This window comes from Clostridium yunnanense (assembly GCF_016595795.1).
GTDB lineage: Bacteria > Bacillota > Clostridia > Clostridiales > Clostridiaceae > Clostridium_AR > Clostridium_AR yunnanense.
This window is the reverse complement of the sequence record NZ_JAENHN010000002.1, coordinates 57,672-173,014: the sequence shown is the minus strand read 5'-3', so window position 1 is coordinate 173,014 and position 115,343 is coordinate 57,672. Positions and strand designations below refer to the sequence as shown.

Below are 115,343 nucleotides of genomic sequence, written 5' to 3'. Positions count from 1 at the left end.
GAAAAGACAGTTGGGTATGATATAGATATATTAACCACCATGGAAAAAGATGATTATGAATACATTATGTTTACAAAGAAAGGATCTAACGGTGCAAATATTTTTGCTTTTAAGAAATGGCATTTTGATAGATTTATTGATGCGGGAGCAATTTTTCATTCAAATGATTTAAAGCAAGACAAAGCTAGTAAATCGCTATTTGGTGCACTTAACATTATAGATAAAAAAAATAAACAAAAATATGTGGTTTTCGGCATTAATTCTTCAGATGTAGCAAAATATTATACTATAGATATAAATGAAAAAGAGTTCAGGAGAGAAATAGCAGATACCTATTTTATAGATGTTTTAGACTTCAATGAAGTCAGTGAGCTGAAATTGAGAAGTATAAAGTTTTATGGAAAGCATGATGAAGATGTAACTGATAAACTGATAATTAAGGATGAAGATGGACAATAAACTGTTGAGGTGATATTAATGAAAGATAAAGTAAAGTTGAGCACTTTGGAGCAAATAAAGGCATACTCAGATCCATATAGATTAAGAATACTTACCTTATTAAGGAACAATGGAGATGCAGCTACGGTTAAGGAAATAGCTGATCAATTAGGTGAAGTACCAGCAAAGGTTCACTATCATATAAAAAAACTTGAGAAGGCTGGGATCGTTGAACTTATAAGAACCAAGGAAGTTAAGGGGATAATAGCAAAATACTATTATTTGACTGCAGATAGATTTGAAATTGTTGGAGAGAATATAAGCGAACAAGCCAAACAAATTTACAAATCAGAGGTTTTAAATTTAGTTAGTGACTATTATCAAAATTCAAGAAATGATGTTATTGAAGCCTTAAACTCTAGAATAGAAGATCATAATGAAGGAAATATATCATTGACTTCGAGAACCTTGTATTTAACTAAGGAAGAATTTGAGGAATTAAATAGTTTAACTCGAGAAATTTTTTCTAAATATGAGGTGAAGAAAAAGGATGCTATACCGTGTCATGCTTTTACCGTGTTATGTAAGAACAATCCAGATAATAAATAAATCATTTACATAAACTTAACAATCACTATTAAGATTTTAACATAGTATATAGGGATACTATATATTTTTGGAGGCAGATTTAATGAGGATTGTTATAGATATAGATATAGTAAATCATGCGGAGATACTAGAAAAACATAAAGGTGGCTTTGCCAGTCTTTTAGCTAACAGCAGCTTTGTTAAGGAACAGGTAGAACATGAAATTAGAAAAGAAATATTAAACAAGTTAACTAAAGCTTTAAAAGATGGATTGTCAGAAAATGGTGTAAAAGCAAGGATAAGAATAAATTAAAACGAGGGGCTCTGATGAGACCCTTTAATTTTACATATACGCAATATTCTCTGTTATTCTTTTGTTATCTTTGAGGGGGAATTTAATGATATATTTTAAACATGAATATCATTTAGTAATGAGTTTAATGCAAAAGAAAAGGACGTTATTTTCTAGGACTATATTAATATACAAAGTTTTTAGGAAACTTAACTTTGTGTCGGAACAGAACGTTTGAAGATAACATTATTTTAGTACATAATTGTAACATTATTGAAAAAGATATGTTTGTATGTAATTTTTCTTTGAATGTCCTTGAGAATATTATATAATATATGCTGTGCCCTAGGATAAAAGGAGAGATTTTAATGTTTAATTATATTTTAGGTATTTTAGTATCATCATTAGTGGCAATACTAATAACTCCATCATTAATGAAAATAGCTCATAAAATAGAGTTTACAGATAAACCTACTGAGAGAAAAAAACATGATAAACCTATACCTATAATTGGTGGTATAGTTATGTTCATTGGTTTTTTTATAGGTTATTTTTTATTAGTACGAAATGATAGAACTCAAAGTCTATATTTATTTGTTTCATCAATAATGATTTTGTTAATAGGATTATTAGATGATTATTTTAAGACAAAAGGCAAAGAGTTTATGATATTTCCAAGAGTTTTAGTACAAATATTAGCAGCAAGTCTAATATATAAATCAGGTATAGTATTTAATGGGATTACAGATCCGTTTAACGGTAGCTATATAGAGTTACCTGGCGTACTAAAATACTTACTTACTATTACTTGGATATTTGGAGTCACTACAGTTATTAATTGGTCTGATGGAATGGATGGTTTAGCAGGTGGGATATCAACCATATCAGCGACAACCTTATTTGTAGTAGCACTTGCCAAAGGGCAAACTGATTCAGCGCTTATGTCAATAATACTTGTAGGTGCAGTATTAGGATTCCTTAAATATAACAGGCATCCTGCAAGAATATTTATGGGGGATTCAGGTGCTAATTTTTTAGGATTTACTTTAGCTATAATAGCTTTAGATGGTGCCTTTAAACAGGCTACGGTAATGTCCATATTCATCCCGTTTTTAGCGTTGGGGGTACCTATATTTGATAATATATTTGTAATATTCAAGAGATTTAGTGAAGGCAAACCTGTATATCAAGCAGATAGAAGTCAAATACATTATAGACTTGAGCAAAAAGGAATGAATACAAGGCAGGTAGTTTCTTATATATGTTTAATAAGTACATGTTTAAGTCTTATATCTATTTTAATACTGTTACTTAGATTATAAACATTAAGCTTATATATTTATGACCTTAATTAAATTAATATACTATATTGATAGATTAAATAATAATTTGAAAATAAAAAGTGAAAATTAATTGAAAATTATTAATAATATAGTATATAATATGATATTATATACATATAGTACTGAACTAATTGTAAATTAAATAATTGAATAAATCATCTTATCAAGAGTGGTGGAGGGACTGGCCCTGTGAAACCCGGCAACCTTATAATAGGTTATATATAAGACTTAACTTATAGAAATTAGGATATCTAATAATTGATATAAGTTAAATTTTATTATTAACCGAGCATATAAAGGTGCTAAATCCTGCAGTTTTTACTGGAAGATAGGATATGCTTTGTGGTTTAGACCTAGAGGTATATCCTCTAGGTTTTTTTATTCTTTAAAAAAGAATAATTTATTTTAAAATTAAAGGAGGACTTACTATGCTAATTAAGGATTTATTTAAACACAAGAGGATGGTTTTTTCTTTTGAAATATTTCCTCCAAAGCTTACTTCGCCAATAGATACAGTTTATAAAACAATAGAGGAATTAGCAGTTTTAAACCCAGACTATATAAGTGTTACCTATGGAGCTGGTGGAAGCGTTAATAACAACAGAACTTGTGAATTAAGTTCTTTAGTAAAAAATAAATATGGAATAGAAGCGTTAGCTCATCTTACATGCATTAACTCAAGCGAAGATAAAATAAATAAGATTGTTGACGATTTAAATAAAAATAACATTAAAAATATCTTAGCTTTAAGAGGCGATGTGAATGGAGAAGAAAATAAAAGTGATAGATATACTTATGCTTATGAACTTATTAAGCATTTAAGAGACAAAGAAGATTTATGTCTAGGAGCAGCTTGTTACCCAGAAGGACATGTTCAAAGTGATAATTTAGATAATGATATATTGCATCTGAAAAACAAGGTAGAGGCAGGAGCAGATTTTTTAGTATCACAACTGTTTTTTGATAATAATTTGTATTATAACTTTCTTGATAAAGTATCTAGCAAAAACATAAACGTACCGATTCAGGCTGGTATAATGCCTGTGACAAATAAGAAACAAATTGAGAGAATAGCATCACTTTCAGGAGCATACCTTCCGCAAAAATTTATAAAAATAATGGATAAATATGAACATAATAAAGAAGCACTAAGAGATGCAGGTATAGCTTATGCAGTAGAGCAAATTGTTGACTTGATATCTTCTGGAGTAAGTGGTATTCATCTATACACTATGAATAATCCATATGTTGCGAAGAAGATAACTAATAGCATTGAATCACTTATCAATCATATAAATGAAGAAGCTATTTAAGGCAAAGACACTACTAAAGTAATGAGCTTAGATTAAGTGATTAGTCATATGATTATCTACTTCATAAGAGCTTATTTAAACAATATTTTTAAACATATCCAAAGGAAATAATGTTTAGAAAGAATTTCAATGAATATGAAGACTTAATGTTCAACACACTATAGTTAGATCCTTAAAAATATTTATATATCAAATAATGGCTATGTTTAGAACTGAGTTTTAATTAAGGGTTTACTAAAATAGTATACCTTAATTAGAACAATAATAAATAAAGCCTTAATAATAAGGAGGTAACTATGGGAATAAGTGAAAAAGACCATGCATATGAAGTTGCTAAAAAAATGCTTATAGATGGAGAATCTTGGGATAAGATAATGGAAGAAACAAAGCTTAGATTAAAAGATTTAAAGAGAATCCAAAAAGAAGAAATAACTCCACATTTCTAAATCATCAAGTAGTTAAGTTCAGCTCTATGTTGAATTTAACTACTTTTTTGCTGCGAAGGATACATTGTGTAAAATATTGGTTAATGTCTATGGTTGTGCTACAATATAAGGATGGATTCATTTAATGTTCCATTTATATTTTTGATTTTAAAGACTTTAAGAAAAAGTTAAGAATTTATTAACTATAATCTTAAGTTTTAGCATTTATTATTATCATATAAGATTTACAAGGAGGATTCATATTATGAAAAGTAAATTTAAAGCATTTTTTCTTTCTTTTATACCAGGACTTGGACATATATACTTAGGAGAAAATAATAGAGGATTAATATTCTTAGGAGGTTTCTTGTCTTATATCTTCACAGCAAGTTTCTTAAGTCATTCTTACGATATCGTAGGAGGATATTCGAGGGTGTTCGAAGCAGCGATACCTGCATTATGGATATTTAACGTATTAGACTGTGTAATCAATGCAGAAAAAGTAAATAAGGGAATGATAAACTTAGCTGATGATAAAAGTAGTGAAGATGAAAGAAAATTAATTGCATTTATGCTTTCTGTTATACCAGGATTAGGTCAACTTTACTTAGGAGAAAAAGAAAAAGGTCAAAAGTTGTTATATCTATTCCTAATTGTTTATATATTATCATCATTGGTAAATATAGATATTTTAAGGCTAGGAGTACCAGCAATAATAATTTATTCTGTATTAGATTTAATGAATGTAAAGGGAGTAAGAGAAACAACAGAAATAAATTTTTCAGGAAAGTGGTTTGATAACTGGGTTAAACTTCTTGGCGTAGTGTTTATAGCAGCAGGTTTTATAGCATTAGCAAACAGATTTTTAGGTGAATTTGTAGATAATAGAGTATTTTATATGATTAAAGATTATACAAAGGTTATATTATCTTCCGTAATTCTAATTGGATTTGGTATTAAAATGCTTTTTATGGGGAAGCCGAAGGAAATTAATAGGGAGGACTAATAATGAAACAATGGAAGATAGGAAGGCTATCTGCAGGTATTGGGCTGATATTGCTTGGTACATTGCTTATAGTAGCAAGAATACAGAATCTATACTATTTTGAAATTATAGAAAAATGGTGGCCAGTTTTAATAATATGCTTGGGAATAGAACTGGTAGTAGGAGCGTTCTTAGCAGGAAATCCTAAACTTAATGTTACTGTAGATGGTAAAAGCGTTTTTATCGCTATAATTATAGTTATTTTTGTATTTATAAGCAGTGGTATAAGTTTTGCTGCGAAAAATGGAGTTTCAATTTTCAACGGAAATGGCATATCTATAAATACTTTTAGCAATGAAAAGATAGTATCTAACAAAATGGAATTTCAATCAAAGAAATCTTTGACGATAGAAAACAAACAAGGGAAGATTTCTATTGATAAGAGTGGTAATGATAAGATAGAAATTGAAGCAAATATTACTATTGGTTATAATAATGAATCTGTTATAAGTGAATTGCAAAAACAAGCCATTGAGTTTACAGATGGAGAAAATCTTGTAGTAGGAGCAAATTATAATCAAAACAAACAAGACGGCGCAGTTAAAAAATTAGATTTCACTATAAAATTACCTGATTCTGTGAAATATAATATTAAAAGTTCTTATGGAGATGTTGTGATCGCCAATATTTCTAGTGATGGAAAAGTTGATCAATCAAATGGAAACACTAATATCAGTAATATCAAGGGGAATCTTGAAGTAAATAATAAGTATGGATCGGTTAAGATTGATACTGTAGAGGGAAATCTTAATGTAGGCTGTAATAATGGAGCCCTTAATATAATCAATGTAAAAGGAAAAGTTATAAGTTCAAATGCTTATGGGTCAACAAGTATAGAAAATATAAGCGATGATCTAGAATTTAAAGGGTCAAATGGATCCTTCACTGAAAAGAACATTAGTGGATTCTCCAAAGTATCAAGTAAATACGGAGAAGTAAACATAATCAATCCACTGAAAGGTGCAAATATAGAAGCTAATAATGGTACTATAAAGCTAGAAAGTAATAAGCCTATAGAAGGTGATATTACCATATATAGTGCTTTCGGAGATATAAATAGTAGAATCTTAAAGGAACAATCAGCTAAATTTAAATGCACTACAAAAAGTGGGTCTATAACTAATAGTTTTGGATTGTCTAGTAATAACAAAAACACCTTAGAAGGCGAAGTGAATGGTGGTAAGTTTCTTTTTATGATGGAAACAAAAAATGGTTCTATAAATATAAACTAGCAAATAAAAAACTTGGTGATTTCTTGGAATCTATAAATTTTAGTTGAAGTAATTAGGGTTAGTATGTAATAATGTTTTTAGATAGATTTTGAAAGGAGTTACCTTAATGCCAGTAAGAAAGATAGTTCAGTTAGGTGATGATCATTTAAAGAAAGTATCAGCGCCTATTAAAGAAATAAATGCACAAACATTAGCACTAGTAAAGGACTTAAAGGATACATTATATTCTGTAGATGGTGTTGGTCTTGCAGCACCTCAAATTGCAGTAAACAAAAGAGTTGTATTTATAGACCTACGAGATGGATCAGAACCAATAGTATTAATTAATCCTGAGATAACTTATAGAGAAGGTAAAGAAGAAGGGTACGAAGGATGTCTAAGTTATGTTGGCTTTGAAGGGTTAGTTGAAAGACCTAAAAAAGTTAAGGTAAAAGCACTAAATGAAAAAGGTGTGGCTGTAGAGTACGAGGCTACAGGGCTTTTAGCAAGATGTTTTTGTCATGAGATAGACCACTTAGATGGGATTATGTATGTTGATCAAGCCATTGAAATGTACGAGTTAGTTGACGAAGAAGAATAAATTAAAAATAAATATTACTCGCCTGACAAACTTTTCGAATATACACTCGGAAAGGCAGATGGTAAAAAGATCGCTGAAGAAAGTCGCTTCAGCGATTTTTCATGCCTAAAATTTATTTTCAGATGTTTTATTCAAAAAGATTTGAGCGAGATTTTTATTGTCTTTAACTATAGTTTCTATTATTCCTTTACTAATAGGGTCAAGATTATCAGTATCTTCAATAAATCTATCACCCATAGTAAACCCTGTTTTACATGCTTTATAAGCTTCTAAAATCACTTCTTCATCAGAATCTACAGTGAGATTCTTTAGTTTTTCATATACCTCAGCAAATTTACCAGTAATACCCACACCCTCTTTTGGGACGCCGCCAAGTTGTTCTATTCTTTCTCTTAAAATATTACTATGGCTTAAATAGGTTGATTGAACTTGCAAAAAACATTGTTTTAAACTATTCTCATTCGCTTTATGTTGTAGGTTTTCAAAGGCTTCTATACCCATTTGAATACCTTTTAAAAAACGATTTAATTCTAATACTATTTCTTTTGATGGAGCCTCAACTGACATGAAAATCACCTCCTGTAAAGTAAAATATTTAGAATTTGGTTATATTTTAGTTTTAGCAAAAAAGATGTATTTATGCTTCTTATTTAAGGAATACTCTATTTAATAATATAAGTCTAAAAGATATTATAAGAAAGTCTATTCAAAAATGAACAAACTGTTTACTAGTGTAATTTCTTAATGTATACTAGTGTATATACATTTGAAAAGGGGAGACTTATAATGAATAAAACAAAAAAATTAACTTATATTTCAGTACTTATAGCACTAGCAATTATAATACCAATTACTTTTGGATTTGCCACTGTTTATATACCACCTTTTTCTGCTACGATTGCATCACATGTTCCGATGTTTTTAAGTATGTTTGTATCGCCTTTTGCTGCTGTAGCAGTAGGGCTAGGTAATGCTGTAGGGTTCATTATAGCTGGAAAGCCTATTTGGGTGGTATTAAGGGCCTTAATGCATGTATTTGTAGGACTTGCAGGTGCATACATGATTAAGAAAGGTGTTTCATATGGTAAAACAGTTGTTTTTACCTCGCCAATACATGGATTGCTAGAAGCTTTAGTAATTATGCCTTTTCCACAGTTTAATTTTCAGTTTATAATCATAACAGTATTTGTGGGAACTATTATTCACCACTTTATAGATGGTACAATAACATATGTTTTGGTAGAAGCTATATCTAAAGCTACTAGAAAAGATTTTAGAAAAGTTTTATCGTCAACTTCTAGATAATAGAACCCAAAATTAGTTTTATATTTGAAGATTGATATTTTTTGTACAAATAATGTTTTTAATATAAAAGGTCGCCTTTACTGGCGACCTTTTATATATTTAGAAATAATCTAAATATACTAAAAAACTTATTGAGTTGAATTGACTATAGTATCTAAATATTGAGTTATACTGTCTTTCCAAGAAGGCATTTTTATATTAAAGCAGTTATATAAAAGACATGTATTCATTGCAGTGTATTTAGGTCTTGGAGCGATATTTGTAATAGCTTCTGTAGATAGAGGTAGAACATTCTTTTGTATATTAAAATATTCAAAGGTATATTTTATGACCTCTTGCTTTGAAGTATATCCATCATTTACGCAATTATATACTCCGTAAAAATCTGAGGTTATAATTTGAGATATCGAGTTACATAAATCCTCTATATATGTTGGATTTATGATGGCATCTGAAATTAGAAATATAGGAGCATTTGCTTGAGATAACGCTTTTTTTATATAACAATCATTTCCTCCAAAACACCAAGAAGTTCTAATTATAAAGTATTTACTACATATAGTGCGAATAAGTTTCTCGGCAGCGAGTTTTGATTTGCCGTATATATTTATTGGAATGCATTTATCAGTTTCAAAGTACGGAGAATGCTTTTCGCCACCATATACATAAGCTGATGAGATGTACATAATAGGGATGGACAGGCTATTACAGGCATAAGCCACATTTAGTGTTCCAAGTGTATTTACAGTATAAGATTCAGTTTCGTGGCTTTCACAGAAATCTATATCAGCCAATCCTGCAGCTTGTATAACTATATCTGGCGAAGCTGAATTAATAGTTTGTAAAACTGAATTCTTATCAGTTATATCTAAATTGTTTTTGTCTAAAGCTATGATTTCATGTATATTTTTTAGGTAGTTGGATAGATAACTCCCAATATTACCGTTTGAACCTAAGACCATTATTTTCATAAACTCACCTCATTACATTAGTTTGGTTGTTGTAATATTAAATGTATTTACTTTGTAGGATGATTGAATGTAAGTTATAGATACTCCGGTTCTACTCTACAAAACTTAGCTACTGATTCTATTAACTATTAATGGAAGTTAAGTTGCTTAGTTATATATTATTTGGAACTGGTCTATCTGTAATTACTCAAGCTATACTTGTACAAAATATAAATTTACATTAAATTATATGAAATATACTATAAGTTTATTGACAACAATTGTATAAAATTAATATAATTTTTATTTAAAGATATAGGAACCTAAAATGAGGGCTAAATATATTGATTTAATACTATTAACTGGTAAAATTATAGTTGCTGATTATATATGTAAGCAAAGTAGTAAATTTGGCTTATATTTAATCCAAATATTAAGTTTATAAGAATTGAGTATTTTTTCTGCAAAGAAAGGTATAAAGTTTTTATGGCCGTTAGATTTAGATACTTTAATGGGTTTTGAAGTTTTTTATTGAAATACAGTAAAAAAACAAAACTTATTAGCCTGCAATATTTTCCTCTTGTACAATGGGAAAGGCAGATGCGTAAAAAGGTCTGTGGATGGATACCAAAGGTGGTGGAATTATGATAAAAGAAGAAGAATTAAGTTATGAAAAGAAGCATTTAAGAGAGACTAAGCAGTGGCTTGAAGATGCTGCTTACACTCAAGGGAATGAAGAACAAAAACTTTTAGATAAAATAGGAAAACTGAAAAAAGCATCCAAAGGAAAGTATAACGAAGAACTGGAGACCGAAGAAAAGATATATAATATAGTTCACAAGAATCTTGAAAGGTATAGAGAGTCTATTGAACAACCATACTTTGCTAGGATTGATTTTAGGGAGTATAGGAAGAAGGAAGAAGTTTTTTATATAGGGAAATTTGGGCTAGGAGATATGAGTAAGGGAGAAGAACTCGTCATTGACTGGAGAGCGCCTTTAGCAGATTTATATTATAGTGGGACACAAGGTGATGCATATTATAGAGCACCTATTGGAGTAGTTCAAGGGAACCTTTCATTAAAGAGAAAATTTCTTTTTGATCAAGGAGATATAAAAGATATTTTCGATGAGGGAATTAATGAAATTATATTAAAAAATGCAATAGATGACAGTGGTGAAAATGCATTAATTGATGAATTTTTAAAAATAAATCTTGAACAAAGCACTGGACGAAAGCTAAAAGAAGTAGTCGCTACAATACAAAAAGAACAAAATGAAATTATAAGAGCGGAAAAGAATGCACCAATAATAGTACAGGGATCAGCAGGGTCAGGTAAGACCACTGTGGCACTCCATAGACTTGCTTATTTACTTTACAGATATAAGGAAAAGTTAGATGGGCAAGATATTTTAGTGGTAGCGCCTAATAAGCTTTTTTTAGATTATATATCTGAAGTTCTTCCAACACTAGGAGTTGGAGAAGTAAAGCAAAAGACTTTCGAGGAGTTTGCTATAGACTACTTAAAAATAAAAGGAAAGTTATATTCAAAGGATAAAAAGCTCCAGAATGTGTTGGAGAATGAAGATTCCGAAGAAGTTAAATATATAACTAATTCTAGTAAAATAAAAGGATCTATGGTATTTAAGTCTATCATGGATAGATTTCTTCTTATATTAGAAAGAGAGTCTTCCAACATGGAAAATATAACGATTCAAGGTTTTACGATCTTTGAGAAAACAGAAATAAAGAGGCTATATGTTCAGGATATGAAACATATGCCAATTAATAAAAGAAAAGATGAGATAAAGAGATACTTCTCCTTAAAGCTGAATGAAAAACTAATGAAGGTCATCGAAAAGATAGATTTTCAGTATGAATATCAAATCTCAAGAATAAAAAAACAAATGGATGATTGTTTAGAGAGACGACAAAAGCTAATAGAGATATATGATGAAAGAGATGCTTTTAAAAATAAGATAAGAGCAGAAGGTAAGAGTGAGTTTGATGCTTATTTTGATAACTGGAAGGGTATAGATACTAAGAATCTATACAAGAGATTGTTTAAAGAAGAAGAACTTTTTGATGAATTAACAGATGGAGTTATACCTAAAAAACTTTGGAATCATATAGTTGAAGTGTTAGAAAACGATGACGAACAAGGAGTAATTGATAGTGATGATATAGCTCCGTTGTTATACCTAAAGCTTATGGTGGAAGGTGTCCCAGACGATAAGAAATATAAACATATAGTTATAGATGAAGCTCAAGATTATTCCCCGCTGCAGATGTGTGTAGCTGCGATGTTAGCGTTAGGTAACTCTATGACAATAGTAGGAGATTTAGGGCAGGGAATATATTATTATAAAGGAATTGATCAATGGGAGAAGCTTATTGATGATGTATTTAGAGGTGAATGTACTTATATACCTTTAACTCAGAGCTATAGATCAACCATAGAAATAATAGAGTTTGCAAATCAGGTGTTAAAGAAACAAAAAAATAATCTAAGGCCTGCGACCCCTGTACTAAGGCATGGGGAAGAACCTAAAATTATACAATATGAAAATAATAATGATTTTGCAAAGGAAACAGATGCAATTGTAAATAAAGTCATAAACAGTGGCAAGAACAGCGTAGCTATAATAGGAAGAACCTTTGATGAGTGCAAGAAAATAAGAGATATAATGAAGAAAAACTCTATGTATGATTGGACGCTCATAAAAGAAGCAGATAAAAATATAAAATTAGATAAGATAATAATACCATCCTATTTAACTAAAGGACTGGAATTTGACTGCTCTATAGTGTTTAATTGTAATGATCAAATATATAGAGATAACGAGCTTGATAAGAAGCTGCTATATGTTGTTTTGACGAGAGCACTTCATTATCAGTATGTTTTTTACAATGGCAATATCAGCAGTTTGCTCAGTGATGGTTAACTTATTTTTAGTTGAACTTTAAAGAAAAAAACAAATATAAATAAAAACTTATAATTAATTTCAATAGAATAAATATTTATAAAAACTCCTCTAGTCTATATGTTCACTTTGTAATAAGATTTTATTATTAAATTTTATCATAAGAAGCTGTGAAGGTTTTAATAATAAATTTTGGTTTAAAGTGATGCATCTTTAATAGGGGAGTTTTAGTAGTCTAAATATATAGCAATAACTAAGCAAGAGAAGATGATATTGTAATAACAAAGACGTATTTGCATATGGTTTGGGCAAGTGTGGATAAGATTGTAAAATACAAGCTTCTATGGTACAATTTATGTGGTTTTTATTTTATTACAGTTATGGAGGTAGTACAATGAGCGTAGAAAAGATTAGAGATAATATATATTGGATTGGTGTTAAAGACGCTGAATTAAGAGTATTCGATATTATAATGGAAACAAAAAAGGGTACAACCTATAACTCATATCTTATAAATGATGATAAGATAGCTGTAGTTGATAGCGTTAAGAACGGATTTTATAATGAATTTAAAGAAAATATAACTCATATAATAGGTGAAAAAGCTGTAGACTATATAATTGTTCAGCATACAGAATTAGATCATAGCGGATCTATTGTTAGACTTATGGAAGACTATCCAAATGCTAAAATAGTTGGCTCAAGAGCCGCAATAAACTATCTTAAGAATATTGTAAATAAGCCTTTCGAAGCTATTGAAGCTAAAGAAGATTTAAATTTAGGGAGCACTACTTTAAAGTTTATATCAGCTCCTAACCTTCACTGGCCAGATACTATATTTACTTATGTAGAGGATAAAGCTCTTTTATTCACTTGCGATTTCACAGGTTGTCATTATTGTCCTGAAGGAGCATTAACTGATAGTTTCTCTGACGATTATTTTGAAGAAATGAAATACTATTTTGAAGTAATAATGGGACCATTTAAAAAGTTTGTAAAGCAAGCACTAACAAAAATAGATGGTCTAAATATAGATATAATTGCTCCGAGCCATGGACCTTTACATGTAGCTGATGCAAAAAAATACTTAGATCTTTATGATAAATGGGCTACTGTAGAGGCAGTTGAAAAGAATGTTCAAGTGTTTTACATATCAGCTTACGGAAACACAGAAGCCATAGCTAAGTATGTTACAGAAAAGATAGCAGAAAAGGGCATAAAGGTTGAGGTTCATGAAATAACTTCAATGCCTATAGAAAAAGCTGCTGAACTTATAGACAATAGTTCTGCTTTTCTTATAGGTTCTCCTACTATAAATCAAGATGCTGTTAAGCCATCATGGGATTTATTGTCATTGGTTAATCCTATAATAAATAGATCAAAACCAGCAGCAGCCTTTGGATCCTTTGGATGGAGTGGAGAAGGTGTGCCAATGCTGACTGAAAGACTTAAGAGTTTAAAACTAAAAACAATAGACGGACTTAAGGTGAATTTCGTGCCATCAGAAGCAGACTTTAAAAATGCAGACGAGTTCGTTGAAAACTTCATGAGTTTAGTTTAAGAAAATTATAAAGAACACTATCAAATCTATAGTGTTCTTTTACTGTATTAAAAAGAAGTATGTTTTTAGAATAGATGTTTTAATTAATGGAATTATAATACATATAAAAGAGAAAATTTTATTTTAAATTTATAATATATGAGGAGATTTTTTATGAGTGATTTAGATGAAAAGGAAATAATGTCTTTTAGAGACGAGAATGGTAACAAGGTGGATTTTGAAGCTGTTGCTAGAATATACTTAGAGGAACAGGAGTACTTGATATTATCACCGCTTGAAGAAGGTGCTGATGAAGAAGATGCATTTATATTTAGAGTAGATGAAGTAGAAGGTAAGGAAGAATATAACCTTGTTGAAGATGATAAAGAGTTTGAAGCTGTAAAAAAAGAATATAAGAAATTATTGTATTAATTAATGGAGGTTAAATAATGAAGAAATCGGAGATTATTAAATTTTTAAGTGAAAATGAATTAGTAGATGTTCAAGAAATTGAATATAAGGAAGGTCTTGTATTAAGATTCTTCTATGACTTCGACAGTGACGAATTGAGCGCAGCTAAGGCGTATTCAAATGAAGAGAGTGATCATGAAGAAGAGAGTGAAGAATGGTATTCAGAATTCTTCTTACCTTATTTGAGTGATATAGCTATAGATAACGTAAGTGATATAATTGATGAAATAAATGAAGAATTTGAGATTCAAGCTCAGTTTGTTTCTTATGACCTTGATCCTTCAAATTACAATTACAATGAATTTATAGCTGTATTTTTCGAAGAAGATAAAGATTTAGATATTGATGATGTTATGGATCAACTAGGTCTATAAAAATTCAGAATTATAGTTTTTTATATATGTAAAAGTAAACTTCATATTCTATCAAGCCTCTTTAGTTGATTTCTAAAGAGGCTTTTTAGTGTCCTAAAAATTTATAGTACATATTCTAAACCCCGACAATATTAAGCTATATTTTTATAAAGGCCTCTCAGTCTTTTCTTTCCTAAGCAGCTCTTACCTAAATGCTTTTTTAGCAAATGTTTTTGTTGTTTAACTATAAGCTTGTCCAAATTCTCACTTAGTTTTATTACCAAAATATTAGTAGGTGATAGAAAATTGAGAACAAAGTTTAGTAAAAGCTTTCTCCTGATAATCTTTTTTTCTAATTTGTAAGAATACATAAGTTTATCCTCCAATCTAATTAAATTATTAACTTATTAGTAGCGTAATATTATTATAACAAATTTTGTATTTTTGTAAAAAAAATTCATAAGTCAAATTGTTACAATTAACGCTATAAAATCTTAACAAAATGCCCCAAAACGCATAAAGCAACAAGTGGAAAATTATGTAAAAGTCTGCAAATGTAGAATTTTACATAAATGTAATAAAATGAGATTGTAGAATTTCGTCTAAAGATTTGTTGTTGATAAATAGTTTAGAGAAAGGTAAAATAAAAACTAGACACATAATTAATTTTTGATTATGAATTATTGAACTTAAGAAGGAGAATTTCAATGAATATTGAACAACTAATTGAAAGAATTAATTTTTTATATAAGAAGAGTAAAGAAGAAGGGTTAAACGAACAAGAAAAAGAAGAGCAGCAAGAATTGAGAAAAGATTATATAGAAAGAGTAAAAAGTAATTTTAGATCGCAATTAAATACAATTGAACCTAAAAATTTAAAGAAATAATGAAGGATGATATTTTATGGGTATTGTAACCGTTGAAAAATTAGTTAAAGATTTTGATTTTGAAGTATTAGTAGAAGGTGAAAAGAATATTCCTATAACTGTAAGCGACATAAACAGGCCTGGATTACAACTTGCAGGGTTTTATAATTATTTTGCTCCAGAAAGGATACAAGTTATTGGAAAAGCCGAATGGAGCTTTTTAGATGATATGGGAGTTGATCTTAGAAAAAAAAGAGTTAATAAGTTTTTTAGCTTTAATGTAAGTTGTCTTGTGATCACAAGAAGTTTAGATCCTCATGAAGAGCTTATAAAGGCTGCTCAGAAAAACAAAACATGGGTTCTTAGAACTGAAATGATGACAACAAAGTTTATGAGTAAAACTACTATATATCTAGCAGATAAAATGGCACCTGAAACCAGGCTTCATGGAGTGTTAGTTGATGTGTATGGTATAGGGATTTTAATTACTGGTGAAAGTGGAATAGGAAAAAGTGAAACAGCCCTTGAACTTATAAAAAGAGGGCATAGACTTGTTACTGATGATGCAGTTGATATAAAAGAGATAGATGAAGATTTAATAGGAACATCACCTCATATTACGTTTGGAATGTTAGAAGTTAGAGGTATGGGAATAATCGATGTATCTGCGCTATATGGATTAAGTTCGGTACTAGCATCAAAGGAGATAAAGCTTGCTATTCATTTAGAGCATTGGAGAGATGACGGAGATTATGATAGATTAGGAATTAATGCTGAATTTGTTGATATCTTAGGAGTTAACATACGAAGAATGAGAGTTCCTATAAGACCTGGTAGAAATATTGCTGTAATAATCGAGGCTGCAGCAGCCAATTATAGATATAATCTTATGTCAGATACAACTCCAGTTGACATAATTGAAAGCAGAATGAATAAAACTGAAGAATAATTCACATAAGTTCTTTATTTCATGTACATAATAGATAGAGCGTTTAAAAAAAGGTGATATTTATGATTGTATATGATATTTGTGATAATTTAACAGTGGTAGACCAATGGGAACTAGAAAGATCTTATTATTGGATCTGTTGTGATCAAAAGGAAGTTCATAAACTTGGAGTTATATTCTCTGCTGAAACTATTGAAGAGTGCCAGAATTTTAGACAGTATCCTAGAATAGATTATTATAAAAATTATTCTTTTATGGTTTTTAACGCACTTGACAATGAAGACTTAGAGATAATTCCTAGAGAGATTGATATATACCTAGGTAAAAATTTTATTATTACTGTTTACAAAAATGAAGTGAAACTTATATCTAATCTGATGGAAGATATTGAGAAGGATAAAAATTGTTTTATATTAAAAGAAAATTGTAAACCTTACATAATCTTATATTATATTCTAGATAGACTTATAATAAATAATTATAATATTATTGCAGATTTAGAGACAGAAGCTGATAGAATAGAACTAGATATATTAAAATCTCCTAAATCAAAACATATAAATAAACTTGTATCGTTAAGAAGAGAGAGTTATAAACTAAGAAAACTTCTTAATCCGCTTAGATATATAGGCGATGCACTGCTACTCAATGAGAATAATGTAATAGAGCATGATCAAATGTATTTATTTAAAAATTTGAATGATAAAATAGAAAAGTTATTAGCTTCCATGGAGAGTCTAGCTCAGGATCTCGCTATGGTAAGAGAAGCGTATGAAGCTGAAATAGGTATCAGAACAAATGAACTCATGAAGGCTTTTACAATAATAACTGCTGTATTTCTCCCTTTGCAACTTATAACAGCCATCTTTGGGATGAGTTTTGAACATATTCCTTTTAAGAATGATAGATTTGCCTTTGAGGGATTGGTAGGTACTATGGCATTTTTAGTAGTAATTTTAATGGCTATATTCAAAGGGAAAAAGTTACTTTAATGTTTTATAAATTAAGATGAATTTTTTAAATATGATTGTTTATAAGATTAAACATATAATCATTATAGGTATAAAAGGAGGACAAATATGACTAAGAAGACATTGACCAGAGAAATCCCTAATGCTTGGGATAAGTATTCGAATGAGGATGTTAAAAAGGTTTTTGAAGTAAGCGATAGATACAAACAATTTATGTCAGTTTGCAAAACTGAAAGAGAGTGTGTAGATGAATTTATAAAAATGGCTGAGAAAAAAGGCTATAAGGATTTAAAAGAAATCATAAAAAATGGAGACGCTCTAAAAGCTGGAGATAAGGTTTATGCTAACAATATGGGCAAAACTCTAGCTATGTTTGTTATAGGAAAGCAATCTTTTGAAAAAGGTCTTACAATTCTAGGGGCTCATGTAGATTCGCCAAGACTTGATATAAAGCAGAACCCACTATATGAAGATTCTGAATTAGCACTTTTAGAAACACATTATTATGGTGGAGTAAAGAAATATCAATGGGTTGCTATCCCTCTTGCTATACATGGTGTGGTTGTGAGAAAAGATGGTACGATTGTAAATGTAGTAATAGGTGAAGATGATAACGATCCTGTAGTTGGGGTTTCGGATTTACTTATACACTTGTCTGCTGATCAATTAGGTAAGAAGGGGGACAAGGTTGTAGAAGGTGAAGATTTAAATCTTTTAGTTGGAAGTAGACCGGTAAAAGATAAAGATGTAAAAGAAAAAGTAAAAGAAAATATACTTGTTATATTAAATGAAAAGTATGATATTACAGAAGAAGACTTCGTTTCAGCAGAGCTAGAAATAGTACCTGCAGGTAAGGCAAGAGACTATGGACTTGATAGAAGTATGGTGATGGCATATGGACATGATGATAGAATATGCGCATTTACTTCTTTTGAAGCAATAGCAAACATAGAGGAAACAGAGAAGACATGTGTTGCATTGTTTGTGGATAAAGAAGAAATAGGTAGTGTAGGTGCTACTGGAATGCATTCTAAGTTTTTCGAAAATATAGTTGCTGAAGTTATGGATAGAGTAGGCGAGTATAGTGAGCTTAAGCTTAGAAGATGTTTAACTAATTCAAAGATGCTTTCTTCCGATGTTAGTGCAGCTTTTGATCCGAATTATCCATCTGTTATGGAAAAGAAGAATGCAGCTTTCTTTGGAAAGGGAATAGTATTTAATAAGTACACAGGTTCAAGAGGTAAGAGTGGTTGTAATGATGCCAACCCAGAATTTGTAGCAGAGATAAGAGCTATAATGGATAAGCATAATGTTGCTTGGCAAACAGCTGAACTTGGAAAGGTGGACCAAGGTGGCGGTGGCACCATAGCATATATACTTGCAGAGTATAATATGGAAGTAATTGATTGTGGTATTGCACTCCAAAATATGCATGCTCCATGGGAAGTTGCCTCAAAAGCTGATATATATGAAGCAGTTAGAGGGTATGAAGCTTTCTTAGTAGAAGCGTAATTATTAAAACATAGGGTTAAGCTGATGCTTAACCCTATAATAATGTCTATACTTAATAACGTTAATTTAGTATATTTATGAACAAAAATGTTTTTTGTGAATATAATAGAATATACTAATGAAGGAGGATTAATTATGGACAAGTCGAGATTTAGAAATTACGGACTATGGGTTGCAATAGCAGCATTAATTCCTATGGTTTTACAGGGTTTTGGATTAGATATACTTCCTTCGAATTATAAGGATATTATAAATGCGCTTCTAACAATACTTGTAATGGCAGGTATATTAAATGACCCTACTACAGCTGCAAAGTGGTTTTTTGATGATAAATCTAAGAAAGAAGAACCTATAGCAGAAGAAAAATATGATGAAGTTACTGAAGCAACTATATCTAGAGAAAACAATGAAGTTAAATAAAGAGATATTGATGTAAATAAAAAGAGATTCTTCAAAAAAGAATCTCTTTCTTAAGTTATAAGTAAATCTAAAATTTTTTAATGAATAAGGAAATATAAAATTTTCAAGCTACTGTAACTTAGATATTTTATTTAGTTTGCTAGGTTTTTATAAAGCGCCATAAACTTATTAAAATCCTCTTCATCTATTGACATATCACCTATATCGCCATGTTTAGTATCCCCTTCAGTTATTCCATGAAAATCAGATCCGCAAGTGAAAACTAGGTTATTATTTCTACAAAGACTTACTAAGTAATCTTGATCTTTTTTAAAGTTCATGAAATATACTGCTTCCAACCCATCAAATTCAAATTTTAATAAATCCTCTGGAGAGTTTTTCTTGAGAAGTATTGGGTGTGCAAGTATCACCACTGCATTATATTTTTTTAATAATGCTATCCCTTCCTCTACAGTAATGATTTTATTTGGTACATAGGCAGGACAATTATTTCCTATAATGTTATCAAAGATGTAATCCCAACTATAATTATATCCAGCTTCAATTATACTTTCGGCGATATGAGGACGTGCTACTATACCTTCTCCTTTTTCTAATACCTTTTCATAATCAAGTTCTATATTAAAATAGGTCTTTAATTTATCTACGATGCTTTTAGCTCTATCTACCCTAGAGTTTTTTAGGTCTCTTAAAAATTTTTGTAAGCTTTCATCTTTATAAGAATCATCTCTAAAATAACCTAATACATGAACACTTTCTTTGTTATTACACGAAAGCTCAATACCTGGTATCAGCTTAATGCCATAAAGTTTAGCTGCCTCTAGAGCCTCGTCTATTCCTTCGGTATTATCGTGATCAGTAATAGCCAAATATTCAATTCCTTTTGACTTTGCTCTCTTTACTACTTCAGTTGGAGAAAGTTTGCCATCAGAAGAAGTTGTATGACAATGAAATTCTGCTTTTATATTCAAAAGAGTATCATTCCTTTCGAGACTATGTATTTTTCGGTATTTTTTGATATAATGATTTTAACATACATTACTATGTAGATGTACCACTTCGTAATAAAATTTAGTATTTTTAAATTCTCTCACCAGAAGCCGTGAGAGTTTTAAAAATAGATTTCGGTTCGAAGTGGTACATCTATAGATAAACTACTTCATATTAGAATTTATCCAAATAAAGATTCGTAGAACCATCGAAAGCTTTATTTGGAGTTTAAGGACTAAAGTAGTTTATCAGTTCAGCGGAATATATAATCCAGTTTTATCTAATTAAAACTGAGCGATATTTTCGTTAACTATTAATAGTAATAGGACTATCAAATATATATTTTATTTGAAATATAAGACATAGGTTTAGAATACAGGAGGCAATATATGATAGATCGTGATAAAATAAGGCAAGTAGCAAAATTGATAATTGGAGCTATAGGCCAAGATCTAAATAGAGAAGGTTTGATAGAGAATCATGACAGGATTGCTAGGAGGAATGAAGTGCTCAGTCTTATAAAATTATAAACTGGTGAAAGATATCTATTAATATTATTAAGAAATTATGGTGATAAGATGGATAGAGTTAATTATATATTAAATAGTCCAAAGTATAAATCGTACCTCTCACAAATTGAAGCTTATGAGGTTGATAGGATATATTGTAGACATGATTTAAAACATTTCTTAGACGTTGCAAGGATAGCTTATATTATGGTACTAGAAGAAAATATACAAATTTCAAAGGAAGTAGTATATGCTGCAGCTATATTACATGATATAGGGAGATTTAAGCAATATGAGGATGGGACACCTCATCATGAGGCATCTTATGATATTGCTAAAGTTTTATTGAAGGAAGCAAACTTTAATGAAGTAGAAAGTGATAAAGTGCTTAAAGTTATTTCAAATCACAGAAATGATAAACAGAATGGGTTTGGTTATATATTTTATAAGAGCGATAAAATTTCGAGAGACTGCTATGCATGCAAAGCAACTGCTACTTGTAATTGGGATGAAGAAAAAAGAAATTATAATATAACATATTAGTATTTTATTTAGAGGTGGAAATGATGTACATAGGAAATAAAGAATTTATTATTGGTGATAGGACTTATATAATGGGAATTCTTAATTTGACACCAGATTCATTTTCGGATGGCGGAAAGTTTAATTGTTCAAAGCATGCAATTGAGCATGCTGAAGTTATGATAGCAGAAGGCGTAGATATCATTGATATTGGTGGAGAATCTACAAGACCTAATCACGAACCTATTGATGAAAAGGAAGAGATTCAAAGAGTTATTCCAATCATTAAAGCTATTAGAGAAAAATTTGATATACCTATATCTATAGATACGTACAAAGGAAAAGTTGCTGAAGAAGCTATAAAGGCTGGAGCTAATTTAATAAATGATGTTTGGGGATTTAAAAAGGATAAGTATATTGCAGAAGTAGCTGCAAGATATGATGTGCCTTGCTGCCTTATGCATAACAGAAATAATACTGACTACGGAGATATAATAGAGGATATGCTAGTTGATTTTGAAGAATCAATATATATAGCCATAGCTGCTGGTGTGAAAAAAGAAAATATAATACTGGATCCAGGTATAGGCTTTGCTAAAAGCTATGAACAGAATTTATATGTAATGAATAATTTAGAAAAGTTTAAATGTTTAGGATATCCTTTGCTTTTAGGAACTTCTAGAAAATCCCTTATAGGAAACACTTTAAATTTGCCAGTGGATGAAAGACTTGAAGGCACTTTAGCTACAACGGCAATAGGTATAATAAAAGGATATGATTTTGTAAGAGTTCATGATGTAAAAGAAAATAAAAGAGCAGCAGTGATGACTGATGCTATTATAAGAAATAGATAAACTTAGGAGGACAAATAGGTTGGATAAACTTTATATAGAAAATCTGGAGTTGTTTGCGAATCATGGTGTGTTTGGTGAAGAAAAATCATTAGGCCAAAAATTTATAATATCACTGGAACTTTTCTTAAGTTCAAGAGAAGCTGCAACTACAGGAGATTTAACTAAATCAGTACACTATGGAGAACTGTGTCATAAGCTTGAAAAAGAATTTCAAAAGGAAAGTTATGATTTAATAGAAACTGCCGCGGAAAAAACTGCAGAATTTATATTGAAAGAATATAAGATATTAGAAGCTGTTAAAGTTACAATAAAGAAACCATGGGCACCTATAGGCAAACACCTAGACTATGCAGCTATTGAAATATATAGAAAATGGAACAGGGCGTTTATAGCATTAGGTTCTAATAAAGGCGATAAAAACTATAATCTATTGACTGCTTTAGAAATTATAAGTAAATCTGGACACACTAAAGTAAATAAAGTATCAAATTTTATTACAACAGAACCTTGGGGATATGAAAATCAAGAGAAATTCCTAAATGGTGCAGCTGAGATATCAACTATTCTCTCACCAAGAGAACTAATTGATTATCTACTGCAAGTAGAAAGTGAATTAAAGAGGGAAAGAATTATAAAATGGGGACCTAGAACCATAGATTTAGATGTGCTAATTTATGATGATGTGATCTCATCAGATGAGCACATAGTAATTCCACATCCAAGAATGCATGAAAGGTTATTTGTAATAGAACCTTTAGCAGAAATTGCTCCTTATGAATTTCATCCAATACTTAGAAAAAGAATATATGAGATAAAAGAGCATTTGCTTAGCAATTTGAAATAAGAAGGTTCTATTTTTAGTTCAAGATCTTAAACAAAACTATAGGTCTATAAATGACAGTGTATCCAAAAGTCTGAACTTTTGGATACACTTATTTTTTTGAAAGAGATTATGTTTAAGAGTATTGTTTAAATTAAGTGGTTATAAAGTAAAGCATCAGCTGTATAACCACTTAATTTCATGCAGTTCTTCAAAAGCGCCTTGAATTAGTATTAGGTTACTTGTTAAAAACATATTTGCAGAAAGAGTCTAATCTATAAGCCAATGGAATATTATCCATACTAAGATAATCTTCCTCAAAAACACCATCCCAAGGGAAAATAGAAACTACATTTTCATTATATACATTAACAACATACTTATCATCTGATATCTTTATAAATAGCTTGTACTTTGGCTTTTCAGGAAGATTAGCTGGTTTTTTTATAAAATTATCATTCTTTAAGGATTTAATAAAATCTATTAGGACTTTGTCATCTTCTTCTTTTGCGGGCAATTCTTTGTAAACATCTGTATCAAGGGCAGAGATTTCAAACTTATTATTACTTATGAGCTTGTACAATTCCTCTGTATAGTAATGGCTGGATGGCTTCTTTTTTAAGTTTATGTACTGAGAATCAGAACATCCTATAAAGGTTAATGAAATTATTAAAATAAGAGTTAAGGAAAGAAGTTTTTTCATGATACCTCCATAAACATATTATTACTTTAAATAATATGTAATTAGCTAGTTCGATAGAACATTTTACTGAAATTTGAATAATATATATAGATACAAATTTTTTAGATAAAATACTTCATATTATAATTGATTGAAATAAAGCTTCGTAGATTCATTGAAAGTATTATTATGAGCCTGAGGATAGAAGGGGTTTATCTATAGTTAACTCTCCTACATAGTACTAGATAAGGAGGAAAACATATTGAAGTATGGGCTTGATATAGAAAACAAAATTATTTCTTCATATGTGAATGGGAGGCTGATAAAAAATGGACACTCAGTTGTCAATTTTCAAGCAGATAATAACAAATCATTTGGAGAAGTTCTATTTAGAAAAGCTTTATTAGCAAATCAAACTAGAGTAGATTTGTATATAAATGTTGAAAAACAACAAGCAGAATTTGATTTAGTGGATATATATGTGAGCAAAAGTGAACGGATATTTAATTTATTATTACAATTTAGAGATAAAATGAAAGCTATTGGTTTCGATGAAGTCAATGTTAAGGATGGGTCAAGTTTATATCTATGTAAAAAAATAAAAGCACCCTCAGTAATCATTAGAATTAAATCACATGCTATAGATATAGGTGCTAAAGAATTTGAAGAAAAACTAGCTGATGGGCTAATTAACATACTTAGTGAAAATTTTTAAGGTGAAAAATAGCTCAGATTACTTATAGGATTGGTTAAGTTTATTTTATAATTGTCAAAAAATAAATAATTAGTAAGGACATCTATAAATTACTACTTAAATTTAAACTAAAGGAATCTGAGCTAAAGTTATACAAAAAGTTAAAAAACTTATTAAGTCTTAAAGTTATAGTGACAATATACCAGTAAAGTTTTTATTGCGTGGATTAATCATATTTATACTTATCCTTTTCATCTTTATGCTTATCACTCTCATCTGAAGCATTCCCAAGCTTAACTCTACTGATTAAAAACCCTACAGTAGAAAATAGAATATTTCTTATTTCTCCGATAGTAGAGTTGGTTTCATCTATGCTTGTCCAATAAGACAACATAATAACAGCCAAAGATAGCAGTGACATAAATCCAGCAATTAAAACTTGAAACTTTTTATTTCTAAGATTATTATTTGGTATGATCTGATCACCAAATATATACCCGAATATAGACGACATCACTGATCTTATGGTCTCGTTTGAAGACGAAGAAAAACCACCATTTATAAATATTGTGATGCATGTGTGAATAAAAGCTATGAATCCTAGAATTGTTAAGAATCTCATTGCAAGACATTGAGTCTCCCAAAGCTTCTTCAACTTCTTTATTTTCTTGAACATAGGCATCACCCTCTAGATATAATATGTTAATTAATAATAAATTGTTACTTGATATTAGACATAAATATATCTTTTTTTTAATATTATAGATTGAATTAATTTAATCTAGAAGGGGTAATATGCTTACTATTGCAACGGTGGGACCTAAAGCCAAAACTCAACAAGATATAAAAAGATTGATTGAGGAAGGGGCAAATGGAATAAGAATCAACTTTTCGCATTGCGATTACGAAAATGTTAAGGATATCATTAGGTACATAAAAGATAATTTTAAAACAATAACTATTATTGGGGATATACAAGGACATAAAATAAGAGTAGGACGATGTTTTAGAGAAGTAAGAAAAACTGCAAAAGGTGAAATAGTATATTTTTGTTCAGAAGATAGATACGAAGAAATACTTAAGACTTGGAGTGGTCGAAAAGAAGTGTTGATTCCTCTAACTATAAAAGAACAAGATTTATTAGAATCTCCAATGAAAACTATATATATGAAAGATGGAAGTATGGAGTATACCGTTATGGTTAAAAAAGATTCAATGCTACAGTGCAGAGCTGTTTATGGTGGTGTGGTTAGAGCGGAAAAGGGATGTAATCTTCCAGGACTCAATAGACAAACTAGGGATATTAGCGACAAGGATTTGAAAGATATTGAATTTTGCATTGAGAATAAAGTTGATACCATACTATATTCATATGTTTACGATGATAAGGATGTAATAAAATTCAAAAGTGCTATAAGTAAAGCGAATATGGAAAAGAGTTATGAACCTAAGTTATGGGCAAAGATTGAAACTGAAAAAGCTATAAACAATATAAAAGCTATCTCAGAAAAGGTAGATGGTGTAGTACTTGGAAGAGGTGACTTGCTTCCAGAAACCAATATATATAAGATGGCACTATACCAACATAATTTTATAAGAGCTATGAAGAACAGTAATAAAGATGTTATAATTGCAACTCATGTACTAGATTCACTAAAAGAAAATTATAAACCAACAGTGAATGAAATGAATGATATATTCTATTGCATAGGTGGAGGAGTAAGTGGGTTCATGCTTACAGGTGAAACCTCAGTAGGGAGAAATCCTGTGAATGCAGTTATAGTCTTGAAAAAAGCAATAGATTTTTATACAAAAATATTCAAAAAAAGTTAAGTAAGTATTCTGCAACTCAGTTTATAGATTGATGGCTTTATAACCTAATTTATATTAATAAAATTAATTATATTTATTTATTAAAATTGCATAGAAGTCTAAATATGATGTAAGAGAAACCAATATGAAGAGTATTAACTCATTTTGGTTTTTTTTATTTTTTAAGAAATTATAATTCAATGAGATCTGTGGATAATTATGCGAACAGACTCAAAAAGCTAGCTTCAGCGACTTTTCTCTTATGTAGGGCAGTAGTATAATATAAGCAATTGAATGATAACTTGCTCTGTAGTTAAAAATAAAATTATAATGAATTATCGAATTCAAGAGTTTCTTTACGTATTTTCAGAAAGGCAAGGATGCAAAAAAAATTATATTGACGGTTTTAGAGTTCCTAGCTCAACTATTAATTTATACATGCCTGAAAATCCCCAGAAGCCGGGATTTTAAAACAAGTATAAATTAAGTTTCGACATAGGAACTCTTTAGAAAGGATAAAAATGAAGGTAAGAACAGGTGAAAAGGCTTTAGTATCATTGGGGATTATGCTTATAGGTTTTATAATTACACTATTTTCAAGCAATAGTTCAATAATTATATTGTTGCAAAATGGTTTTGAAGCAGGACTAGTTGGAGGCTTGGCAGATTGGTTTGCAGTATCAGCACTTTTCCGCCATCCTATGGGAATACCAATCCCACATACAGCTCTTTTACCCAAAAATAGAGAAAGAATAACTACTTCGTTGGTTTCAATAGTTGAAAATGATTTGTTAAATAAAGAAAGTGTAATCAATAGAATTAAAAAAATCAGTTTTACAAAAAAGGTATTAGAGATATGTAGGAATCATGTGTATTCAAGTCAAGTGAAATTAGCAGTAATCGATATCGGTAATAGGATAAAGAATTCTATATCAATAGAGGAAATGGCAATATATTTTAACACCATAATAAGCCAATACATAAATTCCGTAGATACAAAAAAGGTGTTAGAAGAGCTAATTGATGAAGTTTTAATAAACAATTATGATGATAAGATTTTTGATGTTTTAATTGATAATGTGGAAGAAGTAATTAAGAGAGAAGATGTGAAAAAAGAAATTGCAATTACCTCTGTTAATACAGCAAAGAAAATTCCTAAAAAGGGTATGCTTCAATTTACTCTAAACACAGTTACTGGTATTATTGGTGAAGATAAAATTGGTAGTAAGGTTCAAGAGTTCATACTTATAATGTTGAAAGAGTTAAAAGATAAAGATAACCCAAGTAGAATAATGGTGATGAATTCGATTCGTGATAATATTATAAAAATTAGTGAAGATAATAGCGTTATAGAAAAGTTAAATGAATATAAAAAAGATATAAGTAGTAACGATAAAATAAGTGATTTTTCTTTAAAAATACTAGAAAGCTTAGAAGCTCAAATTTCGGATTTTATAAATGATGAAATAATAGTAGAAGAAAAAATATTGCCAGTTTTAGATAAGCTAATTTATGATGTGTCAAAAGAAGATGAACTTGTGGAAAAGATTGATCAATATATACGTTCGCAAATATCACAGTATATCAATGAAAATCATGAGAAGATAGGTGTTCTAGTTAAAGAAAATATAGAAAAACTTGACACCAAAACCCTTATTGATTTGATTGAAGACAAGGTGGGCGGAGATCTACAATGGATAAGAATAAATGGAGCAGTTTGTGGATTTTTAATTGGATTAATATTAGGTGGCATCAAATTGATAGTTAGGTAAATCTGTTGTTAAAGAACTGTGTTAAAATTAATTTCAACAGTATTCTTGAATGTAGGTTAGTATAAAGAATTACAGGATACTACCGATAAAAGATATAATAACATATGATTAGGTAAATATAGTCTGCAATTAAAAATTGAGTTACTAATGAAAGGGGAGCTACAATGACTAATAATTTGCCAATTATTGGAGTTGTATTGAAAGATGGCTATGTAGAAAGTTATGATTATATAACAGCTGTAAAAAATGATTTTCATCATACTTTTATAATGTCTTCAAAAGATAAAAATCAAGTTGATTATGATAGTGCACTGAGGTTTGTAAAGCTAGATGGCGAAGGATTTTATACTTTAGAGGGTGAGCCTGCGCTTGATCCTCACACTGTTGGTAAGAAGCAGATAAGTATATTTGCAGCTCACTGTATAGAAAACGGAGTTGATCCAAGAACAAGAGTGAAGATAAAAGACCACAAGTTGGAAACTTATTATGAAGGTAAGTTCATTGGGGCTTTGAAAGATTTGTTGAAAGATATATAAGGTTATAAAGCTATCCAAAATAAATTTATTTTGGATAGCTTGTTTTTTGGGGGTTAAAGTAGATAGAAATATCCTCTAAATATGAAAAGTCTAATGTATATACAGTAATTCTAATAAAAAAATCAAATATGTTTTACATAGAGTTAACTTAAGCAGCAATAGTATTAATAATCCTGTGATATATTTTAACTAAATGCATACGGTTTTCTATATTAGATTAGTTATTAAACATAAGAGGAGATTAAATAATGATAAATGGATTAGTTGATATTTCAAATTACAGTGAGGTAGTTGAATTGGAAAGTATACTTGATAGTAAAAATATTTCTACAGTTTATCAACCTATCGTTTCACTTTTAGATGCTACAATTATAGGTTATGAAGCTTTGAGTAGGGGACCTATAAGCTCGCCACTACAAAATCCTGATAAACTATTTAAGTCTGCTCAAAATTACAATAAAACCTGGGAATTGGAGCAACTGTGCAGAATAAAGGCTATAGAAAGAGCGACAAACCTCGAAAAGGATAAATATCTTTTTATAAATGTAGATCCTCATATTTTTAAGGATGAAAAGTTTAAAAGAGGGTTTACAAAGGAGTTTCTAGCAGAGCATAATATATCCCCTGATTGCATAGTGTTCGAAATAACCGAGAAGACATGTATAGAAGATTATAAGGGGTTTAGGCAAGCACTTGATAATTATGTTGATCAAGGATATAAAATTGCAATTGACGATACAGGTTCAGGTTATTCAGGTCTCAAGATGTTGAATGAAACAAAGCCTCATTATGTTAAAATCGATATGGATTTAATAAGAGATATAAATAAAGATTCTTTTAAGCAATCTTTATTAGAGTGTTTTGTAAAACTATCAGAGTCCACTAATATGAAACTCATAGCTGAAGGGATAGAAACAGAAGAGGAATTAAAGACTCTAATAAGTTTAGGAGTATATGCAGGGCAAGGATACTTTATTAGTAGACCTGCAGGCGCATTTTTAGATATTCCTGGGTCGGTAAAAGAATTAATTATGAGATTTAATAAATTAAAAGAAAATATGTATAATAATTATACTTCTAATAATATTGGTGAAATTGTAGTAAATGATAGAACCTTTAGTGCTACCACTCAGTGTAAAGAGATTAAAGAGTATTTTGATTTTAACGATATTGCAGGAGCGTGTATTGTAGAAAGTGAAAAACCTGTTGGACTTATAATGAGACATACCTTGGACTCTGCGCTGGCTACCCAATTTGGTGTAGCAGTCTTTACAAAACGACCGATATCTTTAGTGATGGACGAAAATCCACTAATAGTAGATTATCATACACCTGTTAATGAAGTGTCAAGAATGGCTATGTCTAGAAAAACAAAAAATATCTATGATTACATTATTGTAACTAATAATGATAAATATTGCGGAGTTGTTTCTATAAAGAACTTACTTAATTATAATACGATGTTAGAATGCAATTATGCTAGACAACTTAATCCGCTGACAGAGCTTCCTGGTAATATGGTAATTCAAAATACTATAAACAATATTCTTAAGACTGAGCGTACATATTGTATACTTTATTTTGACTTGGATAATTTTAAAGTTTACAACGATACATATGGATTTGAAAATGGAGATAGAATTATCAAATATACAGCTCAACTAATAAGTTCTGAAATAAAGTCGCTTTTTCCTTATAACGGATTTGTGGGACATATAGGAGGAGATGATTTTGTTAGTATATTGGAGAACCCAATTGAAGAATGTAAGAGTTTATGTAGCAAAGTCATAGAACAATTTAATCAAGGTATATTAAATTTTTTTAATGAAAAAGATAGGAACAATAAATATATTGAAGCTGTAGATAGGAAAGGTAATAAAGAAAAACTTCCGATTACATCTCTTTCAATCGCAGGTGTATATGGTGAATTTCATAGCTATTCTAATCCTGAAGATGTTGCGCTGTATGTTGCTGCCATTAAGAAAGAAGCGAAAAAGATTCATGGTAGCTGTTATCTAATAAACGAAGTTGACTGATAATACTGTTTTGAATAAATCGGCTGATAATTATAATGTTTTGTTATAATAACAAAAAAATCACACTTACATAAGTGTGATTTTTTGGTGCCGATGGAGGGATTCGAACCCTCATGGTTTCCCGCTCGATTTTGAGTCGAGTGCGTCTGCCATTCCGCCACATCGGCAAGCAACATGATTATATTATCATAAAAGATAGTAGAATGCAATACTTTTTTTTGTACATGGTTGTAAATACTTAGTTTACTTAGTCGAAAGACACTAATAATCGAAATTTGTGGAAAAATTTTTAGAAATATATTGTTACTGAGGAGGACTTTTGCTAGAATATATGTGGGTAGCAAAATTTATCCCAGTGGGATTGATTTTAACCCGCTGGTGAAACGCCTAGGTCTTTTGTATTGATGCCCAGTTTGAAAAGACCATTAAATGAGGCTTAAATTTTGAAGTAGCTTATTAATTATTTTTTATATGTGGACGAGCTATGGTGTTAAGTATTACTAAGAGTTAATTTAATTTCTGAGTCAAAGAGTTAGATTAATTTTAAAATAATGTCTTAAAATCCATACGTTTATCTAGATACAGGCTACAACAAGCGTTTGAAAATCTTTATTAATATTAAGGAGGAGAAAACAAAATGATGTATTCAAAAGAAGTTGAAGAAATGTGTGTAGTTGCAAAAGGCCCTAATCATGGAGCAGCTCCAATTCCTGTAGAAGGAAGATGGGTACAAGCAAAAGAAGTTACTGATATATCAGCATTAACTCACGGAGTAGGCTGGTGTGCACCTCAACAAGGAGCTTGTAAATTAACTTTAAATGTTAAGGATGGTATAATCCAAGAAGCTTTAGTTGAAACAATAGGATGTTCAGGTATGACTCACTCAGCTGCTATGGCATCTGAAATATTACCTGGAAAGACTATATTAGAAGCATTAAACACAGATTTAGTTTGTGATGCTATAAATACAGCTATGAGAGAATTATTCCTTCAAATAGTTTATGGAAGATCACAAAGTGCTTTCTCAGAAGGCGGACTTCCAATAGGTGCAGGTCTTGAAGACCTAGGAAAAGGACTTAGAAGCCAAGTTGGTACTATGTACGGAACATTAGCTAAGGGTCCAAGATACCTTGAAATGGCTGAAGGTTATGTTACTAATGTAGCTTTAGATGAAGCTGGAGAAATAATCGGATACAAATTTGTTAACCTTGGAAAAATGATGGAAGCTATAGCTAAGGGTAAAGATGCTCAAGAAGCTTTAGAAGGTGCAACAGGACAATACGGAAGATTCGATGAAGCTGCTAAAGTAATTGACCCAAGACATGCATAATTAAGTGGATGAAGGAGGATAAAGAAATGGCATTATTTGAAAGTTATGAAAGAAGAATAGGACAGATAACACCTGTATTAGAAAAGTACGGTATAAAATCATTGGAAGAAGCTAGACAACTTTGTGTTGATTTAGGATTCGATCCATATACAATAGTAAGAGAAACTCAACCAATAGCATTTGAAAACGCTGGATGGGCATATGTATTAGGTGCTGCTATAGCGATCAAATCAAACTGCACAAAAGCTGCTGATGCTTCAAAAGCAATCGGTGAAGGTCTACAAGCATTCTGTATCCCAGGATCAGTTGCTGACGACAGAAAAGTTGGTATAGGACATGGTAACCTAGGATCAATGCTTTTAAGCGAAGAAACTAAATGTTTTGCATTCCTTGCAGGACATGAATCATTCGCTGCTGCAGAAGGTGCTATAAAGATAGCTGAAAAAGCTAACAAAGTAAGAAAAGAACCATTAAGAGTTATACTTAACGGTCTTGGAAAAGATGCAGCTCAAATAATATCAAGAATCAATGGATTCACATATGTTCAAACTAAATTTGACTACTACACTGGTGAATTAGCAATAGTTAAAGAAGTTGCTTACTCAAAGGGACCAAGAGCTAAGGTTAGATGCTACGGAGCAGATGACGTTAGAGAAGGTGTTGCTATAATGCACAAAGAAGGCGTTGACGTATCAATAACTGGTAACTCAACTAACCCTACAAGATTCCAACATCCAGTTGCTGGAACATACAAGAAAGAAATGATTGATCTAGGAAAGAAATACTTCTCAGTTGCATCAGGTGGTGGTACTGGAAGAACTCTTCACCCAGACAACATGGCAGCAGGTCCAGCTTCATACGGTATGACAGATACTATGGGAAGAATGCACTCAGATGCACAATTCGCAGGATCATCATCAGTTCCAGCTCACGTTGAAATGATGGGTCTTATCGGAATGGGTAACAACCCAATGGTTGGAGCAACAGTTGCAGTAGCAGTTGCTATTGAAGAAGCTTTAACTAAGTAATCATTTTAAATGAAATAACGAGACACGTTTTATTAGTAATAAACTAGTAGAACGTGTCTTTTTTTACGTTCGCAGAAATAGGTGGTGTATATGGTAAGAAAATTAAAAATTCAAAGGGAGAATGACAAAACTTTTAAGGATGGATTCGAAGAATTTATTGATAGTTGTAAAGCAAGAAATTTGCGCCCTGCAACTATAAACCATTATCAAGAAAGCTACAAAAGTATAACTAGATTTCTAGATGAACAAATGCTAATAAAAGATATTAAACAAAGTACGGTAGATAACTTTGTAAGAGATTGCAAAGATAAATTGGATATCAGTTCACAAACTTTATTTACTTATACTAGAGATTTGAAGACAATTCTTTATTATTTTATGCGAATGGAGTATATGAAAGAGTTTAAAATCAAGCTACCTCAGGTTGATAAAAAAGCTATAGAAACTTATACGGATGCAGAACTGAAAATATTATTAAAGAAGCCTGATTTGAAGAATTGTAGTTTTGTAACTTATAGAGACTGGACATTAATTAATTTTTTGATGAGTACAGCTCTAAGATTAAATAGTTTTATAAACATTAGAATAAGAGATTTAGACTTTGAAAACGAGGTTGTGTATGTGAATACTACTAAGAATAGAAAGCCTCTTATAGTTCCACTGAATAAAACTATCATAAAGATTTTAAAAGAGTATTTAAAAGTAAGACAATACAAAGATGAAAATGACTACTTGTTTTGTAATGTGTACGGAAATCAGCTAAATAAGAAAACGATAAATGGTAGTTTAATAAGGTATAACAGGGAAAGAGGGGTTACTACTACTGGTATTCATAGATATAGACATAGTGCAGTTAAGAGGCTTGTATTAGCGAATATGAACCCTGTATTTATCCAAAAATTATTAGGACATAGTAGTTTGCTTATTACTCAAAATTATATAAATATTTTAGTGTCAGACTTAAAACAAGAAATGAAGGGTTTTGATATATTAGAGCAATTTAATAATGGGTATATAAAAATATCGAGGGGGAGATAAGAAATGGTCAGCAATATTGAGAATTTAGAAGAAAAACTAAGAACCGGATATTTCTACTACAACAAATTTGGACTCTTTATTAAATCAAAAGTTAAAGAAATAACCACAGAAGATAACAAAATCAACATTGAGTTTGAAGGTGGTCAGGTTGAAACTACCTTGAGTAAAATTGAAATAATTGAAGACAAGACAAATGTGGCTACCAGATTTGAATGGTGCTATAAGGTGAAAAATAGCTTCAATGAGGAAATGGGCTTTATAGGGCATGAACGTTAATGAAAAAATAGGAGGATAACATGGAAATTTTTAATCAAGAAGAATTAGAAAAGCTACAATCAATAGTAAGTATAGAGCTATACAAGATGGTTGATCAGTACGAACATTTTAATAATATGAGTCCCAAAACAGAAAGAATTAATCTCATTCTATGGGAAGTAAATAAACAGCTAAGAATTTTGACTAATATTAAAAACAAGCTAAATAGTTTATAAATTAAGTCAATACAAAATTTCAAAATTATCATGAGATTATACAGTTTATTTATCACGATTGTATACAACCTCAGAAATTATCATCAAAATATACAGAGAAAATTGCTATGGTATACAAATTGATAGTGAATGACATACTTTTTGATAGTGAATTGTATAATCCTGTGATAATTCTATTATAAGATAATGTCGGCTAATTATAAGAGATTGTCGGTTGGTAAAGTTGCTAATATGTATAGAACCAAGTAAAATCAATACTTCCAAGTGTTATGGATTATTCGTATTATTATAAAACAACAGGCTGTACGACATCTTCTTATAATAACTACCGACAATTACTTATAGTTGAGACTATCAAAAAGTATACTATAGAACTTCGCTACTACAAAAAGAGGAATAGCCATCACAGAAAGGGGAGTCATTACTACAAAATGGGGAGTTGTCATCACAAAAAAGGGTAAAATTTAGTTCTTATAAGTTGTATAATCCTGTGATAATGAACGATACTGTATAAAATGATGATAAAAGTAATGAGATTTTCTCCTAAATGTAGTAGTGGTAATGTAAAAGTCCCCTTTTTGTGATAGCGATATAAATACTATCTAAAAGTAGTTCATAGAAAATAATAGCTTGTCTTGTTTTTGGGGTTATTTTATATTGATATACTTATCTGATATTCCAGCCAGATCATATACTGTATGTGCATGTAACTTTAAACATTCGTTGATCAAGTCATCTAAGTTGATTACATCTATAGATATTGTTGCAATTTTACTCTTTTTAAGTTTTGTGCAATAATCCAAGCAGTTTTTATTTGCGCCTTTAAGAGTTACTATAATTCCTTTGGATATATTGTCTGCAACCATTGCACCACAAAGTTTTTGGGCATGGGGTCTGCCAACCTTTGTTTCGTCTTTAAGATGTTTACACTCCAAATAAACTACTTCGCCTCTCTTTTTTAAGATTACGTCTTTTCCGCCATCATTAGTATATGATGTTACTTCGTAGCTATAATTGCCAGTTAGCGATAATAGTTTGGCGGTAAAAAACTCAAAATCACGTGGATGCATATGGTATACAGCATTTTTTATAGTTGTTAAGTCGCTATCATAAAGATTTCTAGGTGTTATATAAGATGTATCATTATTGGTGATAATGAAATAAATAATAAGTAGTAGAATAAATAATACAATTAAAAATATAAATTTGATCATTTTATGCTCCTGCAAAATAAGAGGTATATATAAATTGTATTAATATATTTTACAAATATTACCAATAACGATAACATATGATTATTACCAATTTTGTTTATAGGAGGATGTAAAGTGATGAAGATAAGGATAATAGATTTTAGAGATGACAATAAGGTCTTAATTGAAACCGAAAATGCTGAATTAATACCAGCCATGTTGACAGAGGGTACACAAATACAAATAACACAAGAAAAAGAATATTTATACTGCAAGTATCTTTATAATGTCTTGAAAGTAATAGAAAATGAGATTGATATATATGTAGAAATTGATGATACAACTCCGAGAACTTAGTATAAAAAATAGTTTATAGAATAGAGAAGACTAGGCGCTTTGCCTAGTCTTCTTCTTTTAATAGAGTGTTTAAATCAACATTCAATGCTATGCATAACTTACCTAACACTTCTAAACTAACACTAACCGTTTGATTATTTTGTATTTTGTGAAGAGTTGGGTAAGTAATTCCTGTTTCCTTAGCTAGCCAATATAAACTTTTATCTCTTTCACTTAATAGTTTTTCAATTTGAAATTTCAGCATGGTTTAAATTACCTCCGAGATTACTAATATTATTATACAGCATATATATAAATATAAAAATATATAAATCCTAAAATATATATGCTTGACAATATATATAGTGGAGAATATAATAAATGTATAAGGTAAATAAAAACAAAAAAGGGAGAGATAATTGAAATGAGTAAAAAACAAGCAAACCCAAAAATGCAAATGGTGGCAAGGATGTTGAGGTTCGTTAACAAAGCAGAAGAAGTTTTCATAGAAAGCTGTATTTTTGGACAAAGTCACAATCAAATGATAAAATACCCATTTATGGATTTTGGAAGTGCAACAAATATGTTCTCTGTAAATAGTACCGAAGAAGAAGAATTTGGAGATTATGTGGTAGATTTGAAGTATGTAACTGAAATTGTTGATTGGAATGAAAGTGGAGATCAGTTTAGTTTTAGATTAGTATTAGGTGGAGATAATTACATTTCAATCAATAACGAATGGTAGAAGAAATTAAATTATATAGGTAGTTTACCTAATAAGATTAAATATTAAAAAACGAAAGATAAAATGTTAAATTGAAATGCAGTAAGCAATAAATAAAAATTGGGGGCAACAATTATGAAGAAGAATGTATTTCCTCGCGAAATATGGTTAGCAGATTTAAAAGATAATGAAAATGCTAATGGGATGCTTCTTAAAGATATACATCCTATCCTTATTTTAAACGATTTTAAAACTTTATCTAAACAAGATTTAATACAAATAGTACCCATTACTTCTAACACAGAAAGATTTTTACGAAGCCACTTAAAGTTAGAAGGCTATGGTTTGGATTTAAATAGTAAAGCATTATTTGAACAAACAACTACAATTCATCGAGATCAGCTTTTACAAAGGCTTGGCAAAGTAGATGATCCTGAAACTAACAAAAAAATAGACAATATGATTAGGAAAACTATTCTTGTTAACTCCGAAAGCAAACTTAACTTAGATAACGTGGTTTCTACATTTAACAAGCAGCTAGAAGAGAAAGCCGAACTAGAAAAATTAAATATCATAGTAACAAAAATTAGAGAAAGTTATTTCGCTAAAGAATACGAAGTAATGGAAGAGTTAACAGATAAACTTATAGGGAAAGTGAACAAAGCTTCTCTTGAAAGGACTGTAAAGAACAATTTAATGTGGACAGCATTTTATTTTCTTGCTGTAAGCAATTATGATGTTAAAAACATTGATTTAAGTATTGAATACATTGAAAAAAGCTTAAAATATATTAATTCCGTAGACGATAAGCATCATTTTGCTATGTCAATGTGGTACCTTGGCAACTGTTTCGCTGAGATTGACAGAGAAGATGAAGCGGCTGATATATTCAAGCAATTAAGTAAATATTATAAAGCTAATAACATGCTTAAAGAAAGATTTGTATGTGTATTTAACATAACTTTCTGCAACAGAAATTTTAATATGATGAATAAGATTATTAAAATGATTGAAGATCACAAGAGCAATACATGGTTTACTGAAATAGATAAAGAATATGTGATTAAAGATTTAAAAAGTGAGGTCAAAAGGCTTAGAGATAAGCTTAATATAAATTAGCATTTAAAGAGAAGTGAGGTGACAACATGAAGAACTCAAAGAAAAAAATATTAATATTATCATTATTAACTGTCTTAGCGGTTGGTACAATTATCACAGTCCAAGGAGGTGGGGGTCCTATACCTACAGGGGCATTTTTTATGACAAGATAACCCCAATACATAGGTACAAACTAGGCTTGATGTCTAGTCCTGTACCAAAAAAATAAACAAATAGGAGAGATATTATGGGGAAAGTAATACAGTTTAAACAAGCTACAAAACGCTTAGATAAGGCTAATTTAATAGATGAATATATTAACTTAGAATTTAAGATAGAACAGCTTGCAGAAGATATAGAGCTAAGTGAAAGTTACAACGAATTCTATAAACATTATAAAACAGAAGAAGAATATAACAGGTGCAATGAGGATATAGAAGATAAAAAGGATTTATTGGATTTGATGAAGATAAGATACGAATTTTTAAAAGAAATTATCTGAGTAGTATACTCAAAAAGTAGTCGTATAGATAAAAAAGGGATTTTATGTGAACTGCTAAAAACATAACCCAACACAAAATAAAAAGAGTGGCATTATAATTTTACCACTCTCACACCTTTGGTAAGGTGTATGTTAGATACACCTATATTATAAAGTAATTACCATTTATAGTAAAGACAAGTAGTAAAAAATACAAGAAAACTAAAAAAGACTAGCAATACGTTAAAATACGTAGCTAATCCAATGTAATTCCAATATTTAGTTAAATACAACCTAAAATAAACCAATATGAGAATTGATTAACAGTGAATTCTGTGATACGATTAAATATGCGGGAAGAAAGCCTAAACAAGCCCTCGATTTGTCATACCTAAAATTAACTTTTAGATGAGTGGCTTTTCTTTCTTGCACAATTTTTAAGTTTTTCTATGGTTCTTTGACAACTTGATATTCAAATTATAACCAATTGCAGTTATTTTATACACATCAAGCATAAGTGTTTTTTAAAATAACTCTATATAACAATACTATTATATAGAGTATTTATGTATTTATTATAACACAAGTGCAGTGCATGTCAACAATTTCAACAAAAATTTATGACCAAAAGGGAGGATTGAGAATTTATATGAACTTAGAGAAAAAAACTTATAAAAATTACAAAGAATTATGTGTAGCGATGGAATGGCAAGTAGCAAGTGGAAATACTAAAATAGCGCAATTGAAAGATTTGGAAAGATTTTGTACATATCATAAGCAAGGAAATAAATTTGTTATAGATGAAGTGCTTGAGTGTCCGCTTACTAAACAAGAGAATAAAAGACACAACATATATGGAGAAGATTTAGATAAACTTATTTTACACATGTGTGTAGCAAGTGATGCTGATGAATATAAACACATAGAACTCAGTAAAAATGCTTTGTTGACATCATTGTGTTTAGTTAATAGCAATTATAGAGTTGGTAGAAATAATATTAATAAGTTTAGTCAATACATGCAGATACCAGTCGAGACGCTTTTTGATTTCTATAATAGTAGTAGCAAGAAATTAGTTGATATTTTAGAAGGTGGACTTAGTAGATTAAAGAGTAAGTGCTTAATTGATTGGTACCACATAACTACAATTTGTATAAACAATTCTTATAGAAGAGCCAAAGATCATGAACTAGAGTTGATAAAACAAACTGAACATGAAGTGTTGCAAGAATTAGGATTTGAAAGTAAACGGGAAGTATTCCTAAAAGGCAAATGGAATGAATTTCAAAATACTGTAAATAAATTGTTATTTAAAGCAAAAGGGATAGATTACTATTTTACTAGCTATAGAATCATAACAACAAAAACATTTAGAAATATGATAGAAGAAGAGAAACAGCTATATATAAATGAGGAGAATAAAGAAATTGCGGAATTAAACCTAAATAGTAATTTTAAAGAAAGTTGCATTAATACAGCTGAGAAGACACATGTAAAATACGTGAAATTACATAAAGAAAAAGAGGAAGAGATTAATAAAAAGTGGTTGATTGGCAAAAGAAAAAAAGAAGAAATATTCAAATATGATTCAGAGTGGAACAGATACTCGGATAAGTATGTCGTTGATGTTGGGAGGATAGTTGATATAGTTGTAGATACAATGGAGAAAGATTTTAGATTACATGAAGCTCTTGAGAAAGTAGAAAAAACTGAAAAGTATACATACATATATGATTCAAGTGAGTTTTATAGAGAAATGCACGACGGTGGGTATGATAAGTGTATTTTTGGTAGCAACGATGATGCCATACCATTTTAAAAAGTTGTACATTAAATCCCTATATAATAAACAACCTTATCATACTACTTTTTTAACGTACAACTTTTCGTATATTGAATTAAATTTACATAATTGTCAAATAGAAAGTTCATACTGGATGGATTAGGCTTTTGCGACCTCAAGGAGCAAAAACTAATTCAGACATGGTGTTAGGGAGTGGGTTTCTCCCTGACGCCAAACAATCACATAGTGTTGAATGAGTTAATAATGCAGTGATAGTCACCCCTATCTCACGCTGAAGCGTTCGTTCCCCTCAAGGGGATATATTAAATATTAAAATTGGAGGATTGATGAATTTATGATGAATAGCAATAAACAAGTAAAAATGAATTGTATTAGATTAAATTTGGTTAGAACTAAAGAGGAAAAAGGATACGGTAATTTAAGGAACAGTATAGAGCAAAGAAAGTATAGTTTTAGAAAAGGGTTATCTAATTATGTTAAGAAAGAATTAAAAGTAGATAATTGGACAGAAGATTGTGGAGAATTATTTAAAAAGATAATTACTAATAGCAAAAGATATATACAAATAGAAAAAGAATTGAAACAAGTAAAGAAAAAAATCCATGAACTATATGTGGTTAATAAAAATTTAAACAGGAGTGTTAAGAGTAAAGATATTAAAACTAAAGATATAATTGCTATAGGAGATAACAACCTTGTAAGAACACTTAAACTTGATTTAGGTTCTTTTACTGACAAATTAATAACTGTTAAATGTGGAGATATGGATAATATAGTTATAGATAAAATAATAAAAGATGGACTCACAATACGAACTACTAATGATGATGTTGTAATTAATGTAAAGTATAAGTTCTTTACAGCAGGAGCAGGGCAAACAAGAAATAAAAAATTTATGATGATAAAAGCTGATGAAGATTTATCTGAAGTAATGTTAACTTTGATGTGTGGACTTACTATAGAAGAAATTAATGAAAAGGGTGGAATGAACATAAGTAAGTTTCTTGCTTATTTATCTCTTAATAATAGTGCTTCTAAAGTTTGGCAATGGTTTGACATAGATAAATGCATTGTTGTTGATGATTTTGAAACATTGGTTTCTGCTAATGTAGATTATATTGATAGAAAAGTAAATATTGAAGAATACAAAGATAAAGCTAATAAAAATAGAACTAAACCAGTTGCTACATGGAATATTATTAAAGATAAAAAAATGAATGTTCCTGTTCCGCACTTCGATGGATTAGGTATAATGCTTCCTTCTTTATGCAGTAAGAATAGGCAAATAAGATTACCTTGGCTGAAGGGGTTGGTTACCCCGTTTGATTATGTTTCTTGGATTGAAGAACATAAATATAGCTCAATAGTTAAGGATATATATGAAAAAGAATATGATGTAATAAAAGACGATATACAAATTATATTTACCAAGAGTCAGTTTAAGTTGTGGAAGTTTTATAATTCTTGGGAGGATTATAAAAACAAGTTTAAGACATATAATTGTACTGCTAATATTTGTATGGAAGATGAAGATATATTTGAAGATATGTGTATTAACTATCAAATGCTCCAGCAACTTGTTAATATGAAGGACGAACATATAGACATACTTACTAAGGATTTTAAAAGGTTAATTGATAGAGTACATACAGATAGAAATAGCCAATTAGAATTCTTAGGTGCAACAAATAAAAAAAGAAACTACTTTCAAGAAGCTCTAAGATTGTATCCTGAAATGTTAAAGAGTGCTTATGTAAAAAAACAAATAGAAAATACTATTACAAAAGCAAAAAAAGATGCAGCTAGCGGTAGAATTAAAATTAAGGGTAGTAGAAGAATGTTTATATTATCTGATCCTACGGCTTTTTGTGACTGGCTGTTCGGAGGAATAGAAGTTCCTGAAGGTTACTTAAAAGATGGAGAAGTATACTGCAATTTATTTGAAAAAAGTGAAGAATTAGATGTGTTAAGAAGTCCGAGTCTATCATTTGAACATGCTGTAAGGACAAATATAAGGGCAACCAAAGAGTGTAAATGGTTTATTACTAATGGTATATATACAAGCACTAAGGATGTTATAAGCAAGATTTTGGCGTTCGATGTTGATGGTGATGAAGCATTAGTGTTAGGTAAAGATTCGCATTGGATAATAGATTTAGCAAAAGAAATGATAGAAGAACATAAAATTAGACCAATTTACTTTGAAATGAGTAAAGCTGAAGCAAAAGAAATCACTAACAGCAATATATCTGAAAGTCTATTATTTGTCTATAAAAAAGCTAATATAGGCAAAGTAAGTAATGTTCTGACTAGAATTTGGAATAAAGAAAATCCTATGAAAGAGTACAATCTAATGCAAAAACTATGTGCTCACAACAATGATGTAATTGATTCTGCTAAAACTTTAGATATACCAAAGTTACCTAGTGATGTTAAAGAATCTATTACAATTGGAAAGTACCCTTATTTCTTTCAATATGCAAAAGAAAAGAAAGAATTACAATGCTTACCCGCTAGTAATAGTACAATGGATAGAATTTGTAGAGAAATAGAGAGTATAGGAAATAAAAAATTTGATTATTCTAAGAGTTTTGGTGCATTTAAAGTTAAGATATTAATGTTCGATCAAAATAATTTTGAAGTTGATAAAAATATTATAGAAAAATACTTAGAACTGGAAGAAAGAACTAGAAAAGAAATCAATGATTATTCACGCACAATGGATTCAGAAGATGATGAAGATATGAAAAAAACTGATTTTAAATCTGATTTCTATAGTAATGCTAGAGCTGAATTTGAGCAATGGTCTAATGAAAATAATTTAGAGTTATTAAAAGTTATAGACCATATTATTAAATACACATATAAAACAAATGCCTTAAAAATGAAGTTTCTGTGGAATGTTTTCGGACAAGAAATTATCAACAATATCAATATTAATGTTAGGAAACCTTTAGATAAAGGTCACATAATGTGTGTTGATTGCGGAACTAGAGTAAAAAAAGAAAGTAATAATCAGATCAGATGTAAAAAGTGTGCAAGCAAAAAGAGTCATAAAAAATCAAAAGGGGATTCTGAAAAAGCCTCGTAAACGGCATGAATGCTAGGTTTAAAGGTTGCTAGTGAGAAAAAATATATTTTTCAAAATGGCTATAAGTGGCATGATTACTAGTGTTAGACCATATTTGCAAATTCCTAGAATGGAAAGAGAGAGATCTCGTAATAAATCAGTAAGATATGAACTTACAGTTGGTTGTTTGGCAGTTAGCAACTATAAATAAGTAACTGCTTATATATAATATTTTTGATTATTCTTGAATATAATTAACCCAATTATATAATACAGTGCAATATATGATTTGTCAAATAAAAATTTAAAATAAAAACGTTTGGAAAATTCCAAGCGTCAAATAAAAATTATATGGTTATGCTTTATCCGAAAAGCGTGGAGGATATTATGGTTAATAAGACAAATTTAAAAGAATTACAGGAAAAAATGAACAGGTATTACGGGTTTGATTTTATTCAAGAAACTTATACTTTTGAAGTGAAGGATCAAGGAGAAGAAATATTGGTGCTTTGCAAAGATGGAGATACCAAAGAGTTGGTTTGGGATTTAAATGTTCCAATGGCTGAAGATATAGACACATTAATGAAGAGTTTAATTGGTCAATTTTATGAGGATTACATAAATTACTATAACAGAATCATAAGAAGCTGGGCTGGGTATTCAGCTCGAAAGGTAAAATAGATTAATACATGGATTATGAGGAATAATATGGATAGAGTCGATAAGATTCAGTTTGAATTGGTAGAACAGTATAAAAGATATGCGGAAGCTAAGAATGTGGTTGCTCATAATAAACAATTTATAAAGATGTTTTACCATATAAAAGATAGGTTTTCGATAGCAGCGTAAAGGGTACAATTGTATCCTTTTTCTTTTGCTTAAATATCTCTATACTTCTATTATATCAGACCTTATTGGGTATGTAAATACTTTTTAGAAATTTATTTTATATTTTATCAATTTTATTATATTACATAGAAAAAAGAAATACAATAATTAAATTATTAATAATATGTTAATAAATGTAGGCGGGGATAGTTTACAAATATCAGGGCTTTTTATTCTCTAAGGGGATATAGAGGTATTGCAGAAGCACGATATTGTTATGCAACGATAACGATACGAATTAAATAAAAATTGGAGGGTGATCATATGATTTATTCATGGTTAGCAATGAGTATTACACTAAATGTCATGTTCTTTACGGTTATTTATTTAAAAGAAAAGGATAGGAAAGAGCAAATTAAAGAAGGGTTAAGTAATATGCAAAGGTTGCTTGGAGAATTGGAGAACGACCTTAATAAGATAAATTTGGAATTTGCTGATGGCATTTTAGAAAAATTAGATGAAATCGAGGAGGAGCTTAGAAAATAAGCTTCTTTTTTATTAAAAAATATTAAGTTGCTAGTAATCTTAAAACTAGATGTAAAAGAAAGGATTAAATTATGAAAAATTTATTGAAGTCAGTAAAAGGAAATATCTATGGCCTAGGAGTTTATGCTTTAGTGGCCAATGGAAAAGTGCTATATGTTGGATCAGGAATGTTAAATGATAGACTACAATCACATCTTTACATGCTTAAACGTGGTAAATATGAAGGAACTAATAAGGACATATTACAGAAGATGTATAACATAGGGGAACTAAGTTTTGAAGTGCTTCATTTTTCTGAAAACAATAGTACATACTTGAATGGAGCTGATGAAGAAAGACTAGCCGTTCAACAAGCTTTAGAGGTTCTGGAACAGTTTTATTTTGATATGTATAAAGATACTTGTTGTAATAGAATAACTAAAATCACTAAGCATAGTACAAGTCCATCGGCTGAGACAACTGAAAAGAGACGTAAAGCTAATGCAGGTAGTAAAAATCCTAACTGTAAAAATGACGAAGTACTGATTGCCAATATTATTTGGCTTAAAGATAATGGATACGAGAATAGAGAAATTGAAGAGTTAATAAATGGTGTTATAAAGAGAAATTACATTTCTCAAATAGGTAAAGGTAAGTGGAGTCATATAAGACCAGTAAGACCAGATTGGTTTAATGAAACTGCTTAGTACATAAAATTTAGTACTAGAATACATAGTGTAATTAATTTTAGGATTCAAATACATAGTGTAGCAGAATTTTTAGCACTCAAATACATGGTAAGCAGGATTTTGGGATTAAAGTACATTGTAATAATGAGATTAAAAGAATATATAGTGTATCGGTGATGTTTGTATACTATATATAGATGTAATTTCAGGATCACAATGTATTTGAATGCTAATCTTTGAGTAGACAATGTATTTGAACACTAATTTGTAATTATTGGAAGGAATTTAAGTTCCTTTGTGGAATATATAGGTAAATAAATATGGAGGAGAGTGTTTGGAATGGAAAAGATATCTGATCAAGAGTTAAAAGGAATAATATCAAAAGATGGTGTGGAATTTAAACTAAAGAACATAGAATATTCAAAAGATAATTTTAAAGTGTTTTTTGAATTAAACAACAGTACTTCCGATGCTATAAGTAATTTATCATTTAAATTTAAGTTAAAAGACAATAAATACGAAGATGAAGTGAATTCACTAGGATATGGACAGTGGGTAGACCATAAAGGTTGGTTATATTCTGGCGAGGAAATGAAAGGTTTTTATCAATGGAACTTTAATAGGGAAATTATTATTGATAGTTTAGAAGTAAAGGTTAGTATAAAGGGAAAAGAAGAAAAAATCCTAGGATACATTTAGTGTTAATAAAGCAAATTGTAGAGTCACTATTAAGTGGCTCTTTTTTCATGCTCAAAAATAATAAACAGGAGGGGGCAGGAGAATGCAATTTAATTATAAAAAGGATATTGTAACGATCAATACAAGCTCACTATGTTTTGCTATATGCAGATGTAATAGTGATCTCAATAGAGTACATATAGAAGTTGATGAAACTACAGGTAGGAGAATGTTTGTGCTAGAGAATTATAGTGAAGATGAACTAAAAAGCTATAAGAAATACATATCTGCAGTAAAGAATGGCAGTAGTGTGCTGGTTGATATTATAGAATTTAATCACATTTATAGTTGCTTAAAACAAATGGTTATGGAGTTTAAAGCAAATGAAAGTGATGCACAAAAGCAATCTACTTGCTTAACTGATATTAAGGATATTATTCAACAAACAATAAAAGAAAGTAATATTAATACAGAAGAGTTTCTCAGGGAAGTTAATCCGAGATACTGTAGAAAATAATAATAAATTAAAGGTGGGAATTATAAAATGAGTTTTATTAAAATGATGGATAGAATAGATAGAGAGCACGAAGAAGCACATGATAGATTAAAGAAAATTTGTGGACAGTCTGAAAGACTGGATTATGGTGATTTGATTAGTAAGGTTAGATTGATTGTAGGAGATATCGAAGGATACAAAATTGATTTCTTTGTAAATATGCTTGCAGAAGAACTAGAGAATAGCTTTATTGTTAATAGAAACGCATGGGACATGACTATAGACGAGATTAAAACTAAGTATGATAATGATATGGATTATTGGGAGAATGCTTATAATTTATATGCAGACAAAGATTTTTATAAAGATATGGAAGAGTTTAAAGAAAGTATGATGGATTGGATGATTACATATAGCCTAGATGGAACTTTTGCTTCAGTGGAAGCTGAGTATAAGTATAGGAAAAGTGAAGGTTTGATAGGATAGATTTCATTTAATTTATTTGTGTCGAATGAAACGTGAAGGAAAACTCTTGCAAATGTAGAAATATGTTTATGAGAGGTGATTGTATGAATAATAGAGAAAATTTAAGACAACAAATTGAATTGTTCTTAAGAAATGAAAATGAAAAAATCATGTTTATTAGTGGTACCCATCAAAATGAAAAGCATAGAGAAGTTTTAAGAGTAATAAATTCATTTTTAGACAAGGGTGTAAAAGTTCTTTTTAGAGCTAACGCTATAGACAATATAAATGAATTCATAGACAATAATGATGTGGATATAAAAACAAAAAAACTGTACAAAAGTGGTAACTTAAATATGTATTTCGATAGCATAAATAAAGCATCATGGGAAACTGGAGCTAGATACAACATTTCAATTTTATATCCAGTAGACTCTATTTGTAGAAAAAATGATAATACTAGAAGAGAAATAATAAATGATCTTATAAGAAAAACCGTACATAAAATATTTTTGGTTACATGGACTGATAATGTTGATTATACTTGGCTAAATGAATTCACAATAGATAGAAAAGTAGTATTTGATGCTGAAGAAGAAGATATGGCTTATCATAACAGGGTTATAAATATTATAAATAAACAATTTTAATTAAAGGATACTTAACTGTGTCCTTTTTTATTGTGTAAAAACAGTGTTGATTATAATACAAAAGGAAATTATCTTAATATGTAGAATAAGCATATTGAGGTGATAGTATGTTTCTTAAAATAAAAAAAATTACTCTTTGGTATAACTATTATAGAGCCTTTAAGGATTATAATAATTTAATTAATATCAACTTTGGGCAAAGAGTTGTATTTGACTTAAAGAATATAAATAAGAGTAAATTTGAAGATCAAGTTTATAATGCAATATATGATAACTATAAAAGAATTTTAGTTGATGATGAAATTTTTAAAAGAACAATAATAATATTACAATCTAATTTATATGGTTCTGAAAAAAGAAACTATAATTTTATTATACCAATAATGGTATCTATATTTTCTTTTGCAGGTACATTTATAATAAACGCATCCAAACTTAGCGATCCTATTACTTTGATATTTAATTTTGTATATTTAGTTATAGTATTTTATGCATACATGCTTGGAATTAAGTTGGATCACCGTAAATATTGTAATCTTCTTACTTATTATAATTTATGCTTAGGGATAGTGAATCAGCTTTATGAAGAATATAAATCAGATAATGATGTACAAAAAGAAATAGCAGCTACTCTCGATGACAAAAATAATTTTTTTATGAGACTATTTAAGAAGAAAAATGATAGATGAAGGAATTTGCCTTAATATGTAGAATATGAGGTGGTGAGGTGATAAACATAATGAAAAAAAACAAATATTTAGATGCCTTTAATGAATATAAGAAAACGAACGATGATGCAGTAAGTAGTGCTTTCGATGAAATTGCTAAGAAATATAAAGAAGATTTTATAGTGCAGGGTGATCTTAATAAAAGTAAAAATAATATTGCAAACGAAAAAGTTAGAGTTCATGGTTTATTAAAAGAGAGTGAATCAAGTTTAAATATTATTAATGGCTTGATAATTCCTATAGTTGCTCTTCTAGTGACAATAGAGACTCTAATTGCTAATAAAATAAGTGACGAGATATTAATGTTTTATATATGTGCTATTATTATTATCGTATTTTTTGGTTTGATTGCTTTAGTTAAGCTTGAATTAAGAATAAGCTACAGAAAAAATATGTGTTTTATTTGTATAGACTGCCTTAAAGAGTTAGAAGATAAAATCAATATAAATTTACATAATTCCGTAAGTGAAGAAGTAGCTATTACTGTTGAACAATCAAAAAAGCCAATAGAATATAAAAAAGACTATAGTCAAACAAATGGAAACTGGAATGTGGATATTAATGTATATCCGCTATTTATTGCTAAAGGTATATTTAAGGCAATTAAGTATGTTGGTAGCAGAGTAAAAAAGAAATAATGGGGTTAAGCTGGAATTTTAGACTATCGTAATAGATAGTCTTTTTTTATTTGTGAAGGTTTAAGTAGTTTGATATAATTGAGTTAAGATTCCAAAGGCAGGAGGCTTAGTGATGGAAGAGAAGAAATCAATTATATTTAACTCGAGTAAAATTGCTCAAGCAATAATGAATGCTGCAGGTATATGCGGTGAATTGTATGTTTCAGATTTTAAAGAGGAAATTAGCGAATTAGTATCAAAAAAAATCGAGGAGATAAAGGGCGATATCGAGAAAAATAATATCAAAACTTTATCAAAAAAACTTGGATACAAGCTTAATACATCAAGATTGAAAAAAGTAGAAGTTGATTTTAGGCTTAGAAAGATTGCTTATGAAATAATAGAATCCAAAAAATTTAAGGATGACATTGATAACAGGGTGGCTTGTAGAAGTAAAATATTATTTCTTAGCAGATTCAGTATAATTGAGGGCAACATTTCAAATGAAGATGATTTCTTTAGAGAGTTGGTAGAATTAGTTAATGAAGTAACAATTGAAGAATTGTTTTCTCAAGTAAAGATGCGAGAGAATGACTTATTAATTAATATCCTATTTGAAAAGAAAGAAATTAGTACGTTAAAATCTATTTTATTAAGGATGATGAAATACATAAAGCTTAATTATAAAAATTCTATTTTGAGTTTTATAAAAGACATAATCATAAGTATTATTGCTAATATAATTACAAAAACAAACTTAAAGCCAAAGAACAGGAGTGTAAAAAGCTCCTGTTATTATTTTGCGTAAAAATACTTGAGTTAGAAGGTAATGACTATGCCAATTTTTAATATATGCTCGAGGTGTGGACAGAAGTATGAGTATGGAAAAGAGTGTAAGAATGGTTGCATGGATAAAGTTAAGAAGGAAAGATATAAACAGTATGCTAAAGATAGACAAGATAAAAATGAGCAGAAGTTCTATAGTAGCAACGAATGGATTACTTTAGCTGGATATGTTAGACGTAAGTTCAATGGTATGTGTGTAATATGCTTACTAAGAGATGATGCTATAAGCTATGTAGAAGCAGTTCATCATATTATAGAGATAAAAGATAATTGGGAACTGAGGCTGAGTGAAGATAATCTTATTTGTTTATGTAGTAGCTGTCACAGTAAGGTACATAGGATATATAAGAAGAGCAACAAGGATAAGGAAAAGATGCAAGAGATACTATATAGGTTGATTGAAGAATATGAAAAGGAATATGGATTATAGGAGAGTGTTGGATATGGATAAGAATAAAATAATGGGTGAAGCTTTAAAGAAGTATGTAGCAAAGCATATTGATAGCAAAGAGGTAGTAAATGCTATACAGTTTATAGATGTTGCTATGTGTGTATTAGAGGCAGTAGAAGAGAGTTTAGAAGAGTAGATTTATGTCTAGTCTTTTTTTATGCAACAAAATAGAACAAATGTTTGGCTGATAGAATACGGGGGAGGGTATGAAAACTTTACATTGAGTCTTGAAATTCCTATGTGTAGATTTCAAAACGCAAAATTCTAAAAACTAAAGCTTAAGGGATAATAATTATTAATTAGAAAGGTAGGTGATACAATGGCGAGACCCAAAAAACCACTGTCCATGCAAGAAGGACACTTAACGGTTAACCAGCAAACAGAAAAAAGATTACAAGAAGAAATTATAGAATGTGCTACAGATCAACTTGAAAAGACTCCATCTTGGCTAAGAGATAATATAGCTAAAAAAGAATGGAAAAGGTTAGTGGAACAATTTAAAAATATTGGTGTTATTAGCAATCTAGATTTAAACAATTTGGGTGCTTATTGTAATGCCTACAGTTCTTATCTAGAAGCTACAAAAGAATTAAAAGGGCAAGCACTAACAATAGAATATACAAATAAGGGTGGCTCAACAAACCTAATTGAGAATCCATTAATTAAGATTCAAATAAAGTACTCTGATGAAATGAAAAGATATTCAAGTCTTCTAGGTTTAACTATAGACTCACGTTTAAAAATGGCAACTATTAAATTGAATGAAACCAAGAAAGATATTACAGATGAATTTGGTGATATTTAATGACAATACTTGAAGAGTTAATACAATATTCTAATAACTGTTTACAGGATTTATATGTAAGTCAGTATGAAGTTTATATTAGTTGCCAAAAACATAAGTGGGCGTGTCAAAGATTTTTGGACGATTTAAAGAAACAGAATACCAAAGATTTTCAATTTTATTGGAATGAAGAGGAAGCAGAGAAAATAGTAAATTGGTTTACTTACTTGAGACATTCAAAAGGTGAATTAGCTGGTAAGCCTATTGATCTGACTACATGGCAGAAGTTTTTTATATGTCAAATTTATGGTTGGCGTAGAGTTGATAATGATAGAAGAAGATTTAAGAAAAGTTTTATTGAATGTGCAAGAAAACAAGCTAAGTCGCAGATGGAAAGTGGTATAGCACTATATGAATTAGCATGTGGAAGTACGAGAAATGGCGAAGTATATGAAATATGTTGCGCTGGTATTAAGCGTAAGCAATCTAAGGTTGTGTTTGAAGAAGCAAAGTTAATGTTAAAAGGATCTCCACTCGCTACAAAGTTTAAATGTACTAGAGATTATATATTACATATCAAAACAGGAAGTACCATGACACCGCTATCTAAAGAAGATGGACAAAAAAACGATGGTGGTAACATGGCATTGATGATTATAGACGAATACCATCAGCATCCAACCGATGATTTCTACACAATGGCTAGTTACGGTCAGAACACTAAAGAAAGTTTGCTAATGATAATTACTACGGCAGGAACTGATCTTAATTATCCTTGCTACACACAGGAGTATAAATATTGTAGTCAACTTTTAAATCCTTCTACACCTATTGAAAATGATACGTATTATGTTGATATATTAGAACTTGATGAAGGTGACGATATAGAAGATAGGCTTAATTGGTGGAAAGCTAATACTCTTAGAATGACTTACAAAGAAGGACAAGAAAAGATTGAAGAAGAGTTTAAAATAGCTAAAGAAATTCCTGAGAAAATGCCATCATTCTTGACTAAGTGCTTAAATATTTGGGTACAAGCTAAAGAAAATAGTTATATGGATATGGCTAAATGGAAAGCTTGTGAAGTAAAGAAACTACCTGTTGATATAACAGGAATGACTTGTTTTGTAGGTGGTGATATGTCTGCAAAAATAGACTTAACTTCACTATCTTTTGTAATACCTTTTGTGGACAATGGTGTAAAGAAATATATAGTCTTTAGTCATAGTTTTGTACCGAATTACGAGAAGCTGCGAGAACGTGAATTAAAGGATAAAATGCCTTATAGTGCATGGGAAAAACAAGGATTTATAACAGTTACCAATAGTCCTGTCGTAGATCAAAATGTAGTTATAGATTATGCTATAGAATTTTGTAAAAAGTATAATTTAGAAATAAATATTTGGTGTTTTGACCCTGCAAATGCTACAAAAATTATGACGGATGTTGGGAATATGGGATATGATGTTACCGATTTATTTCAAACACATCAAAAACTAAATGAAAGTACAGTAGCTTTAAGAGAAGAAGTTTATTTAGGCAATGTAATATATTTAAATAATCCAGTTTTGAATTACGCCATGACAAACGCAATTATAAAAACAAACAATGGCTTGATTAAAATAGATAAAGATGCAACTACTAAGAGAATTGACCCTGTGGATGCTTTGATTTGTGGGTTTAAGATGGCGTGGTTATATGAGTTTGACGGTTACTACAATCCAATTGAAGCACTTGATGCTATGAATTGGGACTAGAGAAGAGGTGAAGATGTGAAAAAAATAAAAGAAAAACTAAATAAATTACTGAAAAAGACTATTTTAAATGAGTTATTCATTATGGAAATGGTCTTTTTTGCTGGACTTTTTATCATTATAATCACCAATTTTCTTTTGAATTTGTATTTTGGATTGTACTCTTTAGGCTTAATTCTAATGGCTTTTAGTGTATTTCTATTCAAATTTAGTAGAAAGGGGTGAGATAAATGATATTTGATAGACTAAACAGAGAAAAAAGAGATATTAATGTTAATGATTGGCAAGATATTTATAGTTTTGAAAAAGGCTATGATAATTCTGTCTTTGATAGAAACATGAAAAATAGTACATATTTTAGTTGTGTAAAAATTAAATCTGAAGCTATAGCAAAATGTACATTACAGATAAAGCAGGAGACTGATAAAGGTGAAGTTTTAGCTAAAGACCACTATTTGTATGATATGTTGAGACTAAGACCGAATTCTTATATGTCCGCAATAGATTGTTATAAAACCTTTGTAGCGTTGGCTATACACAGGGGAATAGCTGGGCTTTATATAAATAGAAAAGGTAGTAAAATAGAAGGATTATATCCTGTAAAACTTATAGGTTGCACTATAGATGATGTAGGAATTATAAGAACTAATAAGAATAATGCCGTCTATTGGGACTATGAAAGTATAAACGGAGAAACAGGAAGTTGTTTCGATAAAGATGTAATAGTCTTGAGAGATTTCACATTGGACGGCATAAATGGTAAGGCTGTAAAAAATGTTTTAAAAGATAGTTTAGATACTGCAATTAAATCTGAAAACTATCTAAACAGTTTATTTAGTAATGGTCTTACTAATAAGGTTGTAGTGCAATTAACTTCTGATATTAAAGAAGAAAGTGAACTAAAGAAAGTACAATCCAAATTTAGCAGAATTTACAGCAACAATGGTAGAGTCTTTACTGTACCAAGCGGTTTTAACGTGAGCGCTTTAAACTTATCTTTAGTGGATTCCCAATTTGCTGAACTAAGATTTATGAGCAAAAAAGACATGGCGGCAGCAATGGGAGTCCCCTTAACGAAACTAGGTGAAGCTAAGGATACAGCTAAATCTGAGGAACAAGATAATCTAGCTTTTCTAACTGACACATTGCAAATTATTTTTGAAGCAATAGAACAAGAAATGGACTGGAAGTTGTTGACTTCTACTGAAAGAAAGCTAGGTTATAAAATTAGGTTTAATACTAATGTAATGTTGAGAATGGATAGTTTAACGCAAGCTAATGTAATAAGTACATATGTTAAAGATGGTATATATAGTTTAAATACTGCGAAGGAGATATTAGGAATAGAGAAGTTGGATAAAGATGTTACTACATTCCCTTCGGGACAAATAACGCTTGAAGCTTTAATGAGTGGCATGGCTTCATGGCAAAAAGACTCTGCAAAGGTAGGTGACAACAATAATGACACTAGCGGAAGTTAAAATTTATTTAAGAGTTGACTACACAGAAGATGATGACTATATAAATAGTCTTATTGAAGTATCTCAAATTTACATAGATAGTATGGTAGGCGAAGTTTATAAAACTGATACCAAAGCTGTAAAACTATCTGAATTACTACAGAAAAAATTGATAAGTGATATGTATGAGAGTAGAGGCACTGAAGTTGTGAGCAATACTAAGCAAGATAGGATAGTTAACTCCATTTTAGATAAGCTATCTAACTATATAATCGAGTAGAGGGGGTGAGATAATGCAAATAGAAATTAGAAATGATAGCGTAATTGTAAAAGGTTATGTTAATGCGGTTGAACGTGATAGCAGAGCTTTACCTAGCCCCAAAGGCAAGTTTGTTGAGCAAGTTAGATCTGGTGTCTGGAATGATGCTATAAAGAAAAGTGACAATATAGCAGTTTTGTTAAACCATGACTGGAACAGGAAGTTAGGTTCAACTAAAGATAATCTAAAGCTTAGAGAAGATAATATTGGATTATATGCTGAAGCTAGGGTCTATGATTCTGATGTTATTGAAAAAGCTAAAAATGGTAAGCTAGTTGGATGGTCTTTTGGCTTTAGGGCTAATAAGCAAAGTTGGGGGAAAACTGATGCTGATATGGATAGAAGGTATTTAGATGATATTGATTTATTTGAGGTATCTATATTAGATGATAGTAGAACCCCTGCTTATTATGGTACAAGTGTTGAAGCTAGAGATAATGAAGAAGTTGAAATTGAACAAAGATTTGTACAAGATAGTATTGAAATTATAAATACTAATGAAGAAAAACAACAAGATACAACAGAAAATAGAGATATTGATACAGATTTAGAATTAAAACTTAAATTGATGCGATTGGAACTAGAGTTATAGTTCTTTTTTTATGCAATAAATTACGAAAAGGAAAGGTGAAATTATATGAAAATAGAGGAATTAAGAGAACAATTAGAGGCTAAGAAGGTTGAAATAAGATCGTTTTTAGATGAAAAGAAAGCTGATGAAGCTGAAACAGCTATGAAAGAAAAGAGAGATTTAGAAAAGTTAATTAAGGTTGAAGAAGATATGGAAGAAGCTGAAAAAAGAGATTTAGAAAGACAAAAAAATGAAAAGAGAGAGGAAGTAAAGGATATGGAAAAAGTAAATGAAATGAGAGCTATTGTAAAGAAATTAATGGGAGAAGAAGTTACTACAGAAGAAAGAGCAGTAGTGAAAACTACAGACAATGCAGCAGTATTGCCTAAAGAATTTATTAATCAACTTATTGAAATTGAAAATGGTTACGGTTCATTAGAAGGATATGTTGATATTATACCAGTTACAAAGAATGAAGGAACAATGCCAGTTTCTGTTGTAGATGAAACTGAATTACCTGAGGTTCTTGAAGGGGATGATATAACAGATGCTTCTTTAACAACTACAGATATAACTTTTAAATGTTCTAAGGTTGGTGAAATTTATACACTTACTAGTGAAGTTGTTGACGATGCAGAAGTTGAAATTGAAGGATTAGCAAGAAGAAACTTTACTGCAAAAACTGTAAGAACTAAGAATGCAAAAATTATGAACGTTATTAAAACTAATGCTGTAGCTTATGTTGGCGATGGTACATATGAAGATTTAAACGGTGTAATTGACAAGGCTGTTCCAGCAGTTAAGGCAGGACTAGTTACATTTACTAATCCAACTGGATACGCTTTGCTAAAGAATATGAAAGATGCACAAAAGAGACCTTTAAATCTTATAACAGAAATAAACGGAAAGTACTACTTCAACAACAAAGAGTTAGTTGTAGTTGATGAAACTTTACTTCCAACTGAAACAACTAAGGCAGCTACTTTCTATATTTGTAATCCAAAAGAATTAGTAAAATTATTTAAGAGAAATGAATTTACTATAGCAAGAAGCACCGAAGCTGGTTTTAATAATGACACAGTAAAAGTAAGAATACTTGGAAGATTTGGTGTAAATAAGGGTTATGTAAGAAACTGTTATAAGGTATCAATCTAATTTTAGAGTGGGTTAACCTCACTCTCTTTTTATTGAAATGAGGGGATTAAATGGATAATGGTAAATTAAATACAAGAATAAAAATAGAAAAGAGAACCGCAGTTTACGGTGGTGGTAAGAAAACTGAAACTTGGGTTGATTATTATAGTTGTTGGTGTTCGGTATTGGACTTGATAGGACAAGAAAAATACAGTGCCTATAATTCCAACTTACAAAATACTATTAAGCTTAAATGTAGAGCTTGCAAAGAGTTAAAAGAAATATTGTTTAATACTAAAGACTATAGAGTTGTTTGGGATAATAAAACACTAAATATTATCTTTGTTGATACTATGGCAAATTCTAAGACTGATATTGTCTTACAAATGCAAAAGGTGAATTAACATGGTGAGTATCGAGGTTACTGGACTAAAAGAACTTATAAAACAAGTGGAACAACTAGCTACTAGCAGAGAACTTGAAGAGGCTGACAAGAAAGCTTTAAAACGGTGTGGAGATTTGGCAAAGACAGAAGTACAAAAGATAATGCCTAAAAGCCAAGATGTAAGTAAAAGTGGTAGAAAAGGTAGTAGGACTTTCAAGCACGCAGCTGATAACATACCAATAAAACTTAAAAAGGTTGATGGACAATTAACAGTAATAGTTGGTTGGGAAAAAGGTTCAAACGATGCTTACTTTTATAGTAAATTTGTTGAATTTGGAAGTAGTAAAATGCCACCTTCAGCACCTTTTAAGCGTACTTTTATAAGAGAACGTAAAGAGTGGGACAAGATATTTGAAGAAGAATATAACAAGTTATTAGAAAAATTGAGGTGATATGAGTGGATATTATAAGTTTAGTTGCAGATTCTTTGGCAAGTTTAGATGCGATAGTTGTTTATGGTTGGTATGATGAGAGTTTAAATGATACTCATATCACTTATCTTGAATTTGATAACCTAGAAGATGAGTTTGCAGACGATGAAGCAACTACTGAAGAACATTATATACAATTAGATATTTGGACAAAAGATTTGGATGAATCACAGAATTTAAAGAAAGAAATTAAGAAACTAATGAAAGAAAATGGATTCTTGTACCAAGATGGACAAGACCAGTATGAGAATGACACGCAATTATGGCATATAGCCAGTAGATGGCTATACATAGAAAATTTAGAATAAAGGATGGTAGATATATATGGCGTATATAGGAATTAAGGATGTTTACATAGCAAAGGTTATTAAGAATGATACAACTGGATACGAAGCTGACACTCCAGTAAGACTTGGAAAGGCAGCAAGCTTAAAAAAGGACTACAAAGGTAGCATGGAGAAGAATTACTATGACGATTCTTTAGATAGTATGTTGCAAGGAGATACTGAAAAGACTCTTGAAGTTGAAGTAAAAGAACTAACTCAAGAGGTTGAGGCTATGATAAATGGACAAAAACTTGTTAAAGGAATGAGAGTTGAAAGCACAAGTGATAGTGTAGGTGATTTTGCAGTAGGTTACAGAACAAAGCTTCAGAATGGAAAATATGAATTTGTATGGAAGTATGTATGTACTCCAGAACCATTTGGATCAAATCATGATACTGTAGCCGACAAGGCTAAAATTAACAATAGAACAGTGAAATTTACATGTAGAAATAGAGAAATAGATGGAGTAGATGGCGTTAATATAAATGAAAGTGCTTTATTAACTGGAGATACAGAAGCAAAGGCACTTTTAGCAGTTAACACAACAACAAATATGATTCATTGGTTCGAAGAAGTAGTTGAGCCATTACATGCTTAAGAGTAGATTAATTTCTACTCTTATTTAATTTAGGAAAAAACTTATAGGAGTTGATATAGATGAAGTTGAAAATTGGAGATAAAACATATGAGCAATTGAAATTTAAAGGGAGAGTAATGAGAAATTTACTGGTAATACAGCAAGATTTTGAATTAAAACAGCAAGATAATGAGTTTGGAGCAGAAGATTTAGATGTTATGTGTGAATTTATAGCAAACGCATTTGGCGGTCAATTCACAAGTGATGATGTATTGGACGAACTTGAGTATGCAGAAATAATAGAAGCATTTAGAAACATAAGCAGTGAATTAAGTAAGAAGGCAAATGCACAAATGAAAAAGTTTGAAAAAAAATAAATGGCACTCCTTTGCTTGATGTAAATAGTGAAGGTAGTGCCTTTGATGATTATGATTTTGAAAATGGATACATAAATGAAGAGGAAGAGTTTGAGAAAAATAAAGATAAATATACAGCTTTATTGTTTCAGATTTACGATATAAATATAAAAAATCATAATGCAACTTTTGAAGAATGTGAGGAAACTGATATTTTAGCGTACATAGATTATTTATGCTACAAGATAGATTATCCAGATAAGCAACAGGAAGAAAGTGAGGTGAAATAATGGGAGCTAATATTAAGATAAATAGTGAAAGTAAGCAATTTCAAACAGAAATGCAAAAGGTTGCTCAAGAATTGAAGGTTATGTCTTCTGAACTCAATGTTGCAACAACACAAGCTGAATTATTTGGAACTAAGCAAGAGCAATTAGGTGCAAAAAGCAAGGAACTAACAAATACAATTAAAGGACAAAATACTATTTTTAATTTGCAAAAGCAGACTTTATCAGCTTTAACAAGTGATATTGATAAGTATAAGACAAGAAATGCTGAACTAGCTAAAAGTATTGAAGATGTAGAAACTAAACTTAAAGAAAGTATTAAAGCAACAGGTGAAGACAGTAAAGAGACTAAGACCTTGCAACAGGAATTAAATAAGCTGCAAAATGAATATAAAAATAATGATAAAGCCATAGATCGTGCTAACAGTAGTATAGACAAATACAAAATTAAAATGAATGAAACCGAAAAATCTATATTGCAGAATAAGAAAGCTCTTGAAGATGTAAATGAGCAGTTGCAAAATAGTTCTAATAAGTTTGATAAATTTAAAGATAATCTTGAAAAAACTAATGAAAAATTTAAAGGATTAAACGATGGAGCTAAGAAAGTTACTGGTGCATTGGCTGTTGGTTTGGTAGGTGCTACAGCATTAGGTATAGACAATGCAAAAGATTTAACTAAAGCTTTAAATGATTTACAAGCTAAAACTGGACTTACATCCGATGAGATGGAAGATTATAAGCAAATAATGCAGGATATTTATGCTAATAATTTTGGAGAAGGCTACGAAGATATTTCGGAATCTATGGCAAAGGTAAATCAAGTAACTGGACTTACAAATGATGAATTAAAAAATACAACTCAAAATGCGATACTTATACGTGATACTTTTGGTTTTGATGTCAGCGAAAGTATTAATGCCGTTAATGGATTAATGCAAAACTTTGGAATAACTAGCGAACAAGCTTATACACTAATAGCACAAGGCGCACAATCTGGAGCCGATAAAAATGGAGATCTGCTAGACTCTCTAAATGAATATGGAGTGCAATTTAAAAAGTTAGGATTAGATGCACAAGAGTTTACAAATGTTCTTATAACAGGTGCAAAAGAAGGTGCTTTCAGCATAGATAAAGTTGGTGATGCAGTAAAGGAATTTGCTATAAGAGCGGTAGATGGAAGTAAGACTACTCAACAAGGTTTTCAAGCAATAGGTTTGGACGCTAATAAGATGGCAACTGAATTTGGAAAAGGTGGGGATAGTGCTAAACAAGCTTTCGATAAGACTTTAACTGCTTTATTAGCTATAAAAGATCCATTAGTACAAAGTCAAGCTGGTGTAAATCTTTTTGGAACACAATTTGAAGACTTAGGAGTAAAAGGATTAACAGCATTACAAGGCTTACAAGCAGATACAAACATGACAGCTAAAACTTTGGAAAATTTAAACCAAGTAAAATACAATGATTTGGATAGTGCAATAACTGGAATAGGAAGACAATTTCAAGCTGGACTAAGTGATGTGATAACAACAAGTGTATTGCCTAGGTTAAATGAGTTTGCAAACAATATACAGACAAATATGCCTGAAATACAAAAAACAATTAAAAGCTCTATTGATCTTGTTTTACCACTGTTCGATGGACTAGGAAAAATTATAGGTTTTGTAATAGATAACAGCAATATACTTATACCGGTTGCAGCAGGACTTTCAGCAAGTATAGGAACACTGCAAATAATAAATACAGTAACAAAATTAATGGATATATGGAAAGCTTCTACCTTTGCACAAACATTAGCACAAGAAGGGTTGAATGTAGCACTAAAAAGCAATCCAATTGGCTTAGTTGTAACTGCTATAGGCTTATTAGTAGCAGCATTTGTAGGGGCTTACAATAATGTGGAATGGTTTAGAGATATGGTAAATGGAGCATTTGCTAGTATTAAAAGTGCTATTTCTTCGGTCTGGAATTTAGTTTCAAATTTCAAGTTTCCAAGTTTTAAACTACCTCATTTTAAGATAAGCGGTTCATTTAGCCTTGCCCCTCCTTCGATGCCGAAGCTCGGTGTTGAGTGGTATGCTAACGGTGGTATAATGACTCAACCTACGCTATTTGGCATGAATGGCAGTAACGCTATGGTAGGGGGAGAAAGTGGAGCTGAAGCAGTACTTCCACTTAAGGTTTTATGGAATGAAATGGAGAAGAATTTTGATAGATTAGAACAGAGGTTAAATACAAATAAACAACAAGTAATATATGTACAAGTAAACAGTATTCTTGACGGCAAAAAGGTTGCACAAAGTATTGCTAAAAATGTAGATATAGAAAACGCATGGTTAAGATAGGAGGTGGAATATGAAATATTTTATATTATTTAACTTAATGAATTGTTTAGATTTAAACTTGAAGGTAATTAAAAGACCTGATGTTTCACTTCCTAACAGAAATTTTAATGAAATAGATATGCAAGGTAGGAATGGCAAGTTAGTTGAGGATCTAGGAACATATGGCGATATAAAGGTAAGTATTGAATTAAATTTTATTGAAAAACCTAAATTCTTTTATGACGAAGTTAGAAAAATAATGTTTTGGCTGTCTAAGAGAGATGATTATACTTTAACACTAGCTGATGATTTAGAATATTATTATAAAGTGAAAAGGTTGGAATATAGTGATATAGAAAGAAAACTTAAGGTTAAAGGGACTTTCACATTGAATTTTATATGTGAGGCATTTAGATACTATAGGGATAATGCAATTATAACTATTACTAAAAACAACTATAATTTTTATAGTCCTAATTTTGCATGGGATAGCGAGCCTGTTCTAAAGATATATGGAAGTGGAAATATAACATTAACTATTAACAGCAATAATATTTTATTAAATGGAGTTAGTAGCAATATCATTTTGGATAGTGTTCTGAAGGAAACTTATAGCAATACATATGAGAATTTAAACAATAAGATGAGTGGAGAATTTCCTGTTTTAATAAACGGAGTTAACACAATAAATTGGATAGGAAATATAACAAAAATAGAATTAGTACCAAATTGGAGGTGTCTATAAATATAGGCATCTCTTTTTATTTTAAGAATAAGAGGTGAGTATATGCAAGTAAATAACACGTTTTTAATAGATTTACAATATAAAAATTATAATCTCAATGTTACGGCATATGAGGGAGATACAAAGAGTAGATACATAGATTTACAAATATTAAACAATGGCCAAATAGTTAATTTAACAGGACATAGTATAAAGGTTTATGCAGTCAAACCAGACCAAACAAAGATATATAATAACTGTACAATAACCGATGCAACGAATGGTAAAGCTGAATTGGAATTGACTTCTCAAATATTGGCTATAGCTGGTACGGTGCAAGCTCAATTTATTATATATGGAACTGATAGTAGTATTTTAAGTACTCAAACATTTAGTATTAATGTAGAAAAAAGTTTAAGAGATGATGGTGCTATAGAAAGTACTGATGAGTTTACTGCATTGACTCAAGGTATTAATAAATTAGAGGGTTGGGATGCACAATTTCAAACAAAGTACGACGGATTGAATGCACAATATGCTAGTCAGTTAACCAGTAACACCAATAAATTAGGCATTTTAAGTGCTAATGGAATAACAGAAAGTAGTGTTGCTGAAGCGGTTAAGAATGATAGGGTGACTTTAACATCACATACGACGCAATTGGTTGATATTACAACCAATAAACTTGTTTTAAAAGCTGATAAAACATATGTAGATACTCAATTTGCGAACATAGGTAATGCTTCACCGAAAGGTACTTATACGGATTTAACTTCATTACAAACGGCTTACCCAACTGGAGCTGTGGGGGTATACATAGTTATTTCAGATGGTAAATGGTATTATTGGAACGGTTCAGCTTGGACAGCAGGTGGAACCTATCAAAGCTCTGGAATACCAAATGGATTTATAATGCAAAAACATTTGGGTAAACCATATGCAGAAGGAATAGTTGGTAAAAATCTATTTGATTTAAATAATTATATAATAGGTCAATATGTGAGTGGCAACACAGGAGCACTTGTTGCAAATGCGATTTATGGAACAAGCGATCATATTCCTATTGGTTCAAGCACAATTTATACTGTAAATAATGGGAGCACATGGCAAGAGATGTATGCTTTTTATGATGTTAATAAAACATTTATAAGTGGAAATAATGGAAGCAGTGCGCCTAGTCTAACATTTACCACTCCAAGCAACGCTGTTTATATTAGAATAAGTTTTAAACTTACACAATTAAGTTCGGTTCAGCTTGAATTGGGTAGTGTAAAAACTACTTATGAACCATACACAATATATTTAGATCCTTTAAAAATAAAATCTCAATCAATTTCAAACTCCGCGATAGCTCCAAGTACAATATCAACTGACAAACTTAATTTTAAGCCGATAACAGGAGATGTAAACAAAAATTTATTTAATAGAAATAACGTTACATCTGGATATTATGTTAATTATAATGACGGAAAATTAAATCCTAATGCAAATGAAAACGCAAGTGAATACATTCCTATTATACCTAGTACAAATTATACAATTAGCAACAACTCTACATGGCAGGAAATGTTTGCATTTTATGATATAAATAAAGTTTATATAAGTGGAAATGCTGGAGGCTCTGGCTCAAGTAAGACTTTTACTACTCCAAGTAATGCCGCTTATATTAGAATAAGTTGTCTTACAGCACAATTACCATATACGCAATTAGAATTAGGCAATACTAAAACCGCATATGAAGACTATACAATTAAAATGGATGGTAAGTTTATAAAAACATCTACAATTCCAAAAGAAGCTTTAAACTTTACAGTAGCTTTCAATAGAACAATAAATTATATTACAGTAAAAAAGGATGGGACAGGTAATTTTACTACTATTACAGACGCTATAAATAGTATAACAACAAATGACTCAAGTGTTTGGTATGAGATTCAATTATATGATGCGGTTTATGATGAAAAATCAATAAATCTTCCAGCCTATGTTATTTTAAGAAGTAAATTTATTTTAGGTAGATCGTGGATAAAAGGATATTTACCTAAAGATAGTACAGATGCAACAATAACCCCTACGTCAACACTAAACATTGCGTTTGACTGTGAATTGCATGATTTAAGAATTACATGCCAAAACATGAGATATGCAGTTCATAGTGAAAATAATGGAAACAATAAAAATGCACAACACAAAATTTATAACTGCGAGTTTATTCATTATGGCAATGCTGAAGTTTTACAATATAGAACAGATAATAATTTATTAACAACAGCTAACTATAATCAAATATGGAACGGTACAAACCCTTGGGGATACGGTAGTGCAAGTGGAGTAGTTGCAACATTTGAACAATGTATATTTACGGGAGTGAGAAATGGATGGTATGTACACAATAGAGAATACTTCACTAATCCAACAATAAATATACTAAAAAATTGTACTATTACTGGTCAACAATATTCTATCTTAATAGAAAACCTTGGCAGTGGCACAGAAGATCAAGTAATTTTAGAAGGCTGTCAATTAAACGGATTAATTCAAACTACGGATACACCTTGGATTTCTACCGATATAAACTACCAATATGCAAATCATGCTGATATACGAATATTAGGTCATGGTAATAATTCCGTACCTTATGCTTCTAGTATGAGGGGTGCTTGTTTGAAAATAACTTCAAGTAGCTCAACAGATAGTAAAGTAACTATAAGTGGTACTGCTTCAGATGTTTTATTTGGAAACACAGTTTCTTTTAACGGAAAGAGTGGATTAAATGGTTATGTTTATGGAAGTTTAGATATTTCAGGTATATTGGTTGGTCTAGGAGCCAATACCACAGTTAATAACAATCTAGGAAGAAGATTAGGTGATTGCACAACAACGAACAAGACTTTAGTGGTTGCTGTAGATAATAATTCCCCTATAACAATTACATTTAATCAAAACTACACTTCAATGACCAATGCGGATATACTAGGCTTTATTAATACACAGCTAGGAAGCTCTGCTACCGCAACAGAATTTAATATATCAAAAGAATATATTCCAGAATTTACTGACGAGTCAAAAGCATTATTAAATTCATCAGCAAATGGAATTAAAAAAGGTTCGCCTGTATGCTATAACTCGGATTATACAAATATTAGATTAATGTTGGACACCGATGATGCAAGTTTATTTGCAGGAATAACAATGGAAGATATAAATCCAAATACTTATGGTAAAGTTCAAATTAGGGGATATGTCTACATTGATAGATTAATAAAGGAAAATGGTACATCATTTACTTTTGCTAGTAAATATGGAGTGTCTAGCAATGGAAAAATAGTACAGAATAATACTAATAGTATAGGTAAGTGTATGCATGCTAATTACTTGTATATCAATGCTCAATAGAAAAAAAGTCAATAGTTAAGTAAAATTTAGGAAATAAGGTGTTTACTATGGATGATAATAAGAAAATGAATGTTTATAAGGTTATGGCAAGTGGATATTCGTATGAAGATGACATATCAATGATAATTGTTACTTCATCTCCTGAAAAAGCGCTGGAAATAGCTAAAAAAGGATGCCCATATAATTGGGAAAGTCCCAATAAACATGAACTTTATTGGGACTTCAAAGAAGAACAATATCCTTTAATAGTTGAAGAAATAAATCTTAGTATTGAACAAGTTATTGAAGTATCAAGTATGTAATATAAAATATTTTATATTAATATTCTAGTTGAGTTCCTCTGGCTATTATAAATTCAGTCGGTTTTATATTGAGACCATTCAAATTATATTTGTTTGTTCCATTATAAAGTACATCAAGATTGAATTCTCTTTTTATTGAAAGAATTAACTCGTGTGCAATTTGTCTTACAACTGCAAAATGCAGATATTTAAAAGGTTCTCCTTGTTGATATGGGTCTTCAGATAATGGCTTATCAATTGTATAAAACATACTAGCCGTTGCTTTTGATATTTTATAATACTTTTCAAGAACAGTTTCGTCTACATGAGCGCCTCCATCTTGATTGGACATATATTTTATCATGTCTTTTCTTGAAAATGTAAGTGTGTCACTGATTATTATATTTTGATTCCACCAAGTATTGAAGTCTACCCTTTTGGTATACACTTCTTTATTGTAACTTAATGAGGGTAGATATACATGTTCATTATATGGAGAACCATCTTCAGTCATTCTTTGTATGCTTACTGGAAAAACTAAGCCTAAAAAGAAAATTGCATTTTTAGGGAAAGAGGCGGTGCTATTAAATTTCATTGTGTTTTTACATTTTAATAAAGACAATAGACTGGTACTGTTGGCAGTGTCATGGACTAAAATTCTGACGGTTTTAGCTAACTGTTTTGAGTAATTAAAATTACCATGATCGTATTTACTACAGAAATCAATGAGAAAGTTAAGTTGTTCAATTAGACTTTCTGCAAAATCGCTTGCTTCACGGGTAACTTGATTTTTATTTAATCCTCTTTTCACTAATTCACCTCCCTTCATGTGTTATTATTCTACAAAGATATGGAAATACCTTTGTAAAATATCTGTGTGATTGGAGAAATTGATTTTTAAAGTAAAAAAGAAGGTTTTCAAATATTATGACATAATCACCAAAGATAAAACAGATATTTTATTAGAATTTAGGCTTTAAAAATTGAAGGAAAGCAGAGCATTAAAGAGATTGGGAGAGTTTGAAATTGTTTGAAGTTGTATATATGTAACGTATAAGTTTTGTATTTTGTTAATTAAAAAGAAAGATATAGAATGTAATAAAATCATAGACATCTATAATAAAGTCGATGACATTAAGGTTATTCTTTTAGACATTCGCTTAAAAATCACTATACGTTATATATATTATATGTTGACAACGGATTCGTTTAGTAGTAATATTTGAGTATAAAGATAGTTAAATATGGATTTTATAAATCCTTTAAGTTTTCTTCCGAGAGCAACGGAGAGTTTAAAGTAAGAATATTGTTCACTTGCGTGTTTATCCTCCGAGGGTAACGGGGATGTAAAAATGTAGAATATTATCCATGTGCAAAGTTTATTCTCCGAGTGTAACGGGAATTGAAATTAGAATATTACACAAGAAAACTCCAATTTACTCAAGTTGGGGTTTTTTGCTTAATTGAAAGGGTATTAATGGAATGAGAATTAAAATATGTTCAATAATGCAAAGTTTTTATGATAAATTTGATGACAGTGTCGAATTGGAAAAGAATGAAAAGAGACCATGTTTAATTATAATACAGTTGCTTTATAAAGGAATTAAATATGATTTTGCGATCCCGTTTAGATCTAATATAAATGGTGGAGCTAAAAGAGATGAATACTTTCCTTTGCCACCAAGAAAGACTACTAAAAAAGGTAAGAAACATGGACTGCATTACATTAAAATGTTTCCTATAAGTAAGCAATATATAAAGAAATACTATTCAGAAAACGATGAAAATAAAAATGATATAACAAAAATAGAAAAAAATCTAAAACAAATTGTTAACGAAGCTCAGAAATATTTAGAAGATTACGAAACTGGGATAAGATATAATTTCTGCGTAGATATAGATACTATAATCAACGAGATTTACAAAGAAGAAGTTGAAACACAGCAAGAAGTTGCGGCTACAGAATTTCATGAAGAAGATAACTCAGATAAATAATACAAGCTGTACATATTGAAATTAAGCAATTGCTACATAATTACAAGAGAATAGTATAGAAAAAAGAATGCTTGTAAAAATTAATAAAAAATTTACAAGTTTATTAAAGTCACTAGTTCCACAGTCTGCAATAATAAATATATTTATTATTGCAGACTGTGGATAAGATGCTTATTGACGAAAGAATGTTTATTTAGTATAATCAAACAAGAGTTAAATTGAAAATGTATATTGAGTAAATTAGAGTCGCTATTAATTTGGCGACTTTTTTATTTTGCGAAAATAATTAGAACTTAGTCTATTTATGTCTATATTTATGGAACGATATTTTACTAATTTACTTACAATATATGGTAATATGGAAATGTATAAATTCCCTTATAGTTATTATAGCCATATAATAATCGATTTATTCATAAAATTAACAAAAAATTTTCGACAAATTATTGAGTAAAATGTTATATGATGTTAAAATATAAATATACAAGTAGAACAATAGTTCTAATCTTTAGGACAAGTTGTCTCTTAACTAAGATGGAACAATATTATGTTTTTGTATTATATGTAATAAACTGGTTAGAATCAAACGTATATATACAAAGAGGTGATAATTGTGGGGAAGATAATTTTTCTTAAAGAATTCAATCAAATTAGAGGAGGGGATATAATGGAAAATAAAACAATTTGTGATAGAGTAAAAGAGATAAGAGAACAATATGGTTTGATTGGAACTGCTGTCGACCCTCTAATAATTGCTCAAGAAAATGGGATAAAAATTTTAGAAAAAAGTAATTTGACCATAAATGGTGAACCAGTTTCTGGTGCTATTATAAAGAAAAATAACGACATTACTATATATGTAAATGCTGAAGACAGCAAAGTGAGAAAAAGGTTTACTGTTGCTCATGAAATAGCTCATTATTATTTACATTTAGATAAAAATAAGCAATTTGTAGACTTAAAAAGAAATAACAGCAAGGCTCCAATGGAATTAGAAGCAGATGAATTTGCAGGATGTCTTTTAATGGACACTGAACACGTAAATGAAAGATATGAAAAGGCTAAATCGATAGGTCTTAGTAATGAGGGGATTGTTAGTGTTTTAGCTGGTATATTTGTTGTATCAGATGCTGCAATGTATACTAGATTAAAGAATTTAGGTAAGTTTTAATTATGAGTGGAAAGAATAAAAAACCAAGTGGTGGAACTCAAGAAAATACAAGTATCGAAGGTCAATTAGAATGGGATGAAAATTCTAATTCTGAACTAGATGCTAATGAAGATATTCGTTTAGATAATGAAGATGGTGAGATGCAGAATAAAATTGATATACTTTTGTATAGTATTGCTGGATCATTTCCTAAAGAAGAAGATTTGAACAGCACTTTGAAAAAGAGATTTAGCACAGTTATTTTAATTATATTAGGAGTATTAACCGGAGTTATTTCTATAATTATTATACTTCAAGGATTTAAGATTATTCAGTTGGAAGAATGGACTTTGAGATTGTTTGTAACAGGAACTTTTGTAGAGATTGTGGCTCTTATTAATATAATGGTTACTAGTCTTTTCCCTAAAGATGATAGAAAAGTATATCTTGATTTTATAAAAGAATTTGCTTTACTTAAGGATAAGGAAAAAACTAAATAACCAAGTACATGTCCAAAAGACTCTGATTAATTTCGGGGTCTTTTTGTTGTGTAAAAATAATTTAGATAGAAATACAAATGATGGTTGCTGAAGTGTATATATTTATTGAAAGGATGGTGAAATGGAATGGATGATAAAATTAAAAGTAAATTATTAGAGCTAGTTAAGCAATTGCAAGATATCTTAGGAGAAGATAAACCTAATGAAAACTCTAAAAATTTTATACTTGGTGGAATGAGTGTATTGATGGAGTTAGTTAAAGAAAAATAAGAAGGGTATTTTAACCCTTCTTTAAACATTAATATCTATATCTTATTGTGAATATAGGATCTTGATGAATTTCGAAACTAGTTACTTGTTTGCCTACGAGTGGAATTGTGGTTATAGATTCGTTGGCTACAGACTGTCCTTGGAAGTCTTTAGCATCAGTGAAAACTGGATCTATTGTTGAACCCATAGGAGAAACCACAGTAACTTGCAATCTGTTTCCAGATGCTAAACCCAATCCGTCAAAAGGCAATACCACTTTAAAATCAAATGTATTAAGTTCAGCAGGATAAAGTCTGTACTTGTATGACACTATGTAGCGTCCGTCATTGTTTTCTAATGGTTCAATTGTTGTTGTACGCATAGAAGCCAAAAGTAAAGCTTGTTCGATGTCTTCTAATGTTCCTTCAACATTATTGCTGTCAACATTTGCAAAGAAGTCGTTTATACTTTCTCTTGCCTTACTTTTTAGTACAGGATAAATCGCAGTTTTTCCATCTTTAATTAAAGTGATGGCTTTTTGTGGTATGTCTTCAATATGAGGAATAGCCCATTGAAGATCAGGAGTAATTGGAGAATCTGTTTGGAGCAGGATACTTACATGAGCAACATCATATTCTAGACCATGTCTTGATGTGCCATGTATTACAGCGTTTAAATCTTGGAGAATTACATTTGGCATAATAAGAGAAACCCCCTGTCATATTATATTTTATGGAATTATTTCCATAGACTAATTATAACATATTGTGGAGAATGGTGTATATAAATGTTGGGAGCTGAATGGTAAAAATATTGGTAATTTGGGATGAGTATGTTTATTTATGGGAGTATTTGGGATTAGATAGAGTGTGAATGAGTTTAGAACTTAGAGAAATCTAGGTTCTTTTTGTTTGCTTAAAATTAAATAGAAAGAAGGTGATATATTGATAACAGTACATAGTAGTACAACTACAGATTTTAATAATAATGGACTTGCAGTATTGACTAATATAATAAAAACAGAAGTAAATGAAGTTATCAACGGTGATTTTAGAGTAACATTAACATATCCATTGTCAGATAAAAAATCTAGATATTTAGTTAAATACAATATAATAAAAGCTATGACTCCAGTTGGATACAATATATTTAGAATAGAAAAAAGTAGACGTAGCAATGATGGAAATAGTATTGAGTGTATATGTTTGTATGAAGGCTATTATTCATTATCAAGGAATTTCTTAAGAGATGTAAGACCAACGAACACAAATGGATTAGGTGCTTTGACTTGGATGAAAGATCATGCTGAAAGTCCTGTTAGATTTAACTTTTTGAGTGACATAGATAAGATAGGTACTGCTTATTATATAAGAAAGAACTTTCTTGATGCAATAATGGGTGACGATGATAATAGCTTTCTTAAAGTTTGGGGTGGAGAGTTAGACAGAAGAATAGATAGCATAGGAATATATAGGCAATTAGGTACTGACAGAGGATTCAAGGTTACTGAAGGTAAAAATCTTATAACTATAGAGGAAAGTACTGAAGGTACCGAAGTAACTAGATTAATGGTAACTGGGCGTGATGAAAATGATAATGTCCTTGAATTGCCTGAGAAATATGTAGACTCTCCTTTGATCAATAACTATTCACAGATTTCTTACAAGCATATTGATTTTCCTAATGTAAAAGTGTCAAGAGATGATACTATAACAGAATATTCAAACAAAGAAGCTGTTTATGCTGAACTTAGAAAACAAGGAGCTTTATTGTATAGTGAACAACATATTGATAGACCTAGTGTGAATTTCTCGATTGAATTTGCTGATCTTAGTAAAACTGGTGAATACAAGGATATAAAAGCCTTACAACAATTATATCTAGGTGACATAGTTACAATACATAGTAATAAATTAGGGATAGATATCAAGGCTAGATTGATTTCTTATACATATGATTGTGTATTACAAAAGTATACCAAGCTTGAGTTAGGTGATTATGTAAAGAGTGAATATACTGTATCGAATATCTTAAATAATAGAATTGCTACAGTAAGTACAGAATCTAACTTTATTGGAGATAAAATTAAACAAGCATTAGGTGGACATTGCATAAAACGTGAAGGTGAAATACTTATCATGGATACTGATAATATAGCAACAGCAACTAAAGTATGGAGATGGAATTTAAACGGATTCGGTTATAGTTCTACTGGATACAATGGAACATTTGGAACCGCAATAAATATGGATGGAGAAATTAATGCTTCATTTATAAAGACAGGTGAATTAGATGCTAGTTTAATAAAAGCTGGAACTATTTCAAGTGCTGATGGAACTTTTAAGCTTGATTTAGGTAGTGGAGCATTAACTACTTATGACTTAAATGGAAGAAAAGCTATCGAAATGATTAATCAAAATATAATTGTCTACGACTTTGACGATGACAATGCTAGTGAAGTAGGTCGAATAACTAGCGCTGTAAAAGCAAGTGACACTAGTAAAAAAGCACTAGTTATTGGTGGAGAAAATGGTAGATGTGTTTCTATAGGAAAGAAAAACAACCAAGGCACTTATGATTCTTATGTGGATTATGATATGGGCGCATTAGGTTTAGAATATCCTATAACTTTTTATAAAGATGTTAAGTTATACGGGGATATAAGTCAAAAATTAAATAATGGTTATTATCATCCAGTATGCAAAGTTCAGAGTGGCAATGTTTGGTTAACAACAAATCAGGAAATAAGAATAGATCTAGATAATGCATTTAATTATTGTAGTTTTAAAACTGTTAAAGCTGGTGTAATAGGAACTTATAGAAATACCTACAATTCGTTGGGGGAATTTTATTTAAATAGCTATTATATTGAAAATAATCAGCTAGTTTTAAAGGGTGGGGTAACTCACTTAGTAATCAACAATGGTACAAATACTTGGCTTACAGATGGGCAGATAAATGTACAATACCAAGTGATAGGTTCAAAATAGTAGGAGGGGTAGAATGATATTTATAACTTATTTTAAAGAGGATGGTTCTATAGCGACACCTTGTGGCACTTGTAATGTAGATCAGGATATTTCTTTGTTTGGGGATAAAGCAGAAATAATGGCTCAAATTTATGATATTACAAATATAACTTTAAAAGATGAAAGTAAAGAACAACAATTCTTAAATGAATTAATAAAAGGTAGTTATAAAATTGATATTAATACAAGACAGCCATTTAAAGTGAAAAATGATATAGAATTTATTTAAGACGCTCATTAATTTGGGTGTCTTTTTTATTATCTAGGAAGGGGGATTGGGGATGGAAGAGACTATTTTAAGCTTTGCACAAAGCTATGGGATATTTTGTGTATTATTTGTGGCTCTATTCTTTTATGTATTAAAAACAAATGAAAAAAGAGAAAACAAATATATTGAAAGAGAAGATAAATATATATCTTTAACACAAGAATTAGCACAGAAATACGACATAGTCAAAGATATTAAAGAAGATGTAGAAATTTTAAAAAATGATACTAGCATACTAAAAAATGATGTTGCACTAATCAAATCAAAAGTTGGAATTTAATGTGCAATTATCTACGCAGTATGCTTGAAAGGGAGATGTATTTAAATTGAACATAATACAAAATAATTTTTCTTGGAATGGGACTTTTACTGAAGGAGAGAACAAGCCTAATAAAATAGTTTGGCATAATGCAGATGCTTCAACTTGTACCGTAGAAGATATACATAAATGGCATCAATTGAATGGATGGGCTGGTATAGGTTATCATTTGTTTATTAGAAAAGACGGAACAATTTATCAAGGTAGAAAGTTTGGTTGGAGGGGGAGTCATTGTCCTACAGCAAATTACAACTCTATTGGGGTGTGTTGTGAAGGGAAGTATATGACAGAGCAAATGCCACAGGCTCAGTTGCAAGCTTGTTTACAAGTTAAGTCGTATCTACAAAGTTTATATGGTAATATTCCTAGCTTTGGACATAGGGAACTTTATAATACTGATTGCCCTGGAATTAACTTTCCACTTGATGCTATAAAGAATGGTCAAGCACAAGTTAATACAGTAGTACAAAATAATAATGTAGAAGGTGATTATATGAGTAAAAGATATTCTAATGGAAAGACACCAGAACCAGTATATGCAGATGAGAAGTTAACTATTAAGATAGGAAGTTTAGATCCATTTGAGGTATGCGAGGCTATAGCTGATGTGGATGGAAAAATAGTTGTAATGTACAATACACCAAATGGAAAAAAGGCTGGTTGGGTTGGATATAGAGGTGGACTATAAGGGCTTGTTCGAGGGTCATCGGTGCATTTAATATTTCTTCACCCCTATTCTGCTCCGCTCCTATCATTACTAATTGAATAAATTTTTTTAGTCTATTACTTATTTAGAGTGTGTTTTTATTGGTCTATTAGACTTATATTCATACCAATTTGAATACTAAGTTTAATACCAAAAAAAATAACTGATGGGAGTAAATCACATGAGTTAATAACAGTTTGGGGATTCCCCAAGTGGTATTGACGTTCGCTATTTCGCTATCGTCAGCTTGGGATTCTCCAAAGCAAGTAAAGTACCTTTTTGACGTTTTCAAGCTTGACGACGTTTTTCGGAGTTTTCCGAGAAATCTCAAGGATGAAATTTCCATGAGTTTTTAGCGATTTAGCGATTAACTCGTTACCATTGTGGTATTAAGTCTGGTGAGGTGGATACTATCGACAACACCACAAAATTTGAATTACAAGGAGATGTATATATAATATGAAAGAAAAATTAGCAAGTTTAATTGAAGTAAAGAAATTAATAGCACTTGTACTTACAGTAAGTTTTGTATTTTTAAGTTGCGTTGGAAGGGTTAGTGCAGAACAATTTTTAACAGTGTTTAGTCTTGTAGTAGCTTTTTATTTTGGACAATCTACAGCTAAAAATACAAAATAGAAGAAGTCAAAATTGGATTGGGTGGTGCTGGATTTATTTAAGTATCAGGCTTTGGTCAAAGAATAGCTTGTTATTATTTAATATGGTCAATGATTGGCTTGTTTTTATTATAGAAATTAAACCTAAGTATATATTATCGGTTGTTTTTATAAAAATTTAAGCCAAACGTTGACCTTAAAAAAATAATATAAGCCATTTATTGACCAAGAGCTTAGAACATATGCTCAAAATTGAGTTGATGTTATTTCTCGACAAGTCCAAAATTGTGCCACTCGAAGAAAGTGTTGATTTAACTAGGTTTGATAAAACTGTCAAAGGCAGTAGCGTCTTCAAATTTGACGATGCTATGTCTTCTTCCGACTGAAGATAACATTAACAAAAAGGGTATGCATAATTTACGCATCCTTTTAACCAGCTCAGTTTTGAGCCCGTCAAGTTGGTGGATGCAAAAAGGATGTCGATATTATCGAGAACCTTGCACTGACTACGATTTTGTGGTGAGTTGTTTGAGGACGGTACAAAATTGTACTCTCCTATTTCTGCTACGCATAATTTGCTTATCAGGTTATATATAAAAGATGGTCACTCTCTATGACTGAGTTTTAACCAAGGGGAATTTCCCCCTCGCTGATTTTATTAATATGCTTATACAAAGGGGTGTCAAATTTGACCTTTAGAGCCTTGTCGGTAGTTCCTACGAGCCTTGGATTTGGGGTCGGAAAAATTTTCGGAGGTCAAGATTGTATAAGTAGATTAATGGAATTAAACTATAAAATCCTTTATTTACTTTTATTTGAAGTGTAGAATGATAAGTAGAAAGGGGGATGAGTTATGGAAGGAAAGGAATTATTGGTTTTGGGTGATGTAAGTATAGACGTATATTTATATAATGTATCTGAACCAATTTATGTATCAAATATTGCATATATAGATGATAAGATATTAAAAACATCTGCTGAGAATAATGTATCTGGAGAACTTATACCAGAAACAACAATAGAAATTAATAAAATAAGAAAAGTAGAACCTAATCAATTAGTTTTTTATTAAGAAAAAAAGAGAGAATATCTATTTAAAAGCAATTGATTATTTAGTGAAAGAATATCAATAATCTTTAAAAATCTATATAGTAATATTTATTCGATTTTAGGGTAGTACAAAGAGTGCTATCCACTTTTATTTTATATCGTTATATATTATATGAAATACTCGTAAATGATTGTGAAAAAAATGAAAAAATATGTTGCATAAATTTAGGGAAACGTTTATTATTATAAATGTTGATAAAACGTGTATTCAAGAATTACTTAGGACTTAGCTTAATTAAGCAATAATGCTGTTTAGAAGGCTGTAAATGTAAACCAACGTTGAAATGATGGGTCTTATCGGAATGGGTAACAACCCAATGGTTGGAGCAACAGTTGCAGTAGCAGTTGCTATTGAAGAAGCTTTAACAAAGTAATCATTTTAAATTAGTATATAAGGTCTCACGGCTTACGTAAGGGGTTTGTCGTGGGGCTTTTTTTACTTTATAGATTTTTATAAAATTCTTACTAGTTAAGGTTAGTGATTTCAAGTGGTTAGTATAGTTCTTTGTTGTATAAGTAAGGAATATGACTAAAAAGTAATAGAAGATATGTTCCTATGCAATTATAGAAATTATATGAGGGGTATGGTATTATATAGCAATAAAGAGAGGAGTAGGATGTGATATGACAATGTATTTATGGTTACTTATAGTTCATCTACTAGCAGATTTTTTCTTACAAATAAATCCTTTTATGAAGTATCTGTTAAAGGGAAGAAGTATGCATGATCTAAAGAGAAAAAATCCTATATATATAGTGCTGCATGTTATTATTTATATTATACCAATCAGTCTTATATTAATATTTCTACATAAATTCAAATTTAGTAGTGCTGCCATTGTATTTATTACTCATATCTTAATCGATTATATTAAGTGCTATCTAATACCTAATAGAGAACAACCAAAGGTCAAATTCATCATAGCTGTCATTGATCAGATGCTTCATGTTGGTATATTATTTGCGGTAGTTAGTATTTAAATGTTACCTATTACATTCAAAACAAACCGCACTTTCTTATTAAGTACGGTTTTCTTATAATGCATAACTAAATTTAACTTGCCAATTTTCGCTTGTTAATATAAAGAAAGAGAAATATATTGCTTAGATCTTAGAGTATCTAACAATTTATTTCTCTTTTTTAATTGCTAATTATTTATCTATAAGCTCATCAATATGTACAGGAGTATACTGGTCATTTTTAAGAGTTTTTACGATCCTTTGCAGAGGAGAATCAGGATTATAATTTATATTTAGCTTATTATCATTTGTTTCAAAATCAATATAGTCTATTTCTATAGATGGGTGGTAATAAAAGCTTTTAAGTACATCAGGGTTGTCCTCATTAAATTTATCTATAATGCGCTGAGTATCAGTAGCAGGATTTGATATACGGCCTAATGGAGTTGGAACGAATAAATGGTGGTCATCAGTCTTATATATGTTATCTTTTTTTGAATAATCATAATGCTCATATAGAAACTGAAAATAATCGCTAATTATTTTTTTTTTGATCCATAGTGGCCCTATAATGAGGACTTTCATAATATGAAATAGGAATATTTAAGGCATTTGCGGTGTCTATTCCTTTTTCGATAACTGCTCGAGTTTCAGGTTCAGTGCTATTTACGTCCTTTGACATATCTTCTCCGGTTCCACTTGCAATGTTACCAGATTGGTGTGAATAGCCATGAAGACCAATTTCTCCGCCTTTATTAAGCATATAATCTAGTACATCCACAAAACCTACATTTATTATACTGTCTTTTGTGAGTAAATCATTATCAAAGTTGGCCGAAGGAACTATGAATCTAGGCATCCATGAGACATGAAACTTCATTCCATTAGAATAAAGTAAATTTGACATGATTTTTATTTTTGTTTGGTTTTTATCTACAATATTTGAATAACCACAACCAAAATCTTCAAGTCTTATCATGGCAATTTTTTTATTATAAGGGATTGAAGAAGTTTTAGAAGTTTTAATGTCATTTTGAATAAGGCTAATTTTTTTATTTTCAAAATTGAATACAGCAATTAGATTAAAAAGCTCTTCTATATCTGATATTGATATATATAAGGTATTATTGTAATCAAGCAAGTTACCTCTAAGAGAGCCTTTTTTAGAGTTTTTTTCATAAGAGTTTTCAGTCAAAAAGATTTTATTACTATCATCTGATATAAACACTTTCCCGTTTGAATTACCTACAGTATAATTCAATTTTTCTGAAATAAAATTAAGTGGTATATAATATCTTTGGGATTTAAGTATCATAGGCACGTTAGTGAGGCTAGTCCCACCTAAAATGCTTAAGCTTACATCATTGATTTTCGATACAGGTCTATCAGAAAATTTGATTTTTGGAGTATAAGAACTCTTGAAATTGTTTTTAGTAAGTAAAATTGAATAATCAGTCTTGTTGGTGTTAATTCTAGAAAGCTTAAAATAGTTAAAAATATTATATGATACTAATAGGGTTAAAATTAAGGATAAAAAAGAAAAAATCAGCGTTTTTGAATTCCATGGCATGTGTTTTTCGCTCCTTTGTCATATGTATAAATCATTTATAAAGATCTACCACTTCAATCCTAAATCTATTTTTAAAACTCTCACGGGTTGTGATGGGAGAATTTAAAAATAATATGGTTCAAAATGAAGTGGGACATCCATAGATATGTTAAGAGGATTGTACCATTATTTTGAATAGAATAACTTAAGGAAAGGTTAAATTTGTGTTACAAATTTAAAATACGTTAAAGCATACATCACATTATACTAGCGAAGCTAAAGATAAAGGTAGATTTGAGTGTTCTAAAGCTCATAAGAATGTTTGGCAATAAATAGATAAGTTAGCTCCGCACTTAGTTAATGGATTTATGCGGAGTTTTTTCCATATTCTTTTTTCGGAAATTTAGTATTTATAACTTTATCGTTTTTAAAATTAAACGATAACTTAATTGAACTTTATATAATTTTATAATGTAAAACTAGACTGGAGGAAATGTAAATGTTCATTTTACGTAAAACCTATAAATTAATAAAAATAGTTAAACTGTAGGTTTTATAGGAAAAATACTGATTTTTCAAAATAATTATAGCATAGAGGATTAAATGAAATTTAAAAAAGCAAATATAAATAGTATTCGTAGTAAATTAATTATTAGTTTAATATCAGTTTGTATAATTCCATTACTTATAACCTGTTTTTTTTCATACAGTAAATCTAAATCAATACTTAACAAAAAATTAAATCTTACAAGTACCCAAACTCTTACTGAGATAAATAATGGATTGATGGATTATTTTCATGGATTTTCTGATATAACTTCTATGACCGCAAAAAATCCACCAATTACTAATATAGATAATGAAAATAATTTAGGCTTAGTATCAGAAATATTAAAAAATCTTAAAGAGAGTGATAGTGATATTCTTGACTCATATTATGGAACGGCTTCTGGTAAGTTTGTAATATATCCTAATGCAAAGATGCCAGATGGATATGACCCAACTAAAAGACCTTGGTATAAGCAAGCAATAGAAGCTAATGGAAAAGTTGTGATAACTCCACCGTACAAAGATGCAGTAACAGGCAGTATGGTTGTTGGTATTACGCAAGCAGTAGAGAAAGATGGAAAAGTAGTAGGTGTACTTGGTATTGATTGTACATTAGCTACACTTGCAGATAGAATAGCAACAAAGAAAATAGGGAATTCAGGATATGTATTCATTGCTGATACTGCAGGTAATATTTTAGCTCACCAAAATAAGAGTCTTATCAATACAGATACAGCTTCAAAACTATCTTTTTGGGATAAAGCAAAATCTGAGAATAGCGGATTTGTCAATTATACATATAATAATGTGAATAAGTTTGGAGCATTTCAAACAAATAAACTAACTGGATGGAAGTTAGTGGCTACACTAGAGCAAAGCGAACTAACTACAGATACGAAATCAATTCTAGTAAGTACTTCAATAATAATAGGCGTAATGTTTTTAATCACTGTGGTACTGTCATTAGTATTAAGTAAAGGACTTTCAATAAATATAAATAAGTTAAAAGAAGTGTTTGCAAAGGCTTCTCAAGGAGACTTATCTACTTTTGTAGAAGTTAAATCAAAAGATGAGATCGGGGAGCTTTCAAGAGATTACAATACTATGATAAAAAATATTGGTGTATTACTAGATAGTGCTAAGCAAACATCAAATAGAGTTTTGGATACAACTTCCAATCTTTCAAGTATGGCGGAGGAAACAACTGCTTCAATGTCACAAGTAGCGTTAGCTGTTTCTGAAATATCTCAAGGAGCTAATGACTTGGCGGAGAATTCTCAAGATACGGCAACTGGTGTTGGACAACTATCAGATAAATTAGATGATATTGCAGTAGTGACCAAGGATATGAGTAACGTATCAAAAGATACTGAAGTTTTAAGTAAGCAAGGAATAGATACTGTAAGTATACTTATTAGTAAAAATAGCGAAACAATGGAAGCTTCAAAGAAGGTTTCTGAGATTGTAATTGACATGGATACAAGTGTAAAAGAGATTAGCACAATATCTGACGCTATAAATGTAATAACTGAGCAAACAAATTTGCTTTCATTAAATGCTTCTATTGAAGCAGCAAGAGCAGGTGAAGCAGGAAAAGGATTTGCTGTGGTTGCAGATGAAATTAGAAAGCTTGCAGAACAATCAAAAGGCTCTACAGAACAAATTAAATTAATAATTGAAAATATAAAAGAGAAAGCTACAACAGCAGTACAAGCTATGGATGACACTAAGAAGATTAGTTCAGAGCAGAATGAAGCTGTAGCAAAAACAGAGCAAATATTTACTGATATATTACTTGCAATAAAAACTTTAACAGAAAAGGTTCAAAATGTTAAGAATTTAGTAGAGAATATGCAAAGCCAAAAGCAAGTATTAGTTACTCAGGTGGAAAATACTTCGGCAGTTTCAGAAGAGACAGCGTCTGCAACGGAGGAGGTAACGGCTTCAACAGAAGAAGTTACTGCTACAATGGAAAAGTTTACTCATCATACTACAGAGTTACAAGATCTAGCTGAAAGACTAAAAGATGAAATAGATAAGTTTAAAATATAGTTAGTAAGTTATGGGAATTAATTTAGTAATTCAACCTAAAATTATAAAATCATAAATTTAGAATAGGATTGAAAACATAGATGAAAAAAGCCTCTTAGCTAGTTTATACAAACTAACTATGAGGCTTTTTTCATAATGTTTTTACGATAACTTAATCTCAAGCTCTATAATTGAATCTTCATTTTCATCTATAATTTCTACGCTTATCTTTTTGACTATGCTTTTAAAGTAATCGTGAATATCTTTTGTTTCATTAATCGCTACTTCAAATGAAGCATCATTATCAAAACTTCCTACGGTCATATGAGGAAAGTAATTATTACCTTTAAGCCAGGCAGGGAAATGATCCTCTAATATTCCTGAATAAAGTTTTTGGTGAATCTCAATAATCTTATCCATACCAGTGTGGATATTCAAAAATAAATACCTTCCAAAGGCATTTGTTGGTGTGATTTTATTAAGAACAAGTTCAAATTTTTTGATTTTAGATAATGCTGATGATATATGTGTTCTTAAATCATCAGTCTTAATATCACTTTCAAAAGGGAAAACAAGTGTAATATGAGGTCGTACATGATTTGCTAAAGGATCATATTTGTCTCTGATATTATCTATAATCTGTGAGTTTTCAAACTCTGGAAAAATCATAATGCATCTTTTCAACATTATTACTACACCTTTCTTAAATAAGAGAAAATCAGTTTAATAATATTAAACTTAAGATATAGAATATACAATGTATTCTTTATCAAAATGGTACCCAAGCTTCTCTGCAAGAGCTACTGATTCTAAATTGGCAGCATCCCAGCGAGGGTATATAACTCTTTCAAGGCAATCGAGAATAAGTTTAGAAGCACAAGCTAAAGCTAGTCCTCCTTGTTTAATTTATAAAGTTATGCACATGAAGAAGCAGGTGCTTTTTTAGTTATTGCTTTTAATATACAAAAGATAAACATATTTAAGCATATATCGATATTATAGGATATTAATACATTAATTGTAAATAATGTGATAAGATATATTAGGGTAGCGTTACTTGATTAAGAATAAGTGATATAAAAATAAATTAATTAGTATCATATATATAGGTATCACTACGAACAACAATATATTTTTAAAACTATCACGGCTTCTAGTGAGAGGATTTAAAAATAATAAGCTTTATTACGAAGTGGTATATCTATATATTAAGAGTAATATTAATGTATTAGTTAGGAGAATTAGATGGGAATACTTTTAATACTATTTTTTATAGTTTTTATTGGAGCAATTGCGAAAGGAATAATAACGTATATAGACAATGAAAATTCGCCAATTATATCTACTAAAGCCAATCTTGTTAAGAAAAAAAGAAATACTCATACTCATACAGATGCAAATGGAATTACATCAATTGATGAGACTTTCATATTAATATTTCAGCTTGATACAGGAAGTGAAATGAGGTTTACTGTTAAGAGAAGAGTATTTAGAAGTATTGCTGAAAACCAATGGGGAAGTCTAACTTTTCAAGGGACAAGGTTCATAAAATTCCAGTGGGAAGGTGGCATTGTTGAAAGGTAGTGTATTATTATATAAATTTAGCAGAGTATATAACAAAAGAGCTTAAAACAATAAAGTTTAAGCTCATTTTCATATTAACGTATAAAATTAGTAACTGCTCTTTGCTCTTCTTTTTCAGGGATGTTTATTCCAGCATCCTTGCCAGCTTGTATGCATTTTAGAAGCCAAGCCATGTTCTTACCTAAGGTTCTCATGGTTTGCATGCCTTCTAAATCTTGCTTAACTTCTTCGGGAGTATTACCATGAACCATGTTCCAATATTGAGAAGATACAACAGGCATATTAGCTATTGTAAAGTATTTATTTAATTGTTCAAAAGCAGCTGTTGAACCTCCACGTCTGCAGCTAACTACTGCAGCACCTGGTTTGTATTGGAAGCCTTCGCCAGCATAAAAAAATCTATCTAGGAATGCTGTTATTTGGCCTGATGCAGCTGCGTAATGAACTGGAGAACCAAATATGAAGCCATCAGCATCTTTAGCTTTTTCTAAAGCTATATTTACAGTATCATCATCAAATACACACTTTCCATCGGTTTTATAGCAACCACCGCATGCCATACAGCCACGAATAGGTTTATTTCCTACATGGAAAATTTCTGTTTCAATATTTGCTTTATTTAACTCTTTTGCAACTTCACTTAACGCTGTAAAAGTACATCCTTGGGCTTTAGGACTTCCGTTGATAAGTAATACCTTCATTTTTACACCTCTTTAATATTATAAATAACTTGTAGATATGCACATTAGATATTAACTTGTACCTATATAAATATATGAATACAGTTTTTACTCTATAGGCTTAGCTACTTTATACTATTAATAATATACAATAAGAAAAATATAAAATAAATAGCTTACTTGAAAGTGAATTACTAACTTGAAGTAGAGTTAGCGGTTTTAAGGCAGTATGGTACATCGATGATATGCATTATAAAATGTTATTATCTTAAGCTAGCATTTTTACCAACTTCCGTGCATAAGTTAATTTTGAGTATTATTGGTTTGGAGGAATTGTTTGATGGGAGTTAAAGAGTTATTTAAAAATATTTTTGGATCAAAAGAACGACGTGATGATAAGGGAAGCGATTATAATAATGATAATAGGGTTAAGGATGGTGAGATTGTTTATAGTCCGCTTGAAGGAGAGGTAAGGAAACTAAGTGAAGTTAATGATCCTACCTTTGGACAGGAGCTTATGGGAAAAGGTATGGCCATAGAGCCCACAAGAGGACGAGTTGTAGCGCCAGTTGATGGTGAAATAGTGGCTCTTTTTAATACGAAGCATGCGCTGGCTTTAAAAAGTAAAGATGGAGTAGAGGTTTTGATACATGTTGGTATTGATACAGTAAATCTTGAAGGACGGCACTTTAAAGCTCACGTAGATCAAGGCTTTGAAGTAAAAGCGGGACAATTGTTAGTGGAATTTGATATAGAAAAAATCAGGAATGAGGGGTATGATGTGATAACTTCAGTAGTGATTACAAATACGGAAGATTATAAAGAAGTCAAAGGAACAGAGGCTGAAAAGGTAAAGGAGACAGAACCATTTATTAGAGTTGTAAGATAAGAATAGCTAAGATATTTTTAGAGCATCCTCAGAATGCTTAGAAGATGCTCTGAAAATAGAAAAGTCTTTCACTGGATTAATAGGAGTTTTTAAAATATATTTCGGATTGGAGTAGTACATATTTAAAGCTACCTACTAAAATATTATTTCATATAGTTTAAACCATATTAAGTCAGGGATATTGAGTCCAAGATCAACAGTATCAACATATTTGAAATCACTTTTTTCATATAGACCTATTGCAGGTGTATTTTTTATAGAAACATCAAGACGAATAGTTTTAAATCCATTTTTTAAGCAAAAGTCCTTAGAAAAATCAATGAGTTTTTGACCTACCCCATTTTTCATATATTTTGGATTAACCACAAAAGTATGTATTACAATAACTTCCTCGTCTTTTGCTTCAATTCCCCAATTAACTCCTCGGTATGCATCTTCTTGCAAGTGATTAAGTATAATAGAACCTGCTATTTTATTATCTATTTTTAATACAAATAAAGTATTGTCCCTAATTCCATTCTCTGCTGTTTCTCTAACAGGATATAGACCCTTCTTCCAACCAGGATAATTGATGGTGGCTTCTAAGTAATCATTAAGATTGTTGTACAAATCTTCTAGTTCATTAATATCTTCTATTGTTCCTTTCTCTATTAGGTAATCATTAGAAACTATACTATTAAGTGTGTTATTACCATTGCTATTTAGATTCATTATTTTCACTCCTTCGACAGTATTTCCTAGGAAATTATATCAATATTGTACCATATATAATAAAAATAGGAGAAATAAAATATATGGATGTTGTTATTTTCAATTTTTACTAAGTGAGTGATTACAACTGAAATATGTTATTTATTTATACAATTATACAAAATAATATATAGGGTTAAATTGTTTTTAAAAGAACTAATAAATTGAGGAACCAAATAATTCTAATATAGATAATATATAACAAGATACTGTAAATTGAGGGGAATAAAGCTTATGATTAAAGCTGATTCTAAGATTGTTAGAGTTAATGAAAAATTTAGTGAAAATTATAAAATAAGTTTTAAGGAAAAGGATATAATACTGGATTGTAGAGCAAAAGTATCAAACATATTTATTAAAGTAATATCTGAAAAACAGATAGGGATATTTGGTGATTATGACATATATATATTTTACGAAAGTAACTTAAATAATGAGAAAGATAATTATAAAATGAAGAAGATTCAAAGAGAGTTTTGCAAAATTATAAATTGCAGCGAACCAATAAAAATAGATGTGAATAATACTGGGAATATGGTTAGAAGCATAAAATGTGAACTTCAGTGCGTGGCTGAAAAAAATACTGTGGAGGGAAATGGATTAATTTATGATTTGAAAATCACAGGTTTAATCTATACAACATACATGTCTAAGTGTGAAAGTTATGACAAACATAGCGACTCTGGAAATAGTGTAGTAGTTGTAGGTGAACAAGGGATAAAGACTGAGGTATGGCAATATACTTTAGATAAGCTTCATTCAGCGGAAGAACTGTTAGGGATGGATGTGGAGCTGATTAAGCAAATTAGTAAGAACAAAAAATAAAAAATGCAATTATAAAAGTGCAGTTTAAAAGTAAACTGCACTTCATTATTATAATCTAACTAATTCTATAGTACGAGGTAGTTTTACTCAATAAATTTATTAACGAGTATAATTTACAGGAACATGCTCTAATCTTGTAACTTTAAGATTGATTCTAACTATATCTTTTTCAGAAATTCTGTTGTAAGTTATAGCCCAATCTGGAGCTCCTACTGCAACTGGATTTGGATCTGTTAGAGTTGTTCTTTCGCCTTCTATAAATGCTTCTAATACTTCAACTGTATCAGTTTCACAAAGTGGTTCACAAGAACTAAATTCGACAAATGTTGAGAATGGAACTCTTGTTGTAAAATGATATAATGGTCCATTAATAGAATCAGCAGTTGTATCTTCGATAGTCTTGTAATTTATATTTTTATCTATATAACCATCAACGATAACTTTTGCCCACCATAAACCATCTGGGTTGCAAGTATTGTGGATAATTCTAGGGATTAATTCTAGATTTGTTATTACAACTTCTGCATCAACATTTACTACTCTAAATGCTGGAGGACTTGGTGGAGATATTATTGACTCACTAACAACTAATTCTTGAGTTTCACCATAAGCAACAACAACGGGAACTTGAAGAACTTTATTACATTGATGTTTATTATAAGCTTTTCCTCTTGAATAATACTGTCTAGAAGTAGTTGCTTTTACTGGTTCTCTATGCTCACAACCATTATATTGTTGTCCACATCCATAATAACCTTTTTTCATCATAGTTTATTACTCCTTTAAACATTTGTTAATTAACGGTATAAGTTAGAATTAAATTCATATAGTATTTACACCATTAATTTTTTCTTTTGTGTTATAGTATAATATATTAGCCTTTTAGTATTTTTGTTACTAATTTTTAAACTAAGAATTACAGGTAAAGTGGTACATCTTTAGTGTATATGAATTAGTAATTAAAATTGAAAATTTATCTTTTGAGTTTATGAGAGAAGAATGGTTATAAAAAATAAACTTATATATGAAAGGTGGAATGTTTATGGAATTTTTTGTTAGTCTATTAATTAGATCTTCCATAGAAACAATTTATCTAACAGGAATTATAATATTTTTTGGGCTGATTTTGGGTGTGCTTAGAAATAATTCTATTAAGAATATTTATAAAAGTTTAGGATTTAATGCTGTAATGGTTACTGGATTTATAGGAGTACCTATACATGAGTTGAGTCACGCTGTTTTAGCTCTAATATTTAGGCACGATATAAGAAAGATAAAGTTGTTCCAAAAGCCGGATAATAATGGAGTTATGGGGTATGTCGATCACAGTTATAATCCTAATAGTATATATCAACAAGTTGGTAATTTCTTTATAGGGGTTGCACCAATATTTGGTGGGGTTATAACTATAATAGCTCTTATGTATTTTTCAATCCCAAATACATATAACAAATTCATAGATATATTATTCAACTCTCTACATATAAATAGGATTGAAAAAATAACTATAGAAGGCTTGTTGACTTCATATGGTCATTTAGTGAAGAGCATTTTTTTAGGAGAAAATTTTAGGAATCCGTATTTTTATATATTCTTATTTGTAGCGATATGTATATCTTCACATATATCTTTAAGTATGGCTGATATTAAAGGGGCATCAAGAGGGCTTATTGTTCTGTTTCTTTTACTAGTGATATTAAATGCTTTTGGGTTATCAATAGAATTTATGGATAAAGCTATATTGAAATATAATATATTAATATCAGGAATGCTTATTGTAGCATTAATACTTTCCTCAATAACCTACATTATAAGTTTAGGTTTGCTTCTAGTAAAAAAACTCTAATATATAGTTAAGGCAATGAATTGGATAAAAGGTATGCTAAGGTAATAATTAATATAACAAAAAGATTAGATAATCAATAATAAATTATTGAAAGCTAAAAGCAGAAGATAGTATATATTTTGCTGTGATATGCACATTATAGAGAATTTTAAGATCTACTCTATAGTGTGTTTTTTATTTTTTCGGTCAGTATAAAATTAGATTGGTGCTTAAACCTATCCTTACCGTTAGTTTTAATGTAATCAATAAAAATATTGCAAGGATAATGAAGTATATGAGTGTTTTTTATGAGTGGTATATGAATATTATTAAAATACAATTGTTTAATCTTTAGAAAAATGCTTTAAATCTTAATAAAAGCTTAAGATTTAATGAATAAAACTTAATATTAAACAAAAGCCGAGAAATGTATGGTAATATATGGCGGTGGATATTTTTTGAATGGAGGTAAGATATGAAGATATTTTTAAAATATGTTGTAAAAAGCATGATAGAAAAGAAAGCAAGGTTTCTATTATTGCTCTTGGCAATAATTTTAAGTACTGCGCTTTTTGTAGGAAGCATGGGAGCAGCGGAATCTGCAATTAAAAGTTTTGTAAAGCCGCAATTAGAACAATTAGAGAATAAAGACTTATATATATCTTCTAAAACTGGAGAAAGTACATTTTCTCTGGAGAACATAAATGAAAAAGGTGTTAAAAATTTAGTGCCACAACTGAACGTATCTGTGGTGTATGACAGTGATGATTTACAAGCACTTAATCTTAGTGGAAGAGAAGAAAAGTATATTGATAAAAGCATATTGCTTGTAAATAAGGAACTTAAAGATTTTCATGGAGAAAAGTGCATAATCTCGAAAAGAATCAGCGATAAATTTAAACTTAATATTGGAGATAATCTAAGAGTAATGTTAAATGGAGAAAAGATTTCCTTAATAGTATCTGCAATAGCAACTAATGAAGGTGCTTTTTACATGGATAGTAAGGATTCATTTCAAATTATTGTTCCATATAAATTCATATCTAAAAAGCTTGATGTAGAAGGAAGATACAATTCCGTAATAGCAAGTAAATCAAAAGATTCAATAAAAGATTCTGTGAAAGAGTTTAATGACTCCAACACAAAGTTTTCTGCAAAGGAACTTTTTGATGAAGAGCAAGTTAAATCTCAGTTGTCTCAAATTACTAGTATGTTTTATATGATGCTGGCAATAGTAGTTTTCATGAGTGCCATCATAATATATAGTTCCTTTAAGCTTACAGTAACTGAAAGAATGCCTATAATAGGTACATTCTTAAGCCAAGGTGCTACCAGAGGTACCATAAGAAGAATTCTTTATCTAGAAAGTTTGGTATATGGAATCCTTGGAGGAATTATAGGAAACGCTGTAGGTGTAGGTATTTTATATATTATAAATTATTTTATTTCTCCACTTAGAGAGTATGGAATAATTGATAAGCCAAATATTAATGTTAAATACTTGGTGTTTGGTATGATATTTTCAGTACTGTTGTCAGTACTATCTGCAGCATTACCTGTAATTAAAACAAGAAAGTTAGAAGTTAAGAACGTTATTCTGAATAATCCAAGTACAGTAAATGAGATTGGATATGGAAAGTTTATATTTGGGCTTGTGGTGCTTGTTATAGTTATAATATTAAATTCAATTAACAGCAAATTTGTTATAAATATTAGTCCTATTCTAATGATTACAGCAGTTGCAGCGGCAATGCTTGTATTTCCAAAGCTTGTAGATCTTCTTTCAAGAGTTATATATATAGTTCTAAGAAAAATTAATGGTTCTATGGCTCTTTCCTTTAATAATATGAGAACTTCTAAGGTGCTGCTTGGAAATGTTAATCTTATGATATTAGCTATTGTATCCATAATTACAATAAATTCATTAAGTGTAAATGTTAAAGTCTTAGTGAGCGGAATATATGAAAAATTAAATTACAGTATAGAAATAAATGGTTCAGGTACTGGTGTTTCTGGTAATTTGGATAAAATAAAAGAAGTGGTGCAGAAAACTGACGGGGTTAGTAAGGACTCAATCCAATTTATGTACTATGGTAATGGAGATATAAATGAAAATATATTTTCAGTAATGGCTGTTGAACCTGATAAATATACTGACTATGATCATTATATTGACTGGCAGGAAAAGGATAATAAATATATTTATGATAAATTTAAATCTGGAGCTAACGATGAAGTAATACTAACCAGAAAAGTTGCAGAAAAAACCAAGTTAGCTGTAGGGGACACCTTTGATATGAAGCTTAGAAATACAACTAAAGCTTATAAGATTGTAGGAATAGTTGATGGAAAGATGCTGAATAACGGTGTATTCATATTAATGAATTACAAAGGACTTCCGAAAGAATATTATGATTCAGCTTCATATTCAATTTATTTTAATACTTCGAAGGACTCTAAGGATATAAAGGAAAGTATAAATAAAGAAGTTAAAGGGCTAGGTGGACAGGTAAGGACTTTTGAAGAAACTAGAGATAGAAATATAGAACAAAATGATCAGCTTATGACAATATTAAGTATATTCTCCTATATGGCGGTTGTTATAGGATGCTTTGGAATACTTAACAACATAGGAATTAGTTTTATTCAAAGAAAGAAGGATATGGCAGTATTAAGTTCAGTTGGTATGACTAAAGGACAAAGAGGCGTGATGATTATTGTAGAATCAATACTTTCAGTTGTATGGGCTGTGGTAATCGTAACTCCGCTTGCGTACCTTACTTCATCTTTAATGTCAAAGATAACAGATAAGATAGGATTACCGCTAGATATTAAGTTTAATATTTCTTATATGCCTGTAGTACTTAGTGTTTCTTTGATTTTAGTGTTTTTAGCAACATTACCAGTACTGTTTAAGAGCAGAAAACTGTCTATTATAGATGAATTAAAGTATGAATAACGTGTTTGTAGGAGGAAATAAATGAGAGCAATTGAGGTTTTTGATTTAAATAAAAATTTTAAAGTTGGAAAAGAAGAGATAGAGGTACTAAAGAATATTAACTTCTCCGTAGAAAAAGGCGAGTTTTTATCTATAATGGGACCTTCAGGATGTGGAAAATCCACTTTATTATATCTACTTGGGGGGCTAGATAAACCTACTAGTGGAGTGGTAAGTATAAATGGAAGAGACTTAAGCTCTTTAAGTGAAAAGCAAAAGAGCATTATGAAAAGAAGAGAGATAGGTTTTGTGTTCCAGTTCTATAATCTTGTTCCTAACCTAACTGTAGAAGACAATATATTATTGCCTATAATACTTGATGGAAAGCCTTTAAAGAAGTATGAAGAAAAACTTAAAAAAATTCTAGATACAATAGAGATGAGCCATAAAAGAAAGGTTACCCCAAGAGAACTTTCAGGAGGACAGCAGCAAAGAGTAGCCATAGCTAGAGCGTTGGTGTTTGAACCAGATATAATCTTAGCAGATGAGCCTATAGGTAATTTAGATTCTAAGACTGGAACAGACATAATGAAGCTGTTCCAAAATATCAATAAAAACCTAAGTAAGACTATAATCCAAGTCACACATTCAGAAGAGGCTGCCTACTACGGAACCTCTATACTAAGATTAAAGGATGGAGAGATTCAGACTAAGGAAGGTGTTGCTTCTTAGAATTATAAAGCACTATGAATTAAAAATTCATAGTGCTTACTTTGATTATTGGTTATATTTGAGTAAAGTTTTTATATTATAAAGAAGATTAGTGTTTAAGGACAAAATATATCTTTAAGAAAGTCAAATATACCGGATATTATATCCTTTAAAGTAATTTGTTTTTGTGAAACTTTTACTTCACAAGTTGCAGTATACAAACCATCAACTGTAGTAACAGTTATAGTTGTGTCACCTTTGCTTAGTGCGGTTACTTTTCCATTTTGATCAACGGTAGCAACAGAAGGGTTGCTAGAAGACCATGTTACAGTTTTATTGACAGCTTCAACAGGTGTTACAGTAGCAATAAGAGTGAAGGTATCCTTCTTTCTTAGTTGCATACTTGTACTATTAAGTTGAACCTTAGTAGGGTGACAAACCTCTCTTTTTATATTTACAGTATATGCTTTTATTGTTCCATCTTCAGCAGTTACAGATATTCTGATTAAATTATCTCCAACTGAAAGGTTGGGGATAGTTAATTTATCAGTAAGTAAAGCTGCTCCGTTTATAGAAACTCTAGCTGTTTTATCAGCTGTCACAGGTGCGACTACAATTGATGAGGTAGAGTAACTAACTGCTGCAGTGTAATTTAATTTATCTGCTTCGAAGGATGGTGATAAAGTTATAATGCTAGAATCACTAGTTTGCAAAGTTAAAGAGCTAAGGTTAGAGTTACTTGATTTAGGTATAACCCTAATAGTGCAACTAGCCGAAACATTATTATCAACAGTAGTAGCTGTGATTGTTGCTTCACCTGCATTCACTGCTATTATTTTGCCACTATCATCTACTGATACTATTGATGTATCACTTGAAATCCATCTTACAGATTTGTTTTGTGCTTCGTCTGGAGTAACTGTAGCTGAAATGTTTGAAGTTTCACCTTGTTTTAGTTCTAGGGTTGTAGTATTAAGCTCAACCTTGGTAGGATGGCAGATATCTCTTTTTATATTTAAGGTATATCCCCTAGTTGTTCCATCTTCAGCTGTTACAGAAATGGTGTTTAAGTTATCGCCAACTGCAAGATCGGAAAGAGTTGCTTTGCCGTCTTCAAGTGAAGTTCCGTTTACAGTGACTGATGCTTTTTTGTCTGAAACAACAGGCGTAATTGATACTGAAGTTACTGAGTAGTCTACAGTTGCATTATAATTTAGTATTGAAGATGAAAATTCAGGGGATATAGCTGAAGTTGAAGTATCATTTGTATTAACAGTTAAGGAACTTAAATCTGCATTACTCGACTTAGGTATAACTGTAATTAAAGGAGTGGTTTTTCCATCTTCAACTGTATATTGGTTTGGTAAGTCAACCTTTTTAGTTCCATTCGAATTATAAATACTCAATGTTATTCCAGTACCTGATTTAACAGCTATCTTAACGTGATTTGAATCATCTAATTGCGCTGTACCAAGTATTGAGCCGTTTAGATTTGCAGTAACTAGGCTTCCTGGAGCTCCGTCAACGGTACCTTCGATATATCCATAGCCGCTAGTTAAGGTCGTAGCAGTTTTAGTATCAGTGTTAGTTTTTCCGTTTCTAAGTCTTATGTTAATTACATTATCAGAACCTGTGTTAACTGCTCTAGTGGTTAGTGTTAGCGGTGCATTGCCACTTACTGTAGTATAAGTTGACGTAGACCAAGTTTTTGAAGCTTTGTCATAGACCTGGCCAACTTGGGTGCCTCCAGTTAAGTACATACCTATACTAGGGTTTGCTCCAACTCCACCAATGGTTATTGCAAAAGGTTCGTTTTTATATACATAGCTTGGATAAAGTGCTAAGTTAAAAGTATATTGGTTTGGGTCGGTCGTAGGTGTAGTTGAATATGGAGCACCATAGGAACCTGGTTTCCAAGTATCAGTATTCCATGGATCAAAGCCGTTGCTTGGATTTGACCAAGGTTGTCCGTTGTCTGGATCTGACTTTTCTACATCAGCCATTGGAGCGTAAGTAGTACCGTATACATCAGAAGGATGTGAAGAGGTACCAAAGCCAACATAATCTTGAGAAGAATCTGCTAGCCAATTAACTATGTTAACTGATAATTTAGCTGCATTTCCAAGATCATTCCAGCCGTTATAAGTTGATTTTGAACTTCCACTTGTAGCATTTTTATATTTTGGTGTTTTATCTTCAATAGGTGAGGAGTCTCCAATAAAGGCAGCTCTTCCTTTGCTTGGTTTAGAGATAGCAACGAAGGCACCTTCTTTTTGACCTCCAAAGTATATGCTTTTCCCTCCATGAGAATTTTCCACACCGCTGCTCCAAGGTACTAAATCATCAGAATCTTTAAAGTAGATAATTCCTTTAGCTTTGTTTGAATCTGTAATTGCAATAGTTGCTCCAGCGGCTACAAGTATTTTTTCACCTACAACACCCTCTGTTAAACCTTCAGTTTCTGAAGCAGGTCTTATATCAGTAGGGCCAGTTTGTCCAGAATTTAATGGATTAGAGTCCCCAGCATTAAATCTAAATCTTAATCCGAAGTTTTCTGAGAGCCAACCTTTAGAGGCATCTTTTGTGTTTCTTAGGTCGCCGTAAATTCCGCCCATATTGTAACCTATACTGTCACATCTGTTATATCCATTATAAACTTCTGTTGAATCCCAGGTGTTTAAATTTCTGTCTCCATTATAGTGATCTCCAATAAAATAAACTCCCTTTCCGGAATCAACAAATTTCTTTAACGCATCATACTCTGATTTTCTAAAAGGTCTGTTTGCCTCTGCTGTAACAAAAACGTCGGCGTCCTTAATTGCATCATAGGTGATTATTGCTTCATTCTTATCTGCAGAAGTTCCTTCCTGATCAGCGGTCAAGTTCCTGTCATCATAAAATCTTATAGCGCCATCATTGTTTTTATCCATACCTCTGTATTCTTTTACAGTGTAGCCTTGATTTACAAGAGCATCAGCAAAGTCTGAAAAACCTCCATCTATTACCCAATCTGCTTGACCAGCAGCGTTATCATGAGCATTGTCGAATAAAACTACTTTTCCATTATTCTTAGCGCCAGCAAGTGGCGTCTTTACAGGAATTGTATTATTCCATGAATAAGGAGTAGTTTCAGCAGCTTTAGCAATTTTTGAGGTACCGCTTACAAAAGGTGCAGAGAAACCAGTTAGTTCAATCGTCAAAGCTATAGATAGTGAAATAGCCATTAATGATTTCCGTGACATCATTTTTTTCAGTGACATTAAGTGTAATCCCCCTTAATTTTTATTAGTGGATTGATTTAAAGATATAACACTTCTATTTGAAAATATAAATTTTATTATGAGGTGATATATCAATACTTGTTTAAATACAATACATTTATTGGTATATAAGTATAATATGGAAAATCAACCCAATAAAATTATAACATTGAAAACACGAATAATCAATGAATGTTAAAATTAATAAATATTGATTAATATAAATTTAAATTATGTAAACTAAACTTCTGAATGTAGTTAAACTAATGCTTTTGAGCGCTGATTCATTTAAATGGGTTCAAAAATACAATGAAATATGTTGAATAATTTGTTGGATAATATAAAAAATGTTCGTAAATTTTGGTTTTATGTATATAGATGTACCACTTCATATTAAAGCTTATTATTTTTAAATTCTTATAGCAGTCAATCATTTGTCTTGTATTTAAGATACATAATCCATATTAAACTAAGAATGGACAACAAAAATAATTATTATGTATGAACAAATAAAAAACTTAAAAATACAATAAAATGTAAGTAATTTTATTGAGGTAGATTGAATGTTTTTTGGATTGCTTAGTATGATGAATAACATAAAAGAAAATAAAGTTGAGCTAAAGATGCTAGACCTAGATGACAAATATGTAGTAGTAGGGAAAATTTTAGGGGTGCAGAGGAATAATATAAACTTAAACTACGAAAATGACTATCTAACTATAACAGTAAGAGTTAATCAAGTTAATAGTAGAAGGGGATATGGGAGTTTTTTTATGGTTCAAACTGTAAATGATGTTCGAAAGAACTTTTATGTGCCGAATGTGGATTCTAAAAGTATAACTGGCAAGTTTGAAAACGGAAATCTAATTATTAGTTTGCCTAAAAAAATCCTTAGTATCAAAAATAAAGTTATAGTTGATGTAGAAGAGTACGATGAGCAACAAGACCTTGAATAATCTTTAAGTTGCGAATAATGTTTACTTTTATATTAAAATGGTATAATATTATCCTTGTGGATAGATTTTATAAAATTTAATTATGCAAAATTTAATTTTGCAATGTTAAGGAGAGGGTAATATGAAAGCTATAATTATTTACAGTTCTTATCATCATGGAAATACTAAAAAGGTTGCTTTAGCAATGGGAGAAGCTATAAATGCTGAGGTGATAGAAGAAGCCCAAGCTAAGACAATAGATTTTTCTAAATATGATTTAATAGGTTTTGGATCAGGAATATATGCTTTTGGATTTAATAAAAAAATGGTTGAGTTAATCGGAAATGCAAGTTTAGAAAGTAAAAATGTATTTGTGTTCTCTACAAATGATAGTGGATCTACGAAAAATCATAAAGCTGTTTTAGATATACTTAACTCGAAAAATGCAAATATACTTGGAAGTTTTTCTTGCAAAGGATGGGATACCTTCGGACCTTTCAAGCTTATAGGAGGAGTATCTAAAAATCATCCTGATGAAGCTGATTTAAAGGCAGCAAGAGATTTTGTTAAGAACATCTGTGATAATAATATGTAGATATAGTTTATTATATAATTAAGCTGTTATTACAATGGTAGAAGGATTTTATATAATTAATCGTAAATATAGCTATGCTAAATGGAATGCAAATTCATTTAGTATAGCTACTTTTATTTCCTTTAACATATTAAGGTAAAGATGTAAATATAGGTTTTTGTAGTAAAAGTTAAAGAATATAAGTTGAAAACGATATTTTTTTATATAGAACACAAGAAAAAAGAAAATAAAATAAACGTAATAAAACAATATGTGTTATTATAGTACATGGAATTCCTGGAAAGTGAACAATTTGAATGTGATTAAGTTTATTTTGTATTGAAACTGCAGTGCAGAGTGTTTCTTTTTTCTAAATATGAAGTGGTTCACCCTTATATAGTAAAGGTATAATAAACAGCTTTATATTTTTAAGATATAAATAATTTATTAATTAAGACTAAATAACTAGGAGGCCGTTTGATGAAAAAATTTAAGAAAATATTAACTTTCGTATTACCGATTTTTCTTTTAGCTTTAATCTATATAGTGCCTAAGCAGGTATATGCTGCTTCTACAGCTTATAGTATTTCTACGGATTTTAGCCAATATACTCCAAATAGTACTATTAAAATCTCATACTCAGGCGTATCAACTAAAGATTGGATAGGAATATATAAGCAAGGTACCACTCCATCCTCAGCAGCTGCAGATGCTGCCTATGCTTGGAAGTATACTTCAGGAGCTAGTGGTACACTTTCATTTACACCAAATGACTTTATAACAGCTCAGTATTCTCCTAATAAAGGGAATACATTGCAGCCTGGTAATTATAAAGCTGTTTTACTAAAGAATGATGGCTATACCGTAGCAGCACAAGTGAATTTTACAGTAATAGAAGACAAACTGCTTTATAGTTTTGAAGTTCTTTCAGATATGCATATAAGTACAAAAGACACTACATTTAACTCACATTTAAATTCCGCATTAAAAGACATAAAGAACTTTGCAAAAAATAGTAGCTGCATTGTAGCCAATGGTGACAGTGTAGATGAATGGAGTTGGGATACTTATAGTTTACTTAGAGATACTATGTATTCAAATAGAGTAGGGCTTCCTTATGTGTATTTTAATTTAGGTAATCATGAACTTATGGAAGATTCTCATAATGCAAATGTAAATTCTGCATCTTTCCAAGATGAATTTAATAGGTATTTATATTTTGCCAATGATATTAATTATAATATGAATAATAGTACAAACACTAGCATAACTCATGATAAGCAAACACTTCCATACTATAAGCAAACAGTTAATGGTCAACATTTTATCTTTTTAGGAAGTGAGTCTGATAGCGATAGGGATAAAGCTTATCTTTCAGATACTCAATTAAACTGGTTAGATGAGGAACTTTATAAAGTTGCTAAATATGAAAATGATCAGCCTGTATTTGTTTTCTTACATCAAGGATTAAACAATACCGTGGCTGGAACTAAAAGTGGTCAAGATTGGGGTGGAGTAATTCAAGATTCACAGCTAAGATTTATATTAAATAAATATCCAAATGTAATATATTTCTCTGGGCATAGCCATTGGCAATTAGAATCTCAAAGCACAATGTATCAAGATACTGCAACCTATGGCCCAACTCTTGGTGCTACTATGTTTAATTCTGCTTCTGTAGGTTATCTTTGGTCAGATGCCGGAAGTTCCATAAACGGCAGTCAAGGACTTCATGTTGAAGTCTACAAAGATAAGGTTTTGGTTAAAGGAAGGAACTATTTAAATCAAAGCTGGATTCCATCTGCTCAATTTACAGTAGACATGAATGCAAAGTATACAAGTATGCATAAGTATACTTACTAGAAAAAAACATTGAAGTTTTTTTCTGAAATCCTATGGTTGTATGTAAATAATATCAAATATAGACAATAATATTTAAAGAACTTTTTAAAAATAAAAACTAGAATAATAAGGATCCACATAAGGTAATGTAAATTGCTTTGTGTGGATTTTTTGAGTTAAGAAATCGTAACATTAACATATAATAAAAGTTTTTCATATGAGTTACTGTTTGTTATAATTAAATAGTTCCTACATAAATACATGTAATTAGAAAATATAAGTTTTTCTATAATAAAAAGAGATACCCATATAATATCCAGTAAACCTTGAATTAGATTTACTAAGGAGTATTCAAGGAGGAGGCAGTATGTTTAAATTAATACCTTTCTTAAAAAATTATAAAAAGAATGTATTCTTAGGGCAATTTTTTAAGCTTTTAGAAGCCATATTTGAATTGATGATTCCAACTATAATGGCATTGGTAATTGATAATGGTGTGAAGAATAGGGATGTAAGCTATATTATTAAGATGGGAGCACTTATGCTCTTAATAGCTACATTGGGAGTTATATTCGCTTTTACTTGTCAATATTTTGCATCCATTGCATCTCAAGGCTTTGGGACTGTAGTAAGAGATGCTATCTTTAAGCATATAGGGACATTTTCACATGCGGAGATTGATAGTTTTGGAACAGCTTCTTTAATAAATAGGACAACTAATGATGTAAACCAATTACAAGTAGCAGTAGCTATGTGGATTCGTTTAGTTGTAAGGGCACCGTTTCTTTGTATTGGTGGTATAGTGATGGCTATGCTATTAGACTTAAAGTTGTCAATAGTAATACTTATCATACTTCCTGTATTTGCACTAGTTTTATTTTTAGTAATGAGAAAATCAATTCCGCTATATAAAAAGGTACAAGGAAAACTTGATAGACTTGCAGTAATACTTAGGGAGAATCTTTCAGGTGTTAGAGTTGTTAGAGCTTTTGATAAAGTTGATTATGAAAAAGAAAGATTTAAAACCTCTAATACGGATTTGTCTGATACTGCTGTGAAAGTAGGTAGTATTGCAGCCTTAATGAACCCAGCAACTTCCATAATTATGAATTTTGCTATTGTAGCTATAATATGGTTTGGAGGATTCCGAGTAAATGTAGGTGGAATGACTCAAGGACAGGTTATTGCTTATATAAATTATGTTATACAAATATTTTCTGCATTAATAGTAGTTGCTAATCTAGTGGTTACTTTTACGAAAGCAGCAGCTTCAGCCGCACGTGTTAATGAAATCTTCGATACTAAAGGTTCGATAGTAGATCCAAAAAGTTCTTTAGTTTCAGAGCAAGTAGACGAAAGCAATTTACACAGTAGTGCAGTAGAATTTAAGAATGTATGGTTTACCTATAAGGCATCAAAGGAATATGCACTAAAAGATATTTCTTTTAAATTAAGTAAAGGACAAACGTTTGGAATAATAGGAGCTACTGGATCAGGAAAAAGTACACTTATAAACCTTATACCTAGATTTTATGATGCAGATGAAGGGGATATCAAAGTAAATGGTATTAAAGTAGCAAACTACAATCAAATTAAACTTAGAGAAAAAATAGGTGTGGTACCACAAAAGGCAGTGGTATTCTCAGGAAGTATAAAAGAGAATTTAAAATGGGGTCTTAAGGATGCATCGGATGAAGAAATAAAAAAGGCAGCAAAAATTGCACAAGCTTCAGAGTTTGTGGAAAAGCTCGAGCTTGGATATGATACCATAATCTCTCAAGGTGGAAATAATCTTTCTGGAGGGCAGAAGCAAAGGCTTACCATTGCAAGAGCTTTAGTAAAAAGACCTGAGATTCTTATTTTAGATGATAGTTCTAGTGCGCTTGATTATGCAACTGACGCTGCACTTAGAAAGGAACTTAGATCTAATACTAGTGAAATGACTTTGGTTATGGTTTCACAAAGAGTTAATGCGGTAAAGGATGCTGACTTAATATTGGTTTTAGATGATGGGCAGCAAGTTGGATTGGGTACACATAAAGAACTTATAGAAACCTGTGAAGTTTATAAAGAAATTTGCCTCTCTCAGGTTGAGAAATAGGAGGTCATGACAATGAAAAATGGAACAATAATAAGGATACTCAGATATGTAAAGAAATATAAAATTCAATTGATTTTGGTTATAGCTTTTGCACTAGCAAGTAATATTCTTACTATTGTAGCTCCTTTCTTTACTGGTAAAGCTATAGATTATATGGTTAAAACTGGGCAAGTAAACTTCTCTGCTATATTAAAGATAGTAGCATTACTTTCAATAATATATAGCTTAAGTGCAGTACTTCAGTGGTTTTTATCTATCTTTACTAATGTGATATCAAATAAAACCGTTAAAGATATAAGAGATGAGTTGTTTGAAAAGCTAAATACCATGCCACTTAAGTACTATGATAGTAAAGCAAATGGAGATATAATAAGCAGATTTACCAATGATATAGATGCAATTTCAGAGGGGCTGCTGCAAGGTATAACTCAACTGTTTTCAGGAATCATAACCTTTGTTGGAGCTTTAATTTTTATGATTCACTTAAGTCCAACAATAACTTTAGTGGTAGTAGTTATGACACCATTATGTTTCTTATTGTCTTCATTTATAGCTAAGAGTTCAAAGAAGATGTTTAAAGAGCAGTCCAAGACTCTTGGAGAGTTAAATGGATATATAGAAGAGATAATTGGTAATCAAAAAATAGTTAAGGCCTTTAATTATGAAAAGAGATCAGAAGAAGCTTTTAAAGAAATTAATGGAAGATTATATGAATGTGGTAGAAGAGCTCAATTTTTCTCTTCTTTAACTAATCCAGGTACAAGATATATAAATAATATTACCTATATTCTTTCAGGTATAATAGGCGCAATTGTTTCTGTAGCTGGAGGACTTTCTATAGGTAAGATTTCAAGTTTCTTAATCTATTCAAATCAATTTGCAAAACCAATAAATGATATAACAAGTATAGCAACGCAGCTCCAGTCTGCTATGGCCTCAGCGGAAAGGGTATTTGCTATATTAGATGAAAAGGGAGATTTATCAGAGCAAAATAAGCAAGCTATAAACAAATCAGTAGAAGGAAAAGTAGAATTTGAAAATGTTAGTTTTGCATACGAAAAGGATAAACCTTTAATTGAAGGATTGACCATGGGTATAAATCCAGGTAGCACAGTAGCAATAGTAGGGCCAACCGGTGCTGGTAAAACTACCTTAGTAAATTTACTTATGAGATTTTATGAACTCGATAAAGGTAAAATATTAATAGATGGGCAAGATGTTAAAGAAGTAACTAAGGAAAGTGTTAGAAGTTCCTTTGGCATGGTTCTGCAAGAAAGTTGGCTTTTTGCTGGAACTATAAGAGAAAATATAGCATATGGAAAAGCTGATGCAATAGATGAAGAAATAATAAATGCCTCAAAAGCTGCTTATGCTCATAGTTTTATAAAGAGACTTCCTAAGGGTTATGATACTTTAATAACTGAAGATGGAGGAAATCTTTCTCAAGGGCAAAGACAGCTATTAACTATAGCTAGAGTAATGCTTATGAATCCATCTATGCTTATACTTGATGAAGCTACTAGTAGTATAGATACCTTAACAGAAGCTAGAATACAAAAAGCGTTCCTATCACTTATGAAGGGGAGAACAAGTTTTGTAATAGCCCATAGACTTTCTACCATAAGAGATGCTGATTTAATACTAGTAATGAACAATGGAAAGATAATAGAACAAGGAAATCATGAAGAACTTCTCATGAAAAATGGTTTCTATGCAAAGCTATATAATAGTCAGTATGCAGTGGCAAATTAGGCTAAGAGTTATATATTTGAAATATAAGCAATTAAGTAATAAAGAATGCATACATCAAGCAGTACAACTTATTACATAACCTTTGAAACAGAGCATGGTGAAAGGATAGAACTATCACTAAGTGGAAGAATGTACGGGCTGTTAGTAGAAGGGGATAAGGGGAAGTTAACATACCAAGGAACTTGGTTCAAGGATTTTCAGAGAAACTAGGCTCAGAAAGTACTTATATTAATCGTATATCTATAGGAAATATAATTAAAAGCTAATGTAAAAAACAAAGAAACTTCTCAAACTTGAAAAACATCAATTGAGAAGTTTTTTGTTTTAAATGAAAATATAAAAATTCAAAGCTAGATAAACCCTGAAGTTTCAATGCTTTCAGTGAGTTTAAATAAGTTTGATATTTAATTTTTTAATTTCTTCATAGATTTTAGAAACTGGTTTTTCTTCAGTAATAATACAATCAATATCATCTAAATCAGCAAATTTATATGTACCATCCATATTGAATTTTTCATTTTCTATTAGTGTATAAACAGTTCTAGCAGAAGACATTATTGCCTTTTTTGTATTCCCTTCCTCTAAGTCGAAATTGCTTATGGTTCTATCGGAAAGGTTTATGCCGCAACTACCCATGAAAGCTTTATTTACTCTGTATCTTTTGATGCTTTCAATAGCCTCAGAGCCAATTATACCACCAAGGCTCTTATTATAAGTTCCACCTATACAAATTATATTGACATTAGAGGAATCGTTAAACACAGAGGTTATTTCTACCATGTTAGTAATAACTGTAAACTTTTTTGTGCTACTTGCAATAAGCTCAGCAAGTACAAAGTTAATGCTTGATACATCCAAAAATATAGTATCATTTTCTTCAATTAAGTCAAAAGCTTTTTCTGCGATAATCCTCTTAGATTCTAAGTTTTTAATTAACCTATTTGAAATACTGGTGCTTTCAGCAATATTTCTTTTTAAAATAGCACCACCATAAGTTCTTTTGATAGCTCCATCCTTTTCTAGTTTCTGAAGATCTTTTCTTATCATACCTTCAGTAACATTAAATCTGATGCTTAGATCTTTAACTAATACCTTCCCATCCTTTGATAGTAACTCTATTATTTCATTTAATCTTTCTTCTGCAAACATGTGTAGCTTCTCCTTTATATGTACATCCAATATATAGTTAACATTATCGTTTATTATCATTCAGTATCTAAGTACTACTATATTATAGCCTAAAAGTATTGATTAGTAACGTGATTTCAAAAGTATAAACTAAGTTTAGAAAATAATAAATATATTTCTATAAAACCATTGACTTTAACATTACGTCAAACAATAAGATTATATTACACCGGTGATTTATATATGAGGAGTGAATAATATGAGTATTGTCAATATGATGAATTGTTTGCTAACATTATAGAAAGTAACATTACGTCAAACAATAAGATTATATTACACCGGTGATTTATATATGAGGAGTGAATAATATGAGTATTGTCAATATGATGAATTGTTTGCTAACATTATAGAAAGTCCAATTTAGCTTATTTTAAGATATTAAAAAAATGGTTATATACCTAGAGCTTCATCGAACATTATAGAAGTTATGAAAAATATATTTTAAAGGAGAGATTTTATGTATTCCATTGGACAATTTGCTTTGATACTTAAATTATCTACCAGAACGTTAAGACATTACGATGATATAGGTCTTATTAAACCAAGTTATACTGATCCTAATACAAATTATAGATTCTACGAAAAAAAACAAATTTCAGATGCAAGACAGATTGTTAGGCTGAAAGATTCAGGTTTACAACTAGAAGAGATAAAAAAGCTTATAGATAAAAAAAGTGATGCAGAGGCTTCAGAAATATTAAAATATAGATTAGAAAAATTAGATGAAGAGATAAAAAATCTTAATAGAATGAAAGAAAATCTGAAGATCTTATTAGATAGTAATATACAGTCGGACTATAAAGGTGCCAAATATAGTGTGGAAACTGTGGTTGTAGATGATGTGTTCACAATAAATAAGAAGCTAAAGATAGATTTAAAGTTTATAGGCTCCGAAGTTGGTAATCTGTATTCTCAAATAAATAAGTTAGGTTTAAGAGTTATAGGGGGGCATATAGTAACCTATGAAAATATAGAAATTGATTCTGATAATTCTGAAATTCAGTTATCATTACCTGTGGAAAAAATAAAAGAAGTAAAAGCTCCATACTCCTGCATAGAAGGTGGAAAATATCTAAGGGTTAGAGTTGACTCTGTATCCGAAAAAGGAGAAGCGCATGCAGCTATCTTGGATTTAGCAGCTAATAATAGTATAAAGTTAAGAGATAAACCTATGGAAATTTACAATATTGAAAATGGAAGTTTTAAAGTTAATGTTTTATATGCAATAGAGGAGTAGAAACTTATATTTGAATGAAAATGGTTTTAGTAATATTAAGTAAAGATTACTAAAACCATTTTTATATATTATAAATTAATATTTGCGCTACAAACCCTAATTCAAAAGTTATAAATGATTTAAATCATTTATTGAAACCATTCGAGGTTCAAGGTTATCATTAAAAGTAATTTCGTTTATAGAGGTATTTCCAAGATTAAACTTGTGATACATATTCATCTTCCATTCGAAAAGTCCTATTAGAGCAGCTTTTATTATGCCTCCATGAGCAACTATCACAATTCTTGAGCCTTTGTGCTCTTGGACAATTTTTAATATAGCTTTTTGTGCTCTATCACTTGCTGCTTTAATGGATTGTTCACCGCCGCATATAGGCCCTAGAAGTTCATCTTGTCTCCATCTTAAGAATTCCTCAGAGTAAGTTTCTTTTATTTCGGAGAGAGTTAGTCCTTCCCAGTCGCCAAAGTTTATTTCTCTTAAATTAAATTCTTCAATTGGTGTTATAGAGCTGTCTTCACAAATAGTTTCTGCCGTTTTTTTAGCTCTGCTAAGTGGACTAGTATAAACATAATCAAAAGAATCCATTAATCTGTCTTTTAATTTCATTGCTTGATTAAGTCCGTTATCTGAAAGTTCTATATCGATGCAACCCTGAAACCTTCCTTCAGTGTTCCACTTTGTTTCTCCATGCCTTACTAAATACAAAGTTGTTTTCATGTTTTCCCCCGAAATTATTGATATAAAAAAGTAAAACTTATTTAACTAACGAAATTTTCTATGGAATTAAATATAAATTTATATTATACTTAGAGGCTTTATAAGTCAATATTGATATTAGATTGACTTGATACAAAAATTAAACATACTCTTATTTAACAAATACTTGCATACTATAAAAATTCACTGAAGTTATATTCTTCATTGACTTTTTTGCGTATCGTCCCTTTCTGAACATAGGTTAAGAAATTAAAGCTATGTTAGATGTATAAACAAAAGTGAAAATCAATTTTGCCAGTGATCTTGAAAATATAATTTTTGAAAATAGATATGAGCATTAAATGAAATTTAATTTATATATAGCATATATATTGATAGAATAATAAAAAATATGTAAAACTATTGAAAGTTATTTATTTTACTTGTATAATAAATGAAAATTGTATTGTTAAAGATATTGATAAGAAAGAGTACATTAAGTAATTTCTTAAAGAGAGCTGTGGATGGTGGAAGCATAGCAGAAAGACTTTATGGAAGCAGTCTTTGAATCTCTTGCTGAGAAATAAGATTAATTTTAATCTTAAGTAGGCAAAGACGTGACCTCACGTTATAGAGGAGAGGAATTAAATATTTTTAGGACTAATTTTTATTAGACATTAAAAGTTTATTGATTATGATAGGCTGGATAATGTGTTAATTATATTACTAAATAAAAATATTAAGTTTCTACTAAGAGAGTGCTTAGGCACTAATTAGGGTGGTACCGCGAATATACTCCTTCGTCCCTTTCAGGGATTGAGGAGTTTTTTTACTGTAAATTAAAGTATAAAATTTTTATAGCATTTAAAAATATATATACTTTAAGCACTTTAGAAGTTTTTTATGTCTATACAGTAAAAAATAAAACTTGTTCGCCTGCCAAATTTTCTTAATATACATTCGGAAAGGCAGATGCTCAAAAAAAACTCACTGAAGAAGGTCATTTCAGCGACTTTTTTATTCTATTTTAATTATATTTTGGGGAGGTTTTATATATGGATGAAATATTAGAAATCTTAGAAAAGAACAGTAAATACACTGCTGAGGAAATAGCGGTGATGACGGGAAAACCACTGGAAGAAGTTAGAGAAACAATAAAAAAATATGAAGATGACAGTGTAATTGTTGGATATACAACTTTAATAAATTGGGAAAAGACTAAAAAAGATAGTGTTACAGCTCTAATTGAGGTAAGAGTAACTCCTCAAAGAGGAGAAGGCTTTGATAAGGTTGCTGAAAGGATATATAAGTTTCCAGAAGTAAAAGCTTGCTATCTTATGTCAGGTGGATTTGATTTAACTGTTATAGTGGAAGGCAAGAGTCTTAAAGAAGTTTCACTTTTTGTATCTGAAAAGCTTGCTGTTCAAGAAAATGTATTAAGTACAGCTACTCATTTTGTACTAAAGAAATATAAGGATAATGGAACTATATTTGAAGAAAAGACTAGGGATGATAGGGAGGATATATTTATATGATGCTAGAAGATATGATTAAATCAAATGTAAGAAATATGCCCCCTTCAGGAATAAGAAAGTATTTTGATTTGATAAATGAAATGGAAGATGTTATATCACTAGGTGTTGGAGAGCCAGACTTTGTAACCCCTTGGAATATAAGAGAAGCAGGTATATATTCACTAGAAAAAGGTCATACACATTACTCATCTAATGCAGGTTTTTTAGAATTGAGAGAGGAAATATCAGACTATCTAGATAGAAAATATAGTTTGAAATATGATCCTAAAGATCAAATAATTGTAACCGTGGGTGGGAGTGAAGGTATCGATATAGCGCTTAGAGCTTTAGTTGGGCCAGGAGATGAAGTTATTATTCCAGAACCAAGTTTTGTAGCTTATAAAGGATGTACTGCGTTTACAGGAGCGACTCCAGTAGTTATAAATTTGAGAGCTGAAGATCAATTCAAGCTTACTGTTGAATTATTAGAAGAAGCTATTACTGAAAAGACTAAGGTTCTAATAGTTCCTTTTCCAAACAACCCAACAGGAGCTATTATGACAAGGGAAGAACTTGAACCCATAGTGAAATTCTTAGAAGATAAAAATATAATAATATTGTCTGATGAGATATATTCAGAGTTATCTTATGGGGAAAAACATGTTTCCATTGCAAGTTTTCCAGAAATAAGAGATAAGACTTTGGTTATAAATGGATTTTCTAAGGCTTTTGCTATGACTGGGTGGAGACTTGGATATGTTTGTGGTCATCCAATTTTAATAGATGCAATGAAGAAAATACATCAATATGCAATAATGAGCTCACCCACAACAGCTCAGTATGGAGCAATTGAAGGTCTTAGAAATTGCGATGATGATGTTCAAGAGATGGTAAGAGAATATAACAGAAGAAGAAGAGTAATGCTAAATGCTTTCAATGAAATGGGGCTTGAATGTTTTGAACCATTAGGAGCTTTTTATGTATTTCCATGCATTGAATCCACAGGTCTTACCTCAGATGAATTCTGTGAAAGATTACTTTTAGAAGAAAAGATTCTTGTGGTACCAGGAAATGCATTTGGGGATTGTGGTTCAGGATTTATAAGAGCATGTTATGCAACTTCAATGGATGAGATAATGGAAGCGATGAAGAGAATAAAGAGATTTGTTTCTAAGATTAAAGAAACAAAATAAAAGTAAACCCATATGTCTAAAGTTAGTATAAGACATATGGGTTTTATATTTTATAATAAATGAACTTAAACAAACATTAATATAAATGATAAGTCATTATAAAAATTAACTAGCTGTATAAATTGTAGATACAGGTAGCTTTATTGATATATAAGAGCTAATAATTTAGCAGACGGTACAAGAAGAAGTTGACCTAATAGAGTACCAAGAAGCTTTGTTCCTATTAGCATTATCACTAGAGCCTTTACGTCGCCGTATTCTCTTTTTCCCCTATAAGCTTCGTCAGTAATTATAGCTGATTTTGGATCAATAAATAATGTTAGAAGTATAGAAGCAATACCATTTATAAGACCTGAGGATTGAACTATGGTTGAAGCTTTATCAGGAACAAAAGTTACAGCATAATTAGCCGCAAGTACCCCAACTGTATAAATTCCAGTTATAAAAGTATTTAATAAAAGAAGCCTTTTTGGAATATTTTTATATCTTAGATTTTTAAGCATAGATTTCTTAGGTTTTATTGTATTTTTAGCGATTCTTTTTATATTACTAATACTTAGAGACTGAACTACTAAGCTTGGAACTGATCCACTAACTTCTAATTTGTTAAGAGCAATCTCAAAAAGTTTTAGAAAAGTAGGGATTAATATAATTGCAAGAATAGTACCTCCCGAGGCTGCAAATATAATTCCTCTAACATCCATAATAGGATTATACTTAAGCTTAACACTACTATCTATAAGAGAACCTATAAGTGGTCCTTGAAATGTGTTAGCAGTTCTTGAAACTAATACTATTAGGTTAAAAAGTGACATAGATAAAGCAAAATTTCCACTCTTAACTGAATTTAACCTAACTGAATAGGATAGGGTGTCTATTAGATGAATAACTAATGTTATTACTATCAATATAATATAATTATCATACATAAAAAATACTCCTTAAACTAATTAAAGCTATACAAACTTAAAGTTTTATAAATATATAACCAAACTCAATTTTCTAGCTGTATTATTTAGTAATTATATCATAATATAGGAATTGTACAGGGATTGTTTAAAGTATTCACAAACTATTAACTGTTCGTAAATAATTGACAATATAAAAATACCGGAGAAGTAATCTATCTCCGGTAAGTAGATATTATATTTTAAACTTTTTTATCTCTTCTTTTAGCTTTTCTGCACTTTCTTTAGATCTTAATACTTGTTCCATAACCTCATTAGATTTAATGTTAACATCTGAAACTTTGCTGGCGATGTTAGTAGTTCCCATAGCACCTTCATTAGCAGCTGCAGCAACACCATCAATAGTTGAAAGCATACTCTTCACTGATTCGAGAAGCTGTTCAGAGGCTGTGTTAAATTCAACTACAAGCTCATCTACAAACTTAGCATCTTCGCTATATCTATCGGCCAAGGTTAACATAGTATTATAATCATTGTCCACGTTTGTAGACATGAAGGTTAATAAATTATTAGAGTTAATAGAAAGATTATCTACGGAATTTGTCACCTTTGTCGTTACATCTTGAATTTTTAATACTGTATCTTTGGATTGTTCTGCAAGCTTTCTTATCTCATCTGCAACTACAGAGAAGCCTTTTCCAGCATCTCCAGCTCTTGACGCTTCAATAGCAGCATTTAAGGCTAGTAAGTTAGTTTGTTCTGTAATAGCCATAATTGAGTCGGAAAAAATATTGATTTGATCGACTACTTTAGAATCTTCGATAGATTTCTCTAGTTGAGTTTTGGTATTTATAAATATATCATGGGCTTTCTTTTGGGCTTCATTCATATTTTTATGCATTTGTTCAGCCCTTTTGCTAATATTAGCAGCAGTCTTTGAATCTTCCACTGTTCTTTCGGCTATACCTTGTACCGTCTTCTCAATCTTTTTGGAGGTTATAGCCATTTCTTCTGAAGAAGCAGCAGTTTCTTCCATGCTGGCAGCTAATTCTTCTGTAGTAGATGAGATATCTGTTAAATTTACATTTAATACATTTACGTTCTCAATCGAATTAATTACTTCATTTTCTATACTTAAAGATTCATCAACAATACTTGTTATAAGATGTTTTAATGAGTTCTTCATATCGTTTATAGCATTTGTAATAGTTCCAATTTCATCTTTTCTTGCTAAGTACTTAGGGTCTACTTCTCCTGAAAAATCTCCGTTTGCTATAACTTTTAAATACATTGAAGATTTTTTTATTGGAGTAGTTATAAATTTTGTACTAATTGTAATTAATATAAGAGTAATGAAGAGCATTATTATGGAAATAACTATAATTTCATTTCTTATTTTAGAAGCACCAGAGGTCAACTCATTTTCTGTCATAAAAGATGCTAAAAACCAATCTGTGCCAGAAACCACATGGGGATTAACAGCATACTCGGTTCCGTTGATTTTTACATTAAAAGGTTCACTTTGTGATAGTATATCTTTTAACCCATCTATTTTTAGATCCTCTAGGTTTTTGAAGTTATTATTTGCATCTCGTCCATCTGCTAGAATAACTCCTGTTTTATGTACTATCATAGAGAATCCAGTATCACCAAACTTCATTTTACTTAACATTTCACTGATGACAGATTGTTGAACATCAATACCTATAACACCTAGTATCTTTCCGTTTTTATCAGTAAAGGATTTTACATTACTTGTAATCATAGCTTTAGTTATACCATCTACATATGGAGCAGTTCTTACAATAGCCCCATTGCCGCTAATAGCTGACTTATACCATCCTTTAGTTGTAGGTGCAAATTTCTCAGGTATTTCTGTTTCGGGCCATTGCAGATAAGCACCTGATTCTGTGGCGTAGTAAACATACATAGTACCTGGATGCGTATCTGCGTAATGTTTAAAAAGTTCGTAGGTTTGTTGTTCTAAACCACCCTTTGTTGAAGGAGTCATCTTAGCTCTTTCGTTATTATTCACATAGGAGGTTATGGTATTGTCAGCGGTTTGAACTAATGTATTAGTAGCCATCATATTTATATCCTTGTCGATTTGAGAATAGAAATTTTTTATCGATTGGTCAACTAAGTTCATTTGTTCGTCTGAATTAGTAAAATAATCCTCTCTAGCTTGACTATTTACTTGGGTGCTGACAATAGTTCCTACAGATAGTAGTGTAATAAATACTATAGCTAATGCTATTAATGAAAACTGCGATTGAATACTTCTTAATTTCTTCGGCATAAGAACTCTCCTCATTTATAATTATTGGATTTAACTTGATTAATGACAGTTGAATATCAATGTTCTAAAAGATAGATGGAATATAAAATTGTCATACTACATATTTCGACAAAAAAATCTCTTTCTTGATGTTTTTTTAGAAAAATGAATTAATAAACAATTAAAGTTATGATATTAACTGGATAAGAAAAATAATTAAAAAGTATTTATAAAAGTAATGGAAAATACCTTGTATCAAAATTACTACATGTTATATAAAATATAGTACAAAGCTTTTTATAAGGAGTTATGAAAATATGATTAAGCTTGGTAGCACTGGAGAAGAGGTAACAAAACTACAAGAAAACCTTATAGCTTTGGGCTATAATTTAGGTACTTCAGGTGCAGATGGCGACTTTGGAAAAGCTACTTATAATGCTGTCCTGCAGTTTCAAAAGGATTATCAACTGAAAGTAGACGGAGTTGTAGGAGTTAATACAGAATATGCAATAGATAAAGCTATATTAAATCATAACACTGAATATAGTAATGAATCACAGAGTGGTGATTTGCAGATATACGTAACTGGGCAACAGTTAAGAGAAATAGGATGGAAGAACGTCACAGATTCTATGGTAGATGACTTAAATAGATGCTTAAATAGATATGAGATTGTTACCCTACAAAGAATAAGGCACTTTATAACTCAATGTAGTTACGAATCAGGCTTGGGTTTGTATACGAAAGAAATAGGGAGTGGATTAGCCTATGAATACAGAGAAAGCCTAGGTAATAGATATGCTGGTGATGGCCCAAAGTACAAGGGCGCAGGTTATATTCAGCTTACTGGTTTTGATAACTATAAGAGATTCTCAGAAGACATTCATGACCCTAGAGTAATGGAAGGTGTGGATTACGTAGCACAATACTACCCATGGACAAGTGCAGGGTTTTGGTGGTATTCAAATTATATGAATGAACTTTGTGATAGAGGAGCCACAGTAGAAGAGATAACTGTAAGAGTAAATGGAGGTTATAATGGAGTAGAACAAAGAAAGAGATATTATAAGCTTTGTGCTTCAGTTATTAGATAGGAAAATTACAGTTGCCGAAGGAAATTAAGATGTATTAAATTTTTATAGCAAGTACGGGTTTAAAAAGAGAAAAATAATTTTGGAGTATATTGAAGACTAAAAAGTAAGGTTGAATGTCAGAACTAAGTGTGATTATGACATTCAACCTTACTTTTATTTTATATAACCTTTAGGAATTTAATTTATTATCATTGAAAGTGTCGTTAAAACTGTATTCACATATGTTAATATATTGAAAGTTGAATTCAATATCGTATGTTTATAAAGTTATTTGATACCTAAGTTCATAAAGATATATTTATCTTAAGTGTAATAAACTCATTATTGAGAAGAAGTGGAATGCACTTCCTGCTATTACAAAAAGATGCCAGATAGCATGATTATATTTTATCGAGTCCTTTATGAAGAAGAACGCTCCCACAGTATAGGATACTCCCCCTAAAACTAGAAATAAGAAGCCGTAAAAAGGCATAGACATGTAAAGCGGTTTTATCGCAAACATGATAAGCCATCCCATAACAACGTACAGAACAGTAGAAAGCACTTCACGTTTTCCTGTATAAAACGCCTTAAGTGTTATTCCAACCACAGTACATCCCCATACAATACCGAAAATTGTCCAACCTATTAGTCCTCTTAATGCAGTAAGGCAAAACGGAGTATAGCTTCCTGCTATTAGGATGAATATTGACATATGATCAAACTTTCTAAATAGTCTCTTTACCTTTTTACCTGGTAAACTATGATATAGGGTTGACTCAAGATATAATATAACTAAGGTTGAACCGTAAATAGAAAAGCTAACTACATGCCATACTGTTCCATACATTGCTGCAAAAACAACAGCAATTACTAAAGCGGCAATTGCAAAGGCTGTTCCAATTCCGTGAGTTAAGGAATTCATTATTTCCTCTTTTTTGGTGTAAAAATTGTCTTCCATAAATTACTCCTTTCTTTGAGATAATTGATAAAGATGAAACACTTCAATCCGAAATCAATTTTCAAAACTCCTCTGGCTTCTGAGAGGAGAATTTGAAAATATAAATTTAATTATGAAGTGGTTCATCTAAAGATGAAACACTTCAATCCGAAATCAATTTTCAAAACTCCTCTGGGTTATGAGAGGAGAATTTGAAAATATAAATTTAATTATGAAGTGGTTCATCTAAAGATGAAACACTTCAATCCGAAATCAATTTTCAAAACTCCTCTGGCTTCTGAGAGGAGAATTTGAGAATATAAATTTAATTATGAAATGGTTCATCTATATATTAAAAACTTTATAAGCTATAATATTCACTAAACAAATAAATTGATAATTATATGATATAAAGATTAGTCACTTAAATGAATAGTTGTTAAAAGATACCTACTATATCAATAATACGATTTTACCCAATTTTATAATTTATATTTCAAAATGTTAATGATTTTTCAACAAATTTCATATTAATGCAATATATTTCTTGAAACTTATATATTAAAATTATATCATAAAATAAATATAAATATTAATCTTAAAATGGGAATAATAATTTTATAACAAATTTTTGATAACTTTATTTGATTTAATATACCATTATAATGTATTATAGAGGTGGTAAAAATTTTATATTATAAGTGAAATAGTAGAATCTTATCCTATTTATTTATTTTTTACTGGTAATATACTTATAAAATCCGGTATATAAAATTTATATAGGTTTAAAATAAGAATATCTCACTAAAGAGGGGTGCTAGAATGAAAACATTTCAATCGCTAATTAATGAAACTTTAGATGCTGAAGATTTAGAAGAATTGGAAGCAGCTGCAGATTTGTTCCAGTTTGGTATAGAGAAAGGTTATTATAATAGAAGACAGGTAGACGAATTTAATAATGCTTACTGGAGTGTAAAGAATAGATATTTAGCATATGAAATTGCTCAAAAGGTTAAAGCAAATAAGCTAGATATAATAACAATAGTTTCTAATGCTCCTGCTGAAATAAAGGAAAATAAAAACGAACTCCTTAATTATGTTAATGGACGTATGAAAGCATTAAAAGGAAAAATAAGTGGAATAAAATAATTTATAGATGTACCAACTTTATTATTTATTATATTAATTCAAGTCTATTGATATAAAACAATAGCTCTAATTATTGTAATTCAACTAAGTGGTACATCTATTTTTATTTACTTTTTACTGTATAGGAACCCTTTAGAGATTACGAAATCATAAAGCTTCTCATAGACAATGAACCTAATTCTATACCTTCATACAAAAAGCTTACTGTCTCATTATCTTCTTTAAGAGCTGCTATATATAGTAGTGGAAGATAATGCTCATCTGTTGGTAGTGATAGCTCTTCTGCAAGACCTTGATTTTTATAGTTTATTAAAGCTTTATGATCATTAGCTTCTAATGATTTTGCTATATAGCGATCAAATTCTGTAGCCCAATCAAAGGGAGTTGCAGCAGAATCAAATTTAATTTTTCTTAAATTGTGTACTATGTTTCCACTGCCTAAAATTAAGAAACCTTGTTCTCTAAGTTCTTTTAACTTCAATCCCAATTTATAATGCTCTTCTGGAGTGAAATTGTGATTTAAGCTTAATTGAAAGGCTGGGATATCTGCTTTAGGATATAAATGCTTTAAAATAGCCCAAGCACCATGATCTAATCCCCACTGAGTAGTAGACTTTACTCCAAAGTCTTTTAAGCTTTCATAAGCAATTTCTGCGTATTTCTTTACGCCAGTTGGTCTGTATTCCAATTGATAAAGCTCGTCTGGAAACCCGTAAAAATCATATATTTGTCTAGGTTCATCCTGTATGTCTATATAACTTCCGTCAGTAAGCCAGTGAGCTGATATTATTAATACAGCTTTAGGCTTTTCAAGTGTTTCGCCAAGTTTATTGAGCATTTTAGTATAATCATTATTTTCTATAGCATTCATAGGACTTCCATGTCCTATAAAAAGAACTGGTAATCTTTTATTCATAAATATATCTCCAATCAAATTGTTACCTTAAATTAGTTGGTTACTTTTTTATATATAATATAATTAGTTGAAAGAAATTGCAACAGTTTTATAAAAAATAATAAGAATATTAGTAAAATTATTGTGAAGGTTTCCTGTATATGGTTATAATTATGTTTATGGAATAAAAATAAATACAAAGGAATTGAAGAAATGAGTGATTTATGTAAAGCGCCTAATATAGGTAAGGTGTTAGAGCAAAGATTAAAAGAGGTACATATAGATACGTACCAAGAACTAAAAGATACTGGAAGTAAGGAAGCATATAAGAGAATAAGAGAAATAGACCCTGGTGCATGTATTAATATGCTTTGTGCATTAGAGGGGGCGGTTCAAGGAATAAGATGGCATTCTTTAAGTCAAGAAAAAAAAGATGAGCTAAAAATGTTCATAAATTCATTATAAGTTTTTTAGTTTATTGGTAAAAATTTATTTAGCAAGGAGAAACAGCATGATTGAATTAAGAGAGTTGTCACCTGAAGATGGTATAGATATATATAATATGCTTCAAGAAATTGGACCAGGAGAGAATGGTTTTTTTAATGATGGATACAAATATCCATTTGACAATTTCTATGAGTATTTATTAGATAATTATAATGCCTCAAGAGGTATAGAATTAAAATTAGGTCATGTACCTCAAACAACATTTTGGTTAATTGTTGATGGACAACCTATTGGGATAGCTAAATTGAGAAGCTATCTAAATTATGCACTTAGAGAATCAGGTGGTCATATTGGATATAGCATAAGACCTAGTGAGAGAAACAAAGGATATGGTAAGATACTCTTGAAGGAAGCGCTAAGTAAAGCTAAAGATATTGGAATAAAAGAGGTTTTAATTACATGTAATGAGGGGAACTTGGGATCCAGGAGTGTTATAGAGGCTAACAGTGGAAAATTAGAAGTAATAAAAGAAGGGCTTTGCAAGTACTGGATAAAATTATCAGAGTAATAGGCATATTTTATTTTTTATGTTAGAAGAGCAATAAAAGTGACCTAGCAGATTTGTAAAAGTCTGTTAGGTCACTTTTA

122 protein-coding genes, 1 tRNA gene, 3 pseudogenes, 1 riboswitch and 1 other annotated feature (1 of these 128 only partly in view) are annotated in these 115,343 nt (G+C 30.3%); of the genes and pseudogenes, 102 read left to right on the top strand and 24 right to left on the bottom strand.

The window, feature by feature from the left end; genetic code table 11:
- The 9 genes from JHL18_RS00905 to def form a co-directional block, all read left to right on the top strand.
- Positions 1-459: the 3' portion of a hypothetical protein gene (locus tag JHL18_RS00905; RefSeq protein ID WP_200265753.1), read on the top strand. 144 nt of this gene lie to the left of the window's left edge; only the last 459 of its 603 coding nucleotides appear in the window; the start codon falls outside the window, past its left edge; its stop codon occupies positions 457-459.
- A gap of 18 nt (positions 460-477) precedes the next feature.
- On the top strand, positions 478-1,047 hold the full coding sequence (locus JHL18_RS00900) for an ArsR/SmtB family transcription factor (RefSeq protein WP_200265752.1): 570 nt from the start codon (positions 478-480) through the stop codon (positions 1,045-1,047).
- An 82-nt stretch (positions 1,048-1,129) separates the two neighbouring features.
- Positions 1,130-1,339: a hypothetical protein gene (locus JHL18_RS00895; RefSeq protein ID WP_183276552.1), complete on the top strand. Its 210-nt coding sequence runs from the start codon at positions 1,130-1,132 to the stop codon at positions 1,337-1,339.
- A 347-nt stretch (positions 1,340-1,686) separates the two neighbouring features.
- Positions 1,687-2,640, top strand: coding sequence for an MraY family glycosyltransferase (locus JHL18_RS00890; protein ID WP_200265751.1), 954 nt, complete (start codon positions 1,687-1,689; stop codon positions 2,638-2,640).
- 178 nt (positions 2,641-2,818) lie between these two features.
- A riboswitch (SAM riboswitch) is annotated at positions 2,819-2,996 on the top strand.
- Between the two features lie 93 nt (positions 2,997-3,089).
- Positions 3,090-3,974, top strand: coding sequence for a methylenetetrahydrofolate reductase [NAD(P)H] (gene metF / locus JHL18_RS00885; protein WP_200265750.1), 885 nt, complete (start codon positions 3,090-3,092; stop codon positions 3,972-3,974).
- Between the two features lie 296 nt (positions 3,975-4,270).
- Positions 4,271-4,420 carry a hypothetical protein gene (locus JHL18_RS00880; protein WP_200265749.1) on the top strand — a complete coding sequence of 50 codons (150 nt, stop codon included), beginning with the start codon at positions 4,271-4,273 and terminating at the stop codon, positions 4,418-4,420.
- Between the two features lie 244 nt (positions 4,421-4,664).
- Positions 4,665-5,405 carry a hypothetical protein gene (locus JHL18_RS00875; RefSeq protein WP_200265748.1) on the top strand — a complete coding sequence of 247 codons (741 nt, stop codon included), beginning with the start codon at positions 4,665-4,667 and terminating at the stop codon, positions 5,403-5,405.
- Positions 5,406-5,407: 2 nt separating this feature from the next.
- The gene (locus JHL18_RS00870; RefSeq protein ID WP_200265747.1) at positions 5,408-6,676 is read left to right on the top strand and encodes a DUF4097 family beta strand repeat-containing protein; all 1,269 of its coding nucleotides are present in this window, start codon (positions 5,408-5,410) and stop codon (positions 6,674-6,676) included.
- 106 nt (positions 6,677-6,782) lie between these two features.
- Positions 6,783-7,256: a peptide deformylase gene (def, locus tag JHL18_RS00865; RefSeq protein WP_200265746.1), complete on the top strand. Its 474-nt coding sequence runs from the start codon at positions 6,783-6,785 to the stop codon at positions 7,254-7,256.
- Between the two features lie 105 nt (positions 7,257-7,361).
- Here the strand turns inward: def and JHL18_RS00860 are convergent, their stop codons facing one another.
- Positions 7,362-7,823 (bottom strand): DUF2383 domain-containing protein, encoded by a 462-nt coding sequence (locus tag JHL18_RS00860; protein ID WP_200265745.1) that lies wholly within the window; start codon positions 7,821-7,823, stop codon positions 7,362-7,364.
- 219 nt (positions 7,824-8,042) lie between these two features.
- On the opposite strand from JHL18_RS00860, the gene JHL18_RS00855 reads away from it, so the two are divergent.
- Entirely contained in the window at positions 8,043-8,561 is a 519-nt protein-coding gene (locus tag JHL18_RS00855; protein ID WP_200265744.1) for an ECF transporter S component, read from the top strand.
- Positions 8,562-8,689: 128 nt separating this feature from the next.
- On the opposite strand, the gene JHL18_RS00850 is transcribed toward JHL18_RS00855, so the two are convergent.
- On the bottom strand, positions 8,690-9,532 hold the full coding sequence (locus JHL18_RS00850) for an SDR family oxidoreductase (RefSeq protein ID WP_200265743.1): 843 nt from the start codon (positions 9,530-9,532) through the stop codon (positions 8,690-8,692).
- A gap of 623 nt (positions 9,533-10,155) precedes the next feature.
- Between JHL18_RS00850 and helD the strand changes: the two genes are divergently transcribed.
- The 4 genes from helD (at position 10,156) to JHL18_RS00830 (ending at position 14,820) form a co-directional block, all read left to right on the top strand.
- Positions 10,156-12,456 carry an RNA polymerase recycling motor HelD gene (gene helD, locus JHL18_RS00845; protein WP_200265742.1) on the top strand — a complete coding sequence of 767 codons (2,301 nt, stop codon included), beginning with the start codon at positions 10,156-10,158 and terminating at the stop codon, positions 12,454-12,456.
- Between the two features lie 373 nt (positions 12,457-12,829).
- Positions 12,830-13,996 carry an FprA family A-type flavoprotein gene (locus tag JHL18_RS00840; RefSeq protein WP_200265741.1) on the top strand — a complete coding sequence of 389 codons (1,167 nt, stop codon included), beginning with the start codon at positions 12,830-12,832 and terminating at the stop codon, positions 13,994-13,996.
- Positions 13,997-14,149: 153 nt separating this feature from the next.
- On the top strand, positions 14,150-14,407 hold the full coding sequence (locus tag JHL18_RS00835; RefSeq protein WP_200265740.1) for a DUF1292 domain-containing protein: 258 nt from the start codon (positions 14,150-14,152) through the stop codon (positions 14,405-14,407).
- Between the two features lie 17 nt (positions 14,408-14,424).
- Complete coding sequence (locus JHL18_RS00830) at positions 14,425-14,820, top strand: hypothetical protein (protein ID WP_200265739.1); 396 nt, start codon at positions 14,425-14,427, stop codon at positions 14,818-14,820.
- Between the two features lie 131 nt (positions 14,821-14,951).
- Here the strand turns inward: JHL18_RS00830 and JHL18_RS00825 are convergent, their stop codons facing one another.
- A complete protein-coding gene (locus JHL18_RS00825; protein WP_207752936.1) occupies positions 14,952-15,170 on the bottom strand; it encodes a hypothetical protein in 219 nt (72 codons plus the stop codon).
- 336 nt (positions 15,171-15,506) lie between these two features.
- Between JHL18_RS00825 and JHL18_RS00820 the strand changes: the two genes are divergently transcribed.
- From JHL18_RS00820 to JHL18_RS00800, 5 genes are all read left to right on the top strand, one after another.
- On the top strand, positions 15,507-15,686 hold the full coding sequence (locus JHL18_RS00820; protein ID WP_200265738.1) for a DUF896 domain-containing protein: 180 nt from the start codon (positions 15,507-15,509) through the stop codon (positions 15,684-15,686).
- A 16-nt stretch (positions 15,687-15,702) separates the two neighbouring features.
- The gene (gene hprK / locus JHL18_RS00815) at positions 15,703-16,614 is read left to right on the top strand and encodes an HPr(Ser) kinase/phosphatase (protein ID WP_200265737.1); all 912 of its coding nucleotides are present in this window, start codon (positions 15,703-15,705) and stop codon (positions 16,612-16,614) included.
- A gap of 62 nt (positions 16,615-16,676) precedes the next feature.
- Complete coding sequence (locus JHL18_RS00810) at positions 16,677-17,606, top strand: magnesium transporter CorA family protein (protein WP_200265736.1); 930 nt, start codon at positions 16,677-16,679, stop codon at positions 17,604-17,606.
- Positions 17,607-17,693: 87 nt separating this feature from the next.
- Positions 17,694-19,097, top strand: coding sequence for an aminopeptidase (locus JHL18_RS00805; protein WP_200265735.1), 1,404 nt, complete (start codon positions 17,694-17,696; stop codon positions 19,095-19,097).
- A gap of 135 nt (positions 19,098-19,232) precedes the next feature.
- Positions 19,233-19,517 carry a phage holin gene (locus JHL18_RS00800; RefSeq protein WP_200265734.1) on the top strand — a complete coding sequence of 95 codons (285 nt, stop codon included), beginning with the start codon at positions 19,233-19,235 and terminating at the stop codon, positions 19,515-19,517.
- A gap of 131 nt (positions 19,518-19,648) precedes the next feature.
- On the opposite strand, the gene JHL18_RS00795 is transcribed toward JHL18_RS00800, so the two are convergent.
- On the bottom strand, positions 19,649-20,488 hold the full coding sequence (locus JHL18_RS00795) for a PHP domain-containing protein (RefSeq protein ID WP_200265733.1): 840 nt from the start codon (positions 20,486-20,488) through the stop codon (positions 19,649-19,651).
- A 408-nt stretch (positions 20,489-20,896) separates the two neighbouring features.
- Here JHL18_RS00795 and JHL18_RS00790 point away from each other — a divergent pair, with 408 nt between their 5' ends.
- The 4 genes from JHL18_RS00790 to folK are packed head-to-tail and all read left to right on the top strand — an operon-like array spanning position 20,897 to position 23,236.
- Positions 20,897-21,037, top strand: coding sequence for a hypothetical protein (locus tag JHL18_RS00790; RefSeq protein WP_200265732.1), 141 nt, complete (start codon positions 20,897-20,899; stop codon positions 21,035-21,037).
- 48 nt (positions 21,038-21,085) lie between these two features.
- The gene (locus tag JHL18_RS00785; RefSeq protein ID WP_200265731.1) at positions 21,086-21,559 is read left to right on the top strand and encodes an HD domain-containing protein; all 474 of its coding nucleotides are present in this window, start codon (positions 21,086-21,088) and stop codon (positions 21,557-21,559) included.
- A gap of 23 nt (positions 21,560-21,582) precedes the next feature.
- Entirely contained in the window at positions 21,583-22,392 is an 810-nt protein-coding gene (folP, locus tag JHL18_RS00780; RefSeq protein ID WP_200265730.1) for a dihydropteroate synthase, read from the top strand.
- 19 nt (positions 22,393-22,411) lie between these two features.
- The gene (folK, locus tag JHL18_RS00775) at positions 22,412-23,236 is read left to right on the top strand and encodes a 2-amino-4-hydroxy-6-hydroxymethyldihydropteridine diphosphokinase (protein WP_200265729.1); all 825 of its coding nucleotides are present in this window, start codon (positions 22,412-22,414) and stop codon (positions 23,234-23,236) included.
- A gap of 214 nt (positions 23,237-23,450) precedes the next feature.
- Here the strand turns inward: folK and JHL18_RS00770 are convergent, their stop codons facing one another.
- Entirely contained in the window at positions 23,451-23,915 is a 465-nt protein-coding gene (locus JHL18_RS00770) for a DUF4883 family protein (RefSeq protein ID WP_200265728.1), read from the bottom strand.
- 241 nt (positions 23,916-24,156) lie between these two features.
- Here JHL18_RS00770 and JHL18_RS00765 point away from each other — a divergent pair, with 241 nt between their 5' ends.
- Positions 24,157-24,609, top strand: a complete 453-nt coding sequence (locus JHL18_RS00765) for a hypothetical protein (RefSeq protein ID WP_200265727.1) — start codon at positions 24,157-24,159, stop codon at positions 24,607-24,609.
- A 205-nt stretch (positions 24,610-24,814) separates the two neighbouring features.
- Here the strand turns inward: JHL18_RS00765 and JHL18_RS00760 are convergent, their stop codons facing one another.
- On the bottom strand, positions 24,815-25,264 hold the full coding sequence (locus tag JHL18_RS00760; protein WP_200265726.1) for a hypothetical protein: 450 nt from the start codon (positions 25,262-25,264) through the stop codon (positions 24,815-24,817).
- Positions 25,265-25,383: 119 nt separating this feature from the next.
- Here JHL18_RS00760 and JHL18_RS00755 point away from each other — a divergent pair, with 119 nt between their 5' ends.
- The 4 genes from JHL18_RS00755 to JHL18_RS00740 all read left to right on the top strand — a co-directional run bounded on the left by JHL18_RS00755 (position 25,384) and on the right by JHL18_RS00740 (position 30,744).
- The gene (locus tag JHL18_RS00755) at positions 25,384-26,421 is read left to right on the top strand and encodes a pyruvate kinase (protein WP_200265725.1); all 1,038 of its coding nucleotides are present in this window, start codon (positions 25,384-25,386) and stop codon (positions 26,419-26,421) included.
- 500 nt (positions 26,422-26,921) lie between these two features.
- The gene (locus JHL18_RS00750; RefSeq protein WP_200265724.1) at positions 26,922-28,172 is read left to right on the top strand and encodes a DUF445 domain-containing protein; all 1,251 of its coding nucleotides are present in this window, start codon (positions 26,922-26,924) and stop codon (positions 28,170-28,172) included.
- Between the two features lie 164 nt (positions 28,173-28,336).
- The gene (locus tag JHL18_RS00745) at positions 28,337-28,708 is read left to right on the top strand and encodes a hypothetical protein (RefSeq protein WP_200265723.1); all 372 of its coding nucleotides are present in this window, start codon (positions 28,337-28,339) and stop codon (positions 28,706-28,708) included.
- A 248-nt stretch (positions 28,709-28,956) separates the two neighbouring features.
- Complete coding sequence (locus JHL18_RS00740) at positions 28,957-30,744, top strand: GGDEF domain-containing protein (RefSeq protein ID WP_200265722.1); 1,788 nt, start codon at positions 28,957-28,959, stop codon at positions 30,742-30,744.
- Between the two features lie 85 nt (positions 30,745-30,829).
- Here the strand turns inward: JHL18_RS00740 and JHL18_RS00735 are convergent.
- Positions 30,830-30,911, bottom strand: a tRNA-Leu gene (locus tag JHL18_RS00735).
- Between the two features lie 470 nt (positions 30,912-31,381).
- Between JHL18_RS00735 and JHL18_RS00730 the strand changes: the two genes are divergently transcribed.
- The 5 genes from JHL18_RS00730 (at position 31,382) to JHL18_RS00710 (ending at position 34,631) form a co-directional block, all read left to right on the top strand.
- Positions 31,382-32,074: an iron-sulfur cluster assembly scaffold protein gene (locus JHL18_RS00730; protein ID WP_200265721.1), complete on the top strand. Its 693-nt coding sequence runs from the start codon at positions 31,382-31,384 to the stop codon at positions 32,072-32,074.
- 26 nt (positions 32,075-32,100) lie between these two features.
- Positions 32,101-33,102: a GGGtGRT protein gene (locus JHL18_RS00725; RefSeq protein WP_200265720.1), complete on the top strand. Its 1,002-nt coding sequence runs from the start codon at positions 32,101-32,103 to the stop codon at positions 33,100-33,102.
- A gap of 90 nt (positions 33,103-33,192) precedes the next feature.
- A complete protein-coding gene (locus tag JHL18_RS00720) occupies positions 33,193-34,140 on the top strand; it encodes a tyrosine-type recombinase/integrase (protein WP_200265719.1) in 948 nt (315 codons plus the stop codon).
- A 3-nt stretch (positions 34,141-34,143) separates the two neighbouring features.
- Positions 34,144-34,416, top strand: coding sequence for a hypothetical protein (locus JHL18_RS00715; protein WP_200265718.1), 273 nt, complete (start codon positions 34,144-34,146; stop codon positions 34,414-34,416).
- Positions 34,417-34,436: 20 nt separating this feature from the next.
- The gene (locus JHL18_RS00710) at positions 34,437-34,631 is read left to right on the top strand and encodes a hypothetical protein (RefSeq protein WP_200265717.1); all 195 of its coding nucleotides are present in this window, start codon (positions 34,437-34,439) and stop codon (positions 34,629-34,631) included.
- 647 nt (positions 34,632-35,278) lie between these two features.
- On the opposite strand, the gene JHL18_RS00705 is transcribed toward JHL18_RS00710, so the two are convergent.
- Complete coding sequence (locus tag JHL18_RS00705) at positions 35,279-35,845, bottom strand: restriction endonuclease (RefSeq protein ID WP_200265716.1); 567 nt, start codon at positions 35,843-35,845, stop codon at positions 35,279-35,281.
- 117 nt (positions 35,846-35,962) lie between these two features.
- Between JHL18_RS00705 and JHL18_RS00700 the strand changes: the two genes are divergently transcribed.
- Positions 35,963-36,181, top strand: a complete 219-nt coding sequence (locus JHL18_RS00700) for a hypothetical protein (RefSeq protein WP_200265715.1) — start codon at positions 35,963-35,965, stop codon at positions 36,179-36,181.
- A gap of 43 nt (positions 36,182-36,224) precedes the next feature.
- Here the strand turns inward: JHL18_RS00700 and JHL18_RS00695 are convergent, their stop codons facing one another.
- Positions 36,225-36,425: a helix-turn-helix domain-containing protein gene (locus JHL18_RS00695; protein ID WP_200265714.1), complete on the bottom strand. Its 201-nt coding sequence runs from the start codon at positions 36,423-36,425 to the stop codon at positions 36,225-36,227.
- Between the two features lie 159 nt (positions 36,426-36,584).
- Here JHL18_RS00695 and JHL18_RS00690 point away from each other — a divergent pair, with 159 nt between their 5' ends.
- The 36 genes from JHL18_RS00690 to JHL18_RS00525 all read left to right on the top strand — a co-directional run bounded on the left by JHL18_RS00690 (position 36,585) and on the right by JHL18_RS00525 (position 65,503).
- Positions 36,585-36,905, top strand: coding sequence for a hypothetical protein (locus JHL18_RS00690; RefSeq protein WP_200265713.1), 321 nt, complete (start codon positions 36,585-36,587; stop codon positions 36,903-36,905).
- Between the two features lie 114 nt (positions 36,906-37,019).
- Positions 37,020-38,003, top strand: coding sequence for a type II toxin-antitoxin system PemK/MazF family toxin (locus tag JHL18_RS00685; protein ID WP_200265712.1), 984 nt, complete (start codon positions 37,020-37,022; stop codon positions 38,001-38,003).
- A gap of 26 nt (positions 38,004-38,029) precedes the next feature.
- Positions 38,030-38,155 carry a hypothetical protein gene (locus JHL18_RS26150; RefSeq protein ID WP_274600915.1) on the top strand — a complete coding sequence of 42 codons (126 nt, stop codon included), beginning with the start codon at positions 38,030-38,032 and terminating at the stop codon, positions 38,153-38,155.
- 74 nt (positions 38,156-38,229) lie between these two features.
- Positions 38,230-38,484 (top strand): hypothetical protein, encoded by a 255-nt coding sequence (locus JHL18_RS00680; protein ID WP_200265711.1) that lies wholly within the window; start codon positions 38,230-38,232, stop codon positions 38,482-38,484.
- Between the two features lie 628 nt (positions 38,485-39,112).
- The gene (locus JHL18_RS00675; protein WP_200265710.1) at positions 39,113-40,282 is read left to right on the top strand and encodes a hypothetical protein; all 1,170 of its coding nucleotides are present in this window, start codon (positions 39,113-39,115) and stop codon (positions 40,280-40,282) included.
- Positions 40,283-40,601: 319 nt separating this feature from the next.
- A complete protein-coding gene (locus JHL18_RS00670; RefSeq protein ID WP_200265709.1) occupies positions 40,602-43,358 on the top strand; it encodes a hypothetical protein in 2,757 nt (918 codons plus the stop codon).
- 55 nt (positions 43,359-43,413) lie between these two features.
- Positions 43,414-43,548, top strand: coding sequence for a hypothetical protein (locus JHL18_RS26145; protein WP_274600914.1), 135 nt, complete (start codon positions 43,414-43,416; stop codon positions 43,546-43,548).
- A gap of 176 nt (positions 43,549-43,724) precedes the next feature.
- Entirely contained in the window at positions 43,725-44,018 is a 294-nt protein-coding gene (locus tag JHL18_RS00665) for a hypothetical protein (protein WP_200265708.1), read from the top strand.
- Positions 44,019-44,045: 27 nt separating this feature from the next.
- On the top strand, positions 44,046-44,186 hold the full coding sequence (locus JHL18_RS00660; RefSeq protein WP_200265707.1) for a hypothetical protein: 141 nt from the start codon (positions 44,046-44,048) through the stop codon (positions 44,184-44,186).
- Positions 44,187-44,489: 303 nt separating this feature from the next.
- Positions 44,490-44,711, top strand: coding sequence for a hypothetical protein (locus JHL18_RS00655; protein ID WP_200265706.1), 222 nt, complete (start codon positions 44,490-44,492; stop codon positions 44,709-44,711).
- Positions 44,712-44,782: 71 nt separating this feature from the next.
- On the top strand, positions 44,783-45,397 hold the full coding sequence (locus tag JHL18_RS00650; RefSeq protein WP_200265705.1) for a GIY-YIG nuclease family protein: 615 nt from the start codon (positions 44,783-44,785) through the stop codon (positions 45,395-45,397).
- Between the two features lie 321 nt (positions 45,398-45,718).
- Positions 45,719-46,078, top strand: a complete 360-nt coding sequence (locus JHL18_RS00645; protein WP_200265704.1) for a hypothetical protein — start codon at positions 45,719-45,721, stop codon at positions 46,076-46,078.
- Between the two features lie 82 nt (positions 46,079-46,160).
- Positions 46,161-46,574 carry a hypothetical protein gene (locus JHL18_RS00640; RefSeq protein WP_200265703.1) on the top strand — a complete coding sequence of 138 codons (414 nt, stop codon included), beginning with the start codon at positions 46,161-46,163 and terminating at the stop codon, positions 46,572-46,574.
- Positions 46,575-46,601: 27 nt separating this feature from the next.
- Positions 46,602-47,039, top strand: coding sequence for a hypothetical protein (locus JHL18_RS00635; protein ID WP_200265702.1), 438 nt, complete (start codon positions 46,602-46,604; stop codon positions 47,037-47,039).
- A gap of 83 nt (positions 47,040-47,122) precedes the next feature.
- Positions 47,123-47,668, top strand: a complete 546-nt coding sequence (locus JHL18_RS00630) for a hypothetical protein (protein ID WP_200265701.1) — start codon at positions 47,123-47,125, stop codon at positions 47,666-47,668.
- A gap of 107 nt (positions 47,669-47,775) precedes the next feature.
- Entirely contained in the window at positions 47,776-48,357 is a 582-nt protein-coding gene (locus JHL18_RS00625; RefSeq protein WP_200265700.1) for a hypothetical protein, read from the top strand.
- A 50-nt stretch (positions 48,358-48,407) separates the two neighbouring features.
- A complete protein-coding gene (locus JHL18_RS00620) occupies positions 48,408-49,034 on the top strand; it encodes a hypothetical protein (RefSeq protein WP_200265699.1) in 627 nt (208 codons plus the stop codon).
- A 112-nt stretch (positions 49,035-49,146) separates the two neighbouring features.
- Entirely contained in the window at positions 49,147-49,821 is a 675-nt protein-coding gene (locus JHL18_RS00615) for a hypothetical protein (protein ID WP_200265698.1), read from the top strand.
- A gap of 27 nt (positions 49,822-49,848) precedes the next feature.
- Positions 49,849-50,289 carry an HNH endonuclease signature motif containing protein gene (locus tag JHL18_RS00610; RefSeq protein WP_243277751.1) on the top strand — a complete coding sequence of 147 codons (441 nt, stop codon included), beginning with the start codon at positions 49,849-49,851 and terminating at the stop codon, positions 50,287-50,289.
- A gap of 13 nt (positions 50,290-50,302) precedes the next feature.
- Entirely contained in the window at positions 50,303-50,446 is a 144-nt protein-coding gene (locus JHL18_RS00605) for a hypothetical protein (RefSeq protein ID WP_200265697.1), read from the top strand.
- Positions 50,447-50,629: 183 nt separating this feature from the next.
- The gene (locus JHL18_RS00600) at positions 50,630-51,115 is read left to right on the top strand and encodes a phage terminase small subunit P27 family (RefSeq protein WP_200265696.1); all 486 of its coding nucleotides are present in this window, start codon (positions 50,630-50,632) and stop codon (positions 51,113-51,115) included.
- Positions 51,115-52,851, top strand: a complete 1,737-nt coding sequence (locus tag JHL18_RS00595; RefSeq protein WP_200265695.1) for a terminase large subunit — start codon at positions 51,115-51,117, stop codon at positions 52,849-52,851. Before JHL18_RS00600 ends, JHL18_RS00595 begins: the two co-directional genes overlap by 1 nt.
- Before the next feature lie 227 nt (positions 52,852-53,078).
- Positions 53,079-54,329 (top strand): phage portal protein, encoded by a 1,251-nt coding sequence (locus JHL18_RS00590; RefSeq protein ID WP_200265694.1) that lies wholly within the window; start codon positions 53,079-53,081, stop codon positions 54,327-54,329.
- On the top strand, positions 54,310-54,588 hold the full coding sequence (locus tag JHL18_RS00585; RefSeq protein ID WP_200265693.1) for a head-tail connector protein: 279 nt from the start codon (positions 54,310-54,312) through the stop codon (positions 54,586-54,588). The genes JHL18_RS00590 and JHL18_RS00585 overlap by 20 nt, the downstream gene beginning before the upstream one ends.
- A 13-nt stretch (positions 54,589-54,601) precedes the next feature.
- Positions 54,602-55,219 (top strand): HK97 family phage prohead protease, encoded by a 618-nt coding sequence (locus JHL18_RS00580; protein WP_200265692.1) that lies wholly within the window; start codon positions 54,602-54,604, stop codon positions 55,217-55,219.
- A 45-nt stretch (positions 55,220-55,264) separates the two neighbouring features.
- Positions 55,265-56,353: a phage major capsid protein gene (locus JHL18_RS00575; protein WP_200265691.1), complete on the top strand. Its 1,089-nt coding sequence runs from the start codon at positions 55,265-55,267 to the stop codon at positions 56,351-56,353.
- A 50-nt stretch (positions 56,354-56,403) separates the two neighbouring features.
- Positions 56,404-56,736, top strand: a complete 333-nt coding sequence (locus tag JHL18_RS00570; protein ID WP_200265690.1) for a phage head closure protein — start codon at positions 56,404-56,406, stop codon at positions 56,734-56,736.
- Between the two features lies 1 nt (position 56,737).
- Positions 56,738-57,169, top strand: a complete 432-nt coding sequence (locus JHL18_RS00565; RefSeq protein WP_207752935.1) for an HK97-gp10 family putative phage morphogenesis protein — start codon at positions 56,738-56,740, stop codon at positions 57,167-57,169.
- A gap of 5 nt (positions 57,170-57,174) precedes the next feature.
- Positions 57,175-57,516, top strand: coding sequence for a hypothetical protein (locus tag JHL18_RS00560; RefSeq protein WP_338025423.1), 342 nt, complete (start codon positions 57,175-57,177; stop codon positions 57,514-57,516).
- 16 nt (positions 57,517-57,532) lie between these two features.
- A complete protein-coding gene (locus tag JHL18_RS00555; RefSeq protein WP_200265689.1) occupies positions 57,533-58,132 on the top strand; it encodes a major tail protein in 600 nt (199 codons plus the stop codon).
- 59 nt (positions 58,133-58,191) lie between these two features.
- On the top strand, positions 58,192-58,488 hold the full coding sequence (gene gpG, locus JHL18_RS00550) for a phage tail assembly chaperone G (RefSeq protein ID WP_200265688.1): 297 nt from the start codon (positions 58,192-58,194) through the stop codon (positions 58,486-58,488).
- A gap of 11 nt (positions 58,489-58,499) precedes the next feature.
- Positions 58,500-58,757, top strand: coding sequence for a hypothetical protein (locus tag JHL18_RS00545; protein WP_200265687.1), 258 nt, complete (start codon positions 58,500-58,502; stop codon positions 58,755-58,757).
- Entirely contained in the window at positions 58,757-61,102 is a 2,346-nt protein-coding gene (locus JHL18_RS00540; RefSeq protein ID WP_200265686.1) for a phage tail tape measure protein, read from the top strand. Before JHL18_RS00545 ends, JHL18_RS00540 begins: the two co-directional genes overlap by 1 nt.
- 10 nt (positions 61,103-61,112) lie before the next feature.
- Positions 61,113-61,826, top strand: a complete 714-nt coding sequence (locus JHL18_RS00535) for a distal tail protein Dit (RefSeq protein ID WP_200265685.1) — start codon at positions 61,113-61,115, stop codon at positions 61,824-61,826.
- A gap of 42 nt (positions 61,827-61,868) precedes the next feature.
- Positions 61,869-65,201 carry a BppU family phage baseplate upper protein gene (locus JHL18_RS00530; RefSeq protein ID WP_200265684.1) on the top strand — a complete coding sequence of 1,111 codons (3,333 nt, stop codon included), beginning with the start codon at positions 61,869-61,871 and terminating at the stop codon, positions 65,199-65,201.
- Positions 65,202-65,248: 47 nt separating this feature from the next.
- Positions 65,249-65,503, top strand: a complete 255-nt coding sequence (locus tag JHL18_RS00525; protein WP_200265683.1) for a hypothetical protein — start codon at positions 65,249-65,251, stop codon at positions 65,501-65,503.
- Positions 65,504-65,519: 16 nt separating this feature from the next.
- On the opposite strand, the gene JHL18_RS00520 is transcribed toward JHL18_RS00525, so the two are convergent.
- Positions 65,520-66,293 (bottom strand): hypothetical protein, encoded by a 774-nt coding sequence (locus JHL18_RS00520; RefSeq protein WP_200265682.1) that lies wholly within the window; start codon positions 66,291-66,293, stop codon positions 65,520-65,522.
- A gap of 671 nt (positions 66,294-66,964) precedes the next feature.
- Here JHL18_RS00520 and JHL18_RS00515 point away from each other — a divergent pair.
- The 4 genes from JHL18_RS00515 to JHL18_RS00500 all read left to right on the top strand — a co-directional run bounded on the left by JHL18_RS00515 (position 66,965) and on the right by JHL18_RS00500 (position 69,397).
- Complete coding sequence (locus tag JHL18_RS00515) at positions 66,965-67,477, top strand: hypothetical protein (protein WP_200265681.1); 513 nt, start codon at positions 66,965-66,967, stop codon at positions 67,475-67,477.
- 667 nt (positions 67,478-68,144) lie between these two features.
- Positions 68,145-68,648, top strand: a complete 504-nt coding sequence (locus JHL18_RS00510; RefSeq protein ID WP_200265680.1) for an ImmA/IrrE family metallo-endopeptidase — start codon at positions 68,145-68,147, stop codon at positions 68,646-68,648.
- Positions 68,649-68,650: 2 nt separating this feature from the next.
- Entirely contained in the window at positions 68,651-69,127 is a 477-nt protein-coding gene (locus JHL18_RS00505; RefSeq protein ID WP_200265679.1) for a hypothetical protein, read from the top strand.
- A 126-nt stretch (positions 69,128-69,253) separates the two neighbouring features.
- The gene (locus JHL18_RS00500; RefSeq protein WP_200265678.1) at positions 69,254-69,397 is read left to right on the top strand and encodes a hypothetical protein; all 144 of its coding nucleotides are present in this window, start codon (positions 69,254-69,256) and stop codon (positions 69,395-69,397) included.
- 28 nt (positions 69,398-69,425) lie between these two features.
- Here JHL18_RS00500 and JHL18_RS00495 read toward each other — a convergent pair whose 3' ends face one another.
- Positions 69,426-70,076: a hypothetical protein gene (locus tag JHL18_RS00495; protein WP_200265677.1), complete on the bottom strand. Its 651-nt coding sequence runs from the start codon at positions 70,074-70,076 to the stop codon at positions 69,426-69,428.
- 244 nt (positions 70,077-70,320) lie between these two features.
- Here JHL18_RS00495 and JHL18_RS00490 point away from each other — a divergent pair, with 244 nt between their 5' ends.
- The 8 genes and pseudogenes from JHL18_RS00490 to JHL18_RS00455 all read left to right on the top strand — a co-directional run bounded on the left by JHL18_RS00490 (position 70,321) and on the right by JHL18_RS00455 (position 76,403).
- Positions 70,321-72,366: a phage tail spike protein gene (locus JHL18_RS00490; RefSeq protein ID WP_200265676.1), complete on the top strand. Its 2,046-nt coding sequence runs from the start codon at positions 70,321-70,323 to the stop codon at positions 72,364-72,366.
- 13 nt (positions 72,367-72,379) lie between these two features.
- Entirely contained in the window at positions 72,380-72,634 is a 255-nt protein-coding gene (locus JHL18_RS00485; protein WP_200265675.1) for a hypothetical protein, read from the top strand.
- 52 nt (positions 72,635-72,686) lie between these two features.
- Positions 72,687-72,953, top strand: coding sequence for a BhlA/UviB family holin-like peptide (locus tag JHL18_RS00480; RefSeq protein ID WP_200265674.1), 267 nt, complete (start codon positions 72,687-72,689; stop codon positions 72,951-72,953).
- A 46-nt stretch (positions 72,954-72,999) separates the two neighbouring features.
- On the top strand, positions 73,000-73,680 hold the full coding sequence (locus JHL18_RS00475) for a peptidoglycan recognition protein family protein (RefSeq protein ID WP_200265673.1): 681 nt from the start codon (positions 73,000-73,002) through the stop codon (positions 73,678-73,680).
- Positions 73,681-74,157: 477 nt separating this feature from the next.
- The gene (locus JHL18_RS00470; RefSeq protein ID WP_200265672.1) at positions 74,158-74,334 is read left to right on the top strand and encodes a hypothetical protein; all 177 of its coding nucleotides are present in this window, start codon (positions 74,158-74,160) and stop codon (positions 74,332-74,334) included.
- Between the two features lie 831 nt (positions 74,335-75,165).
- Positions 75,166-75,384 (top strand): hypothetical protein, encoded by a 219-nt coding sequence (locus tag JHL18_RS00465; protein WP_200265671.1) that lies wholly within the window; start codon positions 75,166-75,168, stop codon positions 75,382-75,384.
- Positions 75,385-75,697: 313 nt separating this feature from the next.
- Positions 75,698-75,796 (top strand): annotated as a pseudogene (locus JHL18_RS00460) (GGGtGRT protein); the annotation flags it as partial.
- Between the two features lie 250 nt (positions 75,797-76,046).
- Complete coding sequence (locus JHL18_RS00455) at positions 76,047-76,403, top strand: DUF3307 domain-containing protein (protein ID WP_200265669.1); 357 nt, start codon at positions 76,047-76,049, stop codon at positions 76,401-76,403.
- Between the two features lie 171 nt (positions 76,404-76,574).
- On the opposite strand, the pseudogene JHL18_RS00450 reads toward JHL18_RS00455, so the two are convergent.
- Positions 76,575-77,952 (bottom strand): annotated as a pseudogene (locus tag JHL18_RS00450) (DUF2334 domain-containing protein).
- A gap of 582 nt (positions 77,953-78,534) precedes the next feature.
- Between JHL18_RS00450 and JHL18_RS00445 the strand changes: the two are divergent.
- Positions 78,535-80,532, top strand: a complete 1,998-nt coding sequence (locus JHL18_RS00445) for a methyl-accepting chemotaxis protein (RefSeq protein WP_200265668.1) — start codon at positions 78,535-78,537, stop codon at positions 80,530-80,532.
- 141 nt (positions 80,533-80,673) lie between these two features.
- Here the strand turns inward: JHL18_RS00445 and JHL18_RS00440 are convergent, their stop codons facing one another.
- Entirely contained in the window at positions 80,674-81,198 is a 525-nt protein-coding gene (locus JHL18_RS00440; protein WP_200265667.1) for a 2'-5' RNA ligase family protein, read from the bottom strand.
- A gap of 51 nt (positions 81,199-81,249) precedes the next feature.
- Positions 81,250-81,414 (bottom strand): annotated as a pseudogene (locus JHL18_RS00435) (GNAT family N-acetyltransferase); the annotation flags it as partial.
- 342 nt (positions 81,415-81,756) lie between these two features.
- Between JHL18_RS00435 and JHL18_RS00430 the strand changes: the two are divergent.
- A complete protein-coding gene (locus JHL18_RS00430; protein ID WP_200265666.1) occupies positions 81,757-82,095 on the top strand; it encodes a DUF2500 domain-containing protein in 339 nt (112 codons plus the stop codon).
- 74 nt (positions 82,096-82,169) lie between these two features.
- On the opposite strand, the gene JHL18_RS00425 is transcribed toward JHL18_RS00430, so the two are convergent.
- A complete protein-coding gene (locus JHL18_RS00425) occupies positions 82,170-82,796 on the bottom strand; it encodes a flavodoxin family protein (protein WP_200265665.1) in 627 nt (208 codons plus the stop codon).
- 319 nt (positions 82,797-83,115) lie between these two features.
- Between JHL18_RS00425 and JHL18_RS00420 the strand changes: the two genes are divergently transcribed.
- Positions 83,116-83,664, top strand: a complete 549-nt coding sequence (locus tag JHL18_RS00420; protein WP_200265664.1) for a PTS sugar transporter subunit IIA — start codon at positions 83,116-83,118, stop codon at positions 83,662-83,664.
- A 135-nt stretch (positions 83,665-83,799) separates the two neighbouring features.
- Here the strand turns inward: JHL18_RS00420 and JHL18_RS00415 are convergent, their stop codons facing one another.
- Positions 83,800-84,375, bottom strand: a complete 576-nt coding sequence (locus JHL18_RS00415) for a GNAT family N-acetyltransferase (protein ID WP_200265663.1) — start codon at positions 84,373-84,375, stop codon at positions 83,800-83,802.
- 273 nt (positions 84,376-84,648) lie between these two features.
- Between JHL18_RS00415 and JHL18_RS00410 the strand changes: the two genes are divergently transcribed.
- On the top strand, positions 84,649-85,239 hold the full coding sequence (locus tag JHL18_RS00410; protein ID WP_200265662.1) for a hypothetical protein: 591 nt from the start codon (positions 84,649-84,651) through the stop codon (positions 85,237-85,239).
- Between the two features lie 99 nt (positions 85,240-85,338).
- On the opposite strand, the gene JHL18_RS00405 is transcribed toward JHL18_RS00410, so the two are convergent.
- Positions 85,339-86,007: a DUF3794 domain-containing protein gene (locus tag JHL18_RS00405; RefSeq protein ID WP_200265661.1), complete on the bottom strand. Its 669-nt coding sequence runs from the start codon at positions 86,005-86,007 to the stop codon at positions 85,339-85,341.
- Between the two features lie 274 nt (positions 86,008-86,281).
- Between JHL18_RS00405 and JHL18_RS00400 the strand changes: the two genes are divergently transcribed.
- The 3 genes from JHL18_RS00400 to JHL18_RS00390 all read left to right on the top strand — a co-directional run bounded on the left by JHL18_RS00400 (position 86,282) and on the right by JHL18_RS00390 (position 90,734).
- Complete coding sequence (locus JHL18_RS00400; RefSeq protein WP_200265660.1) at positions 86,282-87,085, top strand: hypothetical protein; 804 nt, start codon at positions 86,282-86,284, stop codon at positions 87,083-87,085.
- 454 nt (positions 87,086-87,539) lie between these two features.
- Positions 87,540-90,023 carry an ABC transporter permease gene (locus JHL18_RS00395; RefSeq protein WP_200265659.1) on the top strand — a complete coding sequence of 828 codons (2,484 nt, stop codon included), beginning with the start codon at positions 87,540-87,542 and terminating at the stop codon, positions 90,021-90,023.
- A 21-nt stretch (positions 90,024-90,044) separates the two neighbouring features.
- Positions 90,045-90,734 carry an ABC transporter ATP-binding protein gene (locus tag JHL18_RS00390; protein ID WP_200265658.1) on the top strand — a complete coding sequence of 230 codons (690 nt, stop codon included), beginning with the start codon at positions 90,045-90,047 and terminating at the stop codon, positions 90,732-90,734.
- Positions 90,735-90,829: 95 nt separating this feature from the next.
- Here the strand turns inward: JHL18_RS00390 and JHL18_RS00385 are convergent, their stop codons facing one another.
- Positions 90,830-93,973, bottom strand: coding sequence for an Ig-like domain-containing protein (locus JHL18_RS00385; protein ID WP_200265657.1), 3,144 nt, complete (start codon positions 93,971-93,973; stop codon positions 90,830-90,832).
- Positions 93,974-94,557: 584 nt separating this feature from the next.
- Here JHL18_RS00385 and JHL18_RS00380 point away from each other — a divergent pair.
- The 6 genes from JHL18_RS00380 to JHL18_RS00355 all read left to right on the top strand — a co-directional run bounded on the left by JHL18_RS00380 (position 94,558) and on the right by JHL18_RS00355 (position 101,387).
- The gene (locus JHL18_RS00380) at positions 94,558-94,929 is read left to right on the top strand and encodes an Hsp20 family protein (RefSeq protein ID WP_207752934.1); all 372 of its coding nucleotides are present in this window, start codon (positions 94,558-94,560) and stop codon (positions 94,927-94,929) included.
- Positions 94,930-95,050: 121 nt separating this feature from the next.
- Positions 95,051-95,503: a flavodoxin family protein gene (locus JHL18_RS00375; protein ID WP_200265655.1), complete on the top strand. Its 453-nt coding sequence runs from the start codon at positions 95,051-95,053 to the stop codon at positions 95,501-95,503.
- Between the two features lie 459 nt (positions 95,504-95,962).
- Complete coding sequence (locus JHL18_RS00370; RefSeq protein ID WP_200265654.1) at positions 95,963-97,345, top strand: metallophosphoesterase family protein; 1,383 nt, start codon at positions 95,963-95,965, stop codon at positions 97,343-97,345.
- Positions 97,346-97,691: 346 nt separating this feature from the next.
- Positions 97,692-99,425 (top strand): ABC transporter ATP-binding protein, encoded by a 1,734-nt coding sequence (locus tag JHL18_RS00365; RefSeq protein ID WP_200265653.1) that lies wholly within the window; start codon positions 97,692-97,694, stop codon positions 99,423-99,425.
- A 12-nt stretch (positions 99,426-99,437) separates the two neighbouring features.
- On the top strand, positions 99,438-101,177 hold the full coding sequence (locus JHL18_RS00360) for an ABC transporter ATP-binding protein (protein ID WP_200265652.1): 1,740 nt from the start codon (positions 99,438-99,440) through the stop codon (positions 101,175-101,177).
- 45 nt (positions 101,178-101,222) lie between these two features.
- On the top strand, positions 101,223-101,387 hold the full coding sequence (locus JHL18_RS00355; protein WP_200265651.1) for a DUF2500 domain-containing protein: 165 nt from the start codon (positions 101,223-101,225) through the stop codon (positions 101,385-101,387).
- 177 nt (positions 101,388-101,564) lie between these two features.
- Here JHL18_RS00355 and JHL18_RS00350 read toward each other — a convergent pair whose 3' ends face one another.
- Positions 101,565-102,326, bottom strand: a complete 762-nt coding sequence (locus JHL18_RS00350) for a DeoR/GlpR family DNA-binding transcription regulator (RefSeq protein ID WP_200265768.1) — start codon at positions 102,324-102,326, stop codon at positions 101,565-101,567.
- Positions 102,327-102,822: 496 nt separating this feature from the next.
- On the opposite strand from JHL18_RS00350, the gene JHL18_RS00345 reads away from it, so the two are divergent.
- Positions 102,823-103,602 (top strand): MerR family transcriptional regulator, encoded by a 780-nt coding sequence (locus JHL18_RS00345; RefSeq protein ID WP_200265650.1) that lies wholly within the window; start codon positions 102,823-102,825, stop codon positions 103,600-103,602.
- A gap of 108 nt (positions 103,603-103,710) precedes the next feature.
- On the opposite strand, the gene JHL18_RS00340 is transcribed toward JHL18_RS00345, so the two are convergent.
- Positions 103,711-104,319: a histidine phosphatase family protein gene (locus JHL18_RS00340; protein WP_200265649.1), complete on the bottom strand. Its 609-nt coding sequence runs from the start codon at positions 104,317-104,319 to the stop codon at positions 103,711-103,713.
- Between the two features lie 448 nt (positions 104,320-104,767).
- Positions 104,768-105,109: a binding site (T-box leader), on the top strand.
- 244 nt (positions 105,110-105,353) lie between these two features.
- On the opposite strand from JHL18_RS00340, the gene JHL18_RS00335 reads away from it, so the two are divergent.
- Both JHL18_RS00335 and JHL18_RS00330 read left to right on the top strand, forming a co-directional pair.
- Positions 105,354-105,833 (top strand): Lrp/AsnC family transcriptional regulator, encoded by a 480-nt coding sequence (locus JHL18_RS00335; RefSeq protein ID WP_200265648.1) that lies wholly within the window; start codon positions 105,354-105,356, stop codon positions 105,831-105,833.
- On the top strand, positions 105,830-107,005 hold the full coding sequence (locus JHL18_RS00330) for an aminotransferase class I/II-fold pyridoxal phosphate-dependent enzyme (protein WP_200265647.1): 1,176 nt from the start codon (positions 105,830-105,832) through the stop codon (positions 107,003-107,005). The genes JHL18_RS00335 and JHL18_RS00330 overlap by 4 nt, the downstream gene beginning before the upstream one ends.
- Before the next feature lie 140 nt (positions 107,006-107,145).
- Here JHL18_RS00330 and JHL18_RS00325 read toward each other — a convergent pair whose 3' ends face one another.
- Positions 107,146-107,934 carry a lipid II flippase Amj family protein gene (locus tag JHL18_RS00325; RefSeq protein WP_200265646.1) on the bottom strand — a complete coding sequence of 263 codons (789 nt, stop codon included), beginning with the start codon at positions 107,932-107,934 and terminating at the stop codon, positions 107,146-107,148.
- Positions 107,935-108,148: 214 nt separating this feature from the next.
- Entirely contained in the window at positions 108,149-110,212 is a 2,064-nt protein-coding gene (locus JHL18_RS00320; RefSeq protein WP_200265645.1) for a methyl-accepting chemotaxis protein, read from the bottom strand.
- A gap of 296 nt (positions 110,213-110,508) precedes the next feature.
- Here JHL18_RS00320 and JHL18_RS00315 point away from each other — a divergent pair, with 296 nt between their 5' ends.
- On the top strand, positions 110,509-111,285 hold the full coding sequence (locus JHL18_RS00315; RefSeq protein ID WP_200265644.1) for a peptidoglycan-binding protein: 777 nt from the start codon (positions 110,509-110,511) through the stop codon (positions 111,283-111,285).
- Between the two features lie 298 nt (positions 111,286-111,583).
- Here the strand turns inward: JHL18_RS00315 and trhA are convergent, their stop codons facing one another.
- Entirely contained in the window at positions 111,584-112,225 is a 642-nt protein-coding gene (trhA, locus tag JHL18_RS00310; RefSeq protein ID WP_200265643.1) for a PAQR family membrane homeostasis protein TrhA, read from the bottom strand.
- 801 nt (positions 112,226-113,026) lie between these two features.
- Here trhA and JHL18_RS00305 point away from each other — a divergent pair.
- On the top strand, positions 113,027-113,353 hold the full coding sequence (locus JHL18_RS00305; RefSeq protein WP_200265642.1) for a hypothetical protein: 327 nt from the start codon (positions 113,027-113,029) through the stop codon (positions 113,351-113,353).
- 139 nt (positions 113,354-113,492) lie between these two features.
- Here the strand turns inward: JHL18_RS00305 and ygiD are convergent, their stop codons facing one another.
- On the bottom strand, positions 113,493-114,269 hold the full coding sequence (ygiD, locus tag JHL18_RS00300) for a 4,5-DOPA-extradiol-dioxygenase (RefSeq protein WP_200265641.1): 777 nt from the start codon (positions 114,267-114,269) through the stop codon (positions 113,493-113,495).
- A 192-nt stretch (positions 114,270-114,461) separates the two neighbouring features.
- Between ygiD and JHL18_RS00295 the strand changes: the two genes are divergently transcribed.
- Both JHL18_RS00295 and JHL18_RS00290 read left to right on the top strand, forming a co-directional pair.
- Positions 114,462-114,713 (top strand): TfoX/Sxy family protein, encoded by a 252-nt coding sequence (locus tag JHL18_RS00295; protein WP_200265640.1) that lies wholly within the window; start codon positions 114,462-114,464, stop codon positions 114,711-114,713.
- Between the two features lie 46 nt (positions 114,714-114,759).
- The gene (locus tag JHL18_RS00290) at positions 114,760-115,263 is read left to right on the top strand and encodes a GNAT family N-acetyltransferase (protein WP_200265639.1); all 504 of its coding nucleotides are present in this window, start codon (positions 114,760-114,762) and stop codon (positions 115,261-115,263) included.
- Positions 115,264-115,343: the final 80 nt, after the last annotated feature.

Coding starts and splice junctions, on each gene's coding strand:
- JHL18_RS00900 (WP_200265752.1), top strand. CDS start 478: ATGAAAGATAAAGTAAAGTTGAGCACTTTGGAGCAAATAAAGGCATAC.
- JHL18_RS00895 (WP_183276552.1), top strand. CDS start 1,130: ATGAGGATTGTTATAGATATAGATATAGTAAATCATGCGGAGATACTA.
- JHL18_RS00890 (WP_200265751.1), top strand. CDS start 1,687: ATGTTTAATTATATTTTAGGTATTTTAGTATCATCATTAGTGGCAATA.
- metF (WP_200265750.1), top strand. CDS start 3,090: ATGCTAATTAAGGATTTATTTAAACACAAGAGGATGGTTTTTTCTTTT.
- JHL18_RS00880 (WP_200265749.1), top strand. CDS start 4,271: ATGGGAATAAGTGAAAAAGACCATGCATATGAAGTTGCTAAAAAAATG.
- JHL18_RS00875 (WP_200265748.1), top strand. CDS start 4,665: ATGAAAAGTAAATTTAAAGCATTTTTTCTTTCTTTTATACCAGGACTT.
- JHL18_RS00870 (WP_200265747.1), top strand. CDS start 5,408: ATGAAACAATGGAAGATAGGAAGGCTATCTGCAGGTATTGGGCTGATA.
- def (WP_200265746.1), top strand. CDS start 6,783: ATGCCAGTAAGAAAGATAGTTCAGTTAGGTGATGATCATTTAAAGAAA.
- JHL18_RS00860 (WP_200265745.1), bottom strand. CDS start 7,823: ATGTCAGTTGAGGCTCCATCAAAAGAAATAGTATTAGAATTAAATCGT.
- JHL18_RS00855 (WP_200265744.1), top strand. CDS start 8,043: ATGAATAAAACAAAAAAATTAACTTATATTTCAGTACTTATAGCACTA.
- JHL18_RS00850 (WP_200265743.1), bottom strand. CDS start 9,532: ATGAAAATAATGGTCTTAGGTTCAAACGGTAATATTGGGAGTTATCTA.
- helD (WP_200265742.1), top strand. CDS start 10,156: ATGATAAAAGAAGAAGAATTAAGTTATGAAAAGAAGCATTTAAGAGAG.
- JHL18_RS00840 (WP_200265741.1), top strand. CDS start 12,830: ATGAGCGTAGAAAAGATTAGAGATAATATATATTGGATTGGTGTTAAA.
- JHL18_RS00835 (WP_200265740.1), top strand. CDS start 14,150: ATGAGTGATTTAGATGAAAAGGAAATAATGTCTTTTAGAGACGAGAAT.
- JHL18_RS00830 (WP_200265739.1), top strand. CDS start 14,425: ATGAAGAAATCGGAGATTATTAAATTTTTAAGTGAAAATGAATTAGTA.
- JHL18_RS00825 (WP_207752936.1), bottom strand. CDS start 15,170: ATGTATTCTTACAAATTAGAAAAAAAGATTATCAGGAGAAAGCTTTTA.
- JHL18_RS00820 (WP_200265738.1), top strand. CDS start 15,507: ATGAATATTGAACAACTAATTGAAAGAATTAATTTTTTATATAAGAAG.
- hprK (WP_200265737.1), top strand. CDS start 15,703: ATGGGTATTGTAACCGTTGAAAAATTAGTTAAAGATTTTGATTTTGAA.
- JHL18_RS00810 (WP_200265736.1), top strand. CDS start 16,677: ATGATTGTATATGATATTTGTGATAATTTAACAGTGGTAGACCAATGG.
- JHL18_RS00805 (WP_200265735.1), top strand. CDS start 17,694: ATGACTAAGAAGACATTGACCAGAGAAATCCCTAATGCTTGGGATAAG.
- JHL18_RS00800 (WP_200265734.1), top strand. CDS start 19,233: ATGGACAAGTCGAGATTTAGAAATTACGGACTATGGGTTGCAATAGCA.
- JHL18_RS00790 (WP_200265732.1), top strand. CDS start 20,897: ATGATAGATCGTGATAAAATAAGGCAAGTAGCAAAATTGATAATTGGA.
- JHL18_RS00785 (WP_200265731.1), top strand. CDS start 21,086: ATGGATAGAGTTAATTATATATTAAATAGTCCAAAGTATAAATCGTAC.
- folP (WP_200265730.1), top strand. CDS start 21,583: ATGTACATAGGAAATAAAGAATTTATTATTGGTGATAGGACTTATATA.
- JHL18_RS00770 (WP_200265728.1), bottom strand. CDS start 23,915: ATGAAAAAACTTCTTTCCTTAACTCTTATTTTAATAATTTCATTAACC.
- JHL18_RS00760 (WP_200265726.1), bottom strand. CDS start 25,264: ATGTTCAAGAAAATAAAGAAGTTGAAGAAGCTTTGGGAGACTCAATGT.
- JHL18_RS00755 (WP_200265725.1), top strand. CDS start 25,384: ATGCTTACTATTGCAACGGTGGGACCTAAAGCCAAAACTCAACAAGAT.
- JHL18_RS00750 (WP_200265724.1), top strand. CDS start 26,922: ATGAAGGTAAGAACAGGTGAAAAGGCTTTAGTATCATTGGGGATTATG.
- JHL18_RS00745 (WP_200265723.1), top strand. CDS start 28,337: ATGACTAATAATTTGCCAATTATTGGAGTTGTATTGAAAGATGGCTAT.
- JHL18_RS00740 (WP_200265722.1), top strand. CDS start 28,957: ATGATAAATGGATTAGTTGATATTTCAAATTACAGTGAGGTAGTTGAA.
- JHL18_RS00730 (WP_200265721.1), top strand. CDS start 31,382: ATGATGTATTCAAAAGAAGTTGAAGAAATGTGTGTAGTTGCAAAAGGC.
- JHL18_RS00725 (WP_200265720.1), top strand. CDS start 32,101: ATGGCATTATTTGAAAGTTATGAAAGAAGAATAGGACAGATAACACCT.
- JHL18_RS00720 (WP_200265719.1), top strand. CDS start 33,193: ATGGTAAGAAAATTAAAAATTCAAAGGGAGAATGACAAAACTTTTAAG.
- JHL18_RS00715 (WP_200265718.1), top strand. CDS start 34,144: ATGGTCAGCAATATTGAGAATTTAGAAGAAAAACTAAGAACCGGATAT.
- JHL18_RS00710 (WP_200265717.1), top strand. CDS start 34,437: ATGGAAATTTTTAATCAAGAAGAATTAGAAAAGCTACAATCAATAGTA.
- JHL18_RS00705 (WP_200265716.1), bottom strand. CDS start 35,845: ATGATCAAATTTATATTTTTAATTGTATTATTTATTCTACTACTTATT.
- JHL18_RS00700 (WP_200265715.1), top strand. CDS start 35,963: ATGAAGATAAGGATAATAGATTTTAGAGATGACAATAAGGTCTTAATT.
- JHL18_RS00695 (WP_200265714.1), bottom strand. CDS start 36,425: ATGCTGAAATTTCAAATTGAAAAACTATTAAGTGAAAGAGATAAAAGT.
- JHL18_RS00690 (WP_200265713.1), top strand. CDS start 36,585: ATGAGTAAAAAACAAGCAAACCCAAAAATGCAAATGGTGGCAAGGATG.
- JHL18_RS00685 (WP_200265712.1), top strand. CDS start 37,020: ATGAAGAAGAATGTATTTCCTCGCGAAATATGGTTAGCAGATTTAAAA.
- JHL18_RS26150 (WP_274600915.1), top strand. CDS start 38,030: ATGAAGAACTCAAAGAAAAAAATATTAATATTATCATTATTAACTGTC.
- JHL18_RS00680 (WP_200265711.1), top strand. CDS start 38,230: ATGGGGAAAGTAATACAGTTTAAACAAGCTACAAAACGCTTAGATAAG.
- JHL18_RS00675 (WP_200265710.1), top strand. CDS start 39,113: ATGAACTTAGAGAAAAAAACTTATAAAAATTACAAAGAATTATGTGTA.
- JHL18_RS00670 (WP_200265709.1), top strand. CDS start 40,602: ATGATGAATAGCAATAAACAAGTAAAAATGAATTGTATTAGATTAAAT.
- JHL18_RS26145 (WP_274600914.1), top strand. CDS start 43,414: ATGGCTATAAGTGGCATGATTACTAGTGTTAGACCATATTTGCAAATT.
- JHL18_RS00665 (WP_200265708.1), top strand. CDS start 43,725: ATGGTTAATAAGACAAATTTAAAAGAATTACAGGAAAAAATGAACAGG.
- JHL18_RS00660 (WP_200265707.1), top strand. CDS start 44,046: ATGGATAGAGTCGATAAGATTCAGTTTGAATTGGTAGAACAGTATAAA.
- JHL18_RS00655 (WP_200265706.1), top strand. CDS start 44,490: ATGATTTATTCATGGTTAGCAATGAGTATTACACTAAATGTCATGTTC.
- JHL18_RS00650 (WP_200265705.1), top strand. CDS start 44,783: ATGAAAAATTTATTGAAGTCAGTAAAAGGAAATATCTATGGCCTAGGA.
- JHL18_RS00645 (WP_200265704.1), top strand. CDS start 45,719: ATGGAAAAGATATCTGATCAAGAGTTAAAAGGAATAATATCAAAAGAT.
- JHL18_RS00640 (WP_200265703.1), top strand. CDS start 46,161: ATGCAATTTAATTATAAAAAGGATATTGTAACGATCAATACAAGCTCA.
- JHL18_RS00635 (WP_200265702.1), top strand. CDS start 46,602: ATGAGTTTTATTAAAATGATGGATAGAATAGATAGAGAGCACGAAGAA.
- JHL18_RS00630 (WP_200265701.1), top strand. CDS start 47,123: ATGAATAATAGAGAAAATTTAAGACAACAAATTGAATTGTTCTTAAGA.
- JHL18_RS00625 (WP_200265700.1), top strand. CDS start 47,776: ATGTTTCTTAAAATAAAAAAAATTACTCTTTGGTATAACTATTATAGA.
- JHL18_RS00620 (WP_200265699.1), top strand. CDS start 48,408: ATGAAAAAAAACAAATATTTAGATGCCTTTAATGAATATAAGAAAACG.
- JHL18_RS00615 (WP_200265698.1), top strand. CDS start 49,147: ATGGAAGAGAAGAAATCAATTATATTTAACTCGAGTAAAATTGCTCAA.
- JHL18_RS00610 (WP_243277751.1), top strand. CDS start 49,849: ATGCCAATTTTTAATATATGCTCGAGGTGTGGACAGAAGTATGAGTAT.
- JHL18_RS00605 (WP_200265697.1), top strand. CDS start 50,303: ATGGATAAGAATAAAATAATGGGTGAAGCTTTAAAGAAGTATGTAGCA.
- JHL18_RS00600 (WP_200265696.1), top strand. CDS start 50,630: ATGGCGAGACCCAAAAAACCACTGTCCATGCAAGAAGGACACTTAACG.
- JHL18_RS00595 (WP_200265695.1), top strand. CDS start 51,115: ATGACAATACTTGAAGAGTTAATACAATATTCTAATAACTGTTTACAG.
- JHL18_RS00590 (WP_200265694.1), top strand. CDS start 53,079: ATGATATTTGATAGACTAAACAGAGAAAAAAGAGATATTAATGTTAAT.
- JHL18_RS00585 (WP_200265693.1), top strand. CDS start 54,310: ATGACACTAGCGGAAGTTAAAATTTATTTAAGAGTTGACTACACAGAA.
- JHL18_RS00580 (WP_200265692.1), top strand. CDS start 54,602: ATGCAAATAGAAATTAGAAATGATAGCGTAATTGTAAAAGGTTATGTT.
- JHL18_RS00575 (WP_200265691.1), top strand. CDS start 55,265: ATGAAAATAGAGGAATTAAGAGAACAATTAGAGGCTAAGAAGGTTGAA.
- JHL18_RS00570 (WP_200265690.1), top strand. CDS start 56,404: ATGGATAATGGTAAATTAAATACAAGAATAAAAATAGAAAAGAGAACC.
- JHL18_RS00565 (WP_207752935.1), top strand. CDS start 56,738: ATGGTGAGTATCGAGGTTACTGGACTAAAAGAACTTATAAAACAAGTG.
- JHL18_RS00555 (WP_200265689.1), top strand. CDS start 57,533: ATGGCGTATATAGGAATTAAGGATGTTTACATAGCAAAGGTTATTAAG.
- gpG (WP_200265688.1), top strand. CDS start 58,192: ATGAAGTTGAAAATTGGAGATAAAACATATGAGCAATTGAAATTTAAA.
- JHL18_RS00540 (WP_200265686.1), top strand. CDS start 58,757: ATGGGAGCTAATATTAAGATAAATAGTGAAAGTAAGCAATTTCAAACA.
- JHL18_RS00535 (WP_200265685.1), top strand. CDS start 61,113: ATGAAATATTTTATATTATTTAACTTAATGAATTGTTTAGATTTAAAC.
- JHL18_RS00530 (WP_200265684.1), top strand. CDS start 61,869: ATGCAAGTAAATAACACGTTTTTAATAGATTTACAATATAAAAATTAT.
- JHL18_RS00525 (WP_200265683.1), top strand. CDS start 65,249: ATGGATGATAATAAGAAAATGAATGTTTATAAGGTTATGGCAAGTGGA.
- JHL18_RS00515 (WP_200265681.1), top strand. CDS start 66,965: ATGAGAATTAAAATATGTTCAATAATGCAAAGTTTTTATGATAAATTT.
- JHL18_RS00510 (WP_200265680.1), top strand. CDS start 68,145: ATGGAAAATAAAACAATTTGTGATAGAGTAAAAGAGATAAGAGAACAA.
- JHL18_RS00505 (WP_200265679.1), top strand. CDS start 68,651: ATGAGTGGAAAGAATAAAAAACCAAGTGGTGGAACTCAAGAAAATACA.
- JHL18_RS00500 (WP_200265678.1), top strand. CDS start 69,254: ATGGATGATAAAATTAAAAGTAAATTATTAGAGCTAGTTAAGCAATTG.
- JHL18_RS00495 (WP_200265677.1), bottom strand. CDS start 70,076: ATGCCAAATGTAATTCTCCAAGATTTAAACGCTGTAATACATGGCACA.
- JHL18_RS00485 (WP_200265675.1), top strand. CDS start 72,380: ATGATATTTATAACTTATTTTAAAGAGGATGGTTCTATAGCGACACCT.
- JHL18_RS00480 (WP_200265674.1), top strand. CDS start 72,687: ATGGAAGAGACTATTTTAAGCTTTGCACAAAGCTATGGGATATTTTGT.
- JHL18_RS00470 (WP_200265672.1), top strand. CDS start 74,158: ATGAAAGAAAAATTAGCAAGTTTAATTGAAGTAAAGAAATTAATAGCA.
- JHL18_RS00465 (WP_200265671.1), top strand. CDS start 75,166: ATGGAAGGAAAGGAATTATTGGTTTTGGGTGATGTAAGTATAGACGTA.
- JHL18_RS00455 (WP_200265669.1), top strand. CDS start 76,047: ATGACAATGTATTTATGGTTACTTATAGTTCATCTACTAGCAGATTTT.
- JHL18_RS00445 (WP_200265668.1), top strand. CDS start 78,535: ATGAAATTTAAAAAAGCAAATATAAATAGTATTCGTAGTAAATTAATT.
- JHL18_RS00440 (WP_200265667.1), bottom strand. CDS start 81,198: ATGTTGAAAAGATGCATTATGATTTTTCCAGAGTTTGAAAACTCACAG.
- JHL18_RS00430 (WP_200265666.1), top strand. CDS start 81,757: ATGGGAATACTTTTAATACTATTTTTTATAGTTTTTATTGGAGCAATT.
- JHL18_RS00425 (WP_200265665.1), bottom strand. CDS start 82,796: ATGAAGGTATTACTTATCAACGGAAGTCCTAAAGCCCAAGGATGTACT.
- JHL18_RS00420 (WP_200265664.1), top strand. CDS start 83,116: ATGGGAGTTAAAGAGTTATTTAAAAATATTTTTGGATCAAAAGAACGA.
- JHL18_RS00415 (WP_200265663.1), bottom strand. CDS start 84,375: ATGAATCTAAATAGCAATGGTAATAACACACTTAATAGTATAGTTTCT.
- JHL18_RS00410 (WP_200265662.1), top strand. CDS start 84,649: ATGATTAAAGCTGATTCTAAGATTGTTAGAGTTAATGAAAAATTTAGT.
- JHL18_RS00405 (WP_200265661.1), bottom strand. CDS start 86,007: ATGATGAAAAAAGGTTATTATGGATGTGGACAACAATATAATGGTTGT.
- JHL18_RS00400 (WP_200265660.1), top strand. CDS start 86,282: ATGGAATTTTTTGTTAGTCTATTAATTAGATCTTCCATAGAAACAATT.
- JHL18_RS00395 (WP_200265659.1), top strand. CDS start 87,540: ATGAAGATATTTTTAAAATATGTTGTAAAAAGCATGATAGAAAAGAAA.
- JHL18_RS00390 (WP_200265658.1), top strand. CDS start 90,045: ATGAGAGCAATTGAGGTTTTTGATTTAAATAAAAATTTTAAAGTTGGA.
- JHL18_RS00385 (WP_200265657.1), bottom strand. CDS start 93,973: ATGTCACTGAAAAAAATGATGTCACGGAAATCATTAATGGCTATTTCA.
- JHL18_RS00380 (WP_207752934.1), top strand. CDS start 94,558: ATGATGAATAACATAAAAGAAAATAAAGTTGAGCTAAAGATGCTAGAC.
- JHL18_RS00375 (WP_200265655.1), top strand. CDS start 95,051: ATGAAAGCTATAATTATTTACAGTTCTTATCATCATGGAAATACTAAA.
- JHL18_RS00370 (WP_200265654.1), top strand. CDS start 95,963: ATGAAAAAATTTAAGAAAATATTAACTTTCGTATTACCGATTTTTCTT.
- JHL18_RS00365 (WP_200265653.1), top strand. CDS start 97,692: ATGTTTAAATTAATACCTTTCTTAAAAAATTATAAAAAGAATGTATTC.
- JHL18_RS00360 (WP_200265652.1), top strand. CDS start 99,438: ATGAAAAATGGAACAATAATAAGGATACTCAGATATGTAAAGAAATAT.
- JHL18_RS00355 (WP_200265651.1), top strand. CDS start 101,223: ATGCATACATCAAGCAGTACAACTTATTACATAACCTTTGAAACAGAG.
- JHL18_RS00350 (WP_200265768.1), bottom strand. CDS start 102,326: ATGTTTGCAGAAGAAAGATTAAATGAAATAATAGAGTTACTATCAAAG.
- JHL18_RS00345 (WP_200265650.1), top strand. CDS start 102,823: ATGTATTCCATTGGACAATTTGCTTTGATACTTAAATTATCTACCAGA.
- JHL18_RS00340 (WP_200265649.1), bottom strand. CDS start 104,319: ATGAAAACAACTTTGTATTTAGTAAGGCATGGAGAAACAAAGTGGAAC.
- JHL18_RS00335 (WP_200265648.1), top strand. CDS start 105,354: ATGGATGAAATATTAGAAATCTTAGAAAAGAACAGTAAATACACTGCT.
- JHL18_RS00330 (WP_200265647.1), top strand. CDS start 105,830: ATGATGCTAGAAGATATGATTAAATCAAATGTAAGAAATATGCCCCCT.
- JHL18_RS00325 (WP_200265646.1), bottom strand. CDS start 107,934: ATGTATGATAATTATATTATATTGATAGTAATAACATTAGTTATTCAT.
- JHL18_RS00320 (WP_200265645.1), bottom strand. CDS start 110,212: ATGCCGAAGAAATTAAGAAGTATTCAATCGCAGTTTTCATTAATAGCA.
- JHL18_RS00315 (WP_200265644.1), top strand. CDS start 110,509: ATGATTAAGCTTGGTAGCACTGGAGAAGAGGTAACAAAACTACAAGAA.
- trhA (WP_200265643.1), bottom strand. CDS start 112,225: ATGGAAGACAATTTTTACACCAAAAAAGAGGAAATAATGAATTCCTTA.
- JHL18_RS00305 (WP_200265642.1), top strand. CDS start 113,027: ATGAAAACATTTCAATCGCTAATTAATGAAACTTTAGATGCTGAAGAT.
- ygiD (WP_200265641.1), bottom strand. CDS start 114,269: ATGAATAAAAGATTACCAGTTCTTTTTATAGGACATGGAAGTCCTATG.
- JHL18_RS00295 (WP_200265640.1), top strand. CDS start 114,462: ATGAGTGATTTATGTAAAGCGCCTAATATAGGTAAGGTGTTAGAGCAA.
- JHL18_RS00290 (WP_200265639.1), top strand. CDS start 114,760: ATGATTGAATTAAGAGAGTTGTCACCTGAAGATGGTATAGATATATAT.